Raw genomic sequence first — 115,343 nt, forward strand, 5'->3', positions numbered from 1 at the left:
TCCACCTCCCTCGGACGCCCTGCAGCTTCGAGGGCCACACATGCTTCGAGCCAGGTCGGACGTCGCAACAGGCGTTCCCACGCGGTGATGATCACGCCCACTGCCGCAACCGGCAGCCCTGCGGTGGAGACGGTCAACGCCGAGCCGAGCAGGACCTCCGCACTTGCGGACGTCTTGGAACCGCCGGTTCTCACGAAGTTGGTCACCTTCCCCACGAGGAACACGAGTAGGCCGAGTGCCGACATGGTCAGGAGGGCGCCGTACGGAAACTGGCCGTGACAGGGGCGCTGAACGATTCCCCTCAGGATCTCGCTCTTGACCTCGGGACGGGGAAATCGTCCGCTCGCGCGCAGGAGATCCGGCAGCTCCGCGCCCGTCGCCCTGCGTCCGGCGCGGTACAGGAGTTCGTCGGGTGGTGCCTGGCCGCCTGCCGTCTCGATGTGCAGCGCGAGTAGCGCGCCGTCGGTGGGACGGGCCCTGCCCAGTTTGGTCACGACATCGTGCACATGCCATGGGGGGAGCTGGGACACGGGGCGGGCGACCACGGACAGGACATGGTTGGCGAGGTCTTCCCGGCGGGTTCGGCGCAGATGCGCCAGATACGTGCCGAATTCCCGGGGATGGGTGCGCACGTCTGGGATGGCCGGGCCGTGTTCGGCGGCGAGGACGATCTCGGTTCCGGTGCTGGTCGTGGGGTTGTTCGGGGTTGTCCGGGACAACGGCTCCTCGACGACCTCACCGGCGAGGGTGGTCGCGGTGGACGTTGCGTCTTCGGTGTCGACGAGGTGCGCGCGGGCCGAGTCGAGGGTGTCCTCACCGTCCTCGATGAGCCTTCGGGTGCGGTCGAGGACCGCGCGCGCATCGTCGAGGAAATCGTCGGCGGGGTCGGGCCGCCATACGTCGAGGGACGCCCCCCGGTCGGAGGGTGGGGTGGGCACATCGCCCGGATGGCGCAGGCGGGCGACCTCCATGTTCAGGAGTTGGATCTGGTAGGCGAGTCGGTCGGCGAGTTCCTGAGCCTCGGCGCGGGCATGTTCCGCGTGGTCGCGTTGCTCTTCCGCCTCGGCCCTGCTGTTCTCGGTGTCGTGCAGGCGACGTTGCAGCCGGCCGAGGTCGGGGTCGTCGCTGCGACCCCGGGCCAGGATGGCGTCGTGTTCGCGGATGAGGTCGGCCATCCGGAGGGACATCTGCGCGACGACGATCCGCAGGAAGCGGACGACCCGTGTCATTTCGTCGCGGGTGTGTTCGCTGCTGGTCAGAGCCTCGCCCAGGCGGCGGATCTCGTCCTGGGCCTCGATCACCCGACGCTGCAGACGCACGATCTCCGAGGTCTCGTCGGAATTCGCGGGCTCCTGCCGAAGCGCGTCCCACAACACCCGGGCCTCGTCCAGGCGTCGGCGGGCGGTGGGGTAGTCGTCGGAGCACACGTCGGCGACGGCCTCGACGAACTCCCACGTCACATCCCGCCCCGCCAAATGCTCGTAGAAGGCGTTGCGGGTCGGAACACGCCCACCCTCGAAATGTTCCGGCCGCAACAACTTCCGCAGCGCCACCCCGCTGAGCGGTGCCCGTCCCGGCCCCGGCTCCGCTAGCCACCCCCGCATCAACCCCGAAAGCGCGACGACCTCGGGCCGCCCGCCCCGGGGCGGCGCAAACGGCCTTCCACCCCGCCCGCGCCCATCAGGCCCCTCACCCACACGCCACCCCGGTTGTCCCCGGACAACCTCATGTTGTCCCCGGACAACATCCAAACCGCACCCGGCCGTTCGGCGCAGGAGCATCGTCGGATCACGGCACCCGAGCACGGGATCGCCGCAGAACCGAGACGAACCCCCGGGAGAACCCGATGGCCAAGAAGCCCACACCCGGCGGTAACCACCCCGCCCCAAACCGCGGACTCGACCTCACCGTCGGCCGCCACCTGCGCCTGAACCTGTATGTATCGCCGACCCTGCTCCTGTCCCTGCTCTCGCTCACCGGCGCCGCGGGCGCGACGTGGACCGCGCTGCGCGGAGGCTGAATCGGCCGAGGACATCGGGCTGTAGCGCGCTCAGGCGTACGAACGCCTCCCCGCGCTGTCCTCATCCTCAATCTGCGTTTCCGGGACGACCTCAGCCGAGTAGAGACCAACGGCATCCTGGGCCTGTCCCGGATGCATGTCGACTCCGACTGCTCGGGTGCGGCACTTGCGCAGCCGGCAAAGTACGGGAAGGGCAAGCCAGGAGGACGGCAGGTTGGACAGCAGCCCGTGCCGAGCTGATCGAGCAGGTGGGTGAGTTCCACGGGATCAGGGGCCGCGTTTTGGGTGCGCCTGTGGGCGGTGTGTCAGGGGTGGGGCAGATGATGGCGGCATGACCAGCCCCACGTATCAAGGGCCGGCGACCATCGTTGTGGACGAGGTCGAGATCCCGGTTTCCGCAGACCTTCGTGTCGAGGCCCCCTCCCAGGCCCTGCCCGGGTGGCGTGGCAGCCTCCAGGCCGACAGCCCCAACGAGGACCTTTGGCCCGTGGCGGTGAGAAACGCGCCCGGCAACCCGAGCCTGCGACTGCCGGACGGCAGCACGGGGGAGTTCGTGGCGACCAATATGAGCATGGGTTCCGGGTCACTGAGGATCGTCGGCAGCGGTCCCGCGCCCTTCTAGACCGCCTGGCTCATAAGCTAACAATCTACCCATCTAAGCTAACAATCTACCCATCACAGCCAAAGTCACTCCATAGTGGGTAATCCACCGGCTTGGTCTCGGGGTTGTTGCCCGGTTCGGTGGATTCGGAGGCTGCGGGTTTGATCGTGCCCCTGCGTGAAGGTGGTCGGGGCGGGTTGGATGTTGTTCCCGGACAACGTGGGGTTGTCCGGGGACAAACCGGGGGTGTCTCGTGGGGCAGGCGCCGAGCAGCGGCGGCGGAAGCCGTGGTGGGAGGCCTTGGAGCGGGCAACTCAAGGGCGACTGCGAGGAGATCAACGACCTCGTGCACCTGTTGCGTGGCTGGCTCCTGGAACCGGGCCGGGGACGTGACCGGATCACCGGTAAGGAGTTGCATCTGGCCCTGGTTCCCGAGGACTTCGCCGACGGTGTCGTTCCCAACCGGCACAAGGTCTTCGAGCAGATGTCGGGTCTGGGGTTGACGCTGGAACTGGTGGAGGCCGTCGTGCGCATGTGCTCCGACGATTGCGGAACGCTTGAGGGGCGCCGAGTCCGGGCCCGGCAGTTGTGGAACGCCGCTCGGACGCGCCCGACGCCCCTTGCCGCGGGCCGCGCCCCCGCAGTCTCGGAGAGCATGGTCCGAGAACTCCTGGCCGGCCGGGATCGTGAACTTGCCGCCGGCAACGAGATCACCCGCTTGACGAACGCGCTGCACGACAGTCGCGACGCCGGGGACCGGGCCACCACGGTCATCCGCCTCATGGCACTGCTCATGAGCAGGATGCGGACGCAAATCGACGACCTCACCCGCGAACGCGACGCGTTGCTCGCGGCGGAACGACCCGATCCGGCTCGGCTGGAGGACTTGCGGCGGCTGGCGGAGCGGGCCGAGGGCCACCGGATGGAGGCAGTGGCGCAGTGCGAACGCGCGGAACGCGAACGCGCGAAGGCCCAGACCGTGGCCGACGGACTGATCCGGCGTATCGACAGCCTCCAGGATGAGCTCGCCCGCGTCCGTTCCGCCGCCACGGACGCGACGCGGCCCCGCGACGACGACCGGAGCGCGGACGAGGACAGGTCGCGAGCCTCGGACGTCGTGGAATTCCTCGACGACGCCGAGGCGGCACTGGACCGCGGCAAGCGCATCCTGGACGAAGGACGCGACGCTGTCGACGCCGCCCGCGAACAACTCGGCCCGCCGACGCACTCCGACACGCACGTCGTCGTTCAAGGTGAGGTGGTGGGGTTGTCCCGGACGACCCCGGACAACCCCTCCACCGGACACGGCACCGCGCCGCTCGAGCCGCGTGCGTCCGGCGGGGCCGCCCCGGGGCCGGGGCCAGCCGGATCCGATCCGCCGTTCTGGTTCTTCGTGCCCTCGGCCCGGGCCGTGTGGGATCCGGTCACCGGTATCCGTACGCGGACGCTCCTGCCCGAGGTGTGGTATCTCGCCGTGTCCCGCCACAGAAAGGGGCTCCTCGTCGCAATGGACGGGGACAGGACGCGACACGTCCTGGCGGACATCGGGGGGATCGGGCTTGGGGTCACGCCGCGAACCACACGGCCGACGAACACGCGTTCACCGGTCGAAGATCGTGCGCCAGGCGTGGACAGGGCGGAGGTGGTGGCTTCGGGGCCGGCCGCGTCCGATCCGCCGTTCTGGTTCTTCGTGCGCTCGGCCCAAGCCGTGTGGGATCCGGCCGCGGGTTCCCGTACGCGGACACTCCTACCCGGGGTGTGGTATCTCGCCGTGTCCCGCCACAGAAAGGGGCTCATCGTCGAAATGGAGGGCACATGGCACGTACTGGCGGAGACCGTTCGGATCCAGCCGGCGGACGTCGATCGGGTCGAGGGCGTACTGCGGAACAAGCCCCCCAGCACACGTTCGCAGGTTGCGTCCGATCCGCCGTTCTGGTTCGCAGTGCCCTCGACTCGACCAGTCTCGGATCCGGTTACCCGCGCCGAGACGCGGACGCTCACAGCCGGAACCTGGTACCTCGCCGTGTCCCGCCACAAGAGCGGGCTCATCGTCGAGGTCGACCAGGCACGGCACTTGCTGCCGGACATCAGCGGGATTCAGTGCGTGCCGCCGGCGAGCAATCCGCCCCGGGCCGGGAGAACCAGCCCGGCATGACAGCCCCCGGGATTCGACGACGGAGCAACACCGGCCACCGCCGGAGACTTTGATCGTGGCTGTCCAACCACGGTGCGCCGGTCATCCTCCTCTCCGCCGGACCGGAAGTAGGGACCGCCGTTGAAGTGCCCGAACCACCCACTGCGGTTCGCCTCTTCCTGCCACGAACGGCAGACCTCGCGCCCTCGCCGGTCTGCGCGAACGTCGGCACGGCCGCGGGGTGCGGACATCGTCCGACGCGGTCACGCTCGTGCAGCATGGGCAGGTCGAGCAGGTACCGAAGCACTGCGGCATCCTGAGCCCGCGATGCCCCGGCATCGGCGGCAATGGAACAGACATTCAGTGTCTGCGCGTTCGCTGACCCCTTTCGGGAGGTCGGCCGGCCACATCGGTGCGATGAACGGCCTTGGCTTCGCGGGGGGAGTTCCGAGCCGGCACGATCTGCCATCCACTTCGTGGAGGGGCAACTGCGTCGAGGCGAGGCCCCATCCGCCGTTGAGGGCCGCACCCAGCGAGGCTCCGGCACGACGTGTCCCCGACCTGTCCCACGCGGCCTCGCTCAGGTCGAGCAGGTCATCGAGGATGTTGCCCGCCTGCCGCCATTTCCGCCCGGGGCCGGCTGACAACTGGATCTCGGCGTTCAGCCTTCGCCAACTGTCGTTTGCCGTGGGGTGATCGGCTGATCATGGCGGCGAAGGTTGGGGGAAATCGTGGGCGACCGAATTCCGCTGTCGGAAGTAATCGACGAGATCCGGGCCGAGTTGGTCGCGGCGGCGGCTCGGGCCGCCGCGCAGGACGTGCACTTCGCGGTCGGCCCGGTGCAGATCGAACTGCAGGTCGGGGTGACCAAGACGGCAGACGCCAAGGGCGGGGTGAAGCTCTGGGTCGTCGACTTGGGCGCCGGGGGGAGTGTGTCGCATGCGGCGGTGCAAAAGGTCACGGTGAATCTGGAAGCGCCGCTCGACCGGGCGGGCCGACGGGTCCTGGTGACCGACGAACTCGAAGAGCGGCCATGAGGCGTCGCACGGTTGCGTGGCGATCCGGGGAGGTCGTCCCGAGCCGTGCGGTCCTCACCGTGGCGCGTCGTGCTGCGGGCTCCGGCTCGCACAACGGCAAGTGGGTGCTCGGCAGCGGGTTCCTCATGCGCCCCGGGCATGTCGTGACTGCCGCACACAACCTCGGCAGCGGCGAGGTGACGGTGCGATTCGGGACCGGCTGCGACCATCGCACCACTGTCGTGTACGACGGCCGCCCGGACGACTTGGACCTCGCGATCCTGCGGGTCGACCGGACGCTCGGGATCACCGCGACGGCTCGGAGCGTCGGGGTGGTGCGGATTGCACGGGTGCACCGCGACACGCCTGTACTTCTGGATCGCTGCTGGGCGGTCGGGTACCCGCAGTTCGTCGCCCGCCGCGACGGCGAACGCCCGCAGCGGGACACCGTGCAGGTCAACGGCGTCGTCACACCCGCTTCGCGCGCGGTGTCGGGGCTGTTGCGACTGCAAGTGGCCGGCACGCCGTCCGACGTGCGCAGCGGCTCGCAGTGGCAGGGCATGTCCGGGGCCGTGGTGTTCACCGAGGACCCCGAGTTCGGCAACATCGCGGTCGGGATCGTGACCGAGCACGGCCTCGACGAAGGCCCCAGCGCGTTGACCGTCCTGCCGTTCACCGCCGTCGCCGCCCTCGACCACGAGTCCAAGTCCCGGGTCTGGGCCCTGTTGGGCATTCCCGATGAGGACGATCTTCCCGTCCTCCCACGCCCGTACGAATGGCGCGACCCCGGGACGCTGATCGGAGCGGCCACCCTCCTGGATACCTTGTCGGCCGGCCGCGGGATCCTCCAGAACAACGACCTGCGTTACATCGACAACAGCCAGGTTCTCCGGGCCGACTTCGCGGCACACCTCGCCGACGCACTCGAACGATCCGACCCGGAGGAAGCCATCTCGGAGGCGCTCGCGGTCGCGGACAACGTACGGCGGATCCGTGACCTCCTCCGACAGTTCAACACCGCCTCGGCAAGCCGGACAGCACAGGCGATCGGGCGTCTCGACGGGGTCGCGGAGGACTACAACACACTCACCACACGTTCGGGGTACGTCCGTGAGCTGCGTGGCCGCACCGAGTCGGCCGATGCATCCGACAATGCGGCCCCCGCCGTGTACGAAGCACTCCTGCGCTACCTCGCCGCTTGCTGCGCCCAACTCGCCGAGGTTCGGGCCGCCGTCCTCCACCTCGTCACCGCGGTGGCCGAGGAGCACCCTGCGCTGCATGGCGACAGCAATCGGCTGGTCGACGAACTCCGATACGGGCTGGACCGACTCCACGAAGGAAAACAGTCGTTCGACCGCGCGGCCGATGTCCTTGGCAACGTCGCCATCCGGTCCGGCGCCGTCTTGGAACGGCACGTCGATTTGGAGCGCCACGCACAGCGCGAAGACGGCGAAACCGCGCGCCTGCTCGGCAGACTGGCCGCGGACATGTCTCCGTCGACCTGGTTGTTGCCCCCGGCGGTCGGCAGGTTGGCCACGGTCCGTTGGGCGGGCGGCCTGGACGTCCGGGTGACGTTCTCCGACACGCGCGCCGGCAGTATCGACCTCAGCACACTCCACGTCTGGACCCGCAACGTGCCGTTGCGGCCCGAGGCCGTCGTCGGTGTCCTGCTGGATCGGCAGGACAACACCATCGCCGTCGAACTCGTCAACCTCGACTGGCCATTCCACCAGGGCCAACTACACCGCATCCGGGAGCGGTTCGGCACCATCCAGGATCTGTCCGGTTGATGCCGCTGTCACAGGTCGGATCGTTGTCCGGCACGAGGCGCTGCCCGAGTTCCTCGGAGGCTTCGGCGCTGCCCTGTTCGTTGCCGTGGGTGAGGTCGTCCTTCGCCGTGTCCTCAGGTGGAAGAACAACGATGAGAGCCTCGCCGACCAAACGATGTGCCCCGAGTGTGGCGGTCATCTGCGCCATCTGCGGATGCGAGCCAGTGGAGGAGTCCGCCATGTGATGCAAGCCCTGCTGTCACCAGGCCGTCCGCCCCAGGAAGGCGGCTCGGTGCAGGGGCTGTGTCGGTGGTCGGCGGTAGCGTCCGTCGGATGAGTATGGAAGCAACTCGTGCCGGTGGGGCCGAGGTCCGGGTCAGCCTGTCGCCGGAGGTGATCGAGTCGGGGGTCATACCGCCGGTGACGTGGCCCCACTGGTCGATGCCGACGAACGTCGGGGCGCCGGGCGCGGACCACTCGGGCGCGGCGTCGGCGGCCAGGCGTGCGCGGTAATTCTCCCAGGCCCGCACGGGGCAGATCTCCGGGTCGCGTTGGCGCAGGAACCGCGCGTCGCGGACCGAGTGCTTCGTCTCGGTGAGATGGACACGACCAGGCCGCGCGGGTGGAGCGCGACATCGCGGGCGAGGAGTCCGGCGGGGTCGTGGGCGCGAGCGGCGTAGTGCACGTCGGTGAGGATGAGCGTGCGGTCGCGGTGCTCGGCGAGGGTTTCGGGGCAGGCCCGTACCACGGTGTACAGGTTTTCGATTACTGACCGTGATGACTTCGAATCTGTCATCGAAACAATCGAACGGACCGATGAGTTCGTGGCCCGCGGCCGGTCCAAGTTCGTGACACCCGAGGAAAGGACACCGCCATGTCAGAGCTTCTCGTCGACTTCATCACCTCCCTCGACGGCAACGCGTCGGGAGAGGGCTGGCCCGGGTTCTGGGGCCTCGAGGGCCCGGAGTACCTCGCCTGGCTCGGCGAGCAGCCCGAGGTCACCTACCTCATGGGAGCGAACACCTACCGCTTGATGTCGGGCTTCGCCGCCGGCGAGGCCCCGAATGGCCAGGACGAGTTCAGGGCCGAGGAAGAGGCGTCCGTCGACGAGTTCACGCAAGCGTCCAAGGTGGTGTTCTCGTCCTCGCTCGAGGAGCCACTGACGTGGGCCAACTCCACGCTCGTCCGCGACGACGCCGTCGAGACGGTCCGCGCCATGAAGGAGAACGGCTCGGGGCTCCTCAGCACGATCGGCAGCCTCAGCCTGTGCCGGTCCCTGCTACGGGCCGGACTCGTCGACCGATTCCGGGTCGGGATGTTCCCGGTGATCACCGGGGCCACGGGCGCGGAACGCATCTACGACGGCTACCCGGACGTCGCCCTCGAGATGATCGAGCACCGGACCTTCGACGGCCGCATCCAGCTTGTCGAGTACAAGCCACGCGTGCTCGAGCACCCGCCGCTCGGCGCCCCTGCGTGACGTCGCCCCGTCCGCAGGTGTCGAACGCCACCGCCCGCCGTTGACGTCGCTCCCCTCGGTCCAGCAGTGCGCGTACACATTGTTTCCGATGTTTGAGCCGGCAAGGTGTGCCGCGCACGAGGTGGTACGTACTTTTCCCGGCACAGCGGTGTCATGACCGATCGCGTCCCGAGGAGCCGGCGGCTGACCGCGCCCGATCGGGCGGGACTGACCGCCGGGATGCGGCGGCTGTCACCACAGCGGGGGCGGCCCCGGAGGCCGCCCCCGACCACGCCCGCACCCAGCGGCCACACGGGGTCGAGCACACGGGCGGCGTCGGCAAATCGCAACTCGCCCTTGAGTACGGACACCGGCACACCATCGCCTCGAGGACAGGCGCGATGACGTTCCGTTCGGGGTGTTCCGGGCGCCGGCGTCGATCGAGGATGAGGGAATCGGTTCGACATCCCGGCCAATCCGCCGGCGAACCCGCAGCCCGGCGAGCGCCGGCGGTGGCTTGACGCGGCGAACCGGCTGCCGGGGCGACAGGTGGCCGCCTCCGCGTGCGGGCAGGAGCGGGCAGAGGGGATCTGCGAACCGGCGCGCGACGACGAGGTGGTGGCCGGCAGCGGGGCCTGGCGAGGCGTACGTCGGTGAAGGGCGTGGGACCGCCGCGCCCGGGGCTGTCGAGGTGTGGTCCGGGCGCGGCGGTGGACCGGGGGTCAGGCGTTGGCGAGGCTGATCTGGTCGTTGAAGATCACCCACTGCTGGCCGGGGTCCTTGGCGTCGCACGGCTTGGTGGAGATGTTCGGCGTGCCCCAGGCGTTGGCGAGGCAGTAGGCCGGGGCGAAGGTGAGGGAGATCTGCTGGCCGGTGACGGTCCAGTACTGGCCCCGGTCCTTGGCGTCGCACGGCTTGGTGGAGATGTCCGGCGCGCCCCAGGCGTTGGCCAGGCAGTAGGCCCGCGCGTTGGTGAGGGAGATCTGCTGGCCCGAGAGGGTCAGGTGCTGGCCGCGGTCGGCGGGGTCGCACGGCTTGGTGGAGACCTTCGGGGTGTCCCAGGTGTTGGCGAGGCAGTAGTAGCCGGGGGCCGGGGTGGGGGCTGCGGCCTGCGCCCCGACGGCCGGCAGGAAGGAGGACGTCAGGGCGAGCGTGGCGACGGCGAGTGTCTTGCGGAGTGCGATTGCCATGGGACATCCGTTCTTGCGGTGGCGTGCGGTTCGCGCACGACCGTGAGGTGTTCTCCCAACTGGGCGTGAACACAGGGCAATTGGTAGCACCGACCGTTTGTTCGTCGACAGTTCCGCGTGGCAGGTTCATCCGAACGGGTAACTCCGGGTGGTCCGGGAGCGTTCGGGCGAGTGGTGGAGCGGGCTGGGCGGCAGGCAGGGATGCTGGCCCCCACCGCGGACGACACGGGCGTGCGGCACCGGGGCCGCACGGTCCTCCCGGGTGCGCGGCCGTGATGTGGCGTATCGCGGACCGGTGGAGGGCGGGCGGTCGACGGTTCGCCCCGCCTCCGGTTCGCAGTGGATCGGGATCAGTGCCCGGTGGTGTCTCCAGCGTCGGGGCGGTGCAAGTGAGAGAAGATCATCTTCCGCAGTGGCTGCGGGAAGCGCGGCCACCGATCGGTACAGACCGTGAAGGCTCGACGGGCCGGACCGTCGGTTCGGCGCGGCCGGTGTCGGTGGCCGGCGGTAGCGTCCGTCGGATGAGTATCGAAGCAACTCGTGCCGGTGGGGCCGAGGTCCGGGTCAGCCTGTCCCCGGAGGCGGTGGAACGCGTACGGGCGTTGATCGGGCTCGGCCTCGCGGCGTCGATCGAGGACTACGTGGCCGACTCGGTCCGTAACCGGCTCGCCGGATTCGGCCCTGTTCTCGTATAGCTGATCAGTAGTTAACGGCTCTCGTCCGGGACGTTGCTTCCGGCCGGGCTGTTCGAGTGCCGGACCGCCACGCCTGTCGTGTAGCTGGCGTCCGAGGCCTTGCCGTGGAGCGGCGGGCGGTCCGGCGCGTGGTGTGGCGGTCACGTGGCGGCGATTGGCGTTCATGTGACCATCGCACGGTGACGCTCGTTGACCTCGTGGTGTGAGCACACCGCACGGTGACCCCTTGAAAGTGCCGGGCCGTCGAGCCCTGGGGAATAGACAGGGGTCCGTGCGGTGCGCCGGCACCGCGAGAGGTCTTCTGAGATGTCGGCACCCGATGCCTGTGATCAGCGCGACGTGCGGTTCCGCATGTGCTCTCACCAGCACTGACAACGACGCATAGGCAGGGGATGGAGAATGATCTACTGCGGGATCGACTGGGCCGAATCGCACCATGACGTCGCCGTGATCAATGATGCGGGCGAGTTGCCGGCGAAGCGCCGCATCACCGACGACGCCGAGGGCTACAGGATCCTCGCGGACCTGCTCGCCGACCACGGCGACGACCCGGACGACCGGATCCCGGTCTGCATCGAGACCAACCGCGGTCTGCTCGTCGCCCTGCTCAATCAGGGCGGACGCAAGGTCTACGCGATCAACCCCATGGCGGCATCCCGCTACAGGGACCGCCACGGCGTCTCACGGAAGAAGTCCGACCCGGGTGACGCCCTGATCCTGGCGAACATCCTGCGCACCGACATGCACGTGCACCGGCCGATCCCCGCCGACACCCCGCAGGCCCGAGCGGTGGCGGTCCTGGCGCGCGCCCAACAGGACGCCCAGTGGAACCGGCAGCAGATGTCGAATCAGGTCCGCTCCCTACTGCGCGAGTACTACCCGGCCGCCCTGGACGCCTTCGCCACCTGGACGAACCCACTGACCAGGCCCGAGGCACGCGAGATCCTGCGCATCGCCCCGACCCCGGCCAAGGGGGCCGAGCTGACCATCGCGCAACTGCGCGCCGCCCTGGCGCGCGCCGGCCGCAGCCGAGGCATCAAGGCCACCGCGGAACGCATCCAAGACGTGCTGCGGGGCGAATACGCCCACCAGCCGCCCGAGGTCGAGGACGCCATGGGCGCCCAACTCCTCGGCCTGCCGCGGCAGCTCGACGCCGCCTGCATCGCGGCCGACGAACTCGCCGCCCAGGACGAGACGGCGTTCCGCGAACACCCGGACTCGAAGATCATGCTGTCGTTTCCCGGCATCGGACCACAGCTCGGAGCGCGCATCCTCGCCGAGATCGGCGACGACCGCTCCCGCTTCTCCGACGCCCGAGCCCTCAAGGCATACGTCGGCTCCGCGCCCATCACCCGGGCATCGGGCAAGAAACACCACGTCGGACGCCGCATGGTCAAGAACGACCGGCTCAACCACGCGGGCTACCTGTGGTCCTTCGCCGCCCTCAACGCATCCGAGGGAGCCAACGCCCACTACCGGGCCCGCCGGGAACGCGGGGACTGGCACGCGGCCGGCCTCCGACACCTCTTCAACCGGATGATCGGACGGCTCTTCCACTGCCTTCAGAGGCGCGAAGTGTTCGAAGAACATGAGGCGTTCCCCTCCGCGCTGAGGGATGCAGCTTGACTTCTTAGACCCCTGAGATGTCTACGGCGAGGTCCCAGGTAGCAATCCGTAGTGAGCGGAGCCGCAGGGCTGCGTCGCTGTCATCCGTCGGCCCTGGCGCTCTGGGCGGATGCGGGCGCCTGCTGGAGATACAGCCGGAACCCTTCCGCCTCGGGTTCGAATCCCAACGACGAGTACAGGCGATGGGCCCCGTCGGAGGCATGGCGCTTGTGAGACAGCAGTTGGACCTTGTTGCACCCGGCGGATCGCGCGTCCGCGAGCAGCTGTCGCAGCATTGCGCCGGCGATGCCCTGGCGTCGATGCTCCGCGGCGACAACCACGGCTTCGACGAACGCCGTCGGCGCACAGGCATACGTAACGTTCGGCATCACCATCATCGTTGCCGTCCCCACCGGGTCGCCGTCGGCCTCGGCGAGATAGACGGTCAATTCGTCGGACCGCACCACTCGATCCCAGGTCTGCCGTTCGAGGCCGGAGGCAGACCTCGGTACTTCACCGCCCGGATCGCGACGGGCGTGCACGCCCAAGACGGCCATCAAGTCCTCGGCGCCTGCTGTCCGGACAACCAGATCGAACATTCGGACAGCATGCCCGTTCCCGATCGTGTCCACAGGCGGTTTCGGAGCGAAGCCCTCCGGGCGCCCGGACGCGAACACGGAAGGCTCGGACAAGGAAGCCGGAATCAGCTACAGAGAGCTACTTGGGACCTCGCTGTAGCAACACGAACTCCGGGCCTACTCACCCCACACGAATAGCCGTCCTTACCAATAAGCGAATTCGCCACCTGCGGTGACGAGTTCAGGTCGCTACATGAAGCGACCCTGTTATCTGTGGCAAGGGGGAACCGGTGCCCGACGTCGTACTGTTGCCGACCGGGAGGCGCTCACGGTTCGGGCGTCGGCCGACGCCTTCCTCGACTCGATCGCCAACCGGAACACGGTCCGCAACTACGGGATCGGGGTGGGCAAGACCTCGGAGCGGCTCGGTGAGGGCCGGCCGCTCGTGTCGGTCGCGGACGACGAGGTCGGCGAAGCCCTCGAACTGCTGTGGGGCACCTCTGCGGTGAACACCTGGAACGCCCGACGCGCGTCGGTGCTGTCGTGGTTGGGCTGGTGCCGCGAGCGCGGACACGACGGCCCGGCGGTCCCTGCCTGGGCGAAGCGACTGACCGTGCCGGACTCCGAGACCCCGGCCCGCTCGCGGATGGCCGTCGACCGGCTGATCGCCCGCCGGGAGGTGCACCTGCGGGAGAAGACGCTGTATCGGATGCTCTACGAGACGGCCGGTCGGAGGAGATCCTGAGCCTGAACATCGAGGACCTGGACCTCGCCGGGCGCCGCTGCCTGGTCAAGTCCAAGGGCGCCCGCCCTCGTACGCGTCGCCGCGGCGCAGTCCGCGAGGACTTCGTCCTGGAGACGGTCTACTGGGACGCCGGCACCGCCCGGTTGTTGCCTCGCCTACTCAAGGGGCGTATGCGCGGCCCGGTGCTCGTCACCCACCGTCGGCCGGGACCCGGGAAGGTCGTCGGGCCGCGCGACGTGTGCCCGGACACCGAGCCGGCCCGGCTGTCGTACGGGCAGGCGCGTGCGGTGCTGGACGCGTACACCGCGGTGCGCGGGCCCGGGACGGGCTGGGATCTTCACGAGTACCGCCACTCGGCCCTGACGCACCTGGGCGAGGCGGGGGCGAGTCTGCTGATGCTGATGGCCAAGTCCCGGCACAAGAAGCCGGAGAACGTCCGCCGCTACTTCAAGCCGTCCCCGGAGGCGATCGCCGAGCTCACCGGCCTGCTCGCCCCGGGCGACAGCAGGCGGTGAAGACGGCGTTCGTGCGACCGCCGCTCGGGGCCTTGCCGGTTCGTCACGTTACGCAGGCCCGATACCACGGCGCCGGGCGCAATTCCCGATGCATCCCCGCCAGGCGGGCCCGCACATTCCGCTGCGCGTGAACGAACGATCCATCTCCTGCTCGTGAGGGGAGACTTCGCAAGACACCCCCCGAGATGCCGGAGGTCGACATGGCTCCGACCCCGAGCCGCTTGGTCCGCGCACTGCCGTACTGGCCGGCGCTGCGCCACCCGACGCTGCGCCGTCTGCTGCCCGGATTCGTCTTCTCGTCGCTGGGTGACGGCATGGCCGTGGTCGCGGTTGGTTGGCTGGCGATCGACCTCGCACCGGCGTCGAATCGCAGCGTGTGGGTCGCGCTGGCCGCCGCCGCGTACGTCCTGCCCGGTGCCCTGGGCGCACTCTTCCTGGGACCCTGGCTACGACAGCGCAGCCCCGCCCACCTGGCCGGATGGGACGCGATCCTGCGCATGTGCGCGCTGGGCACCATCCCTGTGTGTTACGCCTTCGGCTTCCTCTCGATTCAGGCGTACGTGGCCTTGCTGGCAGCCTCGTCGGTACTGCATTCCTGGGGGCAAGGCGGTATATACACGCTGGTCGCGCGCGTGCTGCCGGAACGTGATCACCTGGCCGGGAACGCCCTGCTGTCCAGTGTGGGGGCGTTCGCGACGATCGTCGGCCCGATGCTCGCCGGCGCGCTCATCGTGGTGGGCGGGCCGGCGACCGTGCTCGCCGTCGACGCGGTCACCTTCCTCGTGCTCGCCGTCACCTTCCTCTTCCTGTTGCCCGACGTCGGTGCGACCCCGCCCGAGGTCGCGTCGCGAGCGGCGGGCTTCATGGCCATCCGACGCAACCCCACTCTCTTGGGCCTGCTGACCCTGAGCTTCGGTTTCTTCTTCCTCTTCGGACCGGTCTACGTGGCGTTGCCCTTGTACGTGTCGGGCGGACTGCACGGCTCCGCAGGGCTGTTGGCGGCCTTCTACTCGGCGTTCGGCGTGGGAGCGCTGATTGGTTCGTTCCTGACCGGATTCCTGCGCAGTCGGCCGCAGAGGCCCACCGCCATCGCCATCGTCGTCGGCTTCGGCGTCTTCATGCTCCCCATCGGCCTGGGCACGCCGACGCCCGTCGCGATCGGCGCGTTCGCGATCTGCGGGATGCTGTGGCCGCCCTACGCCTCGCTCTCGACCACGCTCATCCAACGCTCGTCGCCCGACGCGCTGATGCCCCAAGTCCTGGCGGCCGGTTCGGCCGTCCGCGTGTTGTCCGTCCCGCTGGGAACGGCGCTGGGCGGTCCCTTGGTCGGCGCCTTCGGAGCCGACACGACACTATGCCTCGCCGCCGGGGGTATCACAGCACTCGGGCTGCTGGCGGCCGGTGCTTCGGCACTTCGGGTACGGGCGAGGCCAGACGCGCCATCGGCGACCGCGGCGGTCGAAGAGACACAGAGTTGATGTGCGGAGTCGAGTGGATAAATAGCGCAAATCAAGAAAATGGTGCCCCTTTCTTGCGCTCGACCGTTTCCTCCTCCCCTGCCGGAAGATATGGACCAAAGTCGCGCGCCTCGCCTTGTGCCTTGAACTATCGGGGTTACGAGGTGTTACGCCCTTCGGGCGTAACACCTCGTAACCCCTCTTACGGGCGCGTCGGGGCTGTCATCCGTGATCGGCGTTCGGCTCGCGCAACGGCCTCAATTCGTTGGGGAGTTCGGGCAGGGCGAAGGAGTATCGCCCGAGCATGTTCACGTGGTCGCGTACGAACGGGGACAGGCGGGCCACGTCCGCGTCGCGGACGTCGAAGCCGTCGGTCCGCAACCGCTTGACGGCGGCGTCCATGTAGCGGGTGTTGAAGAGCACCAGGGCGTTGAGGACCAGGCCGAGCGCGCCGAGTTGGTCCTCCATGCCGTCCTGGTAGTTCTGGTAGAGCTGTCCGGCCTTGCCGTGGAAGATCTTCCGGGCGAGGGAGTGCCGGCCCTCCTGGAGGTTGGCCTGGGCCTTGATCTGTCGCCGGTAGGCGGGCTCGTCCGCGAGTCGCAGGATGTGCAGGGACTTGGAGATCCGGCCGTAGTGCGCGATCGCGTCGCCCAGCGGGGTGGGCCGGCCGTCGCGCGAGAGCATCCGGATGACGTCGTACGCGCACCGCGCCGGTGTGGATCGAGCCGATGATCCGCAGGATGTCGTCCCAGTGGCGCTCGATCCGCACCGGGTCCACCCGCCCCCGGGCGACCTGCTGGAACGGCCCGTAGTGCGCCCGCGCATCCACCCGCCACATCTTCTGGTCCGGCAGGTCCGCCAGTTGCGGCGCGTACACGTACCCCGCCAAGGTGAGGAGACCAAAGACAATGTCACTGTACGAGGCGGTATCCGTGACGATCATCTCCGGGAGTTTGCCGCCCTCGCGGTCGTAGAGCACGTCGAGCACGTACAGCGAGTCGCGCGGGGTGCCGGCCACGACCTTCCCGCCGAGCCCGGCGGCCTGGTCGTTGATCATGTTCAACCACGTGGCCCCGCCCCGGCGCCCGAAGAAACGGGGATTGGGGCGCGCGTACACCGACGGCACGGGGGCGACGAACCGCATGCCGTCGACCGAGGCGACCAAGCCGCCGCCCCACGCCTGTGCGAGGTCGATCCCGGCCTGGTAGTCGATCATCGTGGCGTTCGCGGCCCGATAGGTGGCGAGCCGCAGGTAGTTGTGGTCCACGTGGCCGAGCCGGTCGCGGGTGAGCGTGTCGGCGCCGCCGATCACCGGCGTGTACCCGACGTTGCAGCCATGCGCCACCAGCAGGGCGGCGATCGTGATCCGCAGATCGGCCAGCCGGCTCTCGGAGCCGGTGATCGAGGTGAACGCGCGGTCCGCGCCGGTCCACGAGAACACTTCGAGAATCGCCTCGGGCAGGTCCACCCGCGGCATCATCGACTTCACCGCCGCGCGCAGCTCCACCAGGCTCGGCGGGTCGGGTTCCGGTTCCAGCGCGGCCAGGTGCAGCCGCCCGTCCTCGCCGAACGTCGCCTGCGTGTTCACCGGCAACCGGGACGCCACCTCGCGATACGTGCCGTCCAACAACTCGGCCCGCGCCCGCAGTTGTTCCTGTGCGTCTTCGGGAAGGCCCAGGCTCGCGAGCACGGTTGGCCGGGTGCGCGTCCACGCCGCCCCGGACAACAGCTTCGCCCGCGGGTCGCCCCACTTCGAGGAGTTGCGCGCGAAGATCTCCCGGCGCCGCAGCATCCAGTGGAAGTGCTCCAACACGCAGAACACGTACGCCTTCCACTCCACACACCCCGGCTCGACTCCCGGCGCGGACAGCACCAGGCGCCGCCACGATCCCGACAGCAGCGACAGGTCGATCTCCGAGGCCGCGACCTTCTTGCGCCCGAGCAGATCCGGCAGTGACCGCAACCCGGCCAGCACCGGCGCGCCCTCCGGGGTAGCGCCGAAGTCGACCACGCCCGTCAGCGTCGGCGGCCTCACCGCGCGCTCGCGGTGAGGCCCCACCGTCGGTTCGGGCCGCCGTCTGCGGGCCGGAACCAACCTGAGCATGTCGAGCAAGGTGTCGGTGCCGGCGAGGTCACCGCGATGGCTGGACGCGGGCGTGGCGCGCGGGGCCCGCGGTGCCGGTTGGGTCGAGGGCCACGAGGTCCACGAGGTGTTGCACGAGGGTGTCGAGGGGGCGGGTTCCGTCAAGAACCAGGTCCGCGAACTCGCGGGTGGGCGCCACGTGTAGTTCGTGGGCGTCGCGGCCTCGTTCGAGGTAGCCGCGCAACGTGATCCGGGGGTCTTTGCGTTCCTCGATCTTGCGGAGGGTCTTGCGGGCGAGGCGGATGTCGGCTTGCGCGTCGACGTACGCGCGCCGGTGGGCGCGATCGCGGACACCGGGCGGGGCGAGGGCGAACGGCCCTCGACGATCACCAGCGCGGCTTCGTCGTGCCGGGCGATCTCGGCTTCGACGCGGCGGGCGTCGATCGCGTGCGGATGGCCGAAGTCGACGATGGGACCGGTGCCGTCGAACGAGGGCACCGTTGGGGCGGCGGCGGGGTCGCGGTGGTAGCAGAGGTCGAGGTGGACCACCGCGGCGAGTTCGCGGGCGATGGTGATCTTCCCGGAGCCGGCGCCGCCGGCCAGGGCGAGCACGGGTGTCGACTCGGGTGCCGCTGGTGTACCTCGATCCACCGCCGGTGCCGGGGACCCGACTCTATGCCGGGCGACGTCGCGGCTCGGGGAGCGCGGATCAGCCGGTGCGACCGGTGGCGTGCCTTGCGACCCTGGCCAGGGTGTTGCCGGGATGGGCCCGACCGCGGCGCCGGGGGTGCCGTCGGTGAGGGCCGCGGTGGGGTCGGGGGTCAGGACGTGGTGTCCGTCGGCGCGCAGGGTGGCGGTGTTGCGGCGGACGGCGGGGCTTTCCCACACGCGGTGGTTCATGGAGGGCTGGAAGTAGACGCCGGGCCCGTGCGCGAGGACGAGCGCGGTCAGCAGGGTGTCGGCGAGTCCGTGGGCGGCTTTGGCGATCGTGGTGGCGGTCGCCGGGGCAACGAGCAACAGGTCCGTGTGCTCGAGCAGTTCCGCGTGCAGGGGATGGCCGGGGTCCCCTTCCAGTCGTCGTCGGTGTGGACGGGGACGCGCAGCGCGGGGAGGAAGAGGGCGACGGCGGTGGGAGTGGCGACGACGGACACGGTGTCCGCGTACCGCAGGGCGTCCTCGACGAGGAGGTCGGCGGCGTTGGCCGCGCTGGAGCCGCAGATGCCCAGCGGCAGGCGGTGGAAGGGCTTGCCGGTCACCGACGCGCTCCCGGGACGACGTCGCCGGTCGCGTCGGCGACGGCGGCCAGGTCGCCCAGGCCGGGAAGCGTGGCGAGGTTGGGGAGGCGGTGGGTGAAGACCGCGCGCCACCACGTTCCCAGGGGCCGGGCGATCTGCGCCAGGACGAGGTCCTCGACCGGGCCCAGGGCACGGTAGAAGTCCAGCACCGCCGCCCGGTCGGCCATCTCCACGCGCCTGATCCGATCGAGCAGGTCGCCGATCGTGTCGCCGCCCGGCACGTCGGCGAGCAGGCGCGGGGAGAACAGCCATGTGCGAGGCGCGGGCAACCGGCCCGCGTCCAGGAACGCGGCCCACGCGAGGAGATCGACCAGGTGGCCGGCCAGGTGCCGCCAGGCGTGGACCTCGGTGCGCAGGACCCCCTGGTAGACCGAGCGCCAATAGGTGGAGGCGTAGCGGGAGACGATCTCGGGCGCGAGCCGGTGCTCCGTCGTGCCGGCCGGGCCCGCCGCCAGGCGGGCGTGGTGCTCGGCGACGACGTCCCCTGTCGGTTCGCCGACGGGGGACTCACAGGCGTTCGAGATCAGAATCGCCACGATCAGGGGTCCGCGAACCGCCGGGCGACAGAGCGGCTCGGAGCGACGTCCAGCACGGGCAACAGGAACAGGACAAACAAGAAGGCTGACAGGCAGCGTGACCACCATTCTTCATAGTCACTTATGTAGACATGACCGGAAGGATGGGTCGTATCCATTCTGGCAGTGACTCAATATGTGTGCTCCCTGCAAGAGCACCTGCTTGATGCCGCGACACCTAGATGGTTTCCTTGGATTGTTACTTGTCGAAGGATTAATTTAAGGGGGTTGAGAATGACAGTCTGGCGTCTCCCGGTTACCTTGGTGGCAACTGCGGCTCTTCTTGCAAGTGGCAGCAGTGGGGCGTTCGCGGACGCGGCGCCTGAAAAATCGATTCCGCACTGCGTGTTCAATGGCATCAATAGTCAACTTAATTGTTTCGACAAAATCGGTGAAGCTGCCGAGTTCATTTCCGATGGAAGTGTTCGAGCAGATACCGTATCAACGTCCGAGGATTTTGAGGCGGAAGTTGTTGCACTGAATGCCAAGAACAGCCCACAGGATGCGAATATTGTTCAGGCAATCTTGTGGCAGTACAAAAGCTTTAAAGGTTCAACCTACACCATTCTCGGTTCCTCCACCTGCAACAACTGGGGTTCGGGGGAGAACCTTATATATGGGGAATGGAACGATACCCCGAGTTCGGGGAAGACGTACGCCGAGTGCGGAGTATCGCTGTTCGAGCACCAGTACTACGGTTCGGTGATCGTCATTCAAATAAACAACGAGCTCTCCTCCTTTGGCGTCATGGACAACGCCGCCTCCTCATGGCGTACCTGGGGTGGGGTGAATCACCGGCTCCCTTCGCGTCTTGCCTCCACGTGATGGGGTTCATCGTCAGCAGGGTCGTCTCGCTAGATCACCATGCGAGCGAACATCCGTAGTGGGCCCATGGCCTGAGCATTTGTGCAGCCTGCGGATTCGAGGAAAAGGCCCGCACGACTAGCCCGCGCCTTACGCCACGGCGCGAGTACACGCGACAATCCGGCTACGCGAGCCGTTTGCGTGAGCAACACCGCACCGGCCTGCGAGACGATCCCCGACCCACTGGCTATGACGGCTTCCGGCGGCCCCGCCCGGACGGCTCCACTCGGCGCCGACAAACGTTCGACGACGTTTCGAACCGGCCGCACCCAGCGGTACCGCCCAGTTCAAGCGGCGGAGCCATTTCAGACCGTCCTTGAAACAGCAACCAGCTGGGGCCAACTCGGGCCGTCCGGGTGGGGCCGCTGTAGACCGTCATAGCCAACCCACCGGACTCCACGCGCACACGCGGATGCGACCGGCTATTCTTCTTCACCTGAGAAGTGCTTCTTTCCGTGCAGCCGACAGGACCCTAGAGAGGTCCCCTCGTTGCAGGCCAGGAGTACTTTTCGTTTTTCTGACCGCCTGTCCGACACCCCGCCTCAGCGAACCTGGCCTCGATCGTTCACGAGTCCTCGTCGGTTCGTCGCCGGGGACTCCGCGCCAAGAAAATGTGGTCTTTCTTCCGAAGACTGGCAGGTGGCGTGCAGGCGAGGAATTCACCTGGCGCGCCGTGGCCCAGGTGCCATCGGAACTGTGGTGCTCCGAATGGGGCAGCAACCAGCTCTACAGCAAGGACCTCTGCGCGGCCGCCGCGCAGGTTCTGGGCGAAGCCTCCTATCGGGAACCAAACGCCTGCCCGATGGCTTCCCGAGATCAGCCCGGCGGACCAGATGAAGATGGCGGCAATATGAAGTCCCGCTCGGAAGAGGGTGGCGTTCCTTCTCATAGCGGGTTGCCAAGCCACGCCAGTTTTTGGGCTATTGATGCAGCATTCGATGCTATTGCGCCGTTTGCCTGCCTTACGAGCGAACGTCGGCGGGCGTCCGCCCCTCTGCCCTTGCGCTTTTGGTTGGCGACCCGGTCAGAGGGCTGTGGAATCACCGCCCGGACCCCGCTATTTGCGCAGGTGCCGCAGATGGCCGTGGGGAACAGGCTCGGCCTCGCCGAATCGGACATAGGAGACATCGTATTCGCCGAGTCGGAGCAGGGCGGATTGCGGCCGGAGTCCGCGACACCGAGCATACGCGTCTCGGAGAAGGAGTAGGCGGTCCCGAGCAGCGTTGCATCGGCGGAAGATGAGCAGCCGGTCCTGGCGGCCGGGCGCGCGAATCCACGCTCCTTCGAAGAACGCGTGCGATTCGGTGCGCTGTCCGCCGAATTTTGTTGTGTCGCGCTGTCAACCTGATTGGCTTCCGGGAAGGTCTTAGTGATTGAGAGCATGGCGAGGGGGATGTGGTGACGGACCGAACCGGCTCGATGCCGGGTGACGAAGCGGACTTCGTGGAGTTCGCCACCAGCAGGCAGCAGTCGTTGTACCGGCTGGCTTTTCTGCTGAGCGGTGACCAGGAGGGCGCCCAAGATCTGACGCAGACGGCGCTGGCGAGGTTGTTTCGCTTCTGGAAGCGGGCGGCGAGGGCGGAGGACCTGGATGCGTACGCCCGCACCGTGCTGCTCCGGGCGTACTTCACCGAGCAGAAGAGAGCTCGCCGTGAACGCGAGGCGCACATCCCCTTTGAGCCGCCACCCGCGGCGGACATGCCGGACCTGCGGCTGACCGTGGCCGCAGCCCTGGACCAACTGCCGCCACGCACCCGGGCGGTGGTGGTATTGCGGTACTGGGCTGACCTGAGCGTCGAGGACACCGCCGCGGTGTTGGGCTGCTCGACCGGGACCGTGAAAACTCTCAGTTCGCGCAGCCGGACCCGGCTGCGCGAACTGCTGCCTGACGACCTGTGGAAGGAGCCCCGCCATGGAGGATGACGCGCTGCGCGCGCTGCTGACGGAGACGACGTCCGATCTCGAACCCAGGCCCGACACGACACTCATCGCCCTGCGCGCCGGTCGCCGCCTGCGCCGCCGCTCACACGTGCGCAAAGCGGCGCTCGCGATAGCGGCTGCCTGCGCCATCCTGGTACCGGTTGCGTGGGCGAGCGTAGACGGCGGCGGCCAGGCGTCCCCGCTGCACCCGGCGACCTGGCCCAAGGACACCGCGCTGGCGCCGCCGACGACGCGATACCCCAGCACACACATCAAAAGCGGGGACGACAATCCCAAGCTCAGCCGCGACCAATGGCAGGTCCGCCGCGCATTCGAACAAAAGACCGCCGACGTCCTACGGCAACTGCTGCCGCTGGGCGGCCGGATCATGATCGCCGACGACACTTTTGCGAGTTTCCGAATCCATACCGGATCGGGACGGTACGCGATCCGGCTGGCAGCTCTGCCACTGAACGGCGCCGTCATCCCTAACTTCGCGTCCTGCCAGGCCTACCTCGCCGGGCAACCGAAGAAATCCTGCGTCCAAGGGGAGCTGCCCGGCGGTGCCGCCGCCCTGGTCGTCTCCGGGACCGATGCCAACCCCTCTCCCGACCGGCCTGGGCCCCAGGCCGAGATGCTCTACCGAGACATGTACGTCACGGTCTCCTTCCCGCCCGTCGAGGGTGCTGCGGCGCCGGTGCCGGTCACCCCGAACGCCCTGATCACCGCAGTGACCGATCCCAGGTTCGTTGAACTGCTGGACTTTCTCGTGGCCCGCCCCGGCCTCGACGGTCACACCCACAGCATCACCACCAAAGCCACCCGGCCGTGAAACCGCAGCGGGGCCGGAAGACTTCACCCCGCCGCAGCCCCGGCCCCGAGGCTGCTATATCGCGTCAAGCTGCTTGCGGGATTTTCTGGCGATCAACATCGGCCGGCTGTTCGGATCGTTCGAGGAGCTTGAAGAGTTGGCGTGCGATGGCTCGTTTCAGGCACCGTTGGGCGTCTCTGGACGTCTTGCCCTCGGTCGTTCGTCGGGCCACGTAGTCACGGGTGGCGGGGTCGAGGCGCATGCGGATGAGGGTGATCGTGTGGAGCGCGCGGTTGAGTTGTCGGTCGCCGCTGCGGTTGAGGCGGTGCCGGTTGGTCGGTCCGGAGGACGCGGGGATCGGTGCGGCGCCGGCGAAGGACGCGAACGCGGCCTCCGAGCGGAACCTGCCGACATGCGACCAGCTCACGAGGATCTGTGCGGCACTGATCGGTCCCACACCCGGGAGACTCGGAAGTTTCGGGGCCAACTCGCGGACGAGCGAGTGGAGTTCGCCCTCCAAGTCCTTGGCCTCGGCTCGTAGGGACTCGATGCGTTGAGCCGTGGACCGGAGCGCGCGGACGGTCATGCGGTGCTCGATGTCCCGGGCGGGTCGATCACGCAGCTTCGCGCAGTGGGCCACCTGGGCCTTGCTCGTCCTGCCCCGGAGTTCGGCGCGCAACTCGTCGGGAGCCGAGACGAGCAACGCCTTGAGCTGGTTGACCGCGGCGGTGCAGGCCAGGACGGCACCCTGACGGGTCGCGAGCAGGACCCGCAGGGCCTCGCGTTCCCCTCGCCGCCGGGGATGGATCGGGTGCTCGGAGGTCAGGGCCTCGCGGGCCGCGCGCACGGCGTCGAGCATGTCGGTCTTGCGGCCGCCTCGAACCGCGGGCCGCTTGGGCCGGCAGACCTCGACGGCGCGTTCGCCGGCGGCGTCCAGGAACGCGGCAAGTCCCGTTCCGTAGCTGCCTGTTCCCTCCAGCGCCCAGCAGCGTGCGCCGGGGACGGCCTCGCGGGCGAAGTCCAGGAGGCGTTGGTAGCCGCGTGCGTTGGCGAGGGAAGCCGATCGCCGCCGGCGTCGCCGCCGGTTGCGCACGGCCGGAGTCACGATGGCGGTGGCCGTCTGCGGTGTGGGGGTGATCGCCGCAGTCGTGCGCGGGGCGGGCTCTGCGGATCCGTCGACCTCGGCCACCGCGCCGACTCCGCGCGACGCGCCTGCGTGGGGCGCGCAGGAGCCGGGCCCGTTCACGTGCGGTCGGCCGCTCGGGTACCCCACGACCGAGCGGTACGACGGGTTCGGTCTGTCGCCGCTGACGATCGAGCGTCCCCCGGGGGCGCCGGACGGTCCCCCGAGGATCGTGGCCGAACTGACCCCGTCCTCGCCGACCGGACTGAACGCCACCGAGGTGTATCCCGTCGTGCTCGTACTGCGCGACGGGATCGTGGTGGGCGGCCCGGTCCGGGCCGGTGCCCTCGGGCCCGGACGACCGCTCCGCAGCCCGACTTGGGTTCCGTCCGATCAGACGATCCGGGATCTCGCCCCGGCCTGGTTGTGTGGCGCGGTGACCTGGGAGCAGGTGTGGGCGGACCCGGGAAGGTACATGCTGGCGCTCGTGATGACACCACCCACGACCGACGGCAACCGACCGGGCAGCCGTGCGATCGACGCGTCCTATCCGCTGCTGATCTCGACGGCGCGACTCGACGCGCGGCCGTGAAACGGACCTCGTCCGGTGCGATGACGATGGCGGTCGCACCGGACGAAGGTCGTGTCAGCGGTGGTGGAGACGAACGGAGAAGGCGTTCATGATGGCGACGGCGCTGGGCCATCCCACGCTTTCGCAGTCTCGGTCGTTGACGCAGCGGAACCCGGTGCTGACGGTTCCGTTGATCCGGCGGGTGTCCGTGTCGTTGATGGTGATGATCGGCCCTCCGCTGTCACCGGCCGTGGCGGCGATGTCGTCGTCCCACTGGCCGCCTACCGAACCCACGATGTTCGTGCCGTTCACCGGCCAGATGTTCGAGCCGGCGACCCGGATGTTGCACATGACCCTGGTGTTGTAGCCCAGGTTGCACACCCAGTCGCCGGCCACGGTGGACCGGGCGCCGTTGAGGCCGCGGATGTAGCCGCTCGTGTCGTAGCCGTCCCACGTGTAGTCACTGGTCTCGGCCTCGATGAAGGCCGCGTCGACGTTGGGGTCCTTGGCCTTGACCTGGCCGACGTACGTTCCCCCGTGGGTGTACACCTGCGCGCCCACGTTGTAGCAGTGTCCGGCGGTGACCAGCCATTGCCGATTGTCCCAGGTACTGATGGTCGGTATTCCACTCGTGCAGCTGGCACGTTCCGGGCTGGACCCGACGCCGAGGGCGCTTCCGGCGTAGAACGGAGCGGAGTCGTTCTCTCGGCTCAGCGGCTTGGCCGCTTCCCCTTTCTCTACTCGGACGTCCAGCGTGGGGGAAACCGTCCTGTCGCGTCCCTTCGCCGATGCCAGGTAATTGCTCGCGTTTCCGGGATCGTTCACGGCGAGGGTGATGCTTCCGCCGTCGCCTGCAAAGCTCGCCGAATACACTTGGAACGGCAGGGTCTTGTCGTCGAGGAGACGCGACGCCTCGCGGACCATCGAGGCCTCGGAGTTCCTCCCCTGTTTCACGACGATGAGCTTCGTGTCGGCTTTCGGGTATGTTTTGCGGACCTGTGCGACGAACGCGTCGGCCTGCGACGTGTCGGTGAGATACACATTGCCTGTCGCGGGCCGGGTCCCGCTACGAGCACACCTGGTACCCGCCTCTGCCGGAGTTGTTGCGCAAGCGCAGCAGGGAGGAGTCGGACGCGGTGTGGGAGGCCCGCCCCAAGTGGCGCAACAGGCACCTGCCCGCCGGGGATCACGAGGTCGTCGCGCTGGACATGAACGCGGCATACCTGTCCGCGCTCAAGGCCCACCTGCCGATCGGCCCGCTCGAACACCGCGCAGGCCCCGACCTGGACGACTTCGACGGACCGCGCGGCCGCAAACGCCGCCGCGCCGGCATCTACCTCGTCGAACCCCCGGCCTGGGAGCACGACACCCTGCCCAACCCGCTCGGCGACCGGGACGAGCCCGGCCCCCTGTGGATCACCGACCCCACCCTGCGTCTGCTCCTGCGGTGCGCGTCGCCCGCCTAGGGCAACCTGTGCGAGGAACCTCAGGTTCTCGAGTCGTGGACGGCGGTGGCGACCGAGAATCTCCTGGAGCGCCTGCGCGGCGCCCTGCGCGACGCCCGCGACGCGGCGATCGCGGAGGGGGACGACGTGACGTTGGACTACGTGAAGCAGATGTACGCGAAACTTGTGTCCACGATGGGTGGTTCGAACCACAACCGGGAGATCAACCGCCCGGACTGGATGCACGTCATCCGGTCCCAGGCGTTCTCCAACCTGTGGGTCAAGGCCTTCAAGACCCACCGGGGCGGCCTTGCCGTGGTGCGTGTGATGGGCACCGACGAGCTCCACCTCACCGGCGGCGACTGGCGCACGATCTTCACCGAAGGCCGCGGCGTCGGCGACGTCAAGATCAAGGACACCTACACCCTCCAGACCAAGGAGAAGGGCTGATGCCCCACACCAACCACCCCCACCCCGCCTCGCCCGAGAGGACCTGACCCCCCATGCCGTACCGCTCCCTGGAGCCCGGCAAATACGGGATGCGCGGCACCCGCGCCTCCGCCCTGGCCGCGCAGCGCCTGGACGAACTCGCCGACGGCATCACCTCACCCGTCGACACCGAACGCGGCCTCGCCGCACGCCTGCGCTACCTCACCGCCTCCACCGCCGGCTACACCGCCATGGACACCGCCGGGATCACCGTCACGCCGCGCACCCTGGCAGCCTGGCTTGCCGAGGACCAAACCCCCAACCGGGCGAACCTGCGCCGGATCGACGCGGCCTACCGGGACCTGCGCCGACGCAACGTGGCCCGCTCGCTCATCCACCGGTTGAACAACGGCGGCCGCGGCACCCGGGTGGAACTGCACCCGCACGACCAGTCCGGGGTGCGCGACCAGCACCGCCGGGTGGGCGTGGCCGGGCACCGCAGCGTCAACGTCCGCCGCTGGGACGCCATCGTCCGCGCCTGGGCCGCCGGCGACGAACGCGCCCTGGACGAGGAGTGGACCGACGGGGTCCTGGCCGACCTCGGATCCGACTGGGGCGGCTACGAATACGCCACCGGAGTCGGCTTCGCAGCCTGAGGGCACAAGCACAGCCTTACCGAAGCCGGGCCCACGGGCTCGGCTTCGGCGAGTCGGCCATGACTCACCGGCGTCGGTCCAGCCGGCCGTACCTCCGCCCGGAAACGCCACGCTCTCGATGTGCCGACCCGGCACGGCAACTCCCTTCCAACGCAGGCCCATCGTGGTTCCGGCGACTCTCGCCGAGGTGCCTATACGAGGGCTACATCCCGGATTCCGCCCGCGAACCGGCCGCTCGGCGCGTCCGCTCGTGCTCCGGAACCGAACCGGAATCGGCGATGGGCGACAAGCGCTTTGGCACATGCTAACTTTTGTTGGCAGGTGCCTAGGTAAGGAGGGCGCATGACAGCTACCGAGTCAGCGGGAGATCGGCTGCTCCTGGTGTTGGCCACGTTGGCCAACCCGCACCGATTGCGGGTACTTGGAGCCCTCACCGGCGAACGGCAGTACGTGAGCGAGCTGGCGCGCGCACTCGGGGTGAGCCGGCCCCTGCTTCAGGTGCATCTGCGCAAACTCGAGCACGCCGGGCTCGTCTCGGCCTCGATCGAGGTCTCGGAGGACGGCAAGGCGATGAAGTTCTACGAAGTCGTGCCCTTCGACGTCCGGCTGACGCCGCAAGCGATCGCCGAGGCGGTCGCCACTCTCAACACGACAGTGAAAGGAGCAAATGCATGAGCTCCAGCGACTGGCAGGAGATCATCGGGGTCATCGGAGTCTTCGCTCTGGTGACCAGTGTGATCACGGTGGGTATCTGGCAGCTCGCCGCGACGTGGCGGGCCAAGGCCCAGCTGGCCCGGGAAAGCGAGTACCGGTCCATTGCCGACCGGGCCGTTCTGGTACAGGAGGGAACGGAGCGCCAACTGACGGCCATCACCGACCAGTTGAAGCAGACAAAGGGTCAGCTGGAAACGGTGCATGAGCGGCTGGAGTCGGTCGAGCGCATCCTCAAGGAAGTTGAGTAGCGAGCTGTTCCAGGTCGCCGAGCGGCAACTCGGCGACCTGGTGCGAACGAGCGTCACCTCGCCCGAGGGCGAGTTCCTGCGGATCACTCATTCATGGAAGGAATTGTCTCATGCCCCGGAACGAGGCAGAGGCGCCACCGCGTCCCCGTGACGAGCCGCGCGAGCGCCTTCCGGCATCGCGCATCCAACGCCTGGTGGCCTGGTCCATCGATCATCGGGCCAAGGCGTTATTGGGCTGGCTGGCACTGGTGTTGGTCGCGGTCGTCGCCACCGGCCTGGTGCCCGGTCGGGACGCGCTGGGACGGGACCCCGGCGAGTCGGGGCGGGCGCAACACGTCCTGCGCGACCAGGAGAGCTACGAACCGTCGTTGGAGAACGTGCTGATCCAGCGGCGCGGATCCCACGGTCGGGCGTTCGCCGAGGACACCGACATGCGCGCCGCGACCCAGGACCTGGTGTCGACACTGAACGGTCTGCCCGGTGCCGTGGCGAACCTGCGCTCTCCCCTCGACAACAACGCCCAGGTGTCGAAGGACGGCCGGTCGGGGCTGGTTTCGTTCTTCCTGGCCGGTCCCAACAAGCAGATGTCCAAGCACTACATCGCCATCGTCGACGCGGTCGGCAAGGTGCAGCAGCGCCACCCGGAGATTCGCGTGGTCCAGGCCGGCGACCGGAGCCTGAACCGCGCCGTGGACGACGCGGTGCAGGACGACTTCGGCCGGGCGGAGAAGTTCTCACTGCCCCTGACGGCCGTGATCCTGCTGATCGTGTTCGGTTCGCTGCTCGCGGCGTCGATCCCCCTGCTGCTCGCCGCGACCACATCCGTCGCCACCTTCGGGCTGATGGCCGCGGTCGGCAAGGTGATCTCGGTCAACAGCGCCACCTCCTCGATGATCCTGCTGGTGGGCGTCGCGGTCAGCATCGACTACTCGCTGTTCTACTTGCGTCGAGAACGTGAGGAACGGGCCGCCGGCAAGTCGGTCGGCCAGGCGCTGCAGATCGCGGCGCGCACCTCGGGCCGGGTCGTGGTCGTGTCCGGTCTCACCGTCATCCTGTGTGTCGCGGGGCTGGTCTTCACCGGCCTCGACAACTTCCGCGGCCTCACGGTCGGTACGGCTCTGGTGGTCGGCCTGGCCGTGCTGGGGTCGGTCACCGCGCTGCCCGCGCTGCTCGCGCTGTTGGGCGACCGGGTCGAGAAGCTGCGGGTCCCGTGGTTGGGCCGGCGCCGTACCGAGGCCGGCCGGTCGAAGGTCTGGTTCGCGGTGGCGCAGGCCGTCGTGCGCAGGCCCCTGTTGTGGGGCGGCGCCGCCGTGTTGGCCCTGCTGGTGATGGCGTTGCCGGCGCTGGACATGCGCCTTCAGGACGCCGGCCCGACGAACAGTCTCCCGCGCAGTGTGCCCACGGTGGACGCGGCCGTGCGGATGCAGGAGTCCTTCCCCGGAGCGGCGTCCCCGGCGAAGGTGGTCGTCTCGGGCGATGTGTCGCGCACGGCCCTGGACCGGTCGATCGAGCAACTGCATGGCCAAGTCGCCGCGCACGCGGACCTGTTCGCCGAACCGCTGTCCGTGCAGCGGGTCGACAACGTGACGATCATCCGGGTGCCATTGGCCGGCGGGGGCACCGACGACCGGTCGAACCGGGGACTGGAAACCCTGCGCGAGCAGGCGCTCCCGGACACCGTGGGGAAGGCGCCCGGTGCCGAATTCGACGTCTCCGGCAAGACGGCCTTCGCCTACGACTTCACGGAGCGAGTGCGGGACACCATGCCGATCGTGTTCGCATTCGTCCTGTTGCTGTCCTTCGTGCTGCTCGCCGTGGCATTCCGCTCGCTGGCGATTCCGCTCGTGTCGATCGCGCTGAATCTGCTGTCGATCGGTGCCGCCTACGGCGTCCTGACCTGGGTCTTCCAGGACGGGCACCTCGGCTCCGTGCTGGGCCTCCACTCCTACGGCGGCGTGGTCGGCTGGATCCCGCTGTTCATGTTTGCCCTGTTGTTCGGCCTGAGCATGGACTACCACATCTTCATCCTCAGCCGGATTCGCGAGCGGTGGCTGGCCGGCACCTCGACCCGGTTCGCCGTCGTCGATGGCATCGGGAGCAGCGCCGGTGTCGTCACCAGTGCCGCCGCGATCATGACCGGAGTGTTCAGCGTCTTCATCGTGCTCAGCGCGATCGAGTACAAGATGCTCGGCGTCGGCATGGCGACCGCGATCGTGATCGACGCGACGCTCGTGCGGGGTGTGCTGCTGCCCGCGGCCATCGCGCTGCTCGGTGAGCGGGTGTGGGTCCTGCCCGGCGTACGCGGCGCACGACGGCGTACCGGCGACCCGAGTCCCACGTCCTGATTCGACGACTCACGACTCACGCCTCGGAACCGTGCACGGCACGGTTCCGAGGCGAACCCACGTCCGCCCGGAAGTCGAGCCTGATGCCAGGCATGGCGCGGGCGGACTGTTCGGCTGCCTGCCGGACACACGGCCGCCCCCGACGGCGTGAGCCACCGCCCCGGCTCCATGTTTGGGAGGGCAAGGTCTCCGAGGGCCGTGCCGTGACGCTACCGACCCCCACCGGCAACGGTTTTGGCGAGTCCGCAATGATCACCCCGTACCCGGTGGAGTACGGGAGGGGGAGCGGATGCGGTGGCCGGTGGCGGTGCTCGCGTGTGTGGTGGTGGCCGCCGGGACGTCGGCGACCGGGTGCGCGCGCTACTTCACGTGTGCCGAGGAGGGCGGGCGTCCGTCCGGGTTGGTGGCCTCGGATCTGGTCGGAACCTACGGGGGCAAGCCTTTCGGTCGGCTGACGTTGGAGGCGGACGGCACGTTCACGGCGCTGGATTGGCCGGACCCGGACGATTTCGAGATCACGTCCTCGACTCCGCGGATGCCACCGGCCAACGGAACCTGGACCTTGAAACCGCGCCGGGACTTCGGCGATGTGCAGCTGCTCTTCACGACGTTGGGCACCCGCCACAACTACGGCGGTCTCTATGACGTGTCCGGTTCACGCCGGGAACCTCGGATGTATCGGTTCGCCGGGGACCCCGACATCTGCAAGTTCCACAGCTTCCGCCGCACGCGGCGAGAGGGCCGGCCCCCTCCGGTACGCGTGTACGAATCTCCGGCTGCGCGAGCGTCCGAAACCTCGGTCACCGAGGCCTGACTCACCTGGGCGTGCCGTGCATCACCGGCGGTCCGTCGATACGGTCGTCCCGCCGGCAGCCGTTGATGCGGCGGATCGTGTGCGGCCGTGGTCGCCGGACGGGCAACTGCGCCCTGAAGTAGTGGTGTTCGAGTTCCCTCTCACCGAAAAGTATGTCCCCGCAGTGTGTGGCGATCCGACGCGACAACGGGTGCGTTTGAGCGAGGCACATCTCGAGACCGGTCCTCTCGCTGTCGTTGTCGTCTTGGTCATTCCAGGCGTGGTCGGGGCCGGGGCGGGGTGCGCCGTCGAGGGAATTGCCTCCGGCGATATGTGGGCAGGTGAGGGCGGCGCCGGTCTCGGTCGCCATGGCGGGGAAGAACCGGCGTCCTTCGGGGGACCGGCTGCTGGTGGTCCACATGTAGTCGGGTCCGTCGCGCAGTGCGCGGTTGATCAGGCGGCATCCCGGGCCTCGGTGCACTCCAGCGTCGCGGGGGCGTCGGGTTGATCCGCGACGACGACACCGGCTGTCCCAGGTGCCCATGCAAGCACCGTAGGACCGGTATCCGACACCCGTCGCGCCGCACGTGTGGGGAATACGCCGCGTTGCCCGTCCGGGCGAGGGGGCGGTGTCGGTGCCCTGCGGCATGGTGCCGCGCGGCGGCCCTGAGGTCGATCCGCGCGGCCCGACCGGACGGCGCCCCGATATACGTGATCCTCGACAACCTGTCGGCCCACAAGAATTGGCGGATCCGCAGGTGGGCGTACCGGCGTGGCTACCAGTGTCTCTATTGGCGCCGCTTGCGGTTGGGTTCATATTTGGTGATCCCAATTCGGCGGCCGACCGGGTGACACCTCTGCAAAAGTTTTCGCCCGGCTCGGCCGCTTCCCCGAATGGGATGAACCCAGGATAAGGCCCGCATGCACAGCCTTGTTAATGCGCGAAGCGGCCTGTGGATGAGGTCGAGAGTGCTCGAACCCACATTCGAATCATGGCCCGAACTGCCTCTTCGTGCGGTCGTAGGCGACCCTGCATTCGCAAACGAGAGGCCCTTTTGCAAACGCCCTGGTACATCACGACACACAACCTGTTACCAATTCGTCATCTACGGACGGCGGGTCGGACAGCACCGGCGGTCGTGTCCTTCCTTGGATTCTGCACTTTGCCCACGATGTCCCGCAATGGTTCGCGGGGGTCGAGTCGGTTATAGGACGAACGGCTTGTCCATCGGACGGCTGACCCGCCGACGGTTACGGCGAGGTACAGGTCCCCTGACGGCAACTTCGGGAATACGGCCCCACAGCGTCGCGGCGGTCTCTACAGTCGCCCCATGACCTTTGGTGCGACGCCCGGGACGTCCCGACTGCTGATGTGGGTTGAGATTCCGTGCGGGACGTCTCTCTCGCAGTCCAGGAAGACACTTGGGGCCCTGAGTTCCCTCGTGCGCGCTCAGGGCAAAGGGCTCATGACGCACGCCGATCTCTTCCCCACCAAATACGTGGTCCCGGGACTCCTCGCAGTGGGTGCTGCGGTGGGTGCCGCCGTGAGTGTTCCCGTGTGCATCGTCGCCGCACCGCGCATCCGGAGTTGGTTCGGCGACCACGAATCGAAGGTGCATCCCGAGTCGGAAGACACCCTTCCGCAGGCCGGGTCCGAGCAGCCCGACGAGGTCGGGGAACAGGCGAGCGAAGTCCGTCACTTGCGCGCCGTGTGACGGCCCGAGCGGCGGTGGATCGTGTGAGAGGCGGGCCCCTTCCCGGATCGCAGGCCCGCGCCCTCGTTGCTTCCGGGAGAAGTCGTTGAACTGTAAACCTTTGCCGTGGGGTTCCGCGTTCGCGGCCGGGCCGAGCACGGTCGCTTCCGGACGCGCACACTGAAGGTATGGACATGGAGAGGACCGCGGAGATCGTCCTGGACGCCGACGACGTCATCGGCGTCTGGGTGGACGCCGCCATCTCGGGTTGGGACAGCGGCCCGCACAACCCCGCCCACGGTCCCCGCGAACCCTGGACCGCCGACGTGCGGCCGAACCCCGGCGACCTGGACGCCGTCGTCGCCGCTGGGAAGGGCGTCCTGCGCCTGCCGGACGAAGGCGAGCAGGGCGCGTTCCACCTCGTCGGCCAGTGCGTCGACTCCCGGGGCCGCGAGGTGGTCAAGCTCCAAGGGACCGGCGCGGTAACCACCATGTAGTCCTCCCCGTTCTCGTTGCACTTCCGGTGGTTCGCCCTCGCGTCCTCCCTCGTTCGGCCGCGGATTCGGCGTGTGCGCTCTCCGGGCGCGCTGATTCCGGATACTGTTCCGCGCCCCGGAATCAGCTCTGTTGCCTGGGCAGAACGAACTCGCCGACGGACCAACAGAGTTCGTGCGTCGGCAGTGCGGGGCGGGTGCGGCCCGCGACATGTCATTGCCGGTGCGTCGCAGCGAAGGTCCCTGGGCCGAATCACACTTCCGGAGGCAATCTCAAATGGCCGACGACGATACCAATCGACCCGATGACCGACGCAGCGTCCCGGCGATGGGCGCGCACGCGAGCCGGACCCGCTGGCCCCAGCCCTCGCGGACGACCCGCACCGGGGCGTCCTCGTCGACTATGCCGTGATTCCACCCGTTGATGGCGTGTTGGTGCTGCCCACCCGTCGACGTCTGCCGCCGGCTCCGCCGCGCCGTCGACATGGCTATCGACACAGCCGAGTCATCCTCAGACAGGCCGGAAGACCTGGGCTTTGCCTTGGTCCGTGTCCTTGAGCTCGGGCGGGATCCCCAGCCGCGTCCGATAGCCCACTCCGTCGATGGTGATCGTCTCCTTGAGACGGCTAAGAGGCAGGCGCTCGGTCCTGCCGTCCGCGGGGCCGCCGACGAACGTCACCAGGACCGGAATTTCCATGAACTCCGGTGGCGGCGCGGTCAGGGCCTCCCCGTTCGGCATCACCAGGATCTTCGGCGCCTCGGACGACGCCGGCTCCCCGAAGACACCGGCACACCAGCCGCAGCCGGGCCATCCGTCGAACCAGCCGAGTCCGTCATGTCTTCTCCCGATGAGCAGCCAACCGCCAACGCCGCAACAAGCACGACAGCCGCGAACAGACGAGAACGCATCCGCGCACTATCCCACCGGCGCCAACCGCCGCGGCTACCGGATGCCGCGATCGCTCATGCTCCCCAGATTCCCCACTCGGTCGAACGCGAAGCAACCACCCGGGTATCGCAAGGAGCGCACTGTCGCCACCACGGGGACGCAGACGCGACCGCTCCCGCGCCGCGCCTTCGTCAGTCGGGGTTGCTCCGGTAGGGGCGGCCGACGGCGATGTCGTCGATCAGGCGTCGGTACAGGTCCCGGACGCGTTCGTAACCATCGTTGGTCGGGTCGTCGGCCTCGCGTGCGATGCCCTCCAAAGGTGTGGATCCCGGGAACAGGTCGTCGACCGTGACGGGCGGCATCGCGGCGCGCATCGCGTCGTGCACGCCCTTGAGGTGGGGAAGCGTCGGTGCAGCTCCGGCCCGAGAATATGGTGACGGTACCCGTAGCCGGCGAGGTCACGGGCCAGAGCGGCGCTGCTCGCCCGGTGCGGATCGTCGGAGGACTGTACCTCGACGTCCGTGGGGAACTCCTCGACGAATCGCCGTACTTCCTCCGGAATCCATCCGGTGACCTGGGCGGCGTACTCCATGCTGCCGACCGGACCGGTGGTGACAACGGCAGCGGCCCCGCGACGCTGCAACCTGATGAGCCGGCGTACTGCGGCACCGACGGCCGACCGCGCGGCACCGGGCACGCCTTCGGCATCCCGGGCGCGGTCCGCCGCGATCCCGATGTCCCGTTCGGCCTCGTACACCAACTCCACCAGGCTGCGGTCAGTTGCTTCGTCGTCGGTCATCACGGCTCCCGAGATCCGCCGACAGCGGTCCCCGCTTCCGGCAGGGCGCTGCCGAATCCCGCCTCGCCGACACGGCGGAGTTCGCCGTTCTCCACCATGCGCAACACGCACACCCGACGTCGTGCAGGTCCCGCAGGACGGAGGATGCACCGTCGCACGGCGTCGAGAGGGACGAGCGCCAGGTTGACCGGGCCGTCGGCGCGGCCGATGAACGTCAGATCGCGAGCCAGCCGGGGCCGCCGTAGCTGGGCGAGACTGCGTTCGCCTCGAATGCGGCGGCGATCTCGTCGCCGAGGGCGTGGTGTTCGGGGCCCAGGATCACCTCGACGTGGTTTGCCATGACGTCGACGTACGTACCGTAGGTGGCGTTTCCGTGGTCGAGGCCCCGTTCACCCCGCTGACCCGCGCCGTGCGGCTCGCGCAGTGGGGGGACGCTGACGCGTGCGGGTTCGAACTCGACACGGTCGACCATCGGGTGCGGTACTGCGCGGCGGGGATGGACGAGGCCACCGCCCACGGCGTGGTGTTCGACGGCGAGCCGCCGGTGGACCGCTACCTGCTGCAGTTCTGGCCCGCGCCCGTGGAACCGGACCGCGTGGTGCGCCAGACGAGCGACAAGGCGGCGTACTGGCACAAGTTCGCCCGGGAACAGCCGCCGCCGCCGACGCCCAGGGAGCGGGCCGCGGCAGCGCGCGCCGCCCGCGAGGAAGAGGCCCGCGCGCGGGCGGAGCGTGCCCGGGAGCACGAACTCCGCGAGTGGGCGGGCCGGTTGCCGACGGAGCGGCTGCGGCGGGTGGGCGGGAACGTGCACGGGATGCGCATGCTCGATGTGCACCTGGTCCACGCGATCGCGCGCGTGGACGACACGACGCAACGCGAGATCGCCCGCTCGGCGGCACACCGCGCCTGCACCCTGGCGGGGCTGGCCGACGTCGACTGGATCGCACCCGCGTTGGCGGCACTGGACGTGGGACGGGCGTTGCCCGCGCCGTTCGACGATTCCGGTGAGCTGTGGCGGCGCCTGCTCGAAGACCCGAATGTTCCGCGCACCACGATCACCCTCCCGGACGGGACCACCCACAACGCGCTCCAACAGGCCTGCGCCCTGCCGGCGTTGCTCGGCGCCGCCGAGCCGGACTCCCTGCAGGCCGCCCTCGACGCCCTGTACGCCGCCACGGTGTCCCACGGCACCGACCATCGCGCCTTCCTGGACGAGGTCCGCGACGCCTGGCCCGGGCTCGGCGTCGTACCACCGGCACCCGCGGAGTCGCCTCCGTCGCCCTTTGCGTTCCTCCCGCCCACCGGGGACGGATTCGCCGACACCGCGTCGGGCCCGCGGACTTCGGTGGCCGAGGTGCGGCCGACCGCCTCGGCGCCCGATCCGAAGGCCTCGTCCGCTCCGCCCCGAAACCGCCCACCGACCACACCTCCCGTCGCGCGGCGGTCGTCCGGTATGGGCAAGGGCCTTGCGTCGCTGATCCCGGCATCCGGCCCCCGGCACCGCCCCGCCGGCACAGCCACCTCGATGGACGGGGTTCGGTTCGTCATCGTCGCAGGATCCTCGGGCCGCCCTGCGGATGCCGAGCCCGCCGCGCTATACGGCCTGGCGAGTGTCCCGAACAAGGGCGTCGACCCCGACGCCGACGCCGACGCCGACGGCGAGGAGGAGCCTCACCACGTCGGCTGAACAGGGGCGGATTCCCTGCCGCAACCTGTGCTCGCACCCGGCGTGATCTCCCCTGCGGACAAGCCGAGTTCATCCATCGAGGGAGTCGCGTCGTGAACCGCGCGCGACGCGTCGGTCGTATCGGTGCCCGGGGGTGTGGGACGCGGCTGCGACCGCCCGATCCGGGGCATCGGCGGTGTCCGAGCCGTGTGCGAGTGTCCTGGGGGAGCCCCGCATGGGGCTTGTCGGGTTGCGGCTGGAGGGGTCATCGGTGTCGGTGCAGGGGGACGGTTGGGCCGGTATCGGCTGGGACTGGAAGGACCACGACGACATCCGTCGTCGCCTGGACCGGGGCGCCGACCCGGAGGCGTGGCGCGGGCGGCGGCCCCTGCACCGTGCGGCTGTGTTCGGCTCTCCGGAGGTGGTTGCGGAGTTGGCCCGGCGGGTTGCGGACGTGGACGCGCTCGAGAACGGGGTGACGGCGTTGTGGGAGGCCGTCGTGTCCAGGAAACCGGACAACGCGCGGGCCCTTGCCGCCGCCGGGGCCGATCCGTGGCGTCGGTCGCTCGGCGGCTGGTCGCCGGGCCGGCTGAGCCTGGCCGGGCCCACTCCGGACCTGTTCACCGCGCCGCCCGGCGAGCACCTGACCGACGCGGAGCGCGCGGCGGCACAGGACGCCACCCGGCTCATCACGGCGCTCGGCAGCTTCCACTGGGATGGCACCGGATTGGCCTGCGTGGCCGGGATCGACGCCACCGAGGCAATCCGCCGCCTCGAGGCGACACCCGCACCGGCCGACATCATCGACGCGGCGCTGGAGAATCCGCACACCGCCGAACGGGACGAGACCCTGCGGATCGTCGGTGTGACATCCGTGCCGGGCGGCTGCGCCGTGACCCAACCGTGGGGATACGCCCCGCAGATGCCGGGCGTATTGACCCGGTTGTCGGTGGGAACCGTCTGCTACGGCCTCTACGCCAACCCCAAGAGCGGCAACCAGGGCTCCGTCGCGCGCGACGGAGCCATCGAGGGCTGGGACCTGCATCCGGGCGGCGGACCGGACGAGGACGACACCCCCGAGGAGGTGTTGGCCTCCTACCTCTACCTGTACAACGCGGTGGCCTTCACCTGCGCCTTCGCGGGACTGCGCCCGACGGGACCGCGGGCGGTCGTCGGACCCCCCGACCTGTGGGTTCGATTGCCGGAACGCGACTACTGGAAACACTGACACCGCCGAGGCCGAACAACCTCACCATCTGCGCGGGTCGGCGTCACCGGTGGGGCCGACGCCGAAGCGTGGGGCGTCCGCGGTCCGTTGGACCCGGTCGTGCGTCGGCAGGGCCGCGATGTCGTCGCGTTGACAGGCGTCGATCACGGCCAGAGCCTGAACCCTGGTCCAAGCCGCACACGCCTCGGCGAGTTCGGCGAACTCCGCGCCCCGGTCCGGTGAGGCTCGGCGGACCGCGTCGGCGAGCAGGCTACCGGGCCGTTCGGACCAGGACCGGTCGATCCGAGTGGTGCGCACGAGCACGCCCAACCACTCCCACCGGGCCCCGGGCAGCGGCGACACGCTCCGCAACTCGGCCGCCAGGAACGCTTGCAGAATGTCGCCCGGGACTATTCGGCCGGCCCTGCCGACCCGGAAGAGCAGCGCCGCCGGCATCGAAACGCTGTCCTCACATCGCAGAAACAGTCGATGGGTGCCGGGCCCGTCGGACTCGGCCGGGCCGCTGGTGGGGCCGGGATCGGGCGCCATCGGAGGTCCCCTCGAAGTGAAGGCCCTCGCGGCGAGAGCGTGTTCGGCCGGCTCGCCCGGCCGGCTGCGCCGCACGGGTTCCGCGACCGTCTGCACGATGATCCCGCGTTCGTCGGACACGATCGAGCTCCTGAACCGATCACGGTCGGGCCGGCGCATCCCGGCGGCCGTCCGCCGAGGCCGTTCTCGGGTGTGGGGATATGGTTGAGGACGCGCGGCATGCCCTCGCGTCCTGTGTTGCTGTTGCCGCCCCCGGCCCGCGCCTGCCGGTTCCCGTGTCGGGCGCCCTGCCCGGGACGTCCTCCGCGACGACCCACCCCCACTCCCCAACGGCCCCTTCCGGACCGACCGGGAACGTTCCAGCACCCCCTGGCTGCCGGCCATTCGCCCCGTGGCTGCGCGAGGTCCTCGCGAACCTCACGCACCACACGACCATCAGCCTCTTCCAGAGCCGGCAGGACCGACTCTCGGCAGGCGCCGACTCGCGGTGCGAACGTGGCCCGGCCGGCCCTCCCTGTCAGACTCTCGTGAGACATGAGGACAATCGACTCTTCTGTTGTTAGTAGGGCGAGAACAGGATCTTTCGAGCGTGACGCTGAGTAGTGTCGACCTTGAGGCCGGTGTGGCCGATGATGAGGCCGTGGGCAAGAAGAAGCGCGGTCCCCGCGCGGGCGGGCCGAAGCGGCGGTCCTTCACCCCGGAGTACAAGCTTCGGATCGTGGAGGAGTACGAGCGGCTGACCGAGCCCGGCGCGAAGGGCGCGCTGCTGCGCCGGGAGGGGCTGTATCACTCGCACATCATCGACTGGCGGACCGCCCGGGACGCCGGCGCGCTGGATGCGCTGGCCGCGAAGCCGTCCGGACCGACGGGCAAGAGCGCAGCCGAGAAGGAGGCCGAGCGGCTGCGGGCGGAGAACGAGAAGCTGGCCGCCGAGCTGGCCAAGTCCCAGAGGGCGCTGGCCATCCTGGGAAAAGCACACGAGCTCTTGGAACTGCTCTCCGGGAGCGAGGACTCCGAGCCCAAGCGGACGAAGTGATCACTGAGGCGTTCGCCGCCCTGGAGCCGGTCGTCGGGATCAAGCCGGCCTGCGAGCTGACCGGCCGCTCGCGGGCCACCGTCTACCGGCAGCGCCATCCCAAGCCCCGCGTGGCCGGGCCGCGCCGGGCGCCGGCAGCTCACCCCGCGGCCCTGTCCGAGCTGGAACAGGCACGGGTCCTCGGCGTGCTGCGCTCGCAGCGGTTCGTGGACAAGTCGCCGGCGCAGATCTGGGCCACCTTGCTGGACGAGGGCACCTACCTGTGCTCGATCTCCACGATGTACCGGCTGCTGCGCGAGCACGGGGAAGTCCGCGAGCGCCGCGCGCAGGCCACCCACCCGCCCCGGGCCAGGCCCGAGCTGGTGGCCAACGGCCCCAGCCAGGTGTGGACCTGGGACGCCACCAAGCTCAAGGGCCCGGACCGCGGGATGTACTACGACCTGTTCGTGATGCTCGACATCTACTCCCGCAAGGCGGTCCACTGGCTCGTCGTGCCGCGCGAATCGGCCGCACTGGCGAAGGAGTTCATCGAAGACGCCTTCCGCGCCAACGGCGGCGTCGTCCCGGACGTAATCCACGCCGACCGGGGCACCTCGATGACCTCCAAACCGGTCGCCCAGCTGCTCGCCGACCTGAACATCGTCCGCTCGCACTCGCGGCCACGCGTGTCCAACGACAATCCGTACTCGGAAGCAAACTTCAAGACCTTGAAGTACTGCCCGGTCTTCCCCGACCGGTTCGGCTCACCGGCCGACGCCCGCGCCTTCTGCCAGCGGTTCTTCACCTACTACAACAACGTCCACCGGCACTCCGGCATCGGACTGCACACCCCCGCATCCGTCCACGACGGCACCGCGGTGACGATCCGAGCACGGCGGGCCGACGTCCTGGCCGACGCCTACGCCACCAACCCGCACCGGTTCCGCCGAAGACCGACGCCACCCCGCCTCCCGAAGGCGGCCTGGATCAACCAACCCGCCAAGGAGGAGCATCAGGAAGAACCCGCAGCCTGACGTGTCTCACCGGAATTGACAGGCACCGCGGCCCCATGCGGCGGGGATCGGGTTCAGCCCGTCTTCTTGCGCGTTCGGGCCGCAGGGCTGCTCTTCCTCGCGTCGCCCGCGGTCTTGGCCGCCGTTCCCTTCGCGGGTTTCGTGGTCTTGGGGCGGTCCTTGGCGGCGGCCTCGACGCTGGCGGTGAGTGCGGACATCAGGTCGACGACGTTGTTCGCGGTCGCGGTGCGCCCGGTGGCCTCGTCGGGGTGGGCGCCGGCGGCCTTGGCCTCGACCAGGGCGTCCAGTGCGCGTTGATAGTCGTCGTGGACATCGGAGAGTTCGAAGTCCTCGCTGAGTGTGTCCATGAGCGAGGCGGCCATCTTCAATTCCTGGGGGCGGATGGTGACGTTCTCCGTGGGGGCGATGCCCTCGGGGGCACGGGAGTTCGTCCGGCCACAACATCGTCTGGAGGGTGAGGACCTCCCCTTGCACGCGGACCAACGCCAGGCTCTCGCGGGTGGACAGGGTGATCTTGGTGACCGCCGCCCGGCCTTGTCCTGCGAGGGCTTCGCGGATTGCCGGTGAACACGGGTATCAGACAACGCTGAATGATTGGCCGGTTCATGGGACCGCTGAGGTCTCCCGTTCACACGGCGAACGCCCGAGGCACAGAGGAGCCGGCAACGCAACCGCGTGAACCCGAGCAAGGTGATCGCACGCTGGCCGGACATGCGGAAGTCGTCAACTCCCTGGTCATCAGAGGGTGCGCTGCCGGGTGTGGCGGGTGCCTTCATCAGGTCGGCGGGGGCAGTCTTCGGGCCGGTGGGGCCGCCGATGCGGACCTCGTCGCGCTTGAGGGCGTCGGCCGCGCTGGTCTTCGGCGCCGTCGGCGTGCCGCTCACGGGTGATCGGTGGCCACGACTGTTCGGGAGGGTGTTGTGACGTCATTGGTCGCTCTGCCGGCGGACGGTTGAACGGCCAGGCCCACCCTCGCCGCTCGGGTAACTCGTCCGGGGACCGGGCCCGCCCTCGGGGCCGGCGGGCCCGTGAACCGGCTACAGACGCAGCCAGGGCCGGAGTTCCCTCGGTGCCCCGTTGTGTGCCCAGTCCGCCTCGTGTCCCATGCCCGGCAGGTCGATCGCGTGGACCATGCCGTGTGCGTCGACCTCGGGGGAGCGTGTGGTGGGGTTCGCGTCGACGAGGCACTCGTAGTAGGTGGTGTTGGGGAGTGCCATGCACAGGTGGATGTTGGCGGGGCCGCCGCCGTGTACCTCGGCGCGCATGAGGTACGCGTCGGCGAGGTGCGCGGTGCGCAGGGATCCGGTGATGCCGGCTCGGAAGTAGGTGCCGGTGCGGACCGCGTCCACACAGCCCGCCGCGATGAAGTCGGCGGTGTTCATGTGCGCGCCGTCGCTGGTCTCGGCGACGAGCAGCGGGACGTCCACGCGTTCGCGCAGTCGCCTGTAGGCGGTGATGCTGAACTCGCGCATGGGTTCCTCATACCACGCGTAGCCCGCGTCGCCGAGGGCGCGGCCGAGGTGGATGGCGTCCGCGAGGTCGAAGCCGGCCGACCCGTCGTACATCAGCGGCACGTCGTCGCCGACGTGCGCTCGCAGCGCTGCGGCGAGGGCGGCGTCGCGTTTGGCGTCGCCCCACGCGTGCAGCTTGATGGCGGGGAAGCCCAGTTCGAGGCACTGGTCGGCGACGTCGAGGTATTCCGCGATGCTGTCGAACGTCACGGTGGAGGCGTAGGCGGGGATCGACGTGCGGTACGTTCCGATCAGCGCGTGTACGGGTAGGTTCGCGACTTTTCCGGCGATGTCCCAGAGTGCGTCGTCGACCGCGCCCTGGACGTAGATGGGGAATTCCTCGATCCGGTCGAGTTCCCACATCCGATGCCACAGCCATTCGCGCGCGAGGGGGTCCGCGCCCAGGAGTTCGGGGCGAATCCGGCGCTCGACGACGTCGGCGAGGATGGGGCCGCGCCGGCACGGGGCGAAGCCGCGCACACCCTCGTCCGTCGTCAGCACGAGCCAGCCGGACGTCGTCGCGGGCTCGGAGCCGGGGAGGCCGTCGCGCCAGCGGAAGGCGGGTGTGCGAGCGGGTTCCTCACACAGCACGACGTCGACGGAGGTGATCTTCATGCTCGGGTGGTCCTTTCGGGACTGCTCGTCGGTGGCCGCGGTGGCTCGTGGGTCACGGCACCGGGGCCGGTTTCGGAAGTCGGTTGGTGCCACGGAGCCAGTGCCGTGCCCGGCAACGTTTGCCCCGTCGCGGTGTTCTATTCGGCTGTTTCTCCGGTGCGGCGAGGCGCGGTGCCAGGCGGCGCGGACCCACCAAGATCCGCCGGACAGGGCCTAGCTCTTGACCGAGCCGGCGAGGATGCCGCGGACGAGGTAGCGCTGGGCGAACAGGAACACGATCGCGATCGGCAGGACGGCGACGATTCCGGCGAGGGCGGCCTCGGGGCGGTGGATGGGTAGGAAGCTGCCGCCCTGGGACGGGTTGAGCGCGGGGGTGCCCGACACGATCGCGGCGAGGCCGACCGGCAGGTTGTACTTGTCCTCCTGGCTCAGCATCACGTACGGCAGCAGGTAGTTCGTCCAACTCGCGACGAACGCGAAGAACGCGACGAGGCCCACGAGCGGCTTGGCGAGCGGGAGCGCGATGCGGGTGAACAGGCCCAGTTCCGAGCAGCCGTCCAAGCGCGCGGCCTCCATCAGCTCCTTGGGCATGCTGGTGGAGAAGTAGATGAAGCTCAGGTAGACCGCGAACGGGTAGAAGGAGGCGGGCAGGATGACCGACCACGCGGTGTTGGTCAGGTTCAGCGCGTTGATCTCCAGGAACATCGGCAACACGAGCGCGGTGGGCGGCACGATCATCGCGACGAGGGTCAGGACGAGCACGAGTTGCCGCCCCGGCACGCGGGTGGTGGCGAGCGCGTAGCCTGCGAGCAGTGACGTGGTGACGGTGATCGCGACCGACGCGAGCGTGTACAGCGTCGAGTTGAGCAGCCAGTCGTAGATCACGCCGTCGCTGTACTGCGCGAGGTTGTCCCAGGCTCGGCCGATGTTGGCGAACGAGCCGAAGGACAACGGCGCGTCGTTGACGAGTTCGGCGTCGGACTTGGTCGGCGCGAGCATCAGCCACACAAGCGGGACGGCGCAGTAGACGCCGAATCCGGCCAGGACCAGGCCCCTGATCGCGCGGCCCGGGGTCCAGAACCGGCGTCGGGTGCGGGGACGCCCGGTGGTCGTGGTCACTCGTCCACCTCCGTCTTGAAGAAGTCGGTGCAGTAGATGAGCACGAGCGCGGCGATCGTGGAGAGCACGAGCAGGACCACGGACACCGCCGCCGCTCCGCCGAAGTCGCCGGTGGTGAAGGCCATCGTGTAGGAGAGCTGGTTGAGCGACCACCACGGCGTGCCCGCGGTCTTGGTGACGGCGTAGATCAGTTGCGGTTCGACGAACAGTTGCAGGCCGGTCGCGAACGACAGGATCACCATGTAGAGCACGTACTTGCCCACCAGCGGGAGCTTGACGAACAGCGCGGTACGGATGCGGCCGCAGCCGTCGATCGAGGCGGCTTCGAGCACGTCCTCGGGGACGTTCTGGAGCGCGCCGTACATGATCACGATCCACTGCCCCGCGCCCGTGGTGAACGCGATCAGCGCGAACACCACGGTGAGGTTGCCGCTTTGGAAGACGTCCGAGTTCTTCTCGAAGCCCATCGCGTTCAGGGCGGGGCCGAACGGGCTGAGCGTGGGGTCGAGCATGAAGTACCACAGGACCACGCTCGCCGAGCCGGTCACCGCGGCGGGCAGGAAGAAGACCATGCGCATCGCGCCGCTGAACCGGTTGACCCGGTCGTGCAGGAGCAGGGCGAGGATCAGCACGCCGACCACCATGATCGGCAGCCAGACGGCGAGGAAGATCGCGACGTGCGTGACGGCCGGCCAGAACCGGAAGTCGTCCATCAGGCGCGTGTAGTTCATCCCGCCGAGGCTGCCGTCGCCGCGTTCGTCGACGAACGACTCGAAGATCGCATAGCCGGTGGGGCCGAGGCCGAAGCCGAGCAGCAGGATGATGTAGGGCGCGAGGAAGAACCAGCCGTGCAGGTCGCGGACGCGGCGTTTGCGGCGTGCGCCGGGTGGAGGCGCGGTGGGGTGGGCCGGTCCGGTGCGCGCGCTGTGCGCCGCGTCGCGCGCACCGGGTGCGGTCGTGGTGCTCATTAGAGGACCATCCTTTGTGCAGCCTTCACGAGTAGGGTTGTGACCTCTCGGTCCCGGTGGGTGCACGGCCTGTGGCGCGAGCCGTTCGACGGCCAAAGTGAGTTCCGCCGGCCCCACCGGACCGAGGCCGTCTGATCGGCTTCAGGGACACGCCCCACAGAGGGCCGATTAATGAGCTCCCGGCAGACGACCTCACCCCCGAGCAGGTGCTCCATCACAGGCACAGGAGTACTTCTTTCGTGTTCATCGGATGGGACTGGGCGACCGAGACCCACGACGTCACCGTCATGGACGACACCGGAAAGCGCGTCGACCGCTGGGAGTTCGCCCACACCGAGGAGGGGTTCACCAAGACCCTGGCCCGACTGCGGAAACACGGAGCCCCGGCGGATCTCCCGGTCGCGATCGAGACCACCCGCGGTCTGGCGGTGGACCGACTCCTCGCCGCCGGGCACCCGGTGGTACCGGTGCACCCGAACGCCTTCCACGCGATGCGGGCGCGTTGGGGCGCATCCAAGGCCAAGACCGACGCCGGCGACAGCATGAAACTCGCCGACTACCTGCGCACCGACGGCCACATGCTGCCCCGCCTGGAACCCACCGAGCAGGCCACCATGGACCTCCAGGCGCTCACCCGACAGCGCGCCGACCACATCGAGGCCCGCGTCGCGGCGACCAACCAACTCGCCGCGCTGCTCGACATGCATTGGCCCGGCGGCAAGGCGGTGTTCGCCGACCTCGACAGCGACATCGCCCTCGCGTTCCTGGAGCGATACCCCACCCCGGCCTCCGCCGCCAAGTTGACTGCCGGACGCCTTCAAGCCTGGTGCAAGCGCCGGGGTTACTCGGGCAAGCGACCCGGCAGCGTGCTCATCGAACGTCTGCGTTCGGCCCCGACCGCGGCCTCCCGGCTCGGCGAGGTGGTCGTCGAGCGGCTGATCCGCGTCCAGGTCCAACTCGTTCAGGGCATACGCACAACCATCCGCCTGCTCGACAAGGCCATCGCCGACGCGGTCGAAACCCACCCCTACGCACCGCTGTTCGCGTCCATGCCACGCATCGGCAAGGTCAACCTCGGCCAGATCGTCGGCGAGATCGGCCCGCTCCTGGAACGCGCCCGGACCTGCGAACAACTCATCGCCGAGGCCGGCGTCGTGCCCGTCACCCGCGCCTCCGGCAAGTCCCGCGCGGTGACCTTCCGCTTCGCGACCAACCGAAGAGCCCGCCTCGCCCTGACCACCTTCGCCGACAACAGCCGACACGGCAGCGAGTGGGCCGCGAAGATCTACACCGACGCCCGCGCCCGCCAGAAACGACACCCCCACGCCACACGCATCCTCGCCCGAGCCTGGCTGCGCGTCATATGGGCCTGCTGGCGCGACGGAACCTGCTACGACCGCGAAACCCACCAAGCCAACGGCAAAATCAACATGGCCACCAGTAAGTCCTCGGCTGCATAGAGGTTGACTCAAGGAACTCACTTGACCGTGTACCCGCTCATCTGGGCGAGCTGGGTGAGTTGCTTGTCCAGTTCGGACAGGCCGTCGGCGATCTTTCCGCCGCCGCGGACCTTCTCCACGACGGTGGCCGTCATCGGGGCCTCGATCGCGTAGCGGGTGTTGGCCTCGATCGGGTTGACCCGGTCCGCCGCCTTCTGGAGCACCGGGAACGGGTCGCTCGCGTAGAAGCCGTCGGCGTTGACGCGCGAACTCCACACCTGCGCGGCGGGCCCGTACGCGGGGTAGGTGGCCGCGGTGCTCTGGTACTCGTTGCTCGTGGCCATCCACTGCGCCATGTCGTAGGCGCCCTTGGTGTTCTTGGTGTGCTTGGACACCATGTAGATGCCGCCGCCGGTGGAGCCGGACCAGTTCGTCGACTCTCCCTCCCACGTGGGGTAGGCGGCTGCGGCGATCGTGCCCTTGGCGCTCTTGAACGAGTTGTCCGGCTTGAAGACGAAGTCGCCGTACCAGGACGCGCCCGGCATCATCAGGATCTTCTTCTCCTGGCCCAGTTTGATCACGTCGGTGTCGAACGGGCCGCTGCGGGAGACCGATCCGGCCGCGATCAGTGGGTCGAGCAGGTCCGCGACGCGGGTGCAGCGCGGGTCCTTGGTGTCGATGACGACCTGGTCGGGGCCGGTGACCTGCTGGAGGGGGCAGCCGCTGGACCAGAAGAAGTCGTAGTACAGGAACTTGAAGCCGGCGGTGCCGACGATGTAGCCGGGGTGTTCCCTGGCGACCCTCAGGCCCAGGTCGCGGTACTCGTTCCAGGTGGTGGGGACCTGATATCCGAACTGGTCCATCAGGGATTTGTCGTACCACAGCACCGACTGCGACAGGTCGTTCTTGAGGCAGTACAGCTTGCCGTCGATCGTGCAGTCGGCGTTGGACTTGCCGAAGCCGGTCCGCACGTCGGCCGGGATCAGTGCGTCGAGCGGCTCGGCGAAGTCGTACTGCTTGCTCGACAACGCGGCGACGTCGTTGGGGACCTGGCTGAACAGGACGTCCGGCCAGCCCTTTCCGGTGCGGTTGAAGAGCTGGATCTTGGTCAGCAGGGTCTCGGTGTCGTACGTCTCGATCTTCATCGGCACGTTGGGGTGGGACTTCTTGAACTGCTCGAAGCCGGGCTGGCGGGTCGAGTCCGTCCACACCAGGAGTTGTGCGCTCGGGTCGTCGGCGGCGCCCGGCTTCTTGGCACCGCCGTCGCCGGATCCGCACGCGACCAGGAGCAGGGAGGCCGCGGCGGCGGCCGGGAGAACGCGACACCAGCGGCGCGGCCGGCGCGTCGCCGAGGGTGTGGTGCGCTGTGGCGCTCGCAGGGATGTGGGCAGGGTCACGGACACTCCTAGTGACTGAGCAAGCACATGCGTTCAGGAATCGTGTACGATGCCGGAAGTCTCATGTCCGCCTGACGCCGTGTCAACCGGATGTGTCAAAATCGTTTCCGGACGATGAACTCGAAGAGGGAGCCATGGCTGCGGTAACGGGGACAGGCGAAGGCCTGCTCGGGGGAGCGTCCCTCCAGCGGCGCAAGATGCTCGCGGACGACGTCTACGACGTGCTGCGCGCCAACCTGGTGGCCAATCGCGTCCCGCCGGGCAGCAGGCTCAATCTGGATCGACTGGCCAAGGAACTCGGCGTCTCCAACACACCGATCCGCCAGGCGCTGGCCCGCCTGGAATCGGAGGGCCTGGTCCGCAAGGAGCCGTATCGCGGCTTCATCGTGTCGCCGCTGCTCGACCGCTCGGCGATCGAGGATCTCTACGACTACCGGCTGATGATCGAACCGCCGTCGGCCCGCCGGGCCGCCGAGCGCAAGGACCCCGCCGCGGTCGCCGCGCTGCGTGCGACGTGTTGGCCGTCACTGGTCCAGGCTGCGGATCCCGCACCGGATCAGGGCCCCGAAAGCGCGGCCCGGGCCGACGACGCGGGGCGCCGCGACGGCGACTTCCACGGCGGGATCGCGCGGATCGCGGGCAACCTCGTGGTGGTCGAGCACCTGGACCGCACGCTGACCCAGATGAGCGCCTACTCGATGTACGGCCACGACGGCATGGCCGCGCAGGCGTTGGCCGAGCACGAGGAGATCATGCGGGCCGTCGAGGCGGCCGACGGGCGGGCCGCACAGCGGGCGATGACGGCCCATCTGACCCAGTCGCGGGAGCGGATGCGGCGCGCGTTCGGCTGAGTACGTCGCGACGGCGGTCCGTCTGGGGCGCCGCGCGCTCTCGGCCGGCGGCTTGTCAGGCACAGCGCTCCTGTGGGGAGTTGTCGCACGGCCCGGCACGATCCTGGTGATCTGCCGGGCTTTCGTGTTTTTCCTTGACTGTCTTTCGTTTCGGCCTCCACACTCCAGTCACAAATCGTGCATGAAACTGGAGGTTTCGTGTTCCGTATCAGAGCACTCAGAACACTCGGAGCGTTCGGTGTGCCCAGGACGGCCCGGCGTGCGGCCGTCCTGGGCACGGCGGTCGCGGTCACCGCGTCCGCACTGGTGTCGGCGGCCGCCGGCGGGGCCTCGGCCGCCGCCCCGACCGTTGTGCATGTGTCCCCCACCGGCGGCGGCAGGGCGTGTTCGCCCGGCGCGCCGTGCGACCTGGCCGGCGCGCAGGCCAAGGTCCGGACCCGCACCGCCCACATGACCAAGGACGTCGAGGTGCGTCTGGCCGGCGGCACCTATCGGGTCACCGATCCGCTGACGTTCGGCCCCCGGGACTCGGGCCGCAACGGGCACCGTGTCACGTGGACCGCCGAGCCCGGCGCCGCGCCGGTGATCAGTGGGGGCCAATCCGTGCAGGGTTGGTCCCCCGTCGACGCCGCAGGCACGCTGTACCGGGCCTCCGTCGGGCAGGTGACCTCGCGACAGCTATACGTCGACGGCGAGCGCGCGGTGCTCGCGCGCGGCGCCTACAACCCGGCCGGGTTCACCAAGACGGCCACCGGCTACACCACGACCACCGGCCTCGGCTCGTGGCGCAACCCGACCGACATCGACCTCGTGTATCGCGTCAACTGGACCAACTCCCGCTGCCCCGTCGGCGCGGTCTCGGGCACCGCGATCACGATGGCGCAGCCGTGCTGGAAGAACGCGCACAGCTCGCCGTATCTGCAAAACGACGCGCCGTACTTCGTGGAGAACGCCTACGAGCTCCTCGACGAGCCGGGCGAGTGGTACCTCGATCGCGCCGAGGGCAACGTGTACTACCGACCCAAGCCCGGGCAGCGGATGACCGGTCCGGGCGCGGTGGCGGTCACGCTCCCGACGGCCGAGTCGCTGCTGCGCGTGGAGGGGAGTGCGACGGAGCGCGTCCAGGCCCTGGATTTCCGGGGGTTGACGTTCGCCGACAGCACCTGGCTGCGACCGGGGACGGCCGAGGGATTCGCGGAGGAGCAGGCCAACTTCACCCTGGTCGGACCGAACGCCTCGCACTACGACTACGACGGCACGACCAAGACCGCGGCGGCCGTGACGATCGCACGGGCGACGGACGTGCTGTTCCAGGCGAACACCGTGACCCGGGTCGGCTCGGCCGGCATCAACGTCGAGCGGGCGTCCAACAACGTGAGGCTGCGCGGCAATCGGGTGTTCGACGTGTCCGGCAGCGGGGTGCAGGTCGGTGACATCCTGCCCGCCGATCACCGACCGGCGAACCTCGCCGATCGGATGCACGACATCACGGTCGAGAACAACGCGATCCACCACGTCGCCGTCGAATTCCAGGGCGGCGTGGGCATCTTCGGCGGCTTCACCGACACCCTGCGCGTGCTGCACAACGACCTCACCGACCTGCCGTACACCGCGATCAGCCTCGGCTGGGGCTGGGGCTACCTCGACAAGGACGGCCTGAGCGGGTACAAGACGCCGACCGTCGCCCGCAACAACCAGGTCGTCGGCAACCTGGTGAGCGACTTCATGACCGCCGGTGCCGACGGCGGCGGGCTGTACACACTCGGCGCGCAGCCCGGCTCGATCGACAGCGGCAACGTGTACGCGAACGGGCCCGACACCTGGCCGACCGGCGCGCGCTACCTCGACAACGGCACGGCCGGATGGACCTCCACCGGCAACGTGATGGAGAACGTCGAGGCGTGGCTGCTGGTCAACGAGGGCTCCGCGTCCGACCCGTTGCACGTGCCGCCGGCGCACGACAACACGGTTACCGGGAACTGGACCTCGACGCTCAAACAGTTGTGCTGCGCCCTCCCCTCGAACGCGGTGACCGCCCCGACCCTGGTGACCGGCGGCGCGTGGCCGGCCGCGGCGCAGGCGGTGCGCGACGCCGCGGGCCTGGAACCGGCCTGGCGCGGATTGCGCGGCAACCGCGTCGACCTCGCGCGCGGCGCGACGGCGACGGCGAGCGCGGTGTACAGCGGCGCCCCCGGCTACGGCGCGGAGAAGGCGAACGACGGTTCGGGCGTGACCCGTTGGGCCACGGACGCTGCGGTCACCACCGCGCAATTGACCCTGACGTTCCCGGACGCCACCACCGTGGACCGGGTCGTGGTGCGCGAGGCCAAGCACTACGGCGCGCGGATCTCGACGTATCGGATCGAGTACTGGGACGGCAGCACCTGGGTGCCGACCGCCACACGGTCCTACCCCTCGGTCGTGCAGACCGAGCGGTTCGCGCCGGTGACGACGACGCGCATTCGGCTGAACATCACCGGTAGCGGATCGGGGCCGACCGTGCAGGGGTTCGAGGCGTACAGGGACGCTTAGGACACACACGCCTCGATGGCGCGGCGACCCCCGACTTCACCGGGAACCGGGAGCCGACGGTGAGCGCGTTCGAGGTGTGCCGAGCCCGGGTGCGGGTCGGGTCGGGTCGGTTCGGGTTGGTTTCGGTCGGGCAGAGGCGTCTCCGTCGCGGCCGCCGCGATGCACACGCATCTGAGTGGGCGCAGAGCGCCTCTGCCCGGGCCCCGTTGCGAAGGGAGACAAGGAGGCATGAGTGAAACGGGGTCGGGTCGGGTGAGGCGCCTGCGGGCTGGTGACCGGGATGTTGTTCGTTACGTGAACAGGGTCGAGAGAGATGGGGGTTCGTTCGTGAAGGTGCTGCGTTCGGGTCTTGTCGGGAGGAACTCGTGACCGGGAAGGGGGACTTCGCCGGGCTGGCGGCGGTGGTGACCGGTGGGGCGGCGGGGATCGGGTTGGCGACCGCGCGCATGCTGGTGGCGCGCGGTGCGCGGGTGGCGGTGTTGGATCGGGACGTGTCACCGTTGGCCGGCGATGCCGACCTGTCGGTGTTCGCCGCGGACGTGAGCGACGACGCGTCGGTGGTCGAGGCCGTGGGTGGTGCGGCCGCGCTGCTCGGTGGGATCGACGTCCTGGTGAACAACGCGGGGATCGGCGCCACCGGGACGGTCGCGGACAACGACGACGCCCAGTGGCACCGGGTATTCGACGTGAACGTCGTGGGGATCGTACGCGTCACCCGGGCGGCGTTGCCGCATCTGCGCGCCTCGCACCACGCGGCGATCGTCAACACCTGCTCGGTCGCCGCGACCGCCGGACTGCCTCAACGGGCGCTGTACTCGGCGTCCAAGGGCGCCGTGCAATCGCTGACACTGGCGATGGCGGCGGACCACGTCCGCGAGGGCATCCGGGTCAACTGCGTCAACCCGGGCACCGCCGACACTCCATGGGTGGGCCGACTGCTGGGGAACGCCGCGGACGCGGACGCGGAGCGGGTCGCGCTGAACGCCCGGCAGCCGATGGGCCGCCTGGTCACCGCCGACGAGGTCGCGTTCGCCATCTGCTCGCTCGCCAGCCCGCTCGCCGCCTCCACGACAGGGACGAGCCTGGCCGTGGACGGCGGGATGCAGGGCCTGCGGCTGCGCACCGCAGAGGCACGGTGAAGGGCGCGGCGCTGGGCCTGGGATGCGCGGGACTCGGCGGTCTGTACGAACCGCTCTCCGAGGCCGCGGCGCAGGCAACACTCGAAGCCGCCTGGGCCGGCGGGATCCGCTGCTTCGACACGGCGCCGCACTACGGTGCGGGGCTCTCCGAGGAGCGCCTGGGCAGATTCCTGCGCGGCGTCCCGCGAGCCGAGTACACGCTGTCCACGAAGGTCGGCCGGCTGCTGGTCGACGACCCGGACGCGCCAGAACACGGCGACGGATTCTTCGGAACGCCACGTCGACGCCGGGTCCTGGACTATTCCGCGGCGGGAGTGCGGCGATCCGTCGAGGCGAGCCTGTGCCGGCTCGGGCTCGACCGGATCGACATCGCGCTCGTGCACGACCCCGACGAGCACTGGGAACAGGCGTCCGGGGAGGCGATTCCCGCCCTGATGGAACTGCGCGACCAGGGTGTCGTCGGGGCGGTCGGGGCCGGGATGAACCAGTGCGCGATGCTCGATCGCTTCGTCGCCGAGACGGACGTGGACTGCGTGCTGCTCGCCGGCCGCTACACCCTGCTCGACCGCGGCGGGAGCACGCTGCTCGACCACTGCGCGAAGCGCGGGGTCTCGGTACTGGCCGGCGGCGTGTACAACAGCGGCCTGCTCGCCGACCCGCGCCCCGGCGCCCGCTTCGACTACGCGCCCGCCGGCGCCGACATCCTCGCCCACGCATTGCGGCTGCGGGACGCGTGCGCGGAGCGCGGAGTCCCGCAGCGGGCCGCCGCGTTGCAATTCGCGGCCGCCCATCGTGCCGTCGACACCGTACTGGTCGGCGCGCGCACTCCCGCCGAGGTGTCCGACGCCGTGGCGATGGCCGCCTTCGACATCCCCGACGACCTCTGGGAGCGTCTCGAATGATCGTGACCGAGGCCCGCCCTCGCCCGTGGGATCCCGCGACCGCGGACCCTCGCGGGACGGAGGACTCCGAGAAGACCTCCGGCCACCGTCGGTTCGGCGTCGAAGATCCGCGTCCGCTGTCGCGCACGTCCGGCGTGGACCGCACGATCGTCGGGAATCGACGTGGGCGACGAACCCTCCCCGGAGCCGTCGTCGGTGCGGCCCGCCCCGTTGGGACACCCACGCTCGTCCTCAGCACACCCAAGGTGACCTTCCCATGACCCCGCATCCCATCGTCGACGCGCACCATCACGTCTGGGACCTCTCCGCGCGCCACCAGCCCTGGCTCGCCGGCGCGGCCCTCGCCCCGATAAGGCGCAGCTTCGCACTCGCCGAACTGGAGCCCGAGGCCGCCTCGGCAAAGGTCGCCTCGACCGTCCTGGTCCAGACAATCGCCGTCGCCGGGGAGACCCCCGAATTCCTCGCGCTCGCCGCGGCGAGCCGGCTGGTCGCCGGGGTGGTCGGCTGGGTCGACCTCACCGCGCCCGATGTCGCGGAAGCCATCGGCGCGCTTCGTGAACTACCGGGCGGCGAACACCTGGTGGGCATCCGCCACCCCGTACAGGACGAGCCGGATCCGAACTGGTTGATCCGCCCGGACGTCATCCGCGGACTCGCGGCCGTCGCCTCGGCGGGACTCGCCTACGACCTGCTCGTACAACCCCACCAGCTCCCCGCGGCCGCCCGCGCCGCCGCGGCACTGCCCGAACTCACCCTCGTTCTCGACCACCTCGGCAAGCCGCCGATCGCGGCAGGCGAGAGGACCCCCTGGGCCGGTGACATCAAGACGCTGGCCGCACTGCCCAATACCGTGTGCAAGCTCTCCGGCCTCGTCACCGAAGCCGACTGGCGGACGTGGTCTTGGCGCGACCTGCGCCCCTTCGCCGAGACGGCGCTTGAAGAATTCGGGCCGGACCGACTCATGTTCGGCTCCGACTGGCCGGTCTGCCTGCTCGCGGCCTCCTACCGCGACGTGGTCGACACCGCCGCGACCCTCACCGGCTCGTTGAGCGCGACCGAACAGGCGAGCGTCTTCGCCGGCACGGCGACCCGCGTGTACGGACTACTTCCCCGAGGAGAGCGATGAACGAGAGCACGGGCGACGGGGTCCGACGGATCGCATCGGTGATCCGCGTCAGGCCCGAGAAGCTCGAGGAGTACAAGCGCCTGCACGCCGATCCCTGGCCCGGCGTGCTCGACCGACTCCGAGCGTGCAACATCTCCAACTACTCGATCTTCCTCCACGAAGAGCTCCTGTTCAGCTATTTCGAGTACCGGGGAACCGACTTCGACGCGGACATGGCCCGCATGTCCCGGGACCCGATCACCCAGGAGTGGTGGAGGCTGACCGACCCCTGCCAGGAACGCCTCCCCGGAACACCCGAGGGACGGCAGTGGACCGAGATCCCTTCCATCTTCTTCCTGGAATGAGCGACACCGTACGGCGGATGCCGACCGCCCTGGAGGGCGGATGCCCCACCACGAAGGGAAGTCCGACATGAAGGTACTGCGCATCGGCGCCCCGGGGAGCGAACGCCCGGCGATCCTGACGGACGGCGGACGGCTGCTGGACCTGTCCACCGTCACGACGGACATCGACTCCGCGTTCCTGGCCTCCGGCGGCCTCCAACGAGCCCGGGCCGCCGCCGAAGGCGGGCTGTTGCGGGAACTCCCTTTCGCCGGCGTACGGATCGGCGCCCCGGTGACCCGTCCGGGCAAGGTCGTATGCATCGGCCTGAACTACCGCGACCACGCACAGGAGACCGGCGCACCGATCCCTTCTCGGCCGGTGGTCTTCCTGAAGGACCCCGCCACCGTCGTCGGCCCCCGCGACACGGTGTCGATCCCCCGTGGCTCGACGAAGACCGACTGGGAAGTCGAACTCGCCGTCGTGATGGGCAACCGGGCCCGCTACCTCGAATCGCCCGACGCCGCCGCCCCCGTGATCGCCGGATACACGATCAGCAACGACGTCTCCGAGCGCGAGTTCCAACTGGAGTACTCCGGACAGTGGGACCTGGGCAAATCCTGCGAGACCTTCAACCCGCTCGGCCCCTGGCTGGTCACCCCCGACGAGGCCGGCGACCCGCAGTCCCTCGCGCTCCGCCTGTCCGTCAACGGCGTGCCGCGCCAGCACGGCAACACCGAGAACATGATCTTCGACGTGCCGTACATCGTCTGGTACCTGAGCCAGTACATGGTCCTGGAACCCGGCGACGTCATCAACACCGGAACGCCGGCCGGAGTCGCCCTGGGTCTACCGGGCCGGCCGTACCTGCGCGCCGGCGACATCGTCGATCTCGAGATCGCGGGCCTGGGCACCCAACGCCAAGTCTTCGAACAGGCCTGAGCCGACAGCGGCGCACCGACCGTGACCGGGGGGTGTCGTGGGTCGTGTGTGGCGTACCGGCAGGAAGCCGTGATCGACTCCGGCTCCTTCGCGGTCACCCGGGACGACGTCGGCACCCACGACGCCGAGCACCAGAGACCAAGACCGACCATCTGATGAACGGCTTCAAGACCTCGGTCCGGTCCCGCCCCTGAGACATCTCGCCTTCCCACCACACCGCACGCACACCCGCACCCACGACCCCGGAGGCCCCATGACCAGGATCATCAAGACGAATGCCTTCATGATCGACGTGGAGGTGGAAACAAAACGCACCGACGCGGTACAGGCATTCGTGAAGCAGGAAACCGTCTTCGTCGAGTTGACCACCGACGACGGGAACATCGGCACCGGCTACTCGTACACGATCGGCACCGGCGGAACCTCCGTGCTCGCGATACTGCGCGACCACTTCCTGCCCCGGCTCGCCGGACGCGACGCCCGAGAGATCGAACGGGTGTGGCACGACCTGTTCGCGGCCACCCGATCGACCACCGTCGGCGCGATCACCTCGCTCGCGCTGGCCGCGGTGGACACCGCGCTGTGGGACCTGCGCTGCCTGCGGGCCGACGAGCCACTGTGGCGGGTGGCCGGCGGCTTCCGCCCCGAGGCGCCGCTGTACGACACCGAGGGCGGCTGGCTGCACCTGAGCACCGACGAACTCGTCGCCGGGGCGCTGGCCTCACAGGCCGCCGGCTGGCAGGGCGTCAAACTCAAGGTCGGCAAGCCCAGGATCGAGCAGGACGTCGAACGCCTGCGCGCGGTACGCGAGGCCGTCGGGGACAGGCTCGACATCATGGTCGACGCCAACCAGTCGATGACCGCGGCCGAGGCCCGCCGCCGCGCCGCCGCGCTCGAGGAGGTGGGCATCGCCTGGTTCGAGGAGCCGCTGCCGGCCGACGACGTCGAGGGCCACGTCGCGCTCGCCCGCTCGACGTCGATCCCGATCGCGGTGGGCGAATCGCTGTACTCCCCGGGCCAGTTCCGCGACTATCTCGCCCGCGGCGCGGCATCGATCGTGCAGGTCGACGTCGCCCGGGTCGGCGGGATCACCCCGTGGCTCAAGGTCGCCCACCTCGCCGAGACGTTCAACGTCGAGGTGTGCCCGCACTTCCTGATGGAACTGCACGTCAGCCTCACCGCCGCCGTACCCAACGGACGCTACGTCGAACACATCCCACAACTGCGCGCGATCACCCATGACGAGATGCGGGTCCGCGACGGGCACGCCGTCGCGCCCGATGCCGCGGGCCTGGGCATTGCCTGGAACCTCGACGCGATCGACGACAGGAGGACAGCATGACCCGGCACACCCCGCCACCCCGACGCGGACGTCCAGTATCCCCGGATGCGGGACTGTAAAAACGTCGGGTCTTCCGAGTTTTCCGTAGGCAGCGCGGCCAACAACATCAGCCGCATCGGCGGCCTCATCCGCGCGAGGTTCGCGGGTACTCCTTCGCCGCCCGCGCCCGCCACACGTCGATCAACTTCTCCGACACGTCCCCGAACAGATCCGCCGGCAATTCCAATCGCCGCACCCGCGCGAGCCTGTCACCTCCGGGAGCAGACTCTCCAGTCCCGGGGCGCCCGGGGTCGGTCTGACGTCCCGGTGGCGAACCACGCGTCCAGGCCGACGACGGCGCGGTCAACCGCGCCCGATGGTCGAGACCCGGAAGGGGCGGTGGTTGTTCGGGTTCAGGGGTGTGCTGGGGGCGGCGGGGTGCGGCGTGCGAGTTCGGCTGCGTATCCGGCCCTGGGGCTGCCGGTCACGCCGGCCCAGACGGCCGCGGTGGCCGGTGCGATGCCGAGGGTCTCGCTGGGGATGGCGGCGGGCATCCGGCGGGCGAGATCGATCAGGGCGCTGTTGCGTCCTTGACGGGAGGGCAGGCCGTGGGTGGCGAGTCTGGCGCGCAAATGGCCGGCGCTGCACGGGTTTCCGGGCCGAGACCCGGGAAAGAGCCAGCGCTTGTCGTCGGTGGGGTCGGTCTTGCGTGTGGCGAGGGTGAGGAGGAGTCGGTCCACGGGTGGGGGGACGGTGACGGGGTGGGGGCCAGCGCGAGGCGGATTCCGTCGGGGGCGTGGTGGATGTGGTCGGTGGCGAGGTGGGCGATCTTGGTGAGGGGTTGGCCGTAGAGGAGGACGAGCAGGCCCGTGACGCGGTCGACGGTGGTGATGGTGTCGTCGTGCAGGAATCGGTGGGCCAGGCGCCGGCGTTCGTCGTCGGGCAGGGCGCGGTAGGGCCGATCGCAGGGCATCGGCGGGAAGTCGATCGGGTTGTCGATGTGGCGGGTGCGGGCAGCCCATTGCACGAAGCCGCGGGCGGTGAACCGCATGACGCTGCCTTGGTCGAGCCAGGAGTCGATGTGCTGTTGACGGCATTCGGAGAGTGTCACGCCACGGTGGCGCAGCCATTCCAGAAGGCGGACGGACTGGGTCAGGCCGGTGCGGATACCGGCTGCGGTGTTCGGCGACAGGGGGCGGGTGGGTGAGTGTCGACGGCGCAGTCGGCGCAGGTGGTGCCAGGTGGTGAAGGTGTCCAGGAGTCGGCGATCGTGGGTGTCGGTGATGGTGTCGAGGAAGGCCGTCACCCAGCGTTCGAGCGCGGCGAGGTGCTCGTCGCGGGCGGGCAGTGTGCCGTGGAGGGTCAGGACGGTGCGCAGTCGTCGGCTGCCGGCGGTGCTGCCTTGTCGGTCGAGCAGTTCGTGCGTGACGGGCTTCCGGTCTGTGTGGAGTGCGGCCAGCAAGGCGGCCGGTCCGGGCCTGTCGAGCCAGTGCAGCAGTTTGCGCCGGTGGGCCGTCGATCAGGGCGTCGTAGACCGGTCGCAGAGGTGGCGGCACGGTGTCGTCGGGGTCGGCGAGGAGTTCGCGCAGGCGTCGTGCGGCGGCGCACGCGGTGCAGCGGCCGGCGACGCGGGATGGTGATCGTGCCGCAGTCGGCGCAGGGCTGTCGCCGATCGGGGTCCTGGAGACGGCAGGGGCGGCACAGGGATTCGCCGGTGGTTCGTCGTGTGTTGACGCGCCGTCGTCGTCCGCAGCGGGCGCAGTCGTCGACGGTGACGTTACAACTGCCGCACACGGGATCGCCGGTGGAGGTCCGGGTGGTGACGCGGCGGGTGCGGCCGCAGCCGCTGCACGCCTCGCGGGCGCGGGAGCATTCGGGGCAGCGCGGAGCGTCGGTGTCGGCACGCAGGCAGGGGGTGGTCCGGCCGCAGACCGAGCACACCGCCGTCGGATGGGGCGCGCAGCCGAAACAGACGCCGGCCTGTTCGCCGCGTTGGCGGACCTCGCGGCTTCGGCCACAGCGGGAACACCGGCTGTGGCCGCCCGCGTCGCGGGTACGGCAGGGCCTGCACAGGCGACGTCCGTCGTGGCCCCGTCCGATTGGGCCGATTGCCCCGCAGTCCACGCACGCCGCTCGGCGCAGTCGTTTCGGGCATCCGGCGCAGCAGCGCAGCTTGTCGTGGACGGTGGTCAGCGGCAGTTGCCGTGCGCACCACGGGCACGGGGGCATGACCACGCCGCGGGCGTCGCGCGCCGGCAGGGCGTGGATCAGCCGCAGCAGGCGGGCCGAACCGTGGGCGCCGTCGCCCGTCAACAACGCAGGACGCGCGGTCAGTTCGCAGGCGAGCTTGCGCACGTCCGCAGGGGTCGGAGCCGCTTCCCGTACCGCTTCCGCGATGGCGAGGTGATCGATGCCGGTTGCCGCGCGGGCCAGGTGGTCGTGGAGCGTGGAGAGGTGGTGGTCCGGTTTGTCGAGGCGGGCACACCGGGTGCATTGGCCGCGTCCGTGCGGGTCACCGCCGGCGGTCATCCTTGGTCCCGGACGATCCTGGCCCGCCTGGGCCTGAGTGCCCCCAGGTCCGACTCGCCCGCCTTCGCGCCTTGGGCCGCCCGGCGTCGCTGCGGAACGCCGGCGGCGACGGGTTCGACCAGTTCCTCCATGCGGCAGTCGAGAACGTCCATGAGCGCCACCAGTGTTCGCAGGCTCAACCGTTCCGGCTTGTCGACGACGAGGCGGTAGACCTGGCTGGGCGAGAGGTCGATGCCGCGTTCGGCCAGCAGCGGGCGCAAATCCGTCGTGGAGAACATTCCTCGCGTCGCCATGACCTGCCGAAGGTGCCACTGGTAGTCGAGTTTGGCGCTCACGTCACATCTCCCGGTCGATTCGATAGGCCCGGTCCAAAGCCTTGCGCATCATCGTGTCCATGAAGTCTCCGCCGACCCCGGTGTAGATGGCCGTGGTCGACGCGAACCGGTGCCCCACCTGCCACTGGATTATCTTGAGTTCGGTCATGCTTCGCGTCTGTGAACTGGGCATTAGCGTCGGGTACGTTGTCGTCGAGGCACGGTTCGCAATTCCCGTCGCACGACACGTCACTGACTGATCGTTACCCGGGTGAGACACGCTGCGCTGGATCCTGTCGGGATCGCTCATTTCCTTGCGGAAGGTACTGAGGTTCACGAGGTTGTCGGTCCTGACGCAGTACCGCGGGTCGCTTGACTGAATTCCTGCTCACGTTCACAGGCTGCGGCCTGCTGCAATGTGCGGTAGCGGTGGAGTGTCTGCGGATCATCGGCCTGTTCGGCAGCCGCGACGGCGGCGTCGAGGACTCCGTCCATCCAAAGCCGAGGGATCCCTTGCAGGTGCTGGTCACTCGCGGCAAGCCGACGGCGAGCTGTGGAGTCGTCGGGTGTGAGCGGGACGAGGAGGAAACACTCCTTGGCGAAGTGCCGCCACAGTCCTTGGCACGATCCCTGCTTGTCGGATGGCAGGATGCTCCGAACCTCTTCGAGTGTTTTCCACGCGCTCGAGAGGTCGTCGGCTCGTCGCTGCAACTGCGCAAGCGCAAGCAGGTTACTCGCTTTTGCCCCCGGCCACGATGCTTCGCTGATCGCGATGGCTTCTCTCTGCACCGCCACTGCTTCGGTGAGGTAGCCGAGTTGAGCCAGGTGAAACTGGAGCGTGTTGAGCGTGGCCTCGGTGCGTGGCTCGCCGATTGCCCACTCGGTCATGAACAGACGGGATGCCTCGCGTTCGCCGAGGCGCGCGGCGTGGTGGGCCCAGGATTTGAGGCTCTCGTCGGCCGGGGCGGCTGGGAACCGTGCGCGTTGTCCGTTGAGCCACTCCTCAACGGCGGCGTCGGTGTGGCGGTCCGAGGTGATGTCGCCCAGGATGCGGTCACGATCAGGGTGGGCACTGGCTCGCACTGCTTCGACGGTAGCTGCGACACCTCCAGTCAGCAGATGGTAGAGGTGGTAGCCGAGAGCCGTGTCGAAGCTGACGTTCTTGGCGGTCCAGTGCAGCCAGAGATCCTCCACCTGTCGGTGCTCGGCGACCAGGAAGCCGGCCAGCGTCAGATCTGGGGCCATTCCCCAGGAGACGGCCTCTTGGTGGAAGGTGGTCTGCTGTTGGAGGAGGAAGCGTAGGAGAGGAAGATCCTGAGGGCGGCGGTCGTATTGAAGGGCCCAGAGAACTCCGAAGCGGGCGGCCCTGTTGCGGTCGGTCACGTGACCTTCGTGGAGATGCTCCGCGAGGAAGGCCAAGTCGAGCCACGTCGCCGGGTCCTGGCGCGCTCGCTTGAGGTCTCTTCTCGGCCCACGTAGAAGTCGGTCTTGCTCGTCAGCGGTACTCACCATCTTCCCCTCGTTTGATCCCTCGTGATTCTGTCTGCTCGTTGCTCGCCGAGTGCGCGGGCGAGCTGATCCCGAAGGCCCCGGTTCTCCTCCGCCAACTGCCGGGAGCGGGCGTTGGCCGCCTCCAGGCGCCGCAGCAATGAGGCCTCCGACGCGCGCTGACGTGCGGGGAGCGCAGACGAGGGTGCTGTGCGGTGTGCAGCCCGCAGGCGCTCGACTTCCAATCGCAGATCCGGCTGACCGTAGAGCCAGGACCGCGAGACGCCCGCTCGTTTTGCCACTGCCTCGAAGGTGACCGGTGCGCCGGCGGTGTCCAGGGCGCGCAGCGCCTGGACTGCCTTGGAGCGGGTGAGTCCGCTGCGGCGGTGGGCGGCTTCGATGATGTGGCGGCTGTTGTCAGCTCGCATCGGCGGTCGCCTCCGGCTCGTCGGTGTCGGTTTCGAGGCCGGTGATGATCCGGTCCAGGTTGTCCAGGACCTGCTGGTTCATCTCGACCACACGGGTCTGGCCTCGCGCGTCGGCGGCCGAGATGATCTGAAGGACTTGCCGGCGCTGTTCGCGGTGCAGAGGGAGGAACTCGCTGGTGGTCACGAACATCGGGCACGTCAAACAAGCGTTGGCGTGAGGGCAGGTCTTCTGCACCGGCAGTCCGCAGTAGCCGTTGGGCAGGGCCTGGGTCACGCGCCCGAGCCGCTGCTTGGCCCAGGTGGCTTCCGCCAGCGGGCCGGCGGGATCGACGGTGACGTGCTCGCCCTTGATGTTGAACTTGCGGGCCTTCTCCCAGTGCCGGCGGACCGTGGAATCGTGCAATCGGGCGTAATGAGCGGTCATTTCGCCGGATGAATGATCGAGAAGGACGCGTACCACTTCCTGCGGGACGTCCCGGTTGATCAGCCTGGTCCCGAAGGTGTGGCGCCATTGGTGGGGCGTCAGGCGGACGGCGCGGCCGTGCTCGTCCCGGATATCGCACCGGCCGAGCCAATCGCGGAGTTGACCGCGGTAGGAGTGCGTGCTCAAGGGGGTCCGGCCGTCGGGGTTCATCTTCGGGGCCGGGAACAACCACGGGCTGCCGTCCGGCCAACGACGCAGGATCCGCCGCTGCTGTTCGGTGATGGCCTGCTCGACTTCCTCGTCGATCGGGACGAGGGCTTCGCGTTTCATCTTGCGGTTGACGTAGCGCAGGTAGGGGGCGTTGTCGCCGTCGCGCACGACGCATTCGAACGCGATCGTGCTGGCGTCTCCGATGCGCAGGCCGCAGCGCATCAGGACGACCGTGAGCAGTCGGCTGTCGGGGTTGTGCCAGCGGTCGATTGTCCGGCTGTTCGACTTGGGCCATGACGTACTCGGCGAGCCCGCGGGGCAGGCGCTTCTCGGGTTTGGGGAAGTCGTCGGGGTAGAACGCGGCGCCGGCGGGCAGGGTCCGGTCCCATTCGTGGCGGCGGATGGCGTAGAGTAACGCGCCGAGTGAGCTGATGTCCCTGCTGCGGGAGCGCACTGCGCGGGGGTCGGTGGCCAGGTCGGCCAGGTAGCGTTCCAGCGTCGTCCGGTCGATGCCGGCAAGGCTGGTGATGCCGACCGGCGGTGAGGCCAGGAAGCGGGCGAGGCGGGTCACGGCCTGGATGTCGATGTAGGTCTGGATGGGACTGCGGCCGATGCTGAAGCGCCAGCGGGCGAACCGCTTGGCCAGCTCGCGCAGCCAAGGCTGCGGGATGCCGTCGAACCGCAGCCGTTTGCGGCCCTCGATGCCGAGGCGGTGCAACTCCCAGATGTCCCTGGGGAATTCAGTCTCCCATCCGTTGCCGCAGAGCAGGTCCTCCAGACGCCGGTAGGCGTAGCGCAGGAAGGCCGCCTGCCCGTTCTGACCGTGTTTCGCGGCGTGACGGGCGTCGAAGAACTCAATCCACTGTTCGATCGGCCAGTCCAGCAGCGAGGCCACCGGGCTCGCTGTGACCAGCGTGATGACCGGGCGCGCGACGGCAGCGGGCGTCTTGCCCTGGCGCTCGTCGTGCCGACACTGCAGGGCGTACTGCAGCTCCATTTTGAGTTGGCGACGATCCCCGAGCGGCCTGAAGTCGAAGCGGTCGTCGCCGTAGGACTCGCAGAGCACCGTGAACTCGTCGAGGTCCGGCCGACCCACCGCTTCCCAGCGCGACCGGTGGTTGACGCAGAATTGCGACCGCCCCTGCGTCCACAACGAGCAGCAGGACAACGCGCAGACCGGGTGATCGGGATTGTGGACCGGGTCGAGGCTGGCCAGCCATGCCGTGCGATTCGGTTTTCCCGCCCGTTCCCAGAATCCGTGGTGCCGGACGCACAACCCTCGGCGGGTGCCACCGTAGCGGCATCCGGGCGCGACGCAGACGGTGAGTTCCCTGCGTCCGAGTCCCTCCGGAGAGGCGGCTGCGGCGAACCCCTCAATGTCGGGGCGGCCTTCGTCCTGCCACTGGTAGTAGTGGCCCTTGCAGAGCCCGCGGGTGCGCGGCTGTCGGACGCAGCCCGCCACCCGGCACGGCGCGGAGTCGAACATCAGCGCGCCGCGTTCGGGGACGAAGATGTCGACCCGGAACTCCGGGCGGACCGCGGCCATCAGCTTGCCCAGCAGTCCCGATGCCGGCATCGGCGACGCTGCGGCGGTCACCACCGCACCTCCTGTCCGGTCAGGAAGCCAGCGGAATCCAGGGCCCGGCGGGCGTCCTCGGCGGACAGGTGGCCGTAGATGTCCAGCATGGTCGCGATCGAGGAATGACCGAGCAAGGTGCTGACCACCTCGATGGGCACCTTCCGGCGCAGGAGCAGGGTGGCCCGGGTGTGCCGGAACCAGTGGGGGTCGAAGTCGATGCCGGTGTCGCGGCGGATCCGCAGGACCAGGTCGTAGACGGCCGCGTAGCTCAACGGACGCCCGTAGGGGCCGCCCAGAGGTTGACGAACATGTAGTCGCTGTCCAGGTCGCCGTACTCGTCGTGCAGGTAGTCCGACCCCACCCTCGGCCCGTCAGGCCTTGGGCGCGACGATGTCACAGGCCGAGCCTGTTCGGTGGAGTTCTATTTCGGCAGGGGGTGTCTGCTCGGAACCGACGGCGAACTGATCCCAGTCCGTTGGAAGAGTCGCATCGACTCCATGGACGACTACCAGGGCGAACTCAGGGACAAGGCCTACGTCCAGAAGCGCATCGAGGCGAAGCTGAATCGCACCAGGAGCCACTCGGAAGCGAGTGGGACCCGATGCGGCAGCTGACCCAGATGCTCATCGATCTTGCCGAGCCCCCGACTGACTGGGCTGGCTGAGCGATGATCCAAATGGATGGCGCACTGACACGATCCGAACCGAGCTGCACCTCAGCCTCAGTGGGTGTCCACCGGTGGTCAACGGTCAATCAAGAGCGGCGTCCGCAAGGCTGCCGTTCCTGCGAGTCGCGTACCGCGATAGGTAGTCCTCGAAGAGGGGGATGGTAGCGGTCGCCCGGCCAACCGCCTCGTACCACGCAAGACCACATGTGTTGCACATCTGGCAGAGGTATCCGCGGACGCACTTCCCGCAGGACCTGTTCCTGCCGCAGCATGTCCCGTCGTGGTCGATGTGGAAGGCTGGATCGCCTTCCTGCCACTGCTGTTTGCAGATGTCGCATCGGTGGTCGCGGGACTCACGGAACTCGCACAGTGCGTTCACGGAGGGAAAGCTGAACCGCTTGGCGGTGCAGTAATCGGCGTGGCACGGTGAACAGTACGGTGCGCACCCGTCGACGCTAGAACCCGAGGGGAACGCCTCGAACGACTTCGCTGTCTTGCAGAATGGGCACCACTTCATACCCTGCCTGCGCAGTACCTCCACCCGCTCCTGACTGATCCGAAGCGTGTGGAGCGGGACCAGCTTCCCGCGTCGCGCGCGCTGCTGGTAGTGCGCGTTGCAGTAGCCGTCCGAGATCGTGGGTTTACCGCAAGGTTCGGCTAATTCGCCGCCTTCGAGGGTGAAAACGCAGAACTCGGGCAAGTTCCTGCGTCGTTTCCGGATCGGTCCGAGCCTCTTACCGGCGCGCCGCTGCTGGTCGTGAGCGTCGCATAACCGGTTGAGCTTCATCGGCCTGGGACAAGGGGGATAGTCGGAGCCCTCGGGAAAGGCTTCGCAGGTCTTGTACGGCGGCGGTTTGGCGGTCTGCGCGGGTAAGTCGAAGAGCGCGTCGGTCACGGGCCGGACCCTAGCCGCATGCCCTGACAATCAGTCAGGCCAGTCAGCTTGCGGATGATCCCTGGGCGCCCGTGGGCGTTCCCTCCCCTGCGGATCCGAGCGGTCGCTGGTCAGTTCACAACCCCGACGACAACGTGGCGGTGAACGCGTGGATGGCGGGGCATATCCACGGCGAGGACGGTTGTGACGGGTGCGAGGGCGCGCGTGGTCCGGCCGGTCACGACTGGCAGGCGCGGATGGACGCCGTCTCCACGCTGATGCCCGACATCGACAAGTGGTTCGATCGCGACGTGTGGACCGCGGCACTGCACGACAGCGGCTACGGCGTCACCCGACGCTGACAGCCCCTGCCGGGGAACGTACGGAGCGACGGCCCGGCCCCGCTGCGCAGACGCGTGCCGCCACCCTCGGCACCGACGGCGACCCGTTCCGCGCCTCCGGTACCCGACCTTCCGTCGGGTCGGGGTGCGGGCGGTCGGAGTCCACCCGTCCGGGTTCGGTTGCACCCGGTTCGCCGGACCGGCCGTGAACGCCGGTCCTACGCTGACGGCCGTGGCAGACATCGAAGAGAGCACGACGTACAAGTCCCTGGTGACACGGATCCGGGCGGCGCTGTCGGAACGCGGCCTGGACGCGGAGCCGGTGGCGGTGCGCAACGTCCTCACCCACGCGGTGGCGACGCTGGCCGAACGCCTGGACGTCGGCCCCCGGGCGGTCCTGCTCTACATCGACCCCGACGTGATCGCCGACCAGATCGCCGCCGCCGCCGATCCTGCCGCCGAGGGGTCGGACCACGTCCACGGCGTTCGCCCGGCCCGCCCCGACACGCGTTCGGTCCCCACGCCCCGACATGCCTGCTCACGGCCCCTGATGGCGCTGACCCAGGCCGTCAAGTACGCCTCCACCAACGGGGACTCCCGCACGGTGCAGCACGCCGCCGACCTCGCCTTCGAGCTCGGCGTCGCGGTCGGGGCCGACCCCGACCGGGACCGCGTGGACATCCCCGTGGGCGTCCTCGACGAGGCCGCCGACATCCTCGACCACGTCGCCGACCGGATCGAGTCCCACGGATGGAGCCTGTGCCCGTGCGGCGACAAGCACGGCCAGGCGCGGATCGACGCCCGGGTCCTGGACGCCCTGCGCGGCGACGCCGACCTCGTCCGCACGACGGCACCCGCCAAGATGGGCGAGGGCGCGTTCCTCGACCCGGCCACCGGGCTGCCGCACACGCGCCGGCGTCGACGGCTGAGCGCCCGCAACCCCGGCAACGACTTGGGCTCGCCCGGGTGGGGCCGCGCCGCGCCCTCGACGCCGGCGATCGTTCTGCCCGCGTTCCTGCGAGGCCGGAGCGACCGGTGGGGTCGAAGACCGTGGGTCGGGTAGTGCGCCACACGGATTCCGTGCTCGACGCAAGCGCGGTGCATCGCGGAGGGAGGGTCGGCGGCGGGCCATGGCAGCGCCCAGGCTCGAAGTTCCTGGTGGATGGACGTGGCGTACCCCGAAGTCGGACCTGGCAGAACAACCAATCGATGATGCGGACGGAATCGAGGCGGAGTGTGGATGTTTCTGATGTGCGCTATCGCCCGTCGGGTGTCGGCGGGTTGGCGAACGCCGGCAGCCGACGGCCTGACGCCGTTTCCACGAGCCGGACGATGCCGGGGTCCGCGGCCGCGAGGGCGTCCCTCGCCACTTCGCACCAGTCGTCACGTTCGAGGAGAGCCAGGTAGTCGTCCCGGTAGGGCTGCCATCGCTGAACCGGGCCGATCGAACCCGCGTCGCCTTGTGTCCCCAGGCTGTTCGCCAGCCACGCGGCGGTGCAGTATCGGCCGGGCGGAAGGCCCCGATCGCTCGAGGTGGCGCAGATGTGCGGCAAGTACCGCCTCGGCGTGGGGATAACGCGCGAGCGTGACGCCCATGCCCTGGCTGTACGTCATCACCAAAAGCAGTCTGCCGGTGTGGTCGGTGATCTCCTCGTCCACGCAGGGCCCGGTGACGACTTCGTGCAGACGAGCGGTCCGGGCGACCTCGCCGACGAAGTACGCGTTGAGGAAATCGCCGTCGCATGCCCTGCGGAGGAGCCAGGGTCGGGCGGTGGGGTCGTCGAGTCGACACAGGGCCTCCACGACGTAGACCCTTCCCCAGCCGGTGACTCGATCGGCGAGCCACAGGAGGGCATCGGTGCCTCGGGGCAGTCTTTCCAGGGTGTGCGCGGCCAGGGGGCCGAAGTGGTTGGACAGCAGGCCGATGGTTCGGATCAGGGTGACGTCGTCGGCCGTTGCGACGGCGGAGAGCAGGGCGAGCCCCATGGTGACCGAGTCGCGATCGGTTCCGTGTCGGACCAGCCATGAGCCCGTTTGGTGAACACGACGCCTGTCCGCTCCCTCGGCCGCGGCAGTGATGTGGGCGTTGGGATGAATGGGGACGTAGACGTCGTGGAACGCGCCGACCAGTTCGCCGGGTTGCGCGGCGGTGCGGGCGAAATACGCGTCCAGGACGAGCGCGGCATCCTTGCCGGCGGTGTGCCGGTCCTCCGGCGCTTTCGGCCGAGACCGGCGGCGGTGCAACGCATCGTCGGGGTACGGCTCTCCGTCCCGCGGCAGCGCCTCGTCCGGGGCCGGCAGGTGGAGTCGTAGCACGTGTTCGAACAGGGACATCCGCGATCCGGGCGGTTGCATCCCGGCCGTCTCGCTCATCGGCGGACGGAGGACTCGATTCTCTTGATCATGTCGGGCAGCGTGTCACGGCCCGTGGGGGCCGGCAAGGCGATATCGCTCCTTGGGGCCGCACGAGGCGCGCCGAGTTCACAGCGATCCGGTGATTCCCGAGTGGGGGCTTCGCGTGGGCGCGGGCCCGGCAACGGCTCGGGTGGGCCCGCCGATCGGGGGATGTCGGCGGGCCCGGAGCGCGGCCACACGACGGGGGGACGCGGGGGCCACGATCGACCAACGACCGCAGCGGCCCGAGGCCACTCCGCGTGTCGACGAACGCCCCCGATGTCCGGTCGTGTTCCGGCGGGAGCGACCCGAGCGCGACGCACCGGGCCGTCGACCGCGACCGGCACGCAGCCGGGCCGCCCGCCTCGCGGGGATGGGAGTGCGGGGGACATGATCAGCTGCGGCGGTCCGGGAGGCGTAGCCGGACCTGCCAGCCGCCGTCTCCGGATGGTCCCGACTCCAGGCTGCCGCCCAGCAGTTCGGCGCGCTCGCGGAGGCCGATGAGGCCCTGGTGCGCGCCGGGCAGCGAGAGGGCGGGGCGGGCCGGGGGGTCGTTGGTGACGGTGACACCGTATGCCGGGCCGTCGTGCCAGAGCTCGACCCTCGCGGCGGCGCCGGGGGCGTGCTTGCGCACGTTGGTCAACGCCTCCTGGACGGTGCGGTAGAGGGCGCGCTGGGCCGGGGCGGGGACAGCATCCACGGCCGGGAGTTCGCCGGTCAGCCCGGCGTCCAAGCCGCTGCCGTGGACGAGGCGGCGGAGGTCGGCGAGGGTGGGCTGCGGGGCAAGCTCCGTGGTGTCGCCGCTGGAGGCGCGGAGCAGGGTGACCATGGTGCGGAGCTCATCGAGGGTTTCGACGCTGAGCGTGCGGATCGTACGGGCTGCCTCGTGGACCTCGTCGTTGGCGGTGGCGACCTGGAGCGCCCCCGCCTGTACGGCGATGAGGCTCACCTGGTGCGAGACGACGTCGTGCATCTCCCGGGCCAGCTGGGCTCGTTCGCGGGCGAGGACGCCCTGCGCGTGCAGTTCCCGCTCGTGCTCCCTGGCCGCCTCGGTCTCCGTCAGCTGCAGCCGCAGGTCCCGCCGGGTCTGGAGGAGCTGGCCCAGGAGCACGGGGGCGGAGGCCATCGCGAGCGTGTAGACGAAGGTGACCAGCGTCCAGGTGTGCTCCTCGCCCGCGAAGTCCGTCAGCGGCCAGGGGGCGGCGGTGATGAGCGCAAAGAGGGTCGCGTACAGGGCGAGCAGCCGCCGGTCGCGGGTGCGCGCGGCGAGGGTGTAAAGCGCGGCGACCGGCGCGACGAGGACGTCCTGGACGAGGGAGCCGGGGAGGCAGAGAAGGAAGACGGAAAGGGGGAAGCGGCGGCGCAGGGGCAGCGCCGCACAGGTGAGAGCGCCGAGGACGAGGCCGAACGGGGTGTCGTCCTCCAGGTTGAGCCAGAGGTCGAACCCGGCGAGGACGACCAGGCCGGCGTCGACGAGTGCGGCGGGGATCCTGTTCATCTCCGCTCCAGCAGCCCCGCCCGCTGCGCGAGCAGCGCTGCCTGGACGCGGCCGCCGACCCGCAGCTTGGTGAGGATCGTGCTGACGTGGTCCTTGACCGTCCCGCCGCTCAGATGGAGCCGGTCCCCGATCTCGGCGTTCGAGAGCCCCTCGGCGACCAGCACGAGCACGTCCCGTTCTCGCTCGGAGAGCCGTCCGACCCGGGCGGTGCCCTCGTCGGCCTCTCCTGTGCCGGGGTGGCTGCCGAGCAGGGAACGGGTCGCCTTCGGCGACATCACCACGCCGCCCCCGGCGAGTGTTCGCACCGCCTGCGCGAGCAGGGCGGGATCGGTGTCCTTGAGCAGGAAGCCGGCGGCCCCGGCGTCGAGGGCGGTCAGGACATACTCGTCGGTATCGAAAGTTGTCAGCATGGCGATGGCGGGCCGCTGCGGGTCGGGTAGCGCACGCAGCTCGCGCAGGACGGTGAGGCCGTCCACGTCCGGCATGCGGATATCGAGGAGGACGACGTCGGGCTCGTGCTCCCGTACGGCGGCGAGGGCCTCGCCGCCGGTGGCGGTGGCGACGACCTCGATGTCCTCGGCGGCGTTGAGGATGAGCCGGAAGCCGGAGCGCACGAGCGCCTCGTCGTCGACCACCACGGCTCGGATCATGTACAGGGTCCCCTTTGCATCGTCACATCCCGACCTTACGGCTCGTAGGTCCCGGCCGGTCGCACGGGCGAAGGATTCCCGCCGGCCGGGGGAGGCGTCCCCGCCGACCGGCAGGTACCGGGCACTGGCCGTGGAGCGGGAGGGTGGGGCCATGACCGACCAAACCCTCGCTCATCGCCCCCTCGTCTCCGTCCTCGTGACCGCCGCCCTGCTGGCCGTGGGTTGCGTCCCGTCTTCGTTTGCCGGGGAGCGGCAGCCCGCCGAGGGCCCCCTCGCGGTGATCTACGACGGCCCGCAGGGTTGCCCCGACTGCGCGCCGTCGGTAGCCAAGGTGCTGCGCGAGGCGCCGCAGCACTACCGGGTCAGGTACGTGAAGGCCGCGCCGAAGGCTTCCGACCTCGCCGGGGCGAAGCTGTACGTGCAACCGGGGGGCGGCTCCGACCTGGAGCGGACCTGGCGGGACCTGAAGGGCTCCGCCGAGGTCGTCCGCACGTGGGTCCGGGAGGGCGGCAGCTATCTGGGACTGTGCTTCGGCGCCTACCTGGCGGGCGGCAACCCGGGCTTCGGCCTGCTGCCCGGCGACACCAACGGGTATATCGACTCCCCCGACGCCACCGTCCCCGACGAGCGCGACACCGTGGTGCCGGTGAAATGGAAGGGCAAGCCTCGCCACATGTACTTCCAGGACGGGCCCGCCTTCTTCCTGAACAAGGGCGCCGATTCCGACGTCCTGGCGACCTACCCCAACGGAGATGCCGCCGTCGTCGTCGCCCCGTACGGCAAGGGCCGGGTCGGCGTGAGCGGCCCCCACCCGGAGGCCGGCGAGTCCTGGTACGCGGAGAAGGGACTCCATAACCCCGATGGCATCCGCTTCGACCTGGCCTACGAGCTGATCGAAGCAACCGCCGGACGACGGTGAGACCGTTGCGATACTTGCGACCCGCGAGTGAACCCGACGGCGGTGCTGTACATGGATGAGACCGTGCCGGGCATCTGGCGGTCCTCGGCGGTGCCGTCCTCGGCCACCGTCAGCAGACCTGTCAGCGCTCGTCGGACGGGTCGGCCACGACGCCGGCGGGCGGTACGAAGCATCACAGCGGTACTCGAGCCATGCCATGTACGCCGCCGGGGAAGCGGGTCGGCCGGATGGTGGGTGGGGGGAAGATCGTCACCTGCATCTCCCAGATGATCCACCTCGGCCGCCACGACGACGCCCTCGGTCTGCGCCGCGAAAACCAGTGCTGCGAGAAGTCAGTAGCGGCCGCAATGTGGGGGCCTTGACCCCGAATCCTGAACACGGGTTATGCGGCTGGTGCCAGCGTAGTTGGTGTGAGTTGGAGGGCGTTCCCGAAGGTGATCGTTGTCCGAGGCGGGAGTGTCGGCGGCGGGTGCGTTGTAGCGGTGGAGCCGTCTGAAGGCGTCAGGTCGGGCCTCGCGCTCGCCTGGCCAGCTCTTTCGTCCTTGCAGGGTCTCGCAGAGGACGCCCCTCGTCGAAGCGAGTGGCCCGGGGGACGACGCCGTCGACGACGAACGGTGGGACCAAACGCGGACCGGTGGCTGCGCGAGTCGATCCTGAACGACCCGGACGAGGCCGGTCTGCCCCACGACGAGACCGAGGACACGCGCACGCTGCTCGCCCGGTACGCAACGCTCGACCTGGTGTGGCCGGGTCCCGCCGTGACGGCCTCCGTCGGCCGTGTGGACCAAGGGACGCTCGTCCGGGTCGACGGCTCCCTGCCGGAACCCTGGCGCCGGTTCCCCGCAGCGGTGCCCGGGGCGGTACCGGCTCCCTCGGCGGACCCGGAGTTGCTGGAGCGCACTCTCCGCGAGCGTTTGCCCGATGCCGTCGGCGCGACGCAGGAGGAGATCGCTGCCGTCGAAGCGCGTCTCGGCGTCACGCTGTCCGACGAACTCAAGCGGCTGTACGGGGTGACGCGGGCATCGAAGGACTGGGACGACTGGGAGTCGATCGACCGTCTCGACCAGGCCGTCGGCTGCGAGATCATCGCCCTGGAAGACCTGTGCGCCGTCGACGCGGCAGCCCGCTGCTCCGGCTGGGAGTTGTCGGCGACGAAGGCGGTCGCCACCCCGCCCGACGCCGCCGTGCAGGGTCTGGCCGGCTCACCGGGCTGGATCGTCTTCGGAAGCAACGGCGGCGACCAACTGGCCGTCGACCTCACACCGGGCCCCGGTGGATACCTCGGGCAGGTCGTCCTGGTCGACCACGAACAGAGCCTCGGCGCCGAACTCGTGGCCGACTCCCTCACCGACTTCGTCCTGCGCCGGACGAGGGAGGAGGGCCGCGACGGCCGCGGGAACCCTCCGATCGCGGCAAGGGTCGGCCGCGGCGGCGTCGAGACCATCGAGGCCGCCGCCCACCCGGAACCGGAAGTCCTGTCCATCGGCGTGTGGGACGGCCCCCCGTTCGCCCTCGCCCCCTCGTCGGACTGCCCCGCCTGCGCACCCTCACCGCCTTTCCCGGCACCTTGGCCGACCCGCCGGAGATCGCCGCCCTCACCCGGCTGGAGTACCTGGAACTGGACGCTCGGGAATGGCGCGTCCTCCTGGACGCCGAAGCCGTCCCATCCGGCCTGTCCGCGGCGGTCATCACGGTGCACGACCAAAACCACCTCCCCGTCGCGGCCCTCACCACCGAGATCCTGACCCTGTTGCAGCGGCCGCGGATCCTTCGAACACTCCTCGAAGGAGATCTCGGCCCCACGACACAACCGGTGGACCACGCAAAATGACTGGCGGGCAGAGTCTCGTAGTCGCGGGCCGGACGTCGACGGAGCATGATCCATCCCAGGCTTCGTTCGACCACCCAGCGCCTTTTCACGATGTGGAGCCCCGAACTCCGGGGTTTCTGTTGACGACTTCGACGTCGATTCCGAGGCCGGCGCCGTGTTCGATGACGGCGTTCTCGAAGCGGTGTCGACCCCGCTTCCGGAGATGGCGGGACGGGTCTTCTCGGCCTGGTTGAGCAGGCGTATCCCGAGGGCGTTCTCCGACAGGCTCGCGGCGGTGACGGTCACGGCGAGGACGAGTCGGATCGTGTCGGTGGGGATGCCTCGCTTCCGGCCGACGATGTGAGTGTGTCTGGATGGCGGTTGTAAGTCCCGTAGGGGATCGAGCGGTTCCCGGCGCGACACGCGGCCGCCCCCGTCCCGGCAGGTGTGTGCGGTCCTACGATCGAGCATGAGTGCCCGCCGCGGGTGGCCGCTTGATCGGTCGCCCGCCGCTGCGCCGCGGTTGGTTCCGCGTCGCACCGTTCGGCCGTCGGGGCGTGATCGGTGCCCGCGGTATGGCAGAACCCTGCCCCTGTCGTCGTTGGCCCGGGCCGTCCGCCCCGGGGGCTCGGGCGGTGGCACGCGGGCGAGTTCCGGGCGCCGACTCTGTGAGTGGGTGGTGTGGTGGCGGTGTGTTGGTCGGCATCGTCATGTAGGGGTATCCGGGCTGTTCCGGGGGTCTTTCGGTGTGGTGGGAGGGCTGTTGCCGCACCCATCGCCTCCATGGCGCGGCCACGGTACGCGTCGAGGTCCGGGTCGAGGTCGAGGTTCTTCACCGTCGACGCGCCACCGCCCGACCCGCCCGTGCTATGGCTGTTCGAAACTTGGTTACATCGAAGGCGAACGGTCGTAGGCCGAGGAGGTTTCGTTGGTTGGCCAGGGTGTGTCGGCGGTGGGTGGAGCGCGATCCGTGGGGCTGGTGTCGGGTGCGCTGGCGTGGGGCATGGCTGGCATTTGGCGGTCGACACACGAAAGCAACTATCCGTGGAATGTTTGGATTCCAATCGGTTATGGGGCGGTCAAAGGAGTTTTTCTCGGACTCGCGATGGGTTGGTGTGCCGTCTTGCTGACTCGAAAGTGGGGGTGTACCCAAGGGTTCATGGATAGGCGGATTTTCGCTGCTGTATTTCTGCTCGGCCTGCTGCCTGGGACATATCAGGATCTGACCGGCTCATCACCCCGGTTGGTCTATTTCGAGGATTCGACGCCAGACGATCGATGGTATTGGAACGCCTTCGCGACCCAATGGATCACGGGTACCGTTCTCCCGGCGTTTGGATGCGCTCTGGTCGTGGCGTCGTTCGCGGCCTTCAGCGGTGGTTCATCGCGGAAGCGCCTGATGTCCTTCATCGGTGTCCTGGTGACTGGTGTGGGAGGCGTGCTGTTGATCTTTCTGCCGGCGCTGGCCTCTGCCGGCGCGCCTTCGCCCGAAGGCAACGGGCAACACGTCGACGAGAGCGCAATCACGGCGATGGGAGTGACCCTTATCGGACTGTGTCTCGTGTTGCGCAGCGTGATGGGGCTCATCTCTGCCGTGAAACGTAGGCGTCGGTTGCATGAGGTCTCGAAGGCGTGGCGAGAACGCCGTCGGATCAGCCTGAGCCACCGCTGTGCGGCACGTTCCGCGAATAGCTGTTCCATCCCGGGCGGCCGGTCCGCGTGGTGAGCGCCGAGCGGATCCGGTTCCCGATGAAGGTGCGTGTACATCGGCGCCATCGGGTCCGATGCCGTGAACGGCAGCCGGCCGCAAGCGAGTTCGTAGAGCATGCGGCCCAGCACATATAGCCCGGCGGCGATCATGTGCGCGAGGAGTCGGCCGGGGTCCGTGCCGACGCGGTCCTCGGGAGCGTCTTCCTCGAAACCGGACGGGTCGGGTGAGGACGTGGTCGCCGGCGCGTTGGACGCGGACCACGACGCCGAGTTCGTGGGCACGGGTCGACATCCTGCGAGTACCGCGAACACTGGGCTCGTGCGCTGCGTCGGCCACGTGTCTTTCGTCGAGTCGAGGGGGGACGGCCTCGCTTTGCATTGTGGGCTTGTGTCGCCGCTTCGGCCGAGGGCGGACTACTGCTGCGATGGCCTTGGGCGGAGGGATGGGCGGAGCCCGGCGCGCGTGGCGTGCCGGGCTCCGGTGGTTGGTGATGGTGGTTGCGTGGTGGTTACCAGGTGCCGGGTGGGGCGCGCCATCCTTGGGGGGCGCGGGTGAGGGTGCCGTCGGGGTTGGCGAGGAGTGCGTCGAGGGTGGTGGAGCCGTCGGTCCATTCGTACATGGCGGTGAGGTCGTCGCGTCCGTCGCCGTTGTAGTCGCCGGTCAGGGGCCATGCGGCGCTGGTTGCCCAGGTGCCGGGGGCGGAGCGCCAGGCGACGCTGGGGTCGGTGAACAGTCCCGCCGCGGTGCTGGGGAAGGTCCGGTATTCGGTCGTGCCGCCGCCGAGGTCGTACATGGCGCCGAGTTCGACGTGGTGGTCGCCGTTGTGGTCGCCGGTGGTGAGTTGAACCTTGTTCCAGTCCCACGCTCCGGGGGCTGCGCGCCAGGACTGTACGGGTGCGGCGAGTTTCCCGTCGGGTTGGGCGAGGAGGGTGTGGAGGGTGACGCTTGTGTCGGCCCAGCCGTACAGGGCGGCGATGTCGGTGCGTCCGTCGCCGTTGTAGTCGCCGACGGTGTATTTGGCGGAGCCGGCGTTCCAGGTGCCGGGCGGGGACTGCCAGCCGGGTACGGGGGTGTCGAAGGCGCCATCGCTGCGGATGATCCAGGTGTGGACGGAGGTGGTGCCGCCGGCGGGGTCGATGACCTGGGCGAAGATCATGGCGACGTCGTCCTTGCCGTCGCCGTTGTAGTCGCCGGCCAGGATGGCGGCCCTGTTCCAGTCCCAGTTCCCGGCGGGTGTGACGTAGCCGGGGATCGGGTCGGAGAAGACGCCGCCGGGGTGGGCGATGAATTTGAACAGCGAGGTGCTGCCGTCGGTCCACACGTACAGGGCGGCGATGTCGTCGCGCCCGTCGCCGTCGAAGTCCCCGACGCTGTACTTGGTGCGTCCGACGTCGAAGTGCCCGGCGAGGCTGACCCACGCCTGGCGGGGCGCGCCGAAGCTGCCGTCGGCGTTGCCGGGGGAGACGAAGAACGCGGTGGTGGCCTGGCCGTGGTCGTAGACGGTCAGCACGTCGTCGCGTCCGTCGCCGTCGAAGTCGCCGGAGTATTCGTTGCGTTGCGCGCTCGTGCCGTCGCCCGGGCGGTGGTCGACGGCGGCGCCGGTGACGGAGTTCCAGCGGACGTAGCCGCCCTGGAAGTCACCGCGACGCCCGCCGGCGATGTCGTACTCGTCGCTGGTGGGGAACCCGAGGTATCCCTGTTCCCAGCCGAGCGTGGCCCACCGGTTGCGGATGCTGCCGTAGACGGCCCACGCCCCGTTGTTCGGGCTGGTGTAGACGGAGCCGTTGTCGGCGCTCGCGCCGGGGGTGCGGAAGTGGGTGTATGTGCCGGGTTTGGTGGGGGTGTTCGCGATGTCGGTGGCGGGGAAGCCGAGGGTGCCGCGGGGGCCTCCGGTGGCCTGCCAGCGGTTGTAGGTCTCCCCGCTGATCACATGCGCGCCGGTGTCGCCGGTCCAGGTGACGGCGCCGGCTCCGGTGGTGGTTGTGCCGGCGTAGTGGGTGATCTGGCCGACGACGGTGCCGGCGCCGTCGCGGACGGTGGTCTCGTCGGAGACGGGGTATCCGAGCGGCCCGTTGAGGGCGCCGCTCTGGAGCCACTTCGTGCGGGTGTCACCGCGCTGGGACCAGGCGCCGGTGGTGGGGGACCAGTTGATGTGGGCGTTGGTGGTGCCGTCGTTCGCGGATCCCTGGAAGTCGGCGTACTTGCCGATGCCGCCGTCGTCGACCACGCCGCTGGTGGGAAGCCGGAGCGGCCCGGTGGGCCCGCCGGTGGCCTTGTACTTGGCCAGGATCGGCCCGCACAGGTCGAGTTTGATGTTCGGGTTCCCCGCCGAGGGGAACTTCTCGCAGGTGGTCCACGGCGTCTGGTTGTCCGCGATCAGCCGCATCGGCCCGAACGCGTTCCCGTCCGGCCCGGGGGTGATCCCGAGTGCGACGTAGAGCCTTCCGTCGGCGGCCTGTCCCCACAGGTCGGCTTTGCCGTCGCCGTCGAGGTCGCCGTCGGAGTTGAGCCTGGGGTAGGCGGCGGCGTCGAACCCGGTCCCGATCGGCGTGCGCGCGGCGGTGTTCCCCAACGCCGTGACGTCGACGCTGCCGTCGGCGTTCTTCTTCGACGCGTACTGGTGGAGCTGTCCGGTGACGCGGTCGCGAGCCCACAGGTCGGGAAGCCCGTCGCCGGTGACGTCGCCGGGGGCGAGGAGGTCGAGGTTCCTCCAGTCGGCGGTGCCCAGGGGGATCGCCTTGTCGAAGGCGCCGCCGGAGGTGTCGCCGTGGAAGAGCCACAGGCCGGCGCTGCCGTCACCGTTGTTCTCGAGGGTGAGCAGGTCCAGGCGCGCGACGCGGGATCCGCTGAGGTCGTTGTCGACATTGCCGGGGGCGAGGATCTGCCGGACCCGGGACCAGTCGGAGGTGTACGCCGCGCAGTTGCCGCCGGGCCGAGTGGGATCGCTGCAGGTTCCGGGGCGGGTGATCACATCGCGGACGGCGCTGGTGAAGTATTGGCCCTGGGCGCCCGCGCCGGCGCTGGAGTAGCGGTAGAGCTGTCCGTTCGCGTGGGCGTACAGGTCGTCGTAGGTGATGCCGGCCCCGCCGCGGTGGGTGATCAGCGATCCCGCCCAGGTGCGTTTCCCATTGGCGTTGGGCGGCCCTTGCAGCGTGCTTGAGGCGATGGTGCCGCCTGCTGCGGGGTCGGTGTCGGCGGCGTACATGCGCAGTGCGCCGGCGTCGTCGACGGTGAGGAGGTCGATGCGCCCGTCGCCGGTGACGTCGCCGAGGGTGGTTTTGGCGTGGGGGTCGGAGGGTGCGTAGAACTTGTAGATGGTGGGTTGGGAGCGGTTGCCGGCCTTGTCGACGGTTTGGGCGTAGAGGGTGTTGGCGCCCCACAGGACGACGGGCAGGGGGTCGGTTCTCCAGATCTTGGTGATGTCGTCCCAGGTGGCGCGGGCGGCGCCGCCGACGGGGATGGTGGCGTTCAGGGCGTATTCGATGGTGTCGACGCCGGAGGCGTTGTCGACGGCGGTGAAGGTGAAGGTGCCTTTGTCGCCGGCGGTCTTGCCTCCGCCGGCCTTCGGGTAGTCGATGCTGTCGACGGTCGGTACCGACGGCGGTGTGCCGTCGATGGTGAAGGTCCGGCCGACGGTGGGGGGCGAGCTCGCGTCGCCGTCGCCGGTTTGGGCGGTCCATCTGTAGGTGTGGCCGTCGAGGAGCAGCCCGACGGGGAGGTCGACGCGGGCCTCGTGGCCGTCTGCGCCCTTGGAGACGAATCCGCTGGTGTGGACGACGGGGTCGCCGTTGCCGACCTCGGTGACGACGAAGTTGGCGTCCAGGGTCTGGACGCGGTCGGGGTCGGTCACGGTGGCGTAGAGGCTGACGCCGCCCACCGCGGGGTTGACGGCGCCGATGTAGCCGTCGTTGCCCGAGGTTCCCCCGTTGACGGGGACGGGCGTCATGCGCAGGTTGGTGGGCTGGTTGGGCGGGGTGTTGTACTCGATGTAGATGAAGTTGTCGGCGGCGTTGCGGGAGAACCGCTTGAACCCGTTGTTGGCCGTGCTCTGGGGGGATTCCTTGCCCTGGACGCTGAGGGTGAGGAACTCCCAGTTGTGGTGCGGGAGCATGTTGGCGGTGATGTCGAAGTCGACCAGGCGATTTCCGCAGTGGGAGTCGACGCTGGAGCTCGGTACCGACGCGGTGCCCCACAGGCCTTGTTCGGTGGGCCTGTTGTCCCAGTTGGTGGCGTTGGTGAGGGTGTCACTGGCCAGGTACAGATAGACGGGCTGGGCGAGGTTTTCCTCGCAGCCGTTCACGGCGGAGTCGACCTGGGTGGTGTTGAAGGTGACGCGCTTGATGACCTTGCCGTTCAGGCGCCCCTGCCAGTTGTAGTCGACCCGGTAGTAGGTGCGTTCCAGGCCGGTCTTGGTGCGCCAGCGCTGGTATCCGGCACCGGGTTGGTAGTCGGTGCGTCCGTAGCCGGGGGTGTCGGGGTAGGCCTCCTGGGCCCAGCCGTAGGTGCTGATGTTGTCGCGGAAGGGGATGGGGGCCCAGCCGGGGTCGATGTAGAGCGGGAACACCGTGTCCGCCGCGCCGAGCAGGCTCGCGTCCGGTGTCAGGGTCAGCGAGGTGCCGGTGACGGCGGCTTCCAGCGGGGCGGTGGTGGCGTGGATACCGGGGCGCCTGTCGGTGGAGACGAGTTCGTCCGCGGGTACCGGAGGGGGCGGGTCCTGCGTCCCGGCCGGCGCGGACGCGGTCTTCGTGCTCCCGGTGGCGGGGGAGGTTTTGGGTGTGCTGCGCGAGTCCCACATCACGGGCGCGGGCGCGGTGAACGCGACCTTGCCGTCGGCCGCCTTGGCGGCCAGTGATCCGTTGGCCGTCTCGGTGACGGTGACGCCGTCGGTGGCCATCCCGAGCCTGAGCGTGGCGAGTTGCGGGTTCTTCGCGGCGGTGGCGGTCTTGACGATGAGGGTGTGGGTGAAGCCGCCCTGTTCGCCGGTGGTGACCTTGAGGTCGACGTCGGGCAGGACACCGGGGTAGAGCGCGCCGTCGCCGGCGAGGACCGGCGTGGGCAGCGTCGTGGGCCAGGTGAAGGTGAGCTTGCGGCCGCCGTTGGTCATCGACGCCAGCAGCGTGGTGCCACCGCCTCCCAGAAGCAGGTCACCGGTCGTGCTGGCCGGCCGCACCGTCCCGTCCGCGGCGCGTGCCAGCGTCGGGTCGAGGTCGCGCCAGACACCGCTTTTCTTCGTCCGCGACGGTTCCACGGTCCGTTCGAGCGCCAGGACGCCGTCGGGCTTCGCGGTGACGGTGTCCGTCTCGGTGGTCAACTCCGGTACGGGGACGGGGACTCCGGTGCGCACGGCCTGCGCGGTCGCCCTTGCCTCGGCCGCGGCCTTCGCCTCGGCCGACGGGGCACCCGCAGCGGCGCTGCCCGCGGTCGAGGTGGAGACCCCGGCGGCGGATGCGGTGGCGGGTGCGTGGTGGGGCGCGGCGCCGGCGGCGCCGGCGGCGCCGGCGGCGCACGTCATCGACAAGGTGACGAGTCCGCCGACGAGCGCCGACAGTCCTCGTGCGTATGGGCGTGGGCGGGGAGGCGGGTGCCCCATGAAGGGTGCTCCTCGGGAGAGTTGGCGGTGCGGGGCGCGAGCGCGCATAGATGCGCGGAACGTACCGGTTGGCCGGAACCCTTCACCAGGTGACGCAGATCACATCGACTCATTCGATATATCGACAAGGAATCAAGTCTCTCGAAGGCGCTTTCGAATTGCCGAACTATGCCTGCCAACGGGCGATTCGGTCCTGCCGGGGACTCTCGAGCGACCGGTTGGGTTGTAGTGACGAAGCACACATCCACCCACGGGAACTCCCTTTACCCGCAGGGAACTTGCCGCGTACGGTGCGCTCCGTCTGTGATCTTTCGCCTGTTCGGGGGCGGGATCCGTCCTGTCTCGGTGGGGGTTCGTCATGCGTGGTTGGTCGTGGGGATCGAAGTCCCGGCGTGCACGAGGGTCGCGTGCGGCGCGCCTGTTCGTGACGGGTGCGACGGTCCTGGCGCTGACGGCGAGCGTGGGCCCGGCCCAGGCCGTCGACTGGATCGAATCCCGCCCCGACAACGAGGGATGGTCACCACGCGACCTGCCCAAGACGCCTTCCGTCGGCGGAAAGAAGGCACCCAAACCCGACGCGCGACCGATCCCCGGCGACGGCCACCGCTCGTGGAAACCCACCGCGACCACCTGGCCCAAGCCGGCCGAGTCCGAGACCACCCCGGCGCCCGCGTCCAACTTCGTCGCGCGGGGAGGCTCGTCCCTGCTGGCAGCCCCTACCGGCGGCAACGCCCCCGGCACCCCCGTATGGATCACCACCCCCGACACCTCCGCCCGCGGCCCCCTGCGTTCGAACACCTTCGCCGCCCCCGCGACCGGCGCGGCGAGCCCCTCGGGACGGCTCAAGGTCACCGTCGCCGACCACGCCGCGGCCGAGCGGGCCGGCGTCGACGGCGTCCTGATCACCGTCCGCCCCACCGACACCGCCACCGCCCCCGGCAAGGTCACCGTCGGCGTCGACTACGCGGGATTCCGGGACGCGTTCGGCGCCGACTGGTCCTCCCGGCTGCGTCTGGTGTCGATGCCCGAGTGCGCGCTGACCACGCCGGACGTTCCCGCGTGTCGTGTCAAGACGCCGGTGACGGGCGGACGCAACGACCGGGTCAAGAACCGCGTACTCGCCGACGTCGACCTGACTGCGGCCTCGCCCACCACCGCAAAGTCGGCGAACGCTCCCGCTACGGGCGGCGCGATGGTGTTCGCCGCGACGGCGGACGCGTCGGGTCCCTCCGGCGACTACAAGGCGACTTCGCTGTCGCCGTCGGGTCAGTGGTCGGCGGGCGGCAACTCCGGTTCGATGAACTGGTCGTACGCGATCGGCGTGCCGCCCGCGATCGGCGGCACCGCGCCGACCGTGAGTCTGGCCTACAACTCGGGCGCCGTGGACGGCCGCACCACCTCCACCAACAACCAGGCCTCCTGGATCGGCGAGGGCTGGGAATACTCACCCGGGTTCGTCGAGCGCTCCTACCAGTCCTGCGCGCGCGACGGCCAGGACAAGTCCGGCGAGAAGTGCTGGTCCAACCAGAACTCCCTGACGCTGTCCCTGAACGGCAAGTCCTCGACCCTGATCCAGGACGACACCGACAAGACCAAGTGGCGTCTGGAAGGCGACGACGACTCCCGCATCGAACCCCTGACCGGTGCGGTCAACGGTGACGACAACGGCGAGTACTGGCGCCTGACCACCGGCGACGGCGTCCAGTACTACTTCGGCGTGGGCCACAAGCCGGGCGGCAACAACCAGGACACCGCCACCAACTCGACCTGGTCCGCGCCCGTCTACGGCAACAACGCGGGCGAACCCTGCAACAAGACCGCCGGGTTCGACGCGTCCTGGTGCCGGCAGGGGTGGCGCTGGAACCTCGACTACGTCGTGGACCCGCGCGGCGGCATGGTCACCTACTGGTACAACGCCGAGACCAACCGATACACCCGCGGCACGGTCCTGGTCGGCTCCGGCACCCTGACCGAGTACACCCGCGGCGGCACCCTCGCCAAGATCACCTACGGGTCGAAGACCACCGACACCACCCCGCCCACCGCCCAGGTCCTCTTCGACACCGCCGAGCGATGCCTGGTCAAGGACGGGTTCGACTGCGACCCGGCCAAGATGACCAAGGCCAACGCCGCCAAGTGGCCGGACGTACCCGTCGACAAGCAGTGCGCGACGTCGGGCACGTGCGAGGAGCACGGGCAGTCGTTCTTCTCCACCCGCCGCCTCACCAAGATCGTCACCCAGTCCCTCGTCGGAGCCGGCTACCAGACGGTCGACGAATACGCCCTCGGCCAGGACTACCCGGACCCGCAGGACGGCTCCTCCCCGACGCTGTGGCTGAACTCGATCACCCGCACCGCCTGGGACGGCGCCAAGAAGATCGACGTCCCCTCGGTCGACTTCACCGGCGAGTTCATGCACAACCGCGTCGACGCCGGTGGTGACCTGGCGCCGCCGATGAACCGGCGCCGCCTGAAGGGGATCACGAACGAAACCGGCGGCCAGACCACGGTCGTGTACAACACCCCCGAGTGCACCCCGGCCACCCTCCCCACCCCGGACGCCAACACCAAGGCGTGCTACCCGATGTGGTGGAACTACGACGAGGACGCGGAACCGGTCCTGCACTGGTTCCACAAGTACACCGTCGCCGAGGTCACCGAACACGACATCGCAACCACCGCCCCCAACCGCTCCACCCGCTACGAGTACGTCGGCGGCGCCGCATGGCACCGCGACGACTCCGAGCTCACCGAGGACAAGGAAGCCTCCCGGCCCAAGAGCAAGGACCGCCGGACCTGGAACCAGTACCGCGGCTACGGCCAGGTGATCACCCGCTCGGGCGTCGCCCCCGACCCGGTCACCCAGTCCGCGACGTTCTACCTGCGCGGCATGGACGCCGACGTGAGGAAGGACGGCACCACACGCGCCGTCACCCTCACCGACTCCACCGGCGCGTCGATCGTCGACGCGAACCACCACGCCGGATTCGCCTACGAGACGAAGACGTTCACCGGCGACGGCGGCACGGTGGCCGCAACCTCCCTCAGCACGCCGCACGCCTCGGCGGTCACCGCCACCCACGCCCGCGTCCGCGGCCTACCCCCGCTCACGGCCCGCCGCACCGCGACCGAGAAGACCCGGGACCGCAGTCTCCTCGCCGACGGCACCACGTGGCGCGAGACCTCCAAGTCCACCACGTTCGAGCCCGTCCACGGCCTTCCGGAGACGGTCTCGGACAAGGCCGACGGCCTGCCCGAGTACTGCACCAAGACCACCTACGCACACAACACGTCCGCGTGGATCATCGGCAAACCCGCCGAAACCCGGTCTCTGGTGGGCACCTGCGCAACCACGCCGTCCAAGGACACCGTGTACGCGTGGTCACACACCCTCTACGACAACAAGCCTTACGGCGACGTCGGCGCGGTCGGCGACACCACCTCCACCGACGCGGTGATCGACTACAAGGCGGATGGCACCCCGAACTGGGTCACCACCACCAAGTCGGAATACGACGCCTACGGCCGCGTCACCAAGGCCACCGACGCCGAGAACAAGACCACCACGACCGCGTACACCCCTGCCGCGGGCAGCCTGCCCACCACGGTGGCCGTCACCGGCCCCGCCAACTGGACGGCTTCCACCGTCTACGCGGGGGCTCGCAACCTTCCGGTCAAGGCCGTCGACGCCAACGGTCTGGTGATCGAGCAGGAGTACGACACTCTCGGCCGGCTGATCGCGGTGTGGAAACCGGGCCACACCAAACAGGACAACGCGGACCTGCAATTCGCCTACGCGCCCAGCAAGACCGGCCCCTCGGTGGTCACCACCCGCACCCTGAAGCTGAACAAGGACTACGCGGTCTCGCACCGGATCCTCAACAGCTTCCTCCAGGAACGCCAGACCCAATCAGACCCGGTCAACGACGCGGCCGGGCGCATGATCACCGACACCTTCCACGACAGCCTCGGCCGCCCCCACAAGACCAATACGCCCTACCTGAACGAGGACGACCTCCCGAACACGGACCTCTTCGTCGCCAACGACAACGAAGTCCCCGGCCAGAACGCGGTCGTCTACGACGGCATGGGCCGCACCACCGCCCAGACGTTCTCCTCCAAGGCCATCGAGCAGTGGCGCACCACCACCGCCTACGTCGGCGCCGACGAGACCCGGGTCACCCCACCGCCCGGCGGAACCGCGACCCTGTCCATCTCCGACGCCCGCGGCAAACCGAAGGAACTGCGCGAGTACAACGGCGGAGCCCCCACCGGCACCGACTACTCGAAGATCACCTACACCTACACCCCGCGCGAAGAACTCAAGACCGTCACCGACCCGGGCGGCAACACCTGGACCTACACCTACGACTTCCTCGGCCGCAAAACCCACGTCGACGACCCCGACAAGGGCCCGTCCGACACCCGCTACGACCTCGTCGGGCGCGTCACCGGCACCACCGACGCCCGCGGCCAGATCCTCGCCTACACCTACGACGCGCTCGGCCGCAAGACCGCTACCTACAAGGACACGGTCGCCGACGCCAACCTGCTCTCCGAGTGGACGTACGACCGCTACGCCAAGGGCCAGGCGGACGGCTCCTCCCGCTACGTCGGCGGCAAGTCGGGCGCGAAGTACACCAGCGAGATCACCGGGTTCGAACCCGGCACCTACCGCCCCACCGGCACCCGCGTCACCATCCCCTCCGCCGAAGGCAAACTCGCCGGCACCTACACCACCGCCACCACCTACGAGCCGGTCCTGGGCCTGCCAATCAAGACCGACGTCCCCGCCCAGGGCGGTCTCCCTGCCGAGACCCTGAGCAGCACCTACAGCACCCAGGGACTGCGGACCAAGCTCGGCGGCGAACGGGCGTATCTGAACCGTGCAATCTACGACGTCTTCGGCCGCAACATCCGCGCCACCCTCGGCGACGCCCCCCTCCAAGCCGCGTTCACCAGCGCCTACGACCCCGCCACCGGCCGCCTGCTGTCCACCAACTGGGACAAGCAGACCGCGACCACGGCCAGCGTGGACGCCACCTCCTACACCTACAAGCCCAGCGGCGACGTCACCTCCGTCAAGACCGTCCGCGACGGCACCACCACCGACACCCAGTGCTTCGCCTACGACGGCCTGCGCCGCCTCAAGCAGGCCTGGACCGACACCGCCGGCACCACCACCCTGCCCGCCCCCAGCGTCCCCGGTATCGGCGGCTGCGTCACCCAGGCCCCGAGCACGGCGACCGTCGGCGGCCCGGACCCGTACTGGCAGTCCTTCGACTACGACGCGGTCGGCAACCGCACCAAACTCGTCGAACACGACGCGACCGACGACCCGGCCAAGAACGTCACCACCGAGTACGGCTATCGCCCCGGCGCCCAGGCCGGCGACCGCACCCACCGCCTGGAGACCGTCACCCTCAAGACCGGTACCCGCGAGGCCGTCACCACGGGCCTGACCTACGACGCGAACGGCAGCATCAAGACCCGCCCCGGCGCCGACGCCAACCTCCAGACCCTCACCTGGAACGAAGAGGACAAGCTTGCCAAGGTCGCCTCCGCGACCGGCAGCAGCGACTACCTCTACGACGCCGACGGCCAGCGGATCATCCGCCGCGAGGCCGGCAAGACCACTCTCTACCTCGGCAGCGACGAACTCACCACCAACACCGACCAGTCCGGCCCGGTCGTCGGCACCCGCTACTACCCCACGGCCGGCGGCGCCGCCGTCGTGCGCAGCGGCAACGGCGCGATCGTGTACATGGCGGCCGACCACCACGGCACCCCGGTCAGCACCCTCGACTCCGCCACCCTGGACGCAACTCGCCGCCAGTCCAAGCCCTTCGGCGAACCCCGCGGCCCCCAGCCCACCCAGGCCAACGGCCAATGGCCCGACGACAAGGGCTTCCTCGGCAAACCGATGGACGCCACCGGCCTGACCCACGTCGGCGCCCGCGAATACGACCCGGACCTGGGCCGCTTCATCAGCGTCGACCCGATCATGGATCTGACCGACGCGGGCCAGATGCACGGCTACACCTACAGCAACAACAACCCGTTGACGCAGTCCGACCCGTCCGGCATGGCCTACTGCGGCAACGTCATGTCCTGCGACCCGGACCCCGTCTACTGCGGCAACGTCATGGCCTGCGGAGGCTCCGGAACCGACCAGACCACCACCTCGCCCACAGCCCCCGGGGGCACGGCCGGCTGCGTCAGGTACTGCATGGACAAGCCCAAGAAGCCCTCCTCCTCGAACACGGGCAAGGGCAAGGGCAACGACAACCCCTTCGCGAAGGCGTGGGGCGCGGCCAAGAAGAAGACCAGCCAGGCGGCCCACTACGTACAGGACAACTGGAAGAAGGTCGCCCCCATCGTGGCCGGCGGCCTCGCCGAATGGGGCTGCATGGCAGCCGCCGCAAGCGCGGGCGCAGCCACCGCCGGCGCGGCCGCGGTGGGCGGGGCCATGCTGTGCGGCGCACTCGGCAACTCGATCTACGGCGCTCTCGACGACCAGCTCAACCACGGCGACCGCAGCTCCATGGAGTCCCTGGTCAAGATCGCCGGAGACGCGGGCATAGGCGCCCTGACCGGCGGAGCGGCCCAAGGCGTCATCAACAAGTACGCCCGCGTCTGCCACAGCTTCGTCCCCGGCACCGGCGTCCTCATGGCGAACGGCACCACCAAGGCCATTGAGGACGTCCAACCGGGCGACGCCGTCCTGGCCACCGACCCCGAGACCGGCGAGTCCAAGCCCCGCACCGTCCTGGCCGCCATCACCACCGAGGACGACAAGGAATTTGCCGACCTCACGATTAAAACCGAAGACGGCGAAGCCTCTATCATCGCCACCACCAACCACCCCTTCTGGGTCCCCGACCTGAAGGAATGGGTTGACGCAGGCGATCTCAAACCGGGCCAACACCTCCGAAGCCCGGACGGAACATGGATCTGGGTTGAGGCAGTCCGCCGGTTCGGGCAGCCAGCACGCACGCACGACCTCACCGTCGACTATGTCCACACCTATTATGTGTCTGTCGGGACCACGTCGATATTGGTCCACAACGACAATGGAAATGGTGCCGCAGGTCGGCTACCTGACCTCAGTAACACGACGCTTGATGAGGCGGACCGGATCCTAACCCAGCACGGATTTGATCTGCACTCATGGTCGGAGCGGGGATATGTCACCTATAGGGCGAAAGACGGAAGCAAGATCACCCTGAGAGATGCTGACGGTCGCGTTTCGCGATCCGTAGTCGTTGACAACGGGCCGAACACGAAGAACGGGTCAAGGCGCGTTGGGCCCGATGGCAAGAATACTCTGAGTCACGATACGGGAGAGATGATCAAGCCGTTCTGCTAGGCTTCAGTTCATTACTCGGTGTGCGCCGAGTCGGTTCGAATGTGGGGTCGGATGACCATTTTTGAAGATGCGATCCGCGTCGTCGCGACGTGCGAAGGATACGCGTTGCGAAGGACCTCTCTCTCGATTATCTCGGGAGTGGATTCCCTGCAGTTTGAACTCTGTTGGGAGGGCAAGCCCAGCATCGTACTATCACTGGATAATATTCACCACTTCTCGATGAGCGGGGTCCCAGGTGAGGATCAAGAGATTCTCGAGTCGATTTCCATTGAACGCTTGCCGCCCGGCTTGAATCGCTGGCCGGAAGAAATTGCTCGATATAGAGTTCTTGCCGATCCAATCCCGGAACTGATTTGGATTCGGGTGCGAGGACCCTTCTCGATGGACATCGTTTCGGCTTCGATCTCAGTTTATGTTGAAGATTCGAACAGCATGAGTGCCTAACCTCGATGTTTGGTACGCCCAGCAGGATTTGGAGGTTGGCCATGTAGATGGTTGATCACTGGTGCGTAAGCTCGTCGTCGCCTGCCGGTGTGAGTCCGGTCCGGGTAGCTGCCAGGAGGCCCGGTAGCAGGCTGGCGGCGTCGGGGGGAAACGCCCGGCGTCGAAGTCCAGCGTCGAAAGCCCTGTGAAGGGGGAGCAAAGAAGCGGTCCGTAGCATCACGCGAAGTCTGCGGCGTCGTTAGAGGCCCGCCCGTGAGGGTGGGGACAGGGAGAGCCGAGCCCCCGAAATCAGGGCGAAGGCCATGGAAGCGGTGAAGACCCTGGAGGGCAGCCGCGAAGGACTCCCCGGCGTATGGGACACGGAACGTTTCGACGGTGACGACGGGAACTGGGGAGGCCCTCCCCGGCCCGACAGCCTGCGGCAAGAGCGCTGTCGGAAGCATCGCGACCTATAACCGGGTGCACCCCGGGAAGGGGAAGCGGGTCGGGTGGGCGTCGGAGGCGGCCGTAGTACTGCTTGAGCCGGACGGACAACACAACCGTCGGTGAGGGAAGGGCCGCTGCTTCGTCGATGCGTACTGCTGAAGTGGAGGGGCCCGGTGAGTGCCCGCGTGGCTATTCCCGCCGTCGGGGGACGTTCTCCCTCGGATCCGGTCCGTGCCCTCCAGCATGCGCTCTACCGGGCGGCCAAGGCCGATCCCGGACGGCGGTTCCACGCGCTGGGGGACAAGGTCCACCGCAGGGACGTCCTGGCGCGTGCGTGGTCGACGGTGCGTCGCAACAACGGCGCACCGGGCATCGACTCGGTCGATCTCGCGCAGGTCGAGGAGTACGGGGTCGCCCGGCTTCTCGACGAGCCGGCCGCGGAGTTGAAGGACGGCAGGTGGCGACCGCTTCCCGCGCGCCGGGTGTTCATTCCCAAGCCCGGCACCCCGGAGCAAAGGCCCTTGTCGATTCCCGCAGTCCGCGACCGCATCGTGCAGGCGGCACTGAAGTTCGTGCTTGAGCCGGTTTTCGAGGCCGACATGCTGCCTTGCTCGTTTGGGTTCCGGCCCGGGCGCGGCGCGCATGATGCCCTCCAGGTCCTGATCGACGAGTCCTGGCGGGGACGGCGATGGGTCGTCGAGACCGACATCGCCAACTGTTTCGAGGCGATTGACCATGAGAAGTTGATGCACGCGGTCGAGGAACGCGTCTGTGACCGGTCCGTCCTGAAGCTCTTGCGCGCGATGCTGCGGGCCGGAGTGATGGAGGACGGGCAGGTCCGCCGGCCGGTCACCGGTACTCCGCAGGGCGGGGTGGTGACTCCTCCCGCGCAATAGGTAACCCGGGGTGGGGTCGGGGCTGCCGGCTGGGATCGAGTGTCTGATGGTGACCTTCTCGGGGCCGATGAGGACCTCGCGGACCAAGAGTCGGACCACTTTCCGGCGTTCGAGGATGTCGGCGGTGGTGGCCTTCTCGCGCAGGCGGGCGAGGAAGCTCTGGAGGCTCTCGGCGAGCTTGAGTAAGCTCTGGCGGTCGACCGACTGGGCGGCGAGGGCCTCCAGTTGGGTGCGTTGGGCGGTTTCCCGGGCGCGCAGGGCAGGGACGCGGGAGCGGAGTTCGGCCAGGGACAGGAGTTGTTCCTGGTATGCCTCGATCAGCCGGGTGATGGCGATGGTGGTCTTGGCCAGGGCCCGTTCCAGGCGGGCTCGCTGGGCGGTGCCGGGGTCGCCGGCCCGCATCCGGGCCAGGCGCCGGTCGAGCTCCGCCTGAATCAGTGCGGGTGTGGAGACGAGGGCGATCACCTGGTTCCAGACCAGGTCTTCGAGGCGGTCGGCGCGCACGGGGGTGTTGGTGCAGACCTTGCCGTGCTCATAGCGCCAGGCGTCCGAACCCAGGCATCGGTAGTAGCTGATCCGCTTGTTGGTGGTGCGCGTCGAGGTGCGGTAGTAGGCATAGCCGCAGGTTGCGCAGGACACCAGGCTCTGCAGCAGATAGGGGGTCTTGCTGTTGCGAGGGGCGAACCGGGCGTTGTCGGCCAGGCGCCGTTGGGCCAGGGCGAAGACCTCCTCGGTGACCAGCGGCGGGACCGGGATCTCGATCCACTCCTCGCGGGGACGCTCGCGCACCACGGTGGGGCTGTTGGGGGTGGTGCGGCCCTGCAGGCGGGCGGCGCGGTTGAGGACCGCGGTGGCCTCGACGCGCATGGTCTTGGCGAAGGCCGCGCGCCCCGCGTAGGCCGGGTTGCGGAGCATGGCCCAGACCGTCGAGCGGTCCCAGCGCTGTTTGCCGGTGCGGGTGAGTGTGGTGGTGTCCTCGGTGAGCCGGCGGGTCAGGTCGGCCAGCGTGCTGCCTTCGTACGCGTAGCGGCGGAAGACCTCGGCGACCGTGGCGGCCTCGTGCTCGACGATCTCGTAGAGGGCGTCGGCGTGTTCGCCGCGGCGGATGTAGCGGTAGCCGTAGGGGGCGCCGGAGAGCACGTTGACGGTGCCGGTGCGGGCGCGGTGGGCCTTGCCGCGGCGGGTGCGCTCGGCGATCTGGGCCCGCTCGTATTCCGCGATCATGCCTTGGAACTGCACCAGCAGCACGTCCTCGGGGTTGTGGGTGCTGGGGGCCTTGACGAAGCGAACCTCGGTGCCGACCCGGGCCAACTCCTCGATCAGCAGGGCCTGGTGGGCGTACTTGCGGGCCAGACGGTCCGCCGAGTGGCACAGCACCACGTCAACCGGCACCTGCGCGATCAGGTCGCGCAGCCTCTCCAACTGGGGTCGTACCAGCGTCGCCCCCGAGAAGCCGTCGTCGGCGAAGACCCATTCCTCGGGCACGTCGAGCCCGAGCCGTTCGGCGTGCGCGCGCAGCCCGGCGAGCTGGGAGCCGATCGTCTCCTGTTCCTTCTGCTTCGCCGAGGAGACCCGGGCATACAGTGCCGCACTGGTCATGACTGTCACCTTCCGCACCGCTGGGCGCCGGGATCCGTCCCCGCCGTTCGGGAACCAGGCACAGGTAGGCGCCGGCCAACTCGGCCGCGCCGAGACGATCGAAGAGATACTCGGCCTCGGCCCTGCGCTCGGTCATCACCGCACCCGCCCACACCCCACCCGGCGTCGCTGAGCGGAACGGGCACGTCCGGCACCCCGGCGAGCAGCCGTACTACGAACGTAGCGCCGAACATGTCAGCCGTCCCCCTTCCGGCGGGACTGTTCCAGCCGACGGAACGTCAGAACGGCATCGAAGTCGAAGTTACCTACTGCGTGGGAGGAGTCCTATCCCCTTTGTTGGCCAATGTCTTCCTGCACCGGATCGACCGGGCCTGGCAGACGAGGCAGCACGGAGTGCTGGTGCGCTATGCCGATGACGCGGTGGTGATGTGCGCGACCCGGCAGCAGGCCGAAGCCGCCCTGGAGCGGCTGACGTTCCTGCTGGCCGAACTCGGCTTGGAGCCGAAGGCGGCCAAGACCAGGATCGTCCACCTCGAAGTGGGAGGCGAGGGGCTCGACTTCCTCGGCTTCCACCACCGATTGGTGGCCTCCCGGTCGCGCGATGGGAAGCGCCCGGTGACCTTCCTCGCCCGCTGGCCTGCGAACAAGGCCGTGCAGCATGCCCGCGACCGGATCCGTGAACTCACGGAACGGCGCCGACTGCTGCTTCCCGTCGATGTGATCGTGCAGGACGTGAACGCGTTCCTGCGCGGGTGGGCCGCGTATTTCCGGTTCGGGAACTCGGCCCGGCATTTCGACAAGATCGGGTCCTACGCACGGATGCGGTTGGCGGGATTCCTCGCCAAGCGACATCGCCGCAGCCGAGCGTTCGGTTGGTCCGTGGTGGCGTTCGCCTCACGCGGCCGACCGGACCTGATCGGCCTGCACGGGCCCGTCGTTGCACCCAGGCCCTTCCGGGACTGGCGGGGTAGGCCGAATGCCGGTGGTGAACGGCGTCGGTGAGCCGTGTGCGGGAGAACCGCATGCACGGTTCGATGTGGCGGGGGCTGGAAACGGGGCGGACGTACTCTGCCACCGCGCCAGCCCCCGACCCTACATGAGTCCTGAGCCTGGGTGGTGGTTGGTTGGTGTGTGGGTGGGGGTGTGGGCTGGGGTGTTGCAGCTCGCCACCAGCACCGCACGTACGCGGCGATGCTGTGGGCGGCGATGGAGAACCGCGGCTTCGTACAGGCGGCCTGAACCGCTCCGGGTTCGTTAGAGACTCGGGGTTGTGGCGATGACCTGCGGTTTCGGTAGTCCCTGGTAGTGCTTGGCTTCGTATTCGACGGGTGGAACGTGGCCGATCTCACCGTGGAGCCGAATGTGGTTGTACCGATGCGACCGCGCGGGCCTTCAGCGCCGAGTGGACAGGCCGCCCGCCCCGCACACGAACCGGACGATCGTCCCCGCCTTCGTCGTCCCACTCCCCGGTCTCACCCCCGCCGGCCCGGTCGGTGGCCGAGTCGAGGTCCTCCCACACGTCGTCCTGGGCCAGGGCCGGGGGCAGTTCGGGGTTGGTGTCCGAGGTGGTGGCTTCGCTGTAGGCGCTGTTGCCGGGTGGTTCCCACACCCGGGGTGTGGCGGTGAGGTACAGCCGGCGCGCGGTGGGAGTCGGGTGTTGTCGTGGACCGCGGCCCATTCCTTCCCGATCGATCCGCTGGTGCGGTGGGCCTCGTCGACGATCACGAGGTCGAATCCGGCCAGGGCCAGGCCGTAGGCGCCCTGGTGGGCGGTCAGGACGGCGCCCAGCGACTGGTAGGTGGCGAACACCGTCAGCGGCCCCGCACCGGCCGCCCACAGGGCGATTCGGGGTGCGCTGGTGGTGCATCGCACGCCGGCCTCGTCCAGGGTGCGGTCGCCGGCGAGGGAGCACACGGCGATCCGGTTTCCGGCGGTGCGTCCGGCGCCCTGCCAGGCGGTGACGGTCTGGGTCAGCAGATCAAGAGTGGGGACCAGGACCAGCACGCGCCCGCGCGGCGCGAGCGCTGCGGCCACCGCTGCGGCGATCCTCGTCTTGCCGGTGCCGCAGGCCATCACCGCGGTGGCCCGCGCGCCGCCGTGCGGCCCATCCGGGGCCGCGTCGGTCTCGGGGTTTTCCAGGGCGCGGATGATCGCGTCGACGGCTTCGCGCTGGTGCGGGCGGAGCGGTGACAGGGGCCAGCGTGTGGGATGTGGTGAGGTCTCGGCTGGGAAAAGTGGCAAGGATTCCTGCACGGTTTCTCTCCTCGTGGTGCCGGTTCCCGGACCGTGGTCGTGCTGTCGTCTCGGTGTTGCTTGCGGTGGTACCGGTATTTTCGCGGGTGTTGCGCCTGTGAGGGGCCGAGCATGGGCACGCTGCCGCCCCGTGGTCGACGACCCACCACCCCGGATCCCCGACCGTAACCGGGCCCGCCCCCCGGATCGCACGGACGCCACGGATCAGCCTTGATATCAAATATGGACCAGTTTTGATATCATGGGATTGTTTTCCGTCGAGGACAGGGGAGTCTTCATGTCTCGTACGCTCATCGATCTCGACGACGCGTTGCTCGCCGAGGCCCAGGAACACCTCGGGACGAGCACCAAGGTCGCCACGGTGAACGCGGCGCTGCTCGCCGCGGTCAAACTGGCCCGGCGGCGGGAGTTGGCGGACGCGATCGCCTCCGGCGAGTTCGACCTCCTCGACGAGGGCCGCTCCGCCCCACGCGACGTCTCGTGAACGTGAACCGGCAGCGTTACCTGATCGACAAGTCCGCGCTCGCCCGCTGGGGCAAACCCGCCGTGCGCCCCGTCCTGGACGACCTGTCCGAGCGCGGGCTCCTCGCGGTCACCGGGGCGGTGGAAATGGAAGTCCTGCACAGCGCCCGTGACGCTGACGAGGCCGACCGTCTGCACCGCCTGCTCACCGGCTTCGACTACCTGCCCTGTCCGGACGAGGTGTGGGATCGCGCCAAGGACGTGCAGCGCCTGACGGTGGGCAAGGGTTTCCATCGGGCGCTGTCCATGGCCGACCTGCTCATCGCCGCCACTGCGGAGCGCCACGGTGTGGTGGTCCTGCACTACGACGGTGATTACGACATGATCGCCGCCGTCACCGGCCAACCCACCCAATGGGTCGCCCCCGCCGGAACAGCCGACTGACAGCGAGCGCTCCGCGCCCTCTCCGGTCACCCCGTGATTGTGGCACCACGACGGATAGTTCACGTGCATCGCCTACGGACGCTTGGACGCTGTGCCCGGGTGTCTTGCAGTCTGGCCCGGCCGCGATCTGTCAGCCGGTGTCCGCGGTCATCGCCGAGCGGCAGCCAGCCGGATCTGCTGCCTGGATTTCAGCGGCATGGTCTGCTTGTGGGGTCCGGCACAGCAGGCATTCGATTAGAGGTCACAGTGAGCCGCATTGGGGAGGTGGTGCTGTGGGTACTTGCCGGTGCAGGGCCAGTGAAGGGAGAGGACCATAAGCAAGGTGGCGACCAGCTGAAGTACGGTACAAAACACCGCCGGGGGCTTACAGCTGCCATGAACTCTTGCCAGATTTCCGACGCTCATAGCCTATTCTTTCATTCTCGACCACTCTCTCCATCTCTGCGATGGCACGTGGATGTTCCTTGCCGAGGTATTCACACACCCGCCTTTGCCAATCGAGGGTTGGTGTACGCTTGCCCAGCATTGGGAAATAGAGGCGCCGAAGTCCCTCGGCTAGCTCGCTGGTCTTAGCCCACGGCACACCGCCTGGGAGCTGGTTCTTCAGCACGAGTTCGGCGTGGTGCGTAGCATTGGTTTGCCCCATCCAGGCCATGGCGTCTGCGTACTGGCGCGGACTCAGATTGTTTTTGATCCAGCAGTAGACTTCCATGAATGCCCGTGCCTTCTCCTCCTTCGTGGCCTTCGGGACGAGGTCATAGATGAGTTGCGGGTCAAGGGGTGAGTAGACGGTCCGAAGAGCTGGCGTCCCCTTTCTCCCGGATCCACGACATGGTACGTTTCCGCTGCTGAATCTGGACCACCGGTGATGATATCCGGCCTTTCCTTTTCCGGCTTCTTCGACACTCTTTTCACACTTGCGGCATATGACATACCCGTCCGGCTCCCGCCAGGATTTCTGTCGTTTGACAGGCGGGGTGACGAATGGTCTGTCCGGCTCCTCCTCCCGCATCCGGGCTTCTTCATCCAATTGAATCAATCGCCGGGCCTCGGGCGATATTGGTTGGGGAGCATGGAAATATGGTGGCAATGATTCTCTTACAGGTTCCTCATATAGAAAGTCATCGTCCCGACACGTCTCGCATATGGCGTTGAATGGGCCGGTATCTCCGCACTGGCGGCATCGATACAGCACCTCGACCCCTCCTCGGCGATAACGTCAAATGTGACTCTTCCAGAGTCTCACCGCCGACGGTTGCTGTCTGCTTCAGGCCTCGACGCTGAGCTGGCGCTCAGTGCGCAACGGATCTCTCGGAACCCGGCCAGGCGGCTGCTGGCCCGTCCTCCCACGGCCAATCCGATCGCCTGGACCGTTCGGGAGACGGCTTGGGTTCCACGCTGGTAGCGGTAGTCCAAGTGCCCGATCTGCTCGGCGAACGTGGGCCTGTCGATGGCGCTGTGTGGCGTTGCCGGCTGATGGGTGGGTGGTGGCGGATCTGGTGTGATTCCGGGGGTGGTGGTTGGTGTGTGCGTGGTGGTGTGAGCTGGGGTGTTGCAGGTTGGGTGAGAACGTTTCGTGGCCGTCCCGGCGAGGGCCGTGGGGGCCTGACCTGGGATTATCGCGGTTTCGTTGAGAACACCCGGGTGTGTTGCACGTAGCCCTGTGCATCTAAAGGCCCGGATCGTGTTTGTGCTGGTCACGGCGTTTCGGACTGGGTCGCAGGGGTGAGGCGCTGGCATACCGTCCGGGTGTGCGTGGCCGGGTGGTGCCGGGGTGGTGCCGGGTTTCGGCGAGGTGGTCCAGGCGGATCCGGTCGAGGCTGGTTTTGGTGATGCGTTCGGTGCCGTCGTCGATCGCGGTGATCGCGGCTTGGCGTATCAGGTGGGAGGGGGCTGCCGATCCGTCCGGCGGTGCGTTGGTGGAGGTGGGCGGCGAGGCGGGGGAGTGTCCCGGCGCGGTGTGCGTTCGGGTCGAGCGCGGTTTCCACGCCGGCGATCAACTCGGTGAACGGTTCGCGTTTCCCCAACCGCGCGGGGAACGCCCCGCACTCGATCAGTGAGGCCCGTCCGGCGAGTTGCGCCCCGCGTACACCCGCGAACAACGGTGTGGCGGCCACGTCGATGCCCGCGTACACGAACGTCGCGCCGATGCGTTCGGTGAGGTCTTTCAACAGATCCGCGGTCTCCGCGCCGGTGGTGGTGCGCGGGTTGAGGCGGCGGAGTCTCGTCGATGAGGACCAGGCGGACACCGGCCCGGTCGTACGTGTGGCAGACGGCTTCGGTGATCTGTGCCTGCGTCATCCGGGCCGTGACGGGGACGCCGAGATAGCGGGCGAACTGAGTGATAGGCCAGCCGTTCCTCCCGGCCACGTGGCGGCGCGCCGGGCTCGGGTGGCACCGGGGGCGGTGCGGCCACGAAGTTCTGCCAATCCTGCCAGGTGGTGACCGGCCGGGATTGTTCCGTCGCGTCACCACCGTCGCCCCACGGGTCTTCGGCCGAGTGCACGCCGAGGCTCACCATTTCAGGGCCTCCTCATGGGCGTCGTAGAGCCCGTAACCCGGGTACGGCGGGGCGGGGGAGCCGGGCTCGTCCTCGTCGGCGTCCGGCCCCGGGAGCGGTGACTCGTCGAGGCCGTCGTCGAGTTCGTCGAGGCTCTCCTCGCCTTTCCCCGGGACGCTGTCGCAGAGGCCCTGCTCCCGCCCTTCTCGCACGGAACGGGCTGGCGGGGGAATCCGGGTGGGTGTGCCGCGGGCGAGGAGGCGTTCTTCGGTGCGGGTGGCCCCTCCGGCGCGGGCACGACGCATGAGTTGATCGAGGGCTTCCGCGAGGTTCGCTTCGTGGATGTCGGCGTCGGTGTGGGGGCCGGCGGTGGCACGCGGGTATTGCCAGGTGCGGTCGTCGAACGGGTGGTGGGCGTGCTCGCGGTGGATCCAGGGGATCTCCGTCAACTCGCCGTCGGGCAGGCGGATCCACACCTGGCGGCCGTCGTGGGGATTGTGGTGTACCTCCCACTTCCCGCCTCGGGCGACGATCCCGGAGGACTGCCCCCGGTACGGGCCCAAGACCTCGTGGTCGTAGCTGCGGTGGTCGATGCGGATCCCGCATTCGCCGACCGCCTGCCACCGCACCGGCAACAGTTCGACGTAGTCCTTGCCGCTCAGCGGTACCGACACGTATCCGCACGCCGCGACCAGGGCGGCCCACATCCGGTTCGGTGTCAACGCGACCTTCGGCATCACCGGATGTCGCAGCCCTTCGTGGGGGCGGTGGTGCCAGTGCACGAGCCATTCGTCGAGCAGGTCCTGCAACTGGGCGACGCTGAAGCACGCCTCACGCTCGACATCCCTGCCGCGCCGGCCGGCGTCGGAGCCGGTGTATCCGGGAAGGTGTTGGCAGAAAAGGGAGTTGATCGATCCGAAGGTGCGCTCGACGATGCCTTTCGCCGTCGGCGCGAACGGCGGAGCCGGCTGCACGCTCCCGCCGCCTTCGGAGCACATCCCGGAACGTGGTTGCCACGCGTTCGGGCGGCCCGCCCCACGCCACCGGGATCGCGGGTGGCGCGATGGTTGACGACTCCTTACGCCCTGCTCGCGGTAGGTCGCTCGCATGCGCTGCATCGTCATCGTCGTCGTCGTCGATTACACCTGCCCCCAAGCCGGCATCGTCAACTTTTCGACTTTGGAGGCCCGTTCCGCGGGCCGGGGTCCGCCGGCCCGGGTCGTTCTCCGGCCTTGTTGCCGCCGCCCGCTGGCGTGACCGCCCCTCGCGCGTGTGCCGTTGTCTTCTCCTGTGTCGCGGCGGATCCGGTCTCGAACAGCCCCTCCACGAACCGGCTTTCGTCTAATCCCCGCTTCGCACATTTGCGCACGGGAAGCCGGGATGGGCCGTCCTGCTCTCCGTGGCGTTCCGCGTCGACGTGATTCCCGCCCGTCCGCCCGGCCGGTCGGTGCGGATGCGTCGAAGTCGTCGGCGGCATCGCCTTCTTTCGTCGGTGACCGACCGGCGGGAAACTGCTTGATGCGGACAAGAGAGCCGAGGCTACGATGCCGGTCATGCCCGACCCCTCGGTTCCTTACACCGATCTGCCGAGTACCGATCTGACCGTCGACGTCGTCTACGAAGGAGGACCGACCACCGGCTTCGACCACGATCCCATCCACCGGATCGTCGGGACGTCGAATCGGGGCGGATTCCGGCGACGGGTCCACTGCGGCGCCACCGTGCTCGCCGTGCTGTACGCCAACCGGAGCCGACCGGAGTGGCCCGACACGATCGACGCCTTCCGCGGAACGGCGCTCTACCACGGGGACAACAACCGACCGGGGCGCGACCTGCACGACACGACACCCAAGGGCAACGCCTTCCTCCGCGACGTATTCCGCGAAGCCGCAGGCGGCCGACAGGGCCGTGAACGCGTGCCCCTGTCAACGCTCTCTGAAAACTGACCCCCTGCGGGTCCTTGGGTTCTAACGTTCGTCGCAACATTCCTTGATCATTAGGGGTGTGTCGATGGCGAGGCGGGGACGTAAGCGCAGGTTGGAGATCGAGGCTGAATACTGGCGCCTGCTGGCGGCCGGAGTGGGCACGGTCGACGCGTGCAAGCAGCTCGGGATCGGGCGGAAGACGGGCTATCGATGGAGGGCGGAGAGCGGCGGCCTGCCACCGGTCGTCCTCCCGGAGGCTTCCCGCTCGGGCCGCTATCTGTCACTGCTGGAACGCAAGAGGATCGCCACTCTGCGCGAACGTGGCCTGGGCGTCCGGGACATAGCCGAGCGACTCGGCCGGGCACCGTCGACGATCAGCCGTGAACTGCGCCGCAACAGCCTCCCACACGACCGCGGCGTCTACGACGCCGACCTGGCCCATCACCGCAGTCTCGAACGCGGCGGGCGACCGCGCCGCGTCAAGCTCGCCGCGGACCCCGAGCTGAAGGCCGAGGTCCAGGCCAGGCTCGACCTGGAGTGGAGCCCCGAACAGATCGCCGCCCACCTACGCGCTCTCTGGCCCGACCGTCCCGAACGACATCTGTGCCACGAGAGCATCTACCGGGCCCTCTACCAGGGCGCCCGAGGCGGCCTGAGCAGGACGCTCACCAGAAAACTCCGAACCGGACGGCCCCTTCGCAAGAAGCGCCGCCGCTCCGACCAACGGGCGGCGAGGTTCGCGGCCCCGGCCGTCCTCATCGACCGCCGACCACAGGTCGTCGAGCTGCGGTCACGTCTGGGCGATTGGGAGGGCGACCTGATCGTCGGTCCCCGCAGCCAATCAGCGGTGGCCACCCTCGTCGACCGCCGCACCCGCTACCTCCTCCTGGTGGCACTGCCCGACGGACACTCCGCCGACCATCTCCGCGACGCCCTCGTCGCCGCACTCGGCGCACTCCCGAATCACGCTCGCCGGACCCTCACCTGGGACCAGGGCTCGGAAATGGCCCGCCACCACGAACTCGCGCCCTACTTCACCGATGGTGTCTTCCTCGCCCACCCCGGCAGCCCCTGGCAACGCGGCACGAACGAGAACACGAACGGGCTGATCCGCCAGTACCTGCCCAAGCGCACGAACCTGTCCCTGCACACTCCCGACGACCTCCGCGTGATCGAGGACAGACTCAACAACCGACCCCGCAAGACCCTCGGTTGGCAGACCCCCGCCCTCGCATTCGCCGCGGCCCTGACACCATGACGCTGCAACGTTGCGACGCTCACGCGAATCCGCCGCCCCGCCGCCCCGCCGGCATGGCGCCGATGGGTCGAGACGAACACCTACGTCCCCCGATCCGTTGCGAAGGCGCGCACCTCCGACGAGCAGCACCCGGATTCGGCGGGGCACGACCTCGTCGAGGAGATCGTCGCGTTCTGCGCCGACGATTCCTCGGCCTTCGAACGCTGCGCCGCCGCGCTTTGGCGCATGACCGCACCCGCGACGCACGACCTCGTGCCACCCGCTGGGGAACCCACCACGAACGGCGACTGGACAGGACGGTATCTCCTCGGCCCCGTCGACGACCCCATGGCCCTCGAGTTCGGCTTCGCAGCCCGGTGTCACCGCGCCGACGACCCGGTTCGAGCGAGCGACGTGCTACGTCTGCTCGTGACCGTGCGCGACCGGCGAGCGTTCGGCGTCTTCGTCACCACATCGTTCTTCGAGCCCTCGATCTATCGCCAAGTTCGCGAAAGCGGGTATCCGCTGAGCCTGATCTGCGGGAAGGACATCAGCCTTCTCCTCCGCGCCCACGGCTACACCACCCGCGAGAAGGTGCGTACCTGGCTGATCCGAACGCTGGGCACCTGACGGCCGCGACGAACGCAGAACCCGCCCCGACACCCACCGCTGCGCCGCGCGGCCCGGCCACACCCACCTCACCGCCCGATCCGTGCCCACCGGTCGCTGCGTTCCCGGACGTCGCAGTCCCACGACCGCCCGGCCTCGCGACACCCAGCCCGGCCACCACCCGCCGCCGCGCCTTCGACCGCACCGTCTCGCACCGCCGCCGTGTGACACCCCACGCCCACCCGCCGCTGCGCCGTACACACGGTGGCGCGCATGCCGGGTCGGTGTGGCCGTAAGCCACAAGCACGAAATGATAGGAGCCGGGTATCATTGCCTCATGCTGTATGCGATTCCCCATCTCGAGCCGGTCGACCTGCAGGTCCTGGAACAGGTCGACACGATGCGTGACCGGCTGCGCCACGCGGTCCAGCAGGCCCCCAGGAAATGGACCCTCGACCTGCGCAAGGCCCTGACGGCCAGCGCCATCGCGGCGTCGAACACGATCGAGGGCTACCGGGTCGATGCCAAGGACGTCGCGGACCTGATGGACGGGGAACGCGAAGTCGAGGCCAGTGACGAGAACAAGGCGGAGACGCTGGCGTACCAGCAGGCCATGACGTACATCCAGTCGCTGCACGACGTCGCCGACTTCCGCTACGGCAAGGAACTGCTGAACGCGCTCCACTGGATGCTGCAGGGACATCATCATCCGCTGAAGACGGCGGGGCAGTGGCGAAAGACCTCCATCCGGATCACGGCCCCCGGCGACGAACTGGAGACCGATTACCAGGGTCCGGATCAGGAACTGGTCCCCGGCCTGATGGGCGAACTCGTCGACTGGCTGAACGAGGGCGACCTCGACGACCACGTGCTCATCCGGGCCGCGATGGCGCACCTGAACCTGGTGAAGATCCATCCGTGGTCGGACGGCAACGGGCGGATGTCCCGCTCGCTGCAGACCCTGCTGATCGCCCGCGGCGGAGTCCTGGCCCCCGAGTTCTCCTCGATCGAGGAGTGGCTGGGGATGCCGGGCAACACCTGGGACTACTACAAGGTGCTCCGCGAGGTCGGCGGCCCCGTCTGGTCGCCCGAGCGCGACACCCTGCCGTGGATCAAGTTCAACCTCCTCGCCTACCACCAGCAGGCCCAGCGAGTGCGGCACCGTGTCGACCGCTCCAACGAATGCTGGGTGCAACTCATGGAGGCCGCCGAAGCCGACGGCATCACCGAACGGCAGGTCACAGCCCTCCACGAAGTCGCCATGGTCGGCAGAGTGCGGCGCTCCCGCTACGAACGGGCCGAAGCGATCAACACCCAACAGGCGACACGCGACCTTCAAGCGCTGACGAAGGCAGGGGTGCTGACCGCCGTGGGACAGACCAAGGGCCGCCACTACGTCGCCGGCCCCCGCTTCCCGCAGAACGTACTGGAGATCGCCAAGCGACCCCACCGCATCGTCAACCCATACATCGAATGACACGCAGGGGAGTTGCGCAGCCAGGGATGGCACCGGCCGGCCGACACCGGCTGCCGGAGCCGATGGGTCGGACGGTCCCATGTCGTCGGCGGGTCGGACGGGCCGTCGGAGTACCGCCCGGGCCGCGTCCGCGGTGCTGCCGGTCTGCGCTCCACGCAGCTGCACCAACTGTTCCTGCACACCATCCACGAGCTCGCCGATCAGCATGCGTTCCTCTGCCGGCACCGTCGTGCGCCACAGCGTCCCCGAGCCGCCCGCCTTCCGTTCCCTGCCCAGCGACCGCAACAGCGCGGCCGTGGTCGCCGGTCGATCCTCTTGCCGCACCCGCCACGGGTCGTCTACCCACCCGAACCCCACACCCCCACCCGCGCCCCCACGCCGTCGGCGGATGACGGCGCCCATCCACGCGATCAAAGGGCCGCCGTAGTCGACCGCGACAACCGGCCCCAACCACGACCGCCCGACGCGCTCCCCGAGCTCGCGGCAGAACGCCCCGTCCGCGGACAACGTCCGAGGCCGCCCGGCAACGCTGTTGCGCCACAACCGCTCCGCCAGGACCGGATCCAGCAGCGCGTCCGCGACCGCGACCACCTCCGGGAAGACGACCGCGTCCCGTCCGACCACCCGCCACCACAAGTAGTCATCCCCGGCGTCCCCGCCCGCGACCGCGCGCAGTCGCCGCGGCCAGATCTCCTCCCGCTCCCAGGTCAGCGCCGACTCCCACCATCGGCACACCATCGCCCACGCCACTTCGAACGCCTCCCCGGGATCCACCCCGACCCGCGCCGCCCGCCGCGCCACATCGGCTGCTCCGTCCCGGCTGTTTTGAAAGATCTTGTCGATTGATCATGTGTTGACCATTGGATTTGCAGGATCTGGGACTTTGGATCTTGGCTGTGTGGCCTGGGTTTTGCTGTCTTGTGAACCGCTCCGGGTTTGATCGAGACTCTCGTTCTTGAGAGAATCGGACGAATCATGCCGAAGCACTATCCAAGGGACCTCAAGGAGCGGGCCGTGCGCCTGGTGCTGGAGTCCCGTGACCAGTACAAGTCCGAGCACGCGGCGATCCGATCGATCGCCGCCAAGCTCGATGTGGGGCCCGAGTCGCTGCGCCATTGGGTACGCCAGGCGGAGGTCGACGCCGGTCACCGACCCGGGACCACGACGGAGGAATCCGCGCAACTCAAGGCGTTGAAAAAGGAGAACGCCGAACTCAAGCGCGCGAACGAAATCCTCAAAGCCGCGGCGTCTTTCTTCGCGGCCGAGCTCGACCGGCCACACACGCGCTCGTAGCCTTCATCGACGAGCACCGGGACCGCTTCGGCGGAGTCGAGCCGATCTGCACCGTGCTCACCGCACACGCGTGCAGCATCCACCCGTCCACCTACTACGCGTACAAGAAGCTGATGATCTGCGGTGGTGTGTCGGTGGAGATTCGGCGGGGTTTTGTCAGTGGGGTGGAGTCGGCGTTCCGGCTTGTGGTGTGGGGTGCGGGGCTGGGCGGTCCGTTGACGGTGGGTGCCGATCTTCTGCTGACGCTTTTGACGAATCATCGGGTCGGTTGAACGCAGATCGGTATGACGGGTGGTGTTGGTCCAGGTCACAGGCCGGTTCGTGTCAGTGGACCGGGGGCCTGCACCGCCGTGGCTGTCGCTTACATGCGTCAGGGCACCGGATCGGTCACTGCGAGGACCTCGGGTTCGCCGATCACCAGGGCGACAAGGGCGAGGCGACACGAGTGGGCGACGGCGCCCCAAGACGACGGACCGCGCCCTGGTGTGTGTTCCCTGGCCGGTGGTTGTCCTAATCCGTTGTCGTGTTTTCCGGCGTGGCGGAAAGGTTGTCCCACGAGCGCGGGTCGGTCCTCAACGTCTCGGTCAGTTCGTTGGCGTCCCTCAGCCGTGACAACACGCTTTCGAAACGGGTGCGTTCCTGCTCCCAATCCCGTTCGAGATGGGGCATGGCATCGCCAGACAGTGCGCGTGCGAGAGCGAAGAGTTCTTGCCTCCATTCCGGTGGGATCACGCGTTCGTCGACCACGGCGTTCCTGAGGGCGAAACACGCGAAGACGGTCGTCCAGGTGATGGCGGAGACGACCTTCCGGCTCGTGTCGGCGTCGAAGATGATCGTGGTTTGGACGTTGATCACGTCGTCCTCCACGTGGAGAAGCCCCAGACACGACACCGCCTTGGGATGGGCCCAAGCGCTCGCCTCGCGGTAGAAGTTGGCGTAGGGCCTCACCCCGTCTTCCGACTCGTGCTGTGCCTCGCCGAGCCATTCGCGGACCTTCTTGTCGGGAGTCCACTGTCCCTTCTCGATCCACTTCTGGGCCGTGCCTTCTTCTTTGGCGAGCATGCGGCCGAGCCCCGTCGACTCGTAGACCGAGCGGAGAAGGTTGAACGCCTCGGCGTTGAACCCCTGTGCGGCGAGCTCGTACGCGGCCCGAAGTTGCGTGTACCCACGTCCGAAGAGAGCGGCGGCAGCGATAGCGTTCGGGAAGGCGCCCTCGACAGGAGTTCCGGTGAGGGCGTGCACGAAGCCCCCGTACAGCGTGAATGCCCGCCCGAGGTGGTCACTCTCGGGCCAGGTCGGCAGCGCGGTGCCGAACCGGTGGTGGTGCGCCCAGTTGTCGGGCAGATCGCTTGGTGAGTCCTCGTTGTTCATGCCTTGAGGATCGATCCTCGACCGGCTCTCTGCCAGGCGTACACGCCTCGCCTGTGATGGGCCCGAGCCTCAGTGGGGCCGACGGGTCGTGACTGCATGGGAGCCGAGGATCCTCCGCGCCCGGGTTCGGGTGTGGGGCCGGGCCGCCGACGTCTTCCGTTCAGGAAGCGTGCGTCCCGTCCGTCGGTCCGGCTTCGCGTCCCCGCTGCCGCGTGGGGTGTCGCCCAGTGCGCGTACAACACGTCCTGCGCCGGCGCGGCCACACCACCCGCCGCCGGTGTCGGATGGACGGTGACCCGGCCCGCCGCCCCGTCGTGCGCCCCCGAGCACGGTCGCCGTCCAGGCGGGATCGTCACGGCGATCGACGATGACGTGGAGCGGATCCGGTGCCGACACCGAGAACGCCGTCGGCCCCGCCGACGGCGCGGCGAGGTGCGTCACATGCCGCCGATCTTGCTGTACACCCAGCGCACCAAGTCCCCGTCGACCCGGACGAGTTCCATCTTCCGCATCCCGGCCAGGACGTGGGTGGTGATGTTGGCCCAGTTGCGGAAGCTGCCGTGGGCGGCCTGTTTGTCGATCGCGTCGATCAACGCGATGTCCACGTCCGCCCAGACGGGGTGGAAGGCGGGGATCGTAGCCCTTACCTCTTCCTTGGACATGCGGGTGAACTCCTGCCATATGAAGATCCTCGACGCGAGCATCGGCTCCCGGCGCAAAACCTTGTAGCAGCCGTCGCCCCCGGCGAAGATCACCGCGATGTCGGTGCGCTTGTCGTCCCACAGGTGACGCCAGAACTCGAACCCGGTCTTCTTCATCCACTGCGCCTCGTCACAGACCAGGACCCGAAACTCCTCGGCGAGGGCGTCCTTGAGGAGGGTGTCGAACTCGATGGGACGCGCGGGAGGCTCACCCGGCAGCCCCAACGCCCGGAAGAGCCCGTGACGGATGTCCCTGGGCGTGGGGCCGGCACGCAGTTCCAGACGATGGGTGATGTCGGGGGCCAGGTGACGCAGGGCGGAGTTCACCGACATCGTCTTGCCGGACCCGGCCGGCCCGTAGACGCACATCATCGCCTTCGCCTCGATCACGGCCTCGATGTTGTCCCGGGTGGTCAGCAGTGTTTCGGTACCCACCAACCGCGCCTGCTCAAGGCCCAGGAAGTGGTCCTCGCTCTCGTCGGGCAGGAGTCCGTAGTCCGGGTCAGTGATCATCCGTGTCCTTGTCCGGGGGAGGAGCGGCCGCGACCGGGCGGACCCAGCCGGCGGGCGCGGGGCCGTGCGGGACGAAGTCCGGGCGCGCCAGCGCACGTCGGTCCACCCGCGCCGCCGTGCCCAACTCGTCCTCGGCCTGCGAAGAGGTGGGCGAGGCGAGGAGACGGGGCGGGGCCGCGACGGTGGAGGCCTCGAAGCGTCGGCGGCGCAGTTTCTCCGCGGCCTTGAGATCGGCCTTGAGCCGGCGGGCGGCCGCGGTGCGTGCGGCCTGGACCGAGCGGATCTGCTCACGACTCGCGGCGGCGGCCAAAAACGCCGGCCCGAGGTAGCGGCCGGTGACGACGTCGAAGACTTCGATGGTGTCGTCATGGTGAGGCAGGTGCCGTACCGAGACCTTGGTGCCGGTACGGCCGTTCATCCAGGGGGCGAGGTAGTCGCGGCGCCGGCGGCGCACGCCGTTGGTGGTGATCGTGTAGGTGCGCCCGTCGTCTTCCAGGGCGAAGGTCGCCATCTGCCCGGCGGGCACATCCGCCAGCGGTGTCGGATCGGCCTGCCACGCCTGGACGGGGGTTTTGCCGTTCAGGGCGGCCGGCCGGTGTTCGGTGTTCCACCAGGTCACCCAGTCCAACAGCAGGCCCACGAACGCCTCGTAGGTCAGCGGTGGGGCGTCCGGGTCGGCGAGCCGGCCGCCCGTGAGCCTCTGGCGGCCGGTGTAGCGGGGGAGCGAGACGAGGAACATCTCCTCCACCGCGTCATTCAACGCCTCGATGGTGCCTTTCAGATGCGGGCTGTAGGCGGGGAGGTCGGTGACGGGGACGGCGAACGCGCCCATCGCCGCGGTGACCGTCGCGCACAGGAACTCCTTGCCGCGGTCCACCCGGATCCGACCGGGCAGTCCCCCCATCGGCCCGAAGGGTCCTCCGCGGGTGATCGCGATCCGCAAGGACGCCAGTACCGCGTCCCGGCTCGGCGCGTGCGCGGTGACCGCGACCCCGGTGACGACCTTGGTGGCGCAGTCGATGAACCAGGTCACCCACGGGGTGGCCAACTCTCCCTCCACGTCGACCTCGACGGGAACGTGCTTGTGGTCGCCTTCCCACGCCGCGTTGCGGTGCGTCGGCGGCCGTTGCCCGAACACGTCGTGGGCGCGCCGGGCGGCCTCCCCGCTCTTGAGGCCGGCCCGCTCGCCGCGGGTCAGGTCCCGGCGGACCGCCCGATGCAGCGTGGACAGCGACGGCACAGCCGGCGCGTCCGGATCCTCGGCCGCCTGCCGTACCAGCTCGGCGTGGACCCGTGAGGCGTTGCCGCCCCACAGCGCCAGCAACTGCCGGATCTCCGTGGTGACGGTGAAGCGCGACGCCTCCACCCGCGCGAGACGCCGGTCCCGGCGCGCGACCGCCAGCCACCGCCACACCGTGCGCTCCGACTTCCCCAACGCCTGTGCGACCAAGCGCACATGCACGGCCGTCAGTTCCCCGCGGCCATCGAGGTCCAGGAGCCTGGGCATCGCCGCGGCCCGCCCCAGGCGTGACGGAAAGACGGCCTGCACCCCACCTCGGTAGTCCTCACCGCCCCCATCCGTCATGCATCCCCCTTCTCGCCGAGCCGTCAGGCAGCCCGAACGGCCGCTCCGACATCAGGTGTCCCAGAGATTCGTCACCCGGTTGACCGGTATCGGCATACCGCTGACAGCACAGCCCCTGTCGAGTACGTCAGGTGGCCGCGTGGCCGTTGACAGTCAGGGAACCCGTGTCTCCTACGCCGGTGGCGCGGGTTGATGTTCCGGGGTCCGGGTCCGCTTGGCAGGCACAGCCGGTGAGTGCGAGGGGAATCGATATGGGTTCATCCATTCGGGTGAGTAGTGTGAATTCGTGGCGGTGAGGGCCGGGGCCGTTCCTACTGTCGTGGTCCATGCAGGACGCGGACACGACCCCGAGGCCGTCGTCCGGGTCGAGGTCGTGCGCAGCACGCGGTTGAAGGGTGAGGCGGAGTGCCTGAACCGGACTGCGGTGAACCGGTTCTTCGCGGATCCACCCCGCCGGCCTCCAGGATCTACACCCGCACCGAGGTCCTCGCCATGTCGGAGGAGGAGACCATGAGCGTCGTCCCCGCCACCCACCCGGCCCGGGAGACCGCAGACGCCGGACTCCTGCAGCACATCGACCGGGTGCACGCCGACGGCTCCATACGCGAGTGGGCCAAGGTCACCCACCACGTCCTCAAAGGCCTCAAGCACTTCAGGACCGGCGACGTCGACCAGCAGGTGATCGAGTGGGCACTGAAACAGTGCTGACAACCTCCGACCCCCGGCGGCCGTCCCACTTGTTCGCTCCGGTACCCCACCCCCTCGAGGCGGGGATGCACTTCCTGGACCTGCCGGGTGCTCGGGCCCTGCGCACCCCCGGCCTGCTCGACACGACACACGCCCTCACGGCCTGCCTCGCCCAACGGGCGATGCTGTGCCTGTATGGAGCCTCCGGCGTGGGCAAGACGTTCGCCGTCCGCCTCGCACTCGCCGGCCACCCGCCCGACCGGCACTGCCGGCTCGACCTGCGCGCCCACCCCGAGCCGACCGACCTGCGCGCGGCCCTCCACCACGCCCTCCACCTCCCCGGCGATCCCCCCTCAGACCCGGGAGTCTGCGACGCGAGCATCCTCGACACCCTGACCCGACCGCCGCGAATCGTGGTCGTCGACGACGCACACCAACTCTCGCCCGCCGCGTTCGAGTACCTGCGCTACCTGTACGACACCCTCCCCGGCGGCCTGTGCATCGTGCTGATCGCAGGCGAGGACAGCGGGCAACTGCTGCGCAGACAACGGATGCTGGCCTCCCGCACCGCCGCCTGGGTGGAGATCACCCCGCTGCTCCCGGACCACGTGCCGCAGGCCATCTCCCGCCTCCACCCGATCTGGCGGCACACCGACCACACGGTGCTGCGCCACATGGACGCCCGCTTCGCCCACGGCCGGCTGCGCCGCTGGGCAGCGCTGACCCATCACACCCGCCGCGCCCAGACTTTCGCCCACACCGGCGCCGTCACACCGGAGTTACTCGAGCGGATCGCGGACCGTATCGACCCTCCGCCTCGCCGATGAAACCCCTGACCCTCTTCTCCCGGCCGGCACCGCCGGTCACGCTGATCACCGACGACGGCGACGACGCGGCACTGGCCCGCGCGGCTCGGCAATGCTCCGATCCCCGGCACGGGCGAATCACCGTCGACCCGACCCCCGCCACCGTCACCTCGACGTTCCTGGCCCGCGACATCCTCTCCGCACTGGGCCGCACCGCCTACGTCCCGACCCACGGCCGGGCCATCACCGCCGCACCCGCGTGGAGAGCGGTCGCCTGCTGGTTCACCGTCGACGACATCCGGCAACTGATACTCCTGCGCGCCCACTTGCTGACTCCGGACCGAACCGAGCGCCTGGCCGCCCTACGCGCGACGACCGGCATCCACCTGGTCCTGATCGCCAACCCGCCCGGCCGCCCGGACACGGCCCGCCTCGATCTCCACCTTGCCGAAGCCGGTCTCGCCGGAGAACTGCAGCGCCTCGACGGCGTCCACGCCGCGCTGGGCCTGTTCGTCCCGCCCACCACGCCCAACCGCTTCCGCCCACCGTTCGCGGCGCCGCAGACCCAGGACACCGGTCTCCCGGCCGAGAGGCCGCGCACGTCGAACCCGGCGGATACTCCGAGTTCGCGCGCCCAGCACCGCGCGGGGCAAAACGCCGCCAAGACCTGGCTGGCCCGGCACCGCATCACCCCCTCGACGCCCCCCGACCAAGCCGACCTCGAACTGTTCCTGTCCCGCCTGACCACCCTCAGCCCCAACCCCGGCCACACCACGGCCCGCGTCCAGGGCGCCCAGGCCGGCTTCGCCGCACACGGGCTGCGCCTGACCGTGCCCACCGACCTCGAAGCCGCCGGGGGACCGGGCATCTGCACAGTCCCTTTCACCGCCCACGTCGCGCACCGCGTCAGCCGCGCCGTTCCGCATCCCGTACAACTCTCCGCGCTCGCCACGCTGCTGTTCACCGGAGCCCACCCGGACCAGGTGGCGGCAACCACGGTGGACGGCATCGACGAAAACGGTACCCGCCTGGCACTACCGGAACAGTGGAGCCGTGACCACGACCCAGACAGTCCGCCGCCCTTGGTCTGGTACACCGTTCCGCCCCGCGCGCGGCCCATCCTCGAGGCGGCGCGGATGTTCCGCGTACTCGAGGAAGCCCCCGGCCACTACGGGCTGTTCAGCACATCCTTCGGCCATCGACTTCAAGCCCTGCGGCAGGACGCAGATCATCCGATCCCCACATTCGACCACCCACATACCGGGCACGACTGGCACCACCAAGCGCGACTGACACGGAACTGAGCACCCGCGCCCAACGGACCAAAACATCAACGCAAGCCAAGGCAACAGCCCCTAACCGCCGACCGATTCGACCCGGCCGCCACCGAGCCCGAGAGCCCGACGCGAGCCCTTCCACGACCGGCCGCGGCGACACCCTCACGGACGCGTCGCCCCAGCGCGGTCGGCGGTTCAGGCGACCGCGCCGCTACGCCCATCGCATGCCCAGAGCGGAGAGTGCGTCGAGCCTGTCTTGCGGGTAGGACCCCGCCGCTGCCGCGCGTTCGCCAACGCCACCCCCAACTTCACCTCGTGGTCCACACCGCCTGCCCGGACGATCTCGAGATGCCTGCGGGGTACGGTCAGGTGCACCTCGCGCGCCCGGAACGCACCCGCGGCGGCGAGAGTGAGCGTCCACCGGTTGACAACGACACCCGCCGGGGCCGCCCTCTCCTCGCACTCCCCATTACCTTTTTGGTGGCCCCGCAACGGGGCTCCCGGCCTTCGGGACCGGCATGACTGTCTCCCCCTGTTGAACGCATGGCCAGGGGGGTGGTGTCACCGATCCCGAAGGCATCGACAGACCGCTGATTAGGGGCATGACCACCGGCTTGTCCGCAGGTCGGGAGGCTCTTCGTAATGTGGATGTGGCGATCGGTGCCGTGGGACGGCCGGGCAGGAAACGATTGGAGGAAGCACGTGATCGACATCGGCGACATCGACGTCTTCCTCGGCCTGGACGTCGGCAAGGGCGAACACCACGCCACCGCGCTGACCCCGGCCGGGAAGAAGGTCCTCGACAAGCGAATGCCCAACAGCGAGCCCAAGCTGCGCGAGGTGTTCGCCAAACTCGCCACGAAACACGGAACCGTGCTCGTGGTCGTCGACCAGCCCGCCTCCATCGGCGCCCTACCGCTCGCGGTGGCCCGGGACATGGGCTGCGAAGTCGCCTACCTGCCCGGATTGACCATGCGGCGGATCGCCGATCTCTACCCCGGCGAGGCCAAAACCGACGCCCGCGACGCCTTCGTCATCGCCGACGCCGCCCGCTCGATGCCCCACACCCTGCGGGCAATCGAGGCCGCAGACGAGGCGATCGCCGAGCTGGAGATGATCGTCGGCTTCGACGACGACCTCGCCGGCGAGGCCACGCGAGTCTCCAACCGGATGCGCGGCCTGCTCACCCAGATCCACCCCCACCTGGAACGCGTCCTGGGCCCACGCATCCAACACCCCGGTATCCTCACGCTGTTGCAGCGATTCGGGTCCCCTGCCCTGATCCGCAAGGCCGGACGCAGACGCCTCGTGAACCTCATACGACCCAAGGCCCCACGCATGGCCGAACGCCTGGTCGACGACATCTTCGCCGCGCTCGACGAACAGACCGCGGTCGTCCCCGGCACCGATGCGACCGCGCTCATCGTCCCCAGCCTCGCCGGCTCGCTCACCGCCGTCCTGGACCAGCGCAAAGTCCTCGCCGCCAGGATCGAGGAGCTCCTGGAGGCCCACCCTCTTTCGAAGGTCCCGACCTCGATGCCCGGCATCGGCGTCAGGACCGGAGCCCGGATCCTCATCGACGTCGGCGACGGCAGCCGCTTCCCCTCCGCCGCCCACCTCGCCGCCTACGCGGGCCTGGCCCCGGCGACCAGGAGCTCGGGATCGTCGATCCGCGGCGAACAGCCCTCCCGGAGAGGCAACAAGCAGCTCAAACGCGCGTTCTTCCTCTCCGCGTTCGCTGCCCTGAACGACCCCGCCTCCCGGGCCTACTACGACAAGAAGACAGCCCAGGGGAAGCACCACACGCAAGCCCTCCTCTGCCTCGCCCGCCGAAGAGCCGACGTCCTCTTCGCCATGCTCAGAGACGGCACCTTCTACGAACCCCGGCCGGCGGAGGTCACCTGAGCGGCGGCTCGGTCAGGAGGACGACCCGGTCGGCCCCGACCTCGAATCCGAGCACCGGATGGCCGTGGTCGCCCTCCGGGTCCATGAGCACGGGCTTGCCCAAACCCCGCCCGATCTCCCGCAGAAATCCGCAGAACGCATCGAGTCGCTCCTGGCCCTGCAACTCCCCCAGGTCGACGTCGAAGTCGATTTCGTCGTGGTCGTGGAAACGGAAGATCGCCAACACACCACCCGTCGGCCAGACCCGCAGGTTCGGACACTCGGCGTCACGCGGGCGGGACAGCACGGCCCTCGCCCGGGGCACCGGCAGCACCATCTCGCCCTCGGAGTACCGGCACTTCCAGCCTCTCGCCTCGACAAGATCAAGGACCGTCTGCCAGTCCTCCACCGAGGCGTCAGGGACACGCATGTCCGGCAGGGATCCCATCAGGTCGGGATCGAAGAAACACTTCACGTCATCCCACAGCAGATCGGGCACACCACCATGTTGCCCGGCTCCCCACCCCGAATGCAGCCCGATTTCCCTTGACGAAACCCATAGGGGCACCCCCCGCACCCGTCGAACGCCGAGCCCGGTCAACGCCCTCCGCTGCGCCGGGGTCAGTTCCGCCCAGCTCGTCTTCTGTCGCTGAAGCCATCGTCCGACGGGTTCGCCGCCGATGGTGTGACCCGGCGTCAACTCGGCCGGGCGCCCACCGCCTTCCACGTGCAGCCGGACCAGGGCGAGTATCCGCTGCCAGTCCACCGACCATCGCCGTGCCGGGTCGGTGCGGCCCATGGGGTTCCAGTCGGGGTCGACGGCGGCGAGCCGTTCCCATCGCTGCGCCCGGCGGGCGGGGTTGGTGCGGGTTTCCAGGGGTCGGCGGCAGTTGGCGAGTACGTCGTCTCACTTGGGTTGTGCGGGTGTGGTGCGCTGACCTGCGGTGCGGCACGGATTGAGAATGTGGTTTGTGTTTTGTGACCTGGGATTTCGGTGTGTGGATGGGGCGCGCTCGTTCGCGAGGGGTCGGTTGACCTGCGGTGTCGCAGAGTTTGAGAGGGATGTGCAACGCGATTGAGAATTCCCTTTGGGAAGCGGTGTGTTCGCTGGCCGGGATGGTGGTGGGCGGTGTGTCGGAGGGTCCGGGTTGGGGAGCCGGCGGTACGGAGTTGTCGTTGGTGGATGTGGTCGGTGGTTCCTGTGATCCGGTGGCGTTCGTCGTCGGTTTGCGGGTTCCGGGGTGTGTGCCCGTGGTGGCTCCGGGTGAGCGTGCGGGTGAGGGCACGTTGTGGTTGACGGCCGGCTGCGGGGTTCCGTCGGTGGCCGCGGCGGGTTTTGCCGGGGGCCGGTGTCCGAATGTCCTTCAGGCGGGGCCGCGTTCGCTCTGGAGCGAGGTGGAGGAGGTTTCGCTGGTGGGTCGGCCTGAGGTGTTCGACTTCGGTCTGACCGTGACGGTGAGGTCCGCCAGCTCCCGTGGTTCGGCGGTCCCGATCACGAGTGTGAAGTTGCGGTTGGGTGTCGTGGTGGCCGCGTGAGTATGTCGTCGATCGTGTGACAGATCTGCCTGGTCACAGCCATGTAGGGCCCTGGTCGCGTCTTTCCGGTGCGGTTTTGTGGCGTCATGGAAACGACGTCCCGCAGGTCGGCGTCCTGCAACTTCCCCTTGGGCCGCCCGCTGTCCGGCTTTTACCAGAACGTCCCGCCCGCGTCATCGGAATGCCGTTTTCGGCGTCACGGTGACGCGGTTTCCGTGTTCCTGGAGGAAGCGGTGTTCCGACGGCCGGGTCGTCCGGCTCCCGGGGCCGGGCAGGAAAAAGGGGAAGGGGGAGTGGTGGTGACCGACGCACCCGAGGACGACCTGTGGGCAACCGGTGTGGTGCCGGCGGCTGCGGCCCGGGAGCAAGTGATCGCCCGCCTCACGGGGTTGGAAGCCCGGGGCGCGTTGACGCCCGAGCACCTCCGACTGGCTGCAGCCGCAGCGGGGAAGTCACCACGCACCCTGCAGCGCTGGCTGCAAACGGCCCGTGAGGAAGGCCGTACCACCCCTCGCCCACGGCCACGGTTCACGATCACCGCCGACCTGCACGCCCGGCTGGCGCTGTGGGGCGGGAACGCGGCAGCCGTGCACCGCGAGTTGATCGCCGAGGCCCACGCGGCCGCCACACACCGCACCACAGGAACAGGGGACACGAGCACGGCCCCGCCGGACGTTCCGTCACTGGCCACACTGCAACGCGCGATACGCCGAGACGTCAACACCGGCCAACGCGCCGCGTTCAAAGGCGGAGAACGCGCCCGCCGCCTCCACGACGTCCACCTGGCCCGCCCACGCCAATGGCGCAACGCCTGCTGGGAAGCCGACCACAAACACCTACCCGTCCAGGTCGAGTTGGAAGGGGAACTGGTCACACCGTGGGTCACCTGGTTCATCGACTGCGCCACCGGAGCCGTCCCCGGCGCGGCCGTCACCCCCCACACCCCCTCCCGCGACGCGATCCTGGCCGCGCTGCGCATCGCCATGTCACGAGACGAACCCGACGGCCCCTACGGCCCGATCGGTGGTCTACCCGAACTCGTCCGCGTGGACCGCGGCAAGGACTTCCTCTCCCGCACCGTCACCACCGCGCTCGGCGCGTTCGCCGTACCCGTGCACGACCTGCCGCCATACCGCCCGGACCTCAAAGGCACGGTGGAAAACCTCAACGCCTGCGTGGCGAGTACGTTCTGCATCGCCCTGCCCGGCCACCTCCACACCCCCACCACCTCACTCCGCGCACGACCCCCAAAAACCGCCCCCACCCACGTACTGCCCTTCGTCGAATTCACCTCCCGACTCCTGGACTGGATCGCGTGGTGGAACACCGAACACCACAGCCAGGCCCACGCCGGCACCCCGCTGCAGGCGTGGAACGCCGACCCGACCCCGATCGAGGACGTCCCCCCCGACCTGCTCTGGGCCTTCACCCTCGAAG

Annotated in this window: 93 protein-coding genes and 8 pseudogenes (2 of these 101 cut by a window edge); 62 read left to right on the forward strand and 39 right to left on the reverse strand. The window is 69.0% G+C overall.

Features of this window, described 5'->3' with window-relative positions:
* Positions 1 to 1,553: the 5' portion of a hypothetical protein gene (locus OG948_RS33605; protein WP_406300087.1), read on the reverse strand. It extends 382 nt beyond the left edge of the window; only the first 1,553 of its 1,935 coding nucleotides appear in the window; it begins with the start codon at positions 1,551 to 1,553; the stop codon falls past the left edge of the window.
* Positions 1,554 to 1,846: 293 nt separating this feature from the next.
* Here OG948_RS33605 and OG948_RS33610 point away from each other — a divergent pair, with 293 nt between their 5' ends.
* The 8 genes from OG948_RS33610 to OG948_RS33645 all read left to right on the forward strand — a co-directional run bounded on the left by OG948_RS33610 (position 1,847) and on the right by OG948_RS33645 (position 9,656).
* Positions 1,847 to 2,020: a hypothetical protein gene (locus OG948_RS33610; protein WP_406300088.1), complete on the forward strand. Its 174-nt coding sequence runs from the start codon at positions 1,847 to 1,849 to the stop codon at positions 2,018 to 2,020.
* Between the two features lie 331 nt (positions 2,021 to 2,351).
* Complete coding sequence (locus OG948_RS33615) at positions 2,352 to 2,642, forward strand: hypothetical protein (RefSeq protein WP_406300089.1); 291 nt, start codon at positions 2,352 to 2,354, stop codon at positions 2,640 to 2,642.
* A gap of 232 nt (positions 2,643 to 2,874) precedes the next feature.
* Complete coding sequence (locus OG948_RS33620; protein WP_406300090.1) at positions 2,875 to 4,776, forward strand: hypothetical protein; 1,902 nt, start codon at positions 2,875 to 2,877, stop codon at positions 4,774 to 4,776.
* A 710-nt stretch (positions 4,777 to 5,486) separates the two neighbouring features.
* Positions 5,487 to 5,792, forward strand: a complete 306-nt coding sequence (locus OG948_RS33625; RefSeq protein ID WP_406300091.1) for a trypco2 family protein — start codon at positions 5,487 to 5,489, stop codon at positions 5,790 to 5,792.
* Between the two features lie 59 nt (positions 5,793 to 5,851).
* The gene (locus tag OG948_RS33630) at positions 5,852 to 7,561 is read left to right on the forward strand and encodes a trypsin-like serine peptidase (protein WP_406300092.1); all 1,710 of its coding nucleotides are present in this window, start codon (positions 5,852 to 5,854) and stop codon (positions 7,559 to 7,561) included.
* Positions 7,562 to 8,162: 601 nt separating this feature from the next.
* Positions 8,163 to 8,312 carry a hypothetical protein gene (locus tag OG948_RS33635; RefSeq protein ID WP_406300093.1) on the forward strand — a complete coding sequence of 50 codons (150 nt, stop codon included), beginning with the start codon at positions 8,163 to 8,165 and terminating at the stop codon, positions 8,310 to 8,312.
* A 102-nt stretch (positions 8,313 to 8,414) separates the two neighbouring features.
* Entirely contained in the window at positions 8,415 to 9,020 is a 606-nt protein-coding gene (locus tag OG948_RS33640; protein ID WP_406300094.1) for a dihydrofolate reductase family protein, read from the forward strand.
* A 444-nt stretch (positions 9,021 to 9,464) separates the two neighbouring features.
* The gene (locus OG948_RS33645; protein ID WP_406300393.1) at positions 9,465 to 9,656 is read left to right on the forward strand and encodes a hypothetical protein; all 192 of its coding nucleotides are present in this window, start codon (positions 9,465 to 9,467) and stop codon (positions 9,654 to 9,656) included.
* Positions 9,657 to 9,721: 65 nt separating this feature from the next.
* On the opposite strand, the gene OG948_RS33650 is transcribed toward OG948_RS33645, so the two are convergent.
* Positions 9,722 to 10,189: a ricin-type beta-trefoil lectin domain protein gene (locus OG948_RS33650; RefSeq protein ID WP_406300095.1), complete on the reverse strand. Its 468-nt coding sequence runs from the start codon at positions 10,187 to 10,189 to the stop codon at positions 9,722 to 9,724.
* Between the two features lie 521 nt (positions 10,190 to 10,710).
* On the opposite strand from OG948_RS33650, the gene OG948_RS33655 reads away from it, so the two are divergent.
* The gene (locus OG948_RS33655; RefSeq protein WP_406300096.1) at positions 10,711 to 10,884 is read left to right on the forward strand and encodes a hypothetical protein; all 174 of its coding nucleotides are present in this window, start codon (positions 10,711 to 10,713) and stop codon (positions 10,882 to 10,884) included.
* A gap of 399 nt (positions 10,885 to 11,283) precedes the next feature.
* Positions 11,284 to 12,510: an IS110 family transposase gene (locus OG948_RS33660; RefSeq protein WP_406300097.1), complete on the forward strand. Its 1,227-nt coding sequence runs from the start codon at positions 11,284 to 11,286 to the stop codon at positions 12,508 to 12,510.
* Between the two features lie 80 nt (positions 12,511 to 12,590).
* On the opposite strand, the gene OG948_RS33665 is transcribed toward OG948_RS33660, so the two are convergent.
* Positions 12,591 to 13,088 carry a GNAT family N-acetyltransferase gene (locus OG948_RS33665; RefSeq protein WP_406300098.1) on the reverse strand — a complete coding sequence of 166 codons (498 nt, stop codon included), beginning with the start codon at positions 13,086 to 13,088 and terminating at the stop codon, positions 12,591 to 12,593.
* A gap of 269 nt (positions 13,089 to 13,357) precedes the next feature.
* Here OG948_RS33665 and OG948_RS33670 point away from each other — a divergent pair.
* Positions 13,358 to 14,327, forward strand: a pseudogene (locus OG948_RS33670) (site-specific integrase).
* A gap of 200 nt (positions 14,328 to 14,527) precedes the next feature.
* Positions 14,528 to 15,805, forward strand: a complete 1,278-nt coding sequence (locus tag OG948_RS33675; protein ID WP_406300099.1) for an MFS transporter — start codon at positions 14,528 to 14,530, stop codon at positions 15,803 to 15,805.
* A gap of 201 nt (positions 15,806 to 16,006) precedes the next feature.
* On the opposite strand, the pseudogene OG948_RS33680 reads toward OG948_RS33675, so the two are convergent.
* Positions 16,007 to 17,804: pseudogene (locus OG948_RS33680) on the reverse strand (Tn3 family transposase); the annotation flags it as partial.
* Between the two features lie 82 nt (positions 17,805 to 17,886).
* Here OG948_RS33680 and OG948_RS33685 point away from each other — a divergent pair.
* Both OG948_RS33685 and OG948_RS33690 read left to right on the forward strand, forming a co-directional pair.
* On the forward strand, positions 17,887 to 18,072 hold the full coding sequence (locus OG948_RS33685; protein WP_406300410.1) for a hypothetical protein: 186 nt from the start codon (positions 17,887 to 17,889) through the stop codon (positions 18,070 to 18,072).
* A gap of 3 nt (positions 18,073 to 18,075) precedes the next feature.
* On the forward strand, positions 18,076 to 18,396 hold the full coding sequence (locus OG948_RS33690) for a hypothetical protein (RefSeq protein ID WP_406300411.1): 321 nt from the start codon (positions 18,076 to 18,078) through the stop codon (positions 18,394 to 18,396).
* A 377-nt stretch (positions 18,397 to 18,773) separates the two neighbouring features.
* Here OG948_RS33690 and OG948_RS33695 read toward each other — a convergent pair.
* Both OG948_RS33695 and OG948_RS33700 read right to left on the reverse strand, forming a co-directional pair.
* Positions 18,774 to 18,884: pseudogene (locus tag OG948_RS33695) on the reverse strand (flavoprotein); the annotation flags it as partial.
* Positions 18,885 to 19,119: 235 nt separating this feature from the next.
* On the reverse strand, positions 19,120 to 19,698 hold the full coding sequence (locus tag OG948_RS33700; RefSeq protein WP_406300100.1) for a hypothetical protein: 579 nt from the start codon (positions 19,696 to 19,698) through the stop codon (positions 19,120 to 19,122).
* A gap of 273 nt (positions 19,699 to 19,971) precedes the next feature.
* Between OG948_RS33700 and OG948_RS33705 the strand changes: the two genes are divergently transcribed.
* The 3 genes from OG948_RS33705 (at position 19,972) to OG948_RS33715 (ending at position 23,353) form a co-directional block, all read left to right on the forward strand.
* Positions 19,972 to 20,562, forward strand: a complete 591-nt coding sequence (locus tag OG948_RS33705) for a hypothetical protein (RefSeq protein WP_406300101.1) — start codon at positions 19,972 to 19,974, stop codon at positions 20,560 to 20,562.
* Positions 20,563 to 22,020: 1,458 nt separating this feature from the next.
* Complete coding sequence (locus tag OG948_RS33710) at positions 22,021 to 22,524, forward strand: SigE family RNA polymerase sigma factor (protein WP_406300394.1); 504 nt, start codon at positions 22,021 to 22,023, stop codon at positions 22,522 to 22,524.
* Positions 22,514 to 23,353, forward strand: a complete 840-nt coding sequence (locus OG948_RS33715) for a hypothetical protein (protein ID WP_406300102.1) — start codon at positions 22,514 to 22,516, stop codon at positions 23,351 to 23,353. Before OG948_RS33710 ends, OG948_RS33715 begins: the two co-directional genes overlap by 11 nt.
* Positions 23,354 to 23,417: 64 nt before the next feature.
* Here OG948_RS33715 and OG948_RS33720 read toward each other — a convergent pair whose 3' ends face one another.
* On the reverse strand, positions 23,418 to 24,521 hold the full coding sequence (locus tag OG948_RS33720) for an IS110 family transposase (protein ID WP_406300103.1): 1,104 nt from the start codon (positions 24,519 to 24,521) through the stop codon (positions 23,418 to 23,420).
* A gap of 166 nt (positions 24,522 to 24,687) precedes the next feature.
* On the opposite strand from OG948_RS33720, the gene OG948_RS33725 reads away from it, so the two are divergent.
* Positions 24,688 to 25,047, forward strand: a complete 360-nt coding sequence (locus OG948_RS33725) for a hypothetical protein (protein WP_406300104.1) — start codon at positions 24,688 to 24,690, stop codon at positions 25,045 to 25,047.
* Positions 25,048 to 25,101: 54 nt separating this feature from the next.
* Here OG948_RS33725 and OG948_RS33730 read toward each other — a convergent pair whose 3' ends face one another.
* Positions 25,102 to 26,067 (reverse strand): hypothetical protein, encoded by a 966-nt coding sequence (locus OG948_RS33730; RefSeq protein WP_406300105.1) that lies wholly within the window; start codon positions 26,065 to 26,067, stop codon positions 25,102 to 25,104.
* Between the two features lie 8 nt (positions 26,068 to 26,075).
* Between OG948_RS33730 and OG948_RS33735 the strand changes: the two are divergent.
* The 10 genes and pseudogenes from OG948_RS33735 to OG948_RS33780 all read left to right on the forward strand — a co-directional run.
* A pseudogene (locus tag OG948_RS33735) lies at positions 26,076 to 26,921 on the forward strand (hypothetical protein); the annotation flags it as partial.
* A 53-nt stretch (positions 26,922 to 26,974) separates the two neighbouring features.
* Complete coding sequence (locus OG948_RS33740; RefSeq protein WP_406300106.1) at positions 26,975 to 27,556, forward strand: transcriptional regulator; 582 nt, start codon at positions 26,975 to 26,977, stop codon at positions 27,554 to 27,556.
* A gap of 342 nt (positions 27,557 to 27,898) precedes the next feature.
* A complete protein-coding gene (locus OG948_RS33745) occupies positions 27,899 to 28,231 on the forward strand; it encodes an ArsR/SmtB family transcription factor (protein ID WP_406300107.1) in 333 nt (110 codons plus the stop codon).
* Positions 28,228 to 28,518, forward strand: coding sequence for a hypothetical protein (locus tag OG948_RS33750; RefSeq protein WP_406300108.1), 291 nt, complete (start codon positions 28,228 to 28,230; stop codon positions 28,516 to 28,518). Before OG948_RS33745 ends, OG948_RS33750 begins: the two co-directional genes overlap by 4 nt.
* A complete protein-coding gene (locus tag OG948_RS33755) occupies positions 28,511 to 28,669 on the forward strand; it encodes a hypothetical protein (protein ID WP_406300109.1) in 159 nt (52 codons plus the stop codon). Before OG948_RS33750 ends, OG948_RS33755 begins: the two co-directional genes overlap by 8 nt.
* Positions 28,629 to 30,863 carry an MMPL family transporter gene (locus tag OG948_RS33760; protein ID WP_406300110.1) on the forward strand — a complete coding sequence of 745 codons (2,235 nt, stop codon included), beginning with the start codon at positions 28,629 to 28,631 and terminating at the stop codon, positions 30,861 to 30,863. Before OG948_RS33755 ends, OG948_RS33760 begins: the two co-directional genes overlap by 41 nt.
* 289 nt (positions 30,864 to 31,152) lie before the next feature.
* Positions 31,153 to 31,677 (forward strand): hypothetical protein, encoded by a 525-nt coding sequence (locus tag OG948_RS33765; RefSeq protein ID WP_406300111.1) that lies wholly within the window; start codon positions 31,153 to 31,155, stop codon positions 31,675 to 31,677.
* A gap of 639 nt (positions 31,678 to 32,316) precedes the next feature.
* A pseudogene (locus tag OG948_RS33770) lies at positions 32,317 to 32,427 on the forward strand (IS630 family transposase); the annotation flags it as partial.
* 560 nt (positions 32,428 to 32,987) lie between these two features.
* Positions 32,988 to 33,371, forward strand: a complete 384-nt coding sequence (locus OG948_RS33775; RefSeq protein WP_406300112.1) for a hypothetical protein — start codon at positions 32,988 to 32,990, stop codon at positions 33,369 to 33,371.
* 173 nt (positions 33,372 to 33,544) lie between these two features.
* The gene (locus tag OG948_RS33780) at positions 33,545 to 33,847 is read left to right on the forward strand and encodes a hypothetical protein (protein ID WP_406300113.1); all 303 of its coding nucleotides are present in this window, start codon (positions 33,545 to 33,547) and stop codon (positions 33,845 to 33,847) included.
* Between the two features lie 508 nt (positions 33,848 to 34,355).
* Here OG948_RS33780 and OG948_RS33785 read toward each other — a convergent pair.
* The 3 genes from OG948_RS33785 to OG948_RS33795 form a co-directional block, all read right to left on the reverse strand.
* Positions 34,356 to 34,583: a hypothetical protein gene (locus OG948_RS33785; RefSeq protein ID WP_406300114.1), complete on the reverse strand. Its 228-nt coding sequence runs from the start codon at positions 34,581 to 34,583 to the stop codon at positions 34,356 to 34,358.
* A 341-nt stretch (positions 34,584 to 34,924) separates the two neighbouring features.
* Entirely contained in the window at positions 34,925 to 35,119 is a 195-nt protein-coding gene (locus OG948_RS33790) for a hypothetical protein (RefSeq protein ID WP_406300115.1), read from the reverse strand.
* 627 nt (positions 35,120 to 35,746) lie between these two features.
* Positions 35,747 to 35,872, reverse strand: coding sequence for a hypothetical protein (locus OG948_RS33795; RefSeq protein WP_406300116.1), 126 nt, complete (start codon positions 35,870 to 35,872; stop codon positions 35,747 to 35,749).
* A 33-nt stretch (positions 35,873 to 35,905) separates the two neighbouring features.
* Between OG948_RS33795 and OG948_RS33800 the strand changes: the two genes are divergently transcribed.
* Together OG948_RS33800 and OG948_RS33805 are read left to right on the forward strand one after the other, a co-directional pair.
* The gene (locus tag OG948_RS33800) at positions 35,906 to 37,219 is read left to right on the forward strand and encodes a hypothetical protein (RefSeq protein ID WP_406300117.1); all 1,314 of its coding nucleotides are present in this window, start codon (positions 35,906 to 35,908) and stop codon (positions 37,217 to 37,219) included.
* 214 nt (positions 37,220 to 37,433) lie between these two features.
* Complete coding sequence (locus tag OG948_RS33805) at positions 37,434 to 38,426, forward strand: ankyrin repeat domain-containing protein (protein WP_406300118.1); 993 nt, start codon at positions 37,434 to 37,436, stop codon at positions 38,424 to 38,426.
* A 21-nt stretch (positions 38,427 to 38,447) separates the two neighbouring features.
* Here OG948_RS33805 and OG948_RS33810 read toward each other — a convergent pair whose 3' ends face one another.
* Positions 38,448 to 39,074 (reverse strand): hypothetical protein, encoded by a 627-nt coding sequence (locus OG948_RS33810; RefSeq protein WP_406300119.1) that lies wholly within the window; start codon positions 39,072 to 39,074, stop codon positions 38,448 to 38,450.
* A gap of 469 nt (positions 39,075 to 39,543) precedes the next feature.
* Here OG948_RS33810 and OG948_RS33815 point away from each other — a divergent pair, with 469 nt between their 5' ends.
* Complete coding sequence (locus tag OG948_RS33815; protein WP_331769178.1) at positions 39,544 to 39,990, forward strand: transposase; 447 nt, start codon at positions 39,544 to 39,546, stop codon at positions 39,988 to 39,990.
* Positions 39,987 to 41,003: an IS3 family transposase gene (locus OG948_RS33820; protein WP_331769179.1), complete on the forward strand. Its 1,017-nt coding sequence runs from the start codon at positions 39,987 to 39,989 to the stop codon at positions 41,001 to 41,003. Before OG948_RS33815 ends, OG948_RS33820 begins: the two co-directional genes overlap by 4 nt.
* Positions 41,004 to 41,056: 53 nt before the next feature.
* Here the strand turns inward: OG948_RS33820 and OG948_RS33825 are convergent, their stop codons facing one another.
* The 4 genes from OG948_RS33825 to OG948_RS33840 form a co-directional block, all read right to left on the reverse strand.
* On the reverse strand, positions 41,057 to 41,365 hold the full coding sequence (locus tag OG948_RS33825; RefSeq protein ID WP_406300120.1) for a hypothetical protein: 309 nt from the start codon (positions 41,363 to 41,365) through the stop codon (positions 41,057 to 41,059).
* A 675-nt stretch (positions 41,366 to 42,040) separates the two neighbouring features.
* On the reverse strand, positions 42,041 to 43,129 hold the full coding sequence (locus OG948_RS33830) for an enolase C-terminal domain-like protein (RefSeq protein ID WP_406300121.1): 1,089 nt from the start codon (positions 43,127 to 43,129) through the stop codon (positions 42,041 to 42,043).
* Positions 43,130 to 43,342: 213 nt separating this feature from the next.
* A complete protein-coding gene (locus tag OG948_RS33835) occupies positions 43,343 to 44,248 on the reverse strand; it encodes a carbohydrate ABC transporter permease (RefSeq protein WP_406300122.1) in 906 nt (301 codons plus the stop codon).
* Complete coding sequence (locus OG948_RS33840; protein WP_406300123.1) at positions 44,245 to 45,216, reverse strand: carbohydrate ABC transporter permease; 972 nt, start codon at positions 45,214 to 45,216, stop codon at positions 44,245 to 44,247. The genes OG948_RS33835 and OG948_RS33840 overlap by 4 nt, the downstream gene beginning before the upstream one ends.
* A gap of 239 nt (positions 45,217 to 45,455) precedes the next feature.
* On the opposite strand from OG948_RS33840, the gene OG948_RS33845 reads away from it, so the two are divergent.
* Positions 45,456 to 46,676 (forward strand): IS110 family transposase, encoded by a 1,221-nt coding sequence (locus OG948_RS33845; RefSeq protein WP_331770323.1) that lies wholly within the window; start codon positions 45,456 to 45,458, stop codon positions 46,674 to 46,676.
* A gap of 17 nt (positions 46,677 to 46,693) precedes the next feature.
* Here OG948_RS33845 and OG948_RS33850 read toward each other — a convergent pair whose 3' ends face one another.
* A complete protein-coding gene (locus tag OG948_RS33850) occupies positions 46,694 to 48,052 on the reverse strand; it encodes an ABC transporter substrate-binding protein (RefSeq protein ID WP_406300124.1) in 1,359 nt (452 codons plus the stop codon).
* Positions 48,053 to 48,186: 134 nt separating this feature from the next.
* Here OG948_RS33850 and OG948_RS33855 point away from each other — a divergent pair, with 134 nt between their 5' ends.
* The 8 genes from OG948_RS33855 to OG948_RS33890 all read left to right on the forward strand — a co-directional run bounded on the left by OG948_RS33855 (position 48,187) and on the right by OG948_RS33890 (position 57,207).
* Positions 48,187 to 48,903, forward strand: a complete 717-nt coding sequence (locus tag OG948_RS33855) for a GntR family transcriptional regulator (RefSeq protein WP_406300125.1) — start codon at positions 48,187 to 48,189, stop codon at positions 48,901 to 48,903.
* Between the two features lie 198 nt (positions 48,904 to 49,101).
* Entirely contained in the window at positions 49,102 to 51,435 is a 2,334-nt protein-coding gene (locus OG948_RS33860) for a discoidin domain-containing protein (RefSeq protein ID WP_406300126.1), read from the forward strand.
* Between the two features lie 365 nt (positions 51,436 to 51,800).
* Positions 51,801 to 52,574: an SDR family NAD(P)-dependent oxidoreductase gene (locus OG948_RS33865; protein ID WP_406300127.1), complete on the forward strand. Its 774-nt coding sequence runs from the start codon at positions 51,801 to 51,803 to the stop codon at positions 52,572 to 52,574.
* Entirely contained in the window at positions 52,571 to 53,476 is a 906-nt protein-coding gene (locus OG948_RS33870) for an aldo/keto reductase (RefSeq protein ID WP_406300128.1), read from the forward strand. Before OG948_RS33865 ends, OG948_RS33870 begins: the two co-directional genes overlap by 4 nt.
* Positions 53,477 to 53,732: 256 nt before the next feature.
* Entirely contained in the window at positions 53,733 to 54,602 is an 870-nt protein-coding gene (locus OG948_RS33875; protein ID WP_406300129.1) for an amidohydrolase family protein, read from the forward strand.
* On the forward strand, positions 54,599 to 54,946 hold the full coding sequence (locus tag OG948_RS33880) for an L-rhamnose mutarotase (protein WP_406300130.1): 348 nt from the start codon (positions 54,599 to 54,601) through the stop codon (positions 54,944 to 54,946). The genes OG948_RS33875 and OG948_RS33880 overlap by 4 nt, the downstream gene beginning before the upstream one ends.
* Before the next feature lie 67 nt (positions 54,947 to 55,013).
* Positions 55,014 to 55,865 carry a fumarylacetoacetate hydrolase family protein gene (locus tag OG948_RS33885; protein ID WP_406300131.1) on the forward strand — a complete coding sequence of 284 codons (852 nt, stop codon included), beginning with the start codon at positions 55,014 to 55,016 and terminating at the stop codon, positions 55,863 to 55,865.
* Between the two features lie 253 nt (positions 55,866 to 56,118).
* Positions 56,119 to 57,207, forward strand: coding sequence for a mandelate racemase/muconate lactonizing enzyme family protein (locus OG948_RS33890; RefSeq protein WP_406300132.1), 1,089 nt, complete (start codon positions 56,119 to 56,121; stop codon positions 57,205 to 57,207).
* A 392-nt stretch (positions 57,208 to 57,599) separates the two neighbouring features.
* Here OG948_RS33890 and OG948_RS33895 read toward each other — a convergent pair whose 3' ends face one another.
* The 9 genes from OG948_RS33895 to OG948_RS33935 form a co-directional block, all read right to left on the reverse strand.
* Positions 57,600 to 57,740, reverse strand: a complete 141-nt coding sequence (locus tag OG948_RS33895) for a hypothetical protein (protein ID WP_406300133.1) — start codon at positions 57,738 to 57,740, stop codon at positions 57,600 to 57,602.
* A 17-nt stretch (positions 57,741 to 57,757) separates the two neighbouring features.
* Positions 57,758 to 58,648 (reverse strand): hypothetical protein, encoded by an 891-nt coding sequence (locus OG948_RS33900; protein WP_406300134.1) that lies wholly within the window; start codon positions 58,646 to 58,648, stop codon positions 57,758 to 57,760.
* 1,063 nt (positions 58,649 to 59,711) lie between these two features.
* On the reverse strand, positions 59,712 to 60,050 hold the full coding sequence (locus OG948_RS33905) for a helix-turn-helix domain-containing protein (protein ID WP_406300135.1): 339 nt from the start codon (positions 60,048 to 60,050) through the stop codon (positions 59,712 to 59,714).
* Position 60,051: 1 nt separating this feature from the next.
* The gene (locus OG948_RS33910; RefSeq protein ID WP_406300136.1) at positions 60,052 to 60,198 is read right to left on the reverse strand and encodes a hypothetical protein; all 147 of its coding nucleotides are present in this window, start codon (positions 60,196 to 60,198) and stop codon (positions 60,052 to 60,054) included.
* Positions 60,199 to 60,362: 164 nt separating this feature from the next.
* Positions 60,363 to 61,412, reverse strand: coding sequence for a hypothetical protein (locus tag OG948_RS33915; RefSeq protein WP_406300137.1), 1,050 nt, complete (start codon positions 61,410 to 61,412; stop codon positions 60,363 to 60,365).
* Positions 61,413 to 61,534: 122 nt separating this feature from the next.
* On the reverse strand, positions 61,535 to 61,945 hold the full coding sequence (locus OG948_RS33920) for a DUF6262 family protein (RefSeq protein WP_406300138.1): 411 nt from the start codon (positions 61,943 to 61,945) through the stop codon (positions 61,535 to 61,537).
* On the reverse strand, positions 61,935 to 62,801 hold the full coding sequence (locus OG948_RS33925) for a tyrosine-type recombinase/integrase (protein WP_406300139.1): 867 nt from the start codon (positions 62,799 to 62,801) through the stop codon (positions 61,935 to 61,937). Before OG948_RS33925 ends, OG948_RS33920 begins: the two co-directional genes overlap by 11 nt.
* A 1,371-nt stretch (positions 62,802 to 64,172) precedes the next feature.
* Complete coding sequence (locus OG948_RS33930; RefSeq protein WP_406300140.1) at positions 64,173 to 64,430, reverse strand: tyrosine-type recombinase/integrase; 258 nt, start codon at positions 64,428 to 64,430, stop codon at positions 64,173 to 64,175.
* Between the two features lie 477 nt (positions 64,431 to 64,907).
* Positions 64,908 to 65,720 carry an endonuclease domain-containing protein gene (locus OG948_RS33935; RefSeq protein WP_406300141.1) on the reverse strand — a complete coding sequence of 271 codons (813 nt, stop codon included), beginning with the start codon at positions 65,718 to 65,720 and terminating at the stop codon, positions 64,908 to 64,910.
* Between the two features lie 140 nt (positions 65,721 to 65,860).
* Between OG948_RS33935 and OG948_RS33940 the strand changes: the two genes are divergently transcribed.
* Positions 65,861 to 66,061: a hypothetical protein gene (locus tag OG948_RS33940; RefSeq protein WP_406300142.1), complete on the forward strand. Its 201-nt coding sequence runs from the start codon at positions 65,861 to 65,863 to the stop codon at positions 66,059 to 66,061.
* A gap of 211 nt (positions 66,062 to 66,272) precedes the next feature.
* Positions 66,273 to 67,103: a hypothetical protein gene (locus OG948_RS33945; protein WP_406300143.1), complete on the forward strand. Its 831-nt coding sequence runs from the start codon at positions 66,273 to 66,275 to the stop codon at positions 67,101 to 67,103.
* Positions 67,104 to 67,423: 320 nt separating this feature from the next.
* On the opposite strand, the gene OG948_RS33950 is transcribed toward OG948_RS33945, so the two are convergent.
* The 3 genes from OG948_RS33950 to OG948_RS33960 form a co-directional block, all read right to left on the reverse strand.
* Positions 67,424 to 68,413 carry a hypothetical protein gene (locus tag OG948_RS33950; protein WP_406300144.1) on the reverse strand — a complete coding sequence of 330 codons (990 nt, stop codon included), beginning with the start codon at positions 68,411 to 68,413 and terminating at the stop codon, positions 67,424 to 67,426.
* A 415-nt stretch (positions 68,414 to 68,828) separates the two neighbouring features.
* Positions 68,829 to 69,932 carry a sensor histidine kinase gene (locus OG948_RS33955; protein ID WP_406300145.1) on the reverse strand — a complete coding sequence of 368 codons (1,104 nt, stop codon included), beginning with the start codon at positions 69,930 to 69,932 and terminating at the stop codon, positions 68,829 to 68,831.
* The gene (locus OG948_RS33960) at positions 69,929 to 70,582 is read right to left on the reverse strand and encodes a response regulator (protein ID WP_406300146.1); all 654 of its coding nucleotides are present in this window, start codon (positions 70,580 to 70,582) and stop codon (positions 69,929 to 69,931) included. The genes OG948_RS33955 and OG948_RS33960 overlap by 4 nt, the downstream gene beginning before the upstream one ends.
* 151 nt (positions 70,583 to 70,733) lie before the next feature.
* Here OG948_RS33960 and OG948_RS33965 point away from each other — a divergent pair, with 151 nt between their 5' ends.
* Together OG948_RS33965 and OG948_RS33970 are read left to right on the forward strand one after the other, a co-directional pair.
* On the forward strand, positions 70,734 to 71,501 hold the full coding sequence (locus OG948_RS33965; protein WP_406300148.1) for a BPL-N domain-containing protein: 768 nt from the start codon (positions 70,734 to 70,736) through the stop codon (positions 71,499 to 71,501).
* Positions 71,502 to 72,115: 614 nt separating this feature from the next.
* Entirely contained in the window at positions 72,116 to 73,246 is a 1,131-nt protein-coding gene (locus OG948_RS33970) for an SMI1/KNR4 family protein (protein ID WP_406300149.1), read from the forward strand.
* Between the two features lie 85 nt (positions 73,247 to 73,331).
* Here OG948_RS33970 and OG948_RS33975 read toward each other — a convergent pair.
* A pseudogene (locus OG948_RS33975) lies at positions 73,332 to 73,671 on the reverse strand (IS5/IS1182 family transposase); the annotation flags it as partial.
* Between the two features lie 610 nt (positions 73,672 to 74,281).
* Between OG948_RS33975 and OG948_RS33980 the strand changes: the two are divergent.
* Positions 74,282 to 75,037: a hypothetical protein gene (locus tag OG948_RS33980; RefSeq protein ID WP_406300150.1), complete on the forward strand. Its 756-nt coding sequence runs from the start codon at positions 74,282 to 74,284 to the stop codon at positions 75,035 to 75,037.
* A 493-nt stretch (positions 75,038 to 75,530) separates the two neighbouring features.
* On the opposite strand, the gene OG948_RS33985 is transcribed toward OG948_RS33980, so the two are convergent.
* Positions 75,531 to 80,612: an FG-GAP-like repeat-containing protein gene (locus tag OG948_RS33985; RefSeq protein WP_331773366.1), complete on the reverse strand. Its 5,082-nt coding sequence runs from the start codon at positions 80,610 to 80,612 to the stop codon at positions 75,531 to 75,533.
* A 424-nt stretch (positions 80,613 to 81,036) separates the two neighbouring features.
* Here OG948_RS33985 and OG948_RS33990 point away from each other — a divergent pair, with 424 nt between their 5' ends.
* The 3 genes from OG948_RS33990 (at position 81,037) to OG948_RS34000 (ending at position 89,747) form a co-directional block, all read left to right on the forward strand.
* Entirely contained in the window at positions 81,037 to 87,981 is a 6,945-nt protein-coding gene (locus OG948_RS33990; RefSeq protein ID WP_331773367.1) for a polymorphic toxin-type HINT domain-containing protein, read from the forward strand.
* A 51-nt stretch (positions 87,982 to 88,032) separates the two neighbouring features.
* Positions 88,033 to 88,425, forward strand: a complete 393-nt coding sequence (locus OG948_RS33995; RefSeq protein ID WP_331773368.1) for a hypothetical protein — start codon at positions 88,033 to 88,035, stop codon at positions 88,423 to 88,425.
* A gap of 908 nt (positions 88,426 to 89,333) precedes the next feature.
* Entirely contained in the window at positions 89,334 to 89,747 is a 414-nt protein-coding gene (locus OG948_RS34000) for a reverse transcriptase domain-containing protein (protein ID WP_331773659.1), read from the forward strand.
* A 474-nt stretch (positions 89,748 to 90,221) separates the two neighbouring features.
* Here OG948_RS34000 and OG948_RS34005 read toward each other — a convergent pair.
* Positions 90,222 to 91,346: pseudogene (locus OG948_RS34005) on the reverse strand (recombinase family protein); the annotation flags it as partial.
* A gap of 231 nt (positions 91,347 to 91,577) precedes the next feature.
* On the opposite strand from OG948_RS34005, the gene OG948_RS34010 reads away from it, so the two are divergent.
* Positions 91,578 to 92,348, forward strand: coding sequence for a group II intron maturase-specific domain-containing protein (locus OG948_RS34010; RefSeq protein WP_331773369.1), 771 nt, complete (start codon positions 91,578 to 91,580; stop codon positions 92,346 to 92,348).
* A gap of 390 nt (positions 92,349 to 92,738) precedes the next feature.
* Here the strand turns inward: OG948_RS34010 and OG948_RS34015 are convergent, their stop codons facing one another.
* Positions 92,739 to 93,599: a DEAD/DEAH box helicase family protein gene (locus OG948_RS34015; RefSeq protein WP_331773370.1), complete on the reverse strand. Its 861-nt coding sequence runs from the start codon at positions 93,597 to 93,599 to the stop codon at positions 92,739 to 92,741.
* Positions 93,600 to 93,876: 277 nt separating this feature from the next.
* Here OG948_RS34015 and OG948_RS34020 point away from each other — a divergent pair, with 277 nt between their 5' ends.
* On the forward strand, positions 93,877 to 94,083 hold the full coding sequence (locus OG948_RS34020; RefSeq protein ID WP_331773371.1) for a type II toxin-antitoxin system VapB family antitoxin: 207 nt from the start codon (positions 93,877 to 93,879) through the stop codon (positions 94,081 to 94,083).
* Between the two features lie 2 nt (positions 94,084 to 94,085).
* Positions 94,086 to 94,505, forward strand: coding sequence for a PIN domain nuclease (locus OG948_RS34025; RefSeq protein ID WP_331773372.1), 420 nt, complete (start codon positions 94,086 to 94,088; stop codon positions 94,503 to 94,505).
* 364 nt (positions 94,506 to 94,869) lie between these two features.
* Here OG948_RS34025 and OG948_RS34030 read toward each other — a convergent pair whose 3' ends face one another.
* The gene (locus OG948_RS34030; protein WP_331773373.1) at positions 94,870 to 95,517 is read right to left on the reverse strand and encodes a hypothetical protein; all 648 of its coding nucleotides are present in this window, start codon (positions 95,515 to 95,517) and stop codon (positions 94,870 to 94,872) included.
* A gap of 1,502 nt (positions 95,518 to 97,019) precedes the next feature.
* Entirely contained in the window at positions 97,020 to 97,979 is a 960-nt protein-coding gene (locus OG948_RS34035; RefSeq protein ID WP_331773375.1) for a Mu transposase C-terminal domain-containing protein, read from the reverse strand.
* A gap of 579 nt (positions 97,980 to 98,558) precedes the next feature.
* Between OG948_RS34035 and OG948_RS34040 the strand changes: the two genes are divergently transcribed.
* From OG948_RS34040 to OG948_RS34060, 5 genes and pseudogenes are all read left to right on the forward strand, one after another.
* Positions 98,559 to 98,951 carry a hypothetical protein gene (locus OG948_RS34040; RefSeq protein WP_331773376.1) on the forward strand — a complete coding sequence of 131 codons (393 nt, stop codon included), beginning with the start codon at positions 98,559 to 98,561 and terminating at the stop codon, positions 98,949 to 98,951.
* 64 nt (positions 98,952 to 99,015) lie between these two features.
* The gene (locus OG948_RS34045; protein ID WP_331773377.1) at positions 99,016 to 100,188 is read left to right on the forward strand and encodes an IS30 family transposase; all 1,173 of its coding nucleotides are present in this window, start codon (positions 99,016 to 99,018) and stop codon (positions 100,186 to 100,188) included.
* A gap of 225 nt (positions 100,189 to 100,413) precedes the next feature.
* The gene (locus OG948_RS34050; protein ID WP_331773378.1) at positions 100,414 to 100,797 is read left to right on the forward strand and encodes a hypothetical protein; all 384 of its coding nucleotides are present in this window, start codon (positions 100,414 to 100,416) and stop codon (positions 100,795 to 100,797) included.
* Between the two features lie 316 nt (positions 100,798 to 101,113).
* Positions 101,114 to 102,253, forward strand: a complete 1,140-nt coding sequence (locus OG948_RS34055; RefSeq protein ID WP_331773379.1) for a Fic family protein — start codon at positions 101,114 to 101,116, stop codon at positions 102,251 to 102,253.
* A gap of 975 nt (positions 102,254 to 103,228) precedes the next feature.
* Positions 103,229 to 103,656: pseudogene (locus OG948_RS34060) on the forward strand (transposase); the annotation flags it as partial.
* Between the two features lie 400 nt (positions 103,657 to 104,056).
* Here OG948_RS34060 and OG948_RS34065 read toward each other — a convergent pair.
* From OG948_RS34065 to OG948_RS34075, 3 genes are all read right to left on the reverse strand, one after another.
* Positions 104,057 to 104,917: a hypothetical protein gene (locus tag OG948_RS34065; RefSeq protein ID WP_331768912.1), complete on the reverse strand. Its 861-nt coding sequence runs from the start codon at positions 104,915 to 104,917 to the stop codon at positions 104,057 to 104,059.
* Positions 104,918 to 105,354: 437 nt separating this feature from the next.
* Entirely contained in the window at positions 105,355 to 106,131 is a 777-nt protein-coding gene (locus OG948_RS34070; RefSeq protein WP_331768911.1) for an ATP-binding protein, read from the reverse strand.
* A complete protein-coding gene (locus OG948_RS34075) occupies positions 106,121 to 107,638 on the reverse strand; it encodes a Mu transposase C-terminal domain-containing protein (protein WP_406300152.1) in 1,518 nt (505 codons plus the stop codon). Before OG948_RS34075 ends, OG948_RS34070 begins: the two co-directional genes overlap by 11 nt.
* 588 nt (positions 107,639 to 108,226) lie before the next feature.
* On the opposite strand from OG948_RS34075, the gene OG948_RS34080 reads away from it, so the two are divergent.
* The 4 genes from OG948_RS34080 (at position 108,227) to OG948_RS34095 (ending at position 112,391) form a co-directional block, all read left to right on the forward strand.
* Complete coding sequence (locus tag OG948_RS34080; protein ID WP_406292720.1) at positions 108,227 to 108,424, forward strand: hypothetical protein; 198 nt, start codon at positions 108,227 to 108,229, stop codon at positions 108,422 to 108,424.
* Positions 108,425 to 108,489: 65 nt separating this feature from the next.
* Entirely contained in the window at positions 108,490 to 109,230 is a 741-nt protein-coding gene (locus OG948_RS34085) for an ATP-binding protein (RefSeq protein ID WP_331768908.1), read from the forward strand.
* A complete protein-coding gene (locus OG948_RS34090; RefSeq protein ID WP_331768907.1) occupies positions 109,227 to 110,513 on the forward strand; it encodes a hypothetical protein in 1,287 nt (428 codons plus the stop codon). The genes OG948_RS34085 and OG948_RS34090 overlap by 4 nt, the downstream gene beginning before the upstream one ends.
* 621 nt (positions 110,514 to 111,134) lie before the next feature.
* Positions 111,135 to 112,391, forward strand: a complete 1,257-nt coding sequence (locus OG948_RS34095) for an IS110 family transposase (RefSeq protein WP_406292718.1) — start codon at positions 111,135 to 111,137, stop codon at positions 112,389 to 112,391.
* On the opposite strand, the gene OG948_RS34100 is transcribed toward OG948_RS34095, so the two are convergent.
* A complete protein-coding gene (locus tag OG948_RS34100; RefSeq protein WP_331768905.1) occupies positions 112,384 to 112,869 on the reverse strand; it encodes a hypothetical protein in 486 nt (161 codons plus the stop codon). The two genes, OG948_RS34095 and OG948_RS34100, sit on opposite strands and share 8 nt — an antisense overlap.
* A gap of 1,408 nt (positions 112,870 to 114,277) precedes the next feature.
* Between OG948_RS34100 and OG948_RS34105 the strand changes: the two genes are divergently transcribed.
* On the forward strand, positions 114,278 to 115,343 hold the 5' portion of the coding sequence (locus OG948_RS34105) for a Mu transposase C-terminal domain-containing protein (protein ID WP_406300151.1). It continues 617 nt past the right edge of the window; 1,066 of the gene's 1,683 nt are visible here — the first part of the coding sequence; it begins with the start codon at positions 114,278 to 114,280; the stop codon falls past the right edge of the window.

Source organism: Embleya sp. NBC_00888, from assembly GCF_045207655.1.
Lineage (GTDB): Bacteria > Actinomycetota > Actinomycetes > Streptomycetales > Streptomycetaceae > Embleya.

Bases quoted from the DNA above. Each gene is read 5' to 3' on its own strand.
- OG948_RS33610 (WP_406300088.1), top strand. From the start codon at position 1,847: ATGGCCAAGAAGCCCACACCCGGCGGTAACCACCCCGCCCCAAACCGC.
- OG948_RS33615 (WP_406300089.1), top strand. From the start codon at position 2,352: ATGACCAGCCCCACGTATCAAGGGCCGGCGACCATCGTTGTGGACGAG.
- OG948_RS33640 (WP_406300094.1), top strand. From the start codon at position 8,415: ATGTCAGAGCTTCTCGTCGACTTCATCACCTCCCTCGACGGCAACGCG.
- OG948_RS33650 (WP_406300095.1), bottom strand. From the start codon at position 10,189: ATGGCAATCGCACTCCGCAAGACACTCGCCGTCGCCACGCTCGCCCTG.
- OG948_RS33655 (WP_406300096.1), top strand. From the start codon at position 10,711: ATGAGTATCGAAGCAACTCGTGCCGGTGGGGCCGAGGTCCGGGTCAGC.
- OG948_RS33660 (WP_406300097.1), top strand. From the start codon at position 11,284: ATGATCTACTGCGGGATCGACTGGGCCGAATCGCACCATGACGTCGCC.
- OG948_RS33665 (WP_406300098.1), bottom strand. From the start codon at position 13,088: ATGTTCGATCTGGTTGTCCGGACAGCAGGCGCCGAGGACTTGATGGCC.
- OG948_RS33675 (WP_406300099.1), top strand. From the start codon at position 14,528: ATGGCTCCGACCCCGAGCCGCTTGGTCCGCGCACTGCCGTACTGGCCG.
- OG948_RS33685 (WP_406300410.1), top strand. From the start codon at position 17,887: ATGTCGAGCAAGGTGTCGGTGCCGGCGAGGTCACCGCGATGGCTGGAC.
- OG948_RS33705 (WP_406300101.1), top strand. From the start codon at position 19,972: ATGACAGTCTGGCGTCTCCCGGTTACCTTGGTGGCAACTGCGGCTCTT.
- OG948_RS33710 (WP_406300394.1), top strand. From the start codon at position 22,021: ATGCCGGGTGACGAAGCGGACTTCGTGGAGTTCGCCACCAGCAGGCAG.
- OG948_RS33715 (WP_406300102.1), top strand. From the start codon at position 22,514: ATGGAGGATGACGCGCTGCGCGCGCTGCTGACGGAGACGACGTCCGAT.
- OG948_RS33740 (WP_406300106.1), top strand. From the start codon at position 26,975: ATGCCGTACCGCTCCCTGGAGCCCGGCAAATACGGGATGCGCGGCACC.
- OG948_RS33745 (WP_406300107.1), top strand. From the start codon at position 27,899: ATGACAGCTACCGAGTCAGCGGGAGATCGGCTGCTCCTGGTGTTGGCC.
- OG948_RS33750 (WP_406300108.1), top strand. From the start codon at position 28,228: ATGAGCTCCAGCGACTGGCAGGAGATCATCGGGGTCATCGGAGTCTTC.
- OG948_RS33760 (WP_406300110.1), top strand. From the start codon at position 28,629: ATGCCCCGGAACGAGGCAGAGGCGCCACCGCGTCCCCGTGACGAGCCG.
- OG948_RS33765 (WP_406300111.1), top strand. From the start codon at position 31,153: ATGCGGTGGCCGGTGGCGGTGCTCGCGTGTGTGGTGGTGGCCGCCGGG.
- OG948_RS33775 (WP_406300112.1), top strand. From the start codon at position 32,988: ATGACCTTTGGTGCGACGCCCGGGACGTCCCGACTGCTGATGTGGGTT.
- OG948_RS33780 (WP_406300113.1), top strand. From the start codon at position 33,545: ATGGAGAGGACCGCGGAGATCGTCCTGGACGCCGACGACGTCATCGGC.
- OG948_RS33785 (WP_406300114.1), bottom strand. From the start codon at position 34,583: ATGCCGAACGGGGAGGCCCTGACCGCGCCGCCACCGGAGTTCATGGAA.
- OG948_RS33795 (WP_406300116.1), bottom strand. From the start codon at position 35,872: ATGGCAAACCACGTCGAGGTGATCCTGGGCCCCGAACACCACGCCCTC.
- OG948_RS33805 (WP_406300118.1), top strand. From the start codon at position 37,434: ATGGGGCTTGTCGGGTTGCGGCTGGAGGGGTCATCGGTGTCGGTGCAG.
- OG948_RS33825 (WP_406300120.1), bottom strand. From the start codon at position 41,365: ATGGCCGCCTCGCTCATGGACACACTCAGCGAGGACTTCGAACTCTCC.
- OG948_RS33830 (WP_406300121.1), bottom strand. From the start codon at position 43,129: ATGAAGATCACCTCCGTCGACGTCGTGCTGTGTGAGGAACCCGCTCGC.
- OG948_RS33840 (WP_406300123.1), bottom strand. From the start codon at position 45,216: ATGAGCACCACGACCGCACCCGGTGCGCGCGACGCGGCGCACAGCGCG.
- OG948_RS33855 (WP_406300125.1), top strand. From the start codon at position 48,187: ATGGCTGCGGTAACGGGGACAGGCGAAGGCCTGCTCGGGGGAGCGTCC.
- OG948_RS33875 (WP_406300129.1), top strand. From the start codon at position 53,733: ATGACCCCGCATCCCATCGTCGACGCGCACCATCACGTCTGGGACCTC.
- OG948_RS33880 (WP_406300130.1), top strand. From the start codon at position 54,599: ATGAACGAGAGCACGGGCGACGGGGTCCGACGGATCGCATCGGTGATC.
- OG948_RS33885 (WP_406300131.1), top strand. From the start codon at position 55,014: ATGAAGGTACTGCGCATCGGCGCCCCGGGGAGCGAACGCCCGGCGATC.
- OG948_RS33890 (WP_406300132.1), top strand. From the start codon at position 56,119: ATGACCAGGATCATCAAGACGAATGCCTTCATGATCGACGTGGAGGTG.
- OG948_RS33895 (WP_406300133.1), bottom strand. From the start codon at position 57,740: ATGCCCGCCGCCATCCCCAGCGAGACCCTCGGCATCGCACCGGCCACC.
- OG948_RS33910 (WP_406300136.1), bottom strand. From the start codon at position 60,198: ATGACCGAACTCAAGATAATCCAGTGGCAGGTGGGGCACCGGTTCGCG.
- OG948_RS33920 (WP_406300138.1), bottom strand. From the start codon at position 61,945: ATGCGAGCTGACAACAGCCGCCACATCATCGAAGCCGCCCACCGCCGC.
- OG948_RS33925 (WP_406300139.1), bottom strand. From the start codon at position 62,801: ATGCGCTGCGGCCTGCGCATCGGAGACGCCAGCACGATCGCGTTCGAA.
- OG948_RS33950 (WP_406300144.1), bottom strand. From the start codon at position 68,413: ATGAGCGAGACGGCCGGGATGCAACCGCCCGGATCGCGGATGTCCCTG.
- OG948_RS33955 (WP_406300145.1), bottom strand. From the start codon at position 69,932: ATGAACAGGATCCCCGCCGCACTCGTCGACGCCGGCCTGGTCGTCCTC.
- OG948_RS33960 (WP_406300146.1), bottom strand. From the start codon at position 70,582: ATGATCCGAGCCGTGGTGGTCGACGACGAGGCGCTCGTGCGCTCCGGC.
- OG948_RS33965 (WP_406300148.1), top strand. From the start codon at position 70,734: ATGACCGACCAAACCCTCGCTCATCGCCCCCTCGTCTCCGTCCTCGTG.
- OG948_RS33985 (WP_331773366.1), bottom strand. From the start codon at position 80,612: ATGGGGCACCCGCCTCCCCGCCCACGCCCATACGCACGAGGACTGTCG.
- OG948_RS33995 (WP_331773368.1), top strand. From the start codon at position 88,033: ATGACCATTTTTGAAGATGCGATCCGCGTCGTCGCGACGTGCGAAGGA.
- OG948_RS34010 (WP_331773369.1), top strand. From the start codon at position 91,578: ATGTCAGCCGTCCCCCTTCCGGCGGGACTGTTCCAGCCGACGGAACGT.
- OG948_RS34020 (WP_331773371.1), top strand. From the start codon at position 93,877: ATGTCTCGTACGCTCATCGATCTCGACGACGCGTTGCTCGCCGAGGCC.
- OG948_RS34030 (WP_331773373.1), bottom strand. From the start codon at position 95,517: ATGCGGGAGGAGGAGCCGGACAGACCATTCGTCACCCCGCCTGTCAAA.
- OG948_RS34040 (WP_331773376.1), top strand. From the start codon at position 98,559: ATGCCCGACCCCTCGGTTCCTTACACCGATCTGCCGAGTACCGATCTG.
- OG948_RS34045 (WP_331773377.1), top strand. From the start codon at position 99,016: ATGGCGAGGCGGGGACGTAAGCGCAGGTTGGAGATCGAGGCTGAATAC.
- OG948_RS34050 (WP_331773378.1), top strand. From the start codon at position 100,414: ATGACCGCACCCGCGACGCACGACCTCGTGCCACCCGCTGGGGAACCC.
- OG948_RS34055 (WP_331773379.1), top strand. From the start codon at position 101,114: ATGCTGTATGCGATTCCCCATCTCGAGCCGGTCGACCTGCAGGTCCTG.
- OG948_RS34065 (WP_331768912.1), bottom strand. From the start codon at position 104,917: ATGAACAACGAGGACTCACCAAGCGATCTGCCCGACAACTGGGCGCAC.
- OG948_RS34070 (WP_331768911.1), bottom strand. From the start codon at position 106,131: ATGATCACTGACCCGGACTACGGACTCCTGCCCGACGAGAGCGAGGAC.
- OG948_RS34075 (WP_406300152.1), bottom strand. From the start codon at position 107,638: ATGCCCAGGCTCCTGGACCTCGATGGCCGCGGGGAACTGACGGCCGTG.
- OG948_RS34080 (WP_406292720.1), top strand. From the start codon at position 108,227: ATGAGCGTCGTCCCCGCCACCCACCCGGCCCGGGAGACCGCAGACGCC.
- OG948_RS34085 (WP_331768908.1), top strand. From the start codon at position 108,490: ATGCACTTCCTGGACCTGCCGGGTGCTCGGGCCCTGCGCACCCCCGGC.
- OG948_RS34090 (WP_331768907.1), top strand. From the start codon at position 109,227: ATGAAACCCCTGACCCTCTTCTCCCGGCCGGCACCGCCGGTCACGCTG.
- OG948_RS34095 (WP_406292718.1), top strand. From the start codon at position 111,135: ATGTGGCGATCGGTGCCGTGGGACGGCCGGGCAGGAAACGATTGGAGG.